The 115,343-nt window shown below is 35.5% G+C and carries 93 protein-coding genes, 1 tRNA gene, 3 pseudogenes, 3 riboswitches and 1 other annotated feature (2 of these 101 running past the window's edge); of the genes and pseudogenes, 72 read left to right on the top strand and 25 right to left on the bottom strand.

Annotated elements, in window-relative coordinates; translation table 11 throughout:
• Positions 1-503 carry the 3' end of a P1 family peptidase gene (locus tag BN358_RS08200; protein WP_019228750.1) on the top strand. Its footprint begins 520 nt before the window's first position, so only the last 503 of its 1,023 coding nucleotides appear in the window; its start codon lies beyond the left edge, outside the window; its stop codon occupies positions 501-503.
• A 114-nt stretch (positions 504-617) separates the two neighbouring features.
• Positions 618-2,552: an LTA synthase family protein gene (locus BN358_RS08195; RefSeq protein WP_019228749.1), complete on the top strand. Its 1,935-nt coding sequence runs from the start codon at positions 618-620 to the stop codon at positions 2,550-2,552.
• A 32-nt stretch (positions 2,553-2,584) separates the two neighbouring features.
• On the opposite strand, the gene BN358_RS08190 is transcribed toward BN358_RS08195, so the two are convergent.
• On the bottom strand, positions 2,585-3,454 hold the full coding sequence (locus BN358_RS08190) for a hypothetical protein (RefSeq protein WP_019228748.1): 870 nt from the start codon (positions 3,452-3,454) through the stop codon (positions 2,585-2,587).
• Between the two features lie 158 nt (positions 3,455-3,612).
• On the opposite strand from BN358_RS08190, the gene BN358_RS08185 reads away from it, so the two are divergent.
• Both BN358_RS08185 and BN358_RS08180 read left to right on the top strand, forming a co-directional pair.
• Positions 3,613-3,837: a glutaredoxin family protein gene (locus tag BN358_RS08185; RefSeq protein WP_019228747.1), complete on the top strand. Its 225-nt coding sequence runs from the start codon at positions 3,613-3,615 to the stop codon at positions 3,835-3,837.
• A gap of 118 nt (positions 3,838-3,955) precedes the next feature.
• Positions 3,956-5,023: a 1-aminocyclopropane-1-carboxylate deaminase/D-cysteine desulfhydrase gene (locus BN358_RS08180; protein WP_019228746.1), complete on the top strand. Its 1,068-nt coding sequence runs from the start codon at positions 3,956-3,958 to the stop codon at positions 5,021-5,023.
• A gap of 136 nt (positions 5,024-5,159) precedes the next feature.
• On the opposite strand, the gene BN358_RS08175 is transcribed toward BN358_RS08180, so the two are convergent.
• Positions 5,160-5,345: a DUF1858 domain-containing protein gene (locus tag BN358_RS08175; RefSeq protein ID WP_019228745.1), complete on the bottom strand. Its 186-nt coding sequence runs from the start codon at positions 5,343-5,345 to the stop codon at positions 5,160-5,162.
• Between the two features lie 268 nt (positions 5,346-5,613).
• On the opposite strand from BN358_RS08175, the gene BN358_RS08170 reads away from it, so the two are divergent.
• The 3 genes from BN358_RS08170 to pflA all read left to right on the top strand — a co-directional run bounded on the left by BN358_RS08170 (position 5,614) and on the right by pflA (position 9,672).
• Entirely contained in the window at positions 5,614-6,552 is a 939-nt protein-coding gene (locus BN358_RS08170) for a hypothetical protein (protein WP_019228744.1), read from the top strand.
• Positions 6,553-6,586: 34 nt separating this feature from the next.
• Positions 6,587-6,667: riboswitch (ZMP/ZTP riboswitch) on the top strand.
• Between the two features lie 43 nt (positions 6,668-6,710).
• Positions 6,711-8,939 carry a formate C-acetyltransferase gene (gene pflB / locus BN358_RS08165; RefSeq protein WP_019228743.1) on the top strand — a complete coding sequence of 743 codons (2,229 nt, stop codon included), beginning with the start codon at positions 6,711-6,713 and terminating at the stop codon, positions 8,937-8,939.
• A 4-nt stretch (positions 8,940-8,943) separates the two neighbouring features.
• Positions 8,944-9,672 (top strand): pyruvate formate-lyase-activating protein, encoded by a 729-nt coding sequence (gene pflA, locus BN358_RS08160; protein ID WP_019228742.1) that lies wholly within the window; start codon positions 8,944-8,946, stop codon positions 9,670-9,672.
• 52 nt (positions 9,673-9,724) lie between these two features.
• On the opposite strand, the gene BN358_RS08155 is transcribed toward pflA, so the two are convergent.
• Positions 9,725-11,086 (bottom strand): short-chain fatty acid transporter, encoded by a 1,362-nt coding sequence (locus BN358_RS08155; protein ID WP_019228741.1) that lies wholly within the window; start codon positions 11,084-11,086, stop codon positions 9,725-9,727.
• Between the two features lie 717 nt (positions 11,087-11,803).
• Positions 11,804-11,906: riboswitch (SAM riboswitch) on the top strand.
• 59 nt (positions 11,907-11,965) lie between these two features.
• Here BN358_RS08155 and BN358_RS08150 point away from each other — a divergent pair.
• The 5 genes from BN358_RS08150 to BN358_RS08130 all read left to right on the top strand — a co-directional run bounded on the left by BN358_RS08150 (position 11,966) and on the right by BN358_RS08130 (position 15,895).
• The gene (locus BN358_RS08150; protein ID WP_040582219.1) at positions 11,966-12,439 is read left to right on the top strand and encodes a YbaK/EbsC family protein; all 474 of its coding nucleotides are present in this window, start codon (positions 11,966-11,968) and stop codon (positions 12,437-12,439) included.
• Positions 12,440-12,470: 31 nt separating this feature from the next.
• Positions 12,471-13,223, top strand: coding sequence for a ThiF family adenylyltransferase (locus BN358_RS08145; RefSeq protein WP_019228739.1), 753 nt, complete (start codon positions 12,471-12,473; stop codon positions 13,221-13,223).
• 13 nt (positions 13,224-13,236) lie between these two features.
• A complete protein-coding gene (locus BN358_RS08140) occupies positions 13,237-14,253 on the top strand; it encodes a methionine ABC transporter ATP-binding protein (RefSeq protein ID WP_019228738.1) in 1,017 nt (338 codons plus the stop codon).
• On the top strand, positions 14,243-14,905 hold the full coding sequence (locus tag BN358_RS08135; protein ID WP_019228737.1) for a methionine ABC transporter permease: 663 nt from the start codon (positions 14,243-14,245) through the stop codon (positions 14,903-14,905). Before BN358_RS08140 ends, BN358_RS08135 begins: the two co-directional genes overlap by 11 nt.
• A 141-nt stretch (positions 14,906-15,046) precedes the next feature.
• Positions 15,047-15,895, top strand: coding sequence for a MetQ/NlpA family ABC transporter substrate-binding protein (locus BN358_RS08130; protein ID WP_040582192.1), 849 nt, complete (start codon positions 15,047-15,049; stop codon positions 15,893-15,895).
• A 198-nt stretch (positions 15,896-16,093) separates the two neighbouring features.
• Here the strand turns inward: BN358_RS08130 and BN358_RS08125 are convergent, their stop codons facing one another.
• From BN358_RS08125 to BN358_RS08115, 3 genes are read right to left on the bottom strand one after another with little or no spacing between them, the layout of a single operon-like run.
• Positions 16,094-17,479 carry an FAD-binding oxidoreductase gene (locus BN358_RS08125; protein ID WP_019228734.1) on the bottom strand — a complete coding sequence of 462 codons (1,386 nt, stop codon included), beginning with the start codon at positions 17,477-17,479 and terminating at the stop codon, positions 16,094-16,096.
• Positions 17,470-18,453, bottom strand: coding sequence for an electron transfer flavoprotein subunit alpha/FixB family protein (locus tag BN358_RS08120; protein WP_019228733.1), 984 nt, complete (start codon positions 18,451-18,453; stop codon positions 17,470-17,472). Before BN358_RS08120 ends, BN358_RS08125 begins: the two co-directional genes overlap by 10 nt.
• Before the next feature lie 4 nt (positions 18,454-18,457).
• Positions 18,458-19,252: an electron transfer flavoprotein subunit beta/FixA family protein gene (locus BN358_RS08115; protein WP_019228732.1), complete on the bottom strand. Its 795-nt coding sequence runs from the start codon at positions 19,250-19,252 to the stop codon at positions 18,458-18,460.
• A 211-nt stretch (positions 19,253-19,463) separates the two neighbouring features.
• On the opposite strand from BN358_RS08115, the gene BN358_RS08110 reads away from it, so the two are divergent.
• On the top strand, positions 19,464-20,162 hold the full coding sequence (locus tag BN358_RS08110) for a FadR/GntR family transcriptional regulator (RefSeq protein ID WP_019228731.1): 699 nt from the start codon (positions 19,464-19,466) through the stop codon (positions 20,160-20,162).
• 41 nt (positions 20,163-20,203) lie between these two features.
• Here the strand turns inward: BN358_RS08110 and BN358_RS08105 are convergent, their stop codons facing one another.
• The 3 genes from BN358_RS08105 to BN358_RS08095 all read right to left on the bottom strand — a co-directional run bounded on the left by BN358_RS08105 (position 20,204) and on the right by BN358_RS08095 (position 24,687).
• A complete protein-coding gene (locus tag BN358_RS08105) occupies positions 20,204-21,565 on the bottom strand; it encodes a YjiH family protein (protein ID WP_019228730.1) in 1,362 nt (453 codons plus the stop codon).
• An 11-nt stretch (positions 21,566-21,576) separates the two neighbouring features.
• Complete coding sequence (locus tag BN358_RS08100; RefSeq protein ID WP_019228729.1) at positions 21,577-22,740, bottom strand: pyridoxal phosphate-dependent aminotransferase; 1,164 nt, start codon at positions 22,738-22,740, stop codon at positions 21,577-21,579.
• Positions 22,741-22,893: 153 nt separating this feature from the next.
• Entirely contained in the window at positions 22,894-24,687 is a 1,794-nt protein-coding gene (locus BN358_RS08095; RefSeq protein ID WP_019228728.1) for a DUF4153 domain-containing protein, read from the bottom strand.
• Between the two features lie 171 nt (positions 24,688-24,858).
• On the opposite strand from BN358_RS08095, the gene BN358_RS08090 reads away from it, so the two are divergent.
• Entirely contained in the window at positions 24,859-26,172 is a 1,314-nt protein-coding gene (locus tag BN358_RS08090; protein WP_019228727.1) for an HD domain-containing phosphohydrolase, read from the top strand.
• A 23-nt stretch (positions 26,173-26,195) separates the two neighbouring features.
• Here the strand turns inward: BN358_RS08090 and BN358_RS08085 are convergent, their stop codons facing one another.
• The gene (locus BN358_RS08085; protein WP_019228726.1) at positions 26,196-26,753 is read right to left on the bottom strand and encodes an NADPH-dependent FMN reductase; all 558 of its coding nucleotides are present in this window, start codon (positions 26,751-26,753) and stop codon (positions 26,196-26,198) included.
• Between the two features lie 174 nt (positions 26,754-26,927).
• Here BN358_RS08085 and BN358_RS08080 point away from each other — a divergent pair, with 174 nt between their 5' ends.
• The 14 genes from BN358_RS08080 (at position 26,928) to BN358_RS08015 (ending at position 42,193) form a co-directional block, all read left to right on the top strand.
• Complete coding sequence (locus BN358_RS08080; protein ID WP_019228725.1) at positions 26,928-27,800, top strand: DegV family protein; 873 nt, start codon at positions 26,928-26,930, stop codon at positions 27,798-27,800.
• Positions 27,801-27,962: 162 nt separating this feature from the next.
• Positions 27,963-28,052, top strand: a tRNA-Ser gene (locus BN358_RS08075).
• A 224-nt stretch (positions 28,053-28,276) separates the two neighbouring features.
• A riboswitch (cyclic di-GMP riboswitch) is annotated at positions 28,277-28,360 on the top strand.
• Between the two features lie 64 nt (positions 28,361-28,424).
• A complete protein-coding gene (locus tag BN358_RS08070; protein ID WP_019228724.1) occupies positions 28,425-30,119 on the top strand; it encodes a sensor histidine kinase in 1,695 nt (564 codons plus the stop codon).
• Positions 30,116-30,751: a response regulator transcription factor gene (locus BN358_RS08065; protein ID WP_019228723.1), complete on the top strand. Its 636-nt coding sequence runs from the start codon at positions 30,116-30,118 to the stop codon at positions 30,749-30,751. Before BN358_RS08070 ends, BN358_RS08065 begins: the two co-directional genes overlap by 4 nt.
• 48 nt (positions 30,752-30,799) lie before the next feature.
• Positions 30,800-31,318, top strand: coding sequence for a hypothetical protein (locus BN358_RS08060; protein ID WP_019228722.1), 519 nt, complete (start codon positions 30,800-30,802; stop codon positions 31,316-31,318).
• 19 nt (positions 31,319-31,337) lie between these two features.
• Positions 31,338-31,802, top strand: coding sequence for a hypothetical protein (locus BN358_RS08055; protein ID WP_019228721.1), 465 nt, complete (start codon positions 31,338-31,340; stop codon positions 31,800-31,802).
• A 47-nt stretch (positions 31,803-31,849) separates the two neighbouring features.
• A complete protein-coding gene (locus BN358_RS08050; protein ID WP_019228720.1) occupies positions 31,850-33,064 on the top strand; it encodes a signal peptidase I in 1,215 nt (404 codons plus the stop codon).
• 155 nt (positions 33,065-33,219) lie between these two features.
• On the top strand, positions 33,220-33,987 hold the full coding sequence (locus BN358_RS08045) for a hypothetical protein (protein ID WP_019228719.1): 768 nt from the start codon (positions 33,220-33,222) through the stop codon (positions 33,985-33,987).
• Positions 33,988-34,090: 103 nt separating this feature from the next.
• Entirely contained in the window at positions 34,091-35,209 is a 1,119-nt protein-coding gene (locus BN358_RS08040) for a DUF5305 domain-containing protein (RefSeq protein WP_019228718.1), read from the top strand.
• Between the two features lie 39 nt (positions 35,210-35,248).
• Complete coding sequence (locus BN358_RS08035) at positions 35,249-36,607, top strand: S-layer homology domain-containing protein (RefSeq protein ID WP_019228717.1); 1,359 nt, start codon at positions 35,249-35,251, stop codon at positions 36,605-36,607.
• A gap of 240 nt (positions 36,608-36,847) precedes the next feature.
• A complete protein-coding gene (locus tag BN358_RS08030) occupies positions 36,848-37,363 on the top strand; it encodes a hypothetical protein (RefSeq protein WP_019228716.1) in 516 nt (171 codons plus the stop codon).
• A 184-nt stretch (positions 37,364-37,547) separates the two neighbouring features.
• Positions 37,548-39,440, top strand: coding sequence for a PAS domain-containing sensor histidine kinase (locus BN358_RS22815; protein ID WP_019228715.1), 1,893 nt, complete (start codon positions 37,548-37,550; stop codon positions 39,438-39,440).
• 181 nt (positions 39,441-39,621) lie between these two features.
• Positions 39,622-41,535 carry an anaerobic carbon-monoxide dehydrogenase catalytic subunit gene (gene cooS / locus BN358_RS08020; RefSeq protein WP_019228714.1) on the top strand — a complete coding sequence of 638 codons (1,914 nt, stop codon included), beginning with the start codon at positions 39,622-39,624 and terminating at the stop codon, positions 41,533-41,535.
• Positions 41,536-41,662: 127 nt separating this feature from the next.
• Complete coding sequence (locus tag BN358_RS08015) at positions 41,663-42,193, top strand: TetR/AcrR family transcriptional regulator C-terminal domain-containing protein (RefSeq protein WP_019228713.1); 531 nt, start codon at positions 41,663-41,665, stop codon at positions 42,191-42,193.
• Here the strand turns inward: BN358_RS08015 and BN358_RS08010 are convergent.
• On the bottom strand, positions 42,183-43,250 hold the full coding sequence (locus BN358_RS08010) for a hypothetical protein (RefSeq protein ID WP_019228712.1): 1,068 nt from the start codon (positions 43,248-43,250) through the stop codon (positions 42,183-42,185). The two genes, BN358_RS08015 and BN358_RS08010, sit on opposite strands and share 11 nt — an antisense overlap.
• 171 nt (positions 43,251-43,421) lie before the next feature.
• Here BN358_RS08010 and BN358_RS08005 point away from each other — a divergent pair, with 171 nt between their 5' ends.
• The 6 genes from BN358_RS08005 to BN358_RS07980 all read left to right on the top strand — a co-directional run bounded on the left by BN358_RS08005 (position 43,422) and on the right by BN358_RS07980 (position 50,401).
• Positions 43,422-44,789 carry a radical SAM protein gene (locus BN358_RS08005; RefSeq protein WP_040582215.1) on the top strand — a complete coding sequence of 456 codons (1,368 nt, stop codon included), beginning with the start codon at positions 43,422-43,424 and terminating at the stop codon, positions 44,787-44,789.
• A 307-nt stretch (positions 44,790-45,096) separates the two neighbouring features.
• Entirely contained in the window at positions 45,097-46,311 is a 1,215-nt protein-coding gene (locus BN358_RS08000) for a CCA tRNA nucleotidyltransferase (protein WP_019228710.1), read from the top strand.
• A gap of 342 nt (positions 46,312-46,653) precedes the next feature.
• A complete protein-coding gene (locus BN358_RS07995) occupies positions 46,654-47,676 on the top strand; it encodes an ABC transporter substrate-binding protein (RefSeq protein ID WP_019228709.1) in 1,023 nt (340 codons plus the stop codon).
• Between the two features lie 71 nt (positions 47,677-47,747).
• Complete coding sequence (locus tag BN358_RS07990) at positions 47,748-48,701, top strand: ABC transporter substrate-binding protein (protein WP_019228708.1); 954 nt, start codon at positions 47,748-47,750, stop codon at positions 48,699-48,701.
• Positions 48,702-48,719: 18 nt separating this feature from the next.
• The gene (locus tag BN358_RS07985) at positions 48,720-49,610 is read left to right on the top strand and encodes an ABC transporter permease (protein WP_019228707.1); all 891 of its coding nucleotides are present in this window, start codon (positions 48,720-48,722) and stop codon (positions 49,608-49,610) included.
• Positions 49,610-50,401 (top strand): ABC transporter ATP-binding protein, encoded by a 792-nt coding sequence (locus tag BN358_RS07980; RefSeq protein ID WP_019228706.1) that lies wholly within the window; start codon positions 49,610-49,612, stop codon positions 50,399-50,401. The genes BN358_RS07985 and BN358_RS07980 overlap by 1 nt, the downstream gene beginning before the upstream one ends.
• 142 nt (positions 50,402-50,543) lie before the next feature.
• On the opposite strand, the gene BN358_RS07975 is transcribed toward BN358_RS07980, so the two are convergent.
• Positions 50,544-50,762, bottom strand: a complete 219-nt coding sequence (locus BN358_RS07975) for a hypothetical protein (protein WP_019228705.1) — start codon at positions 50,760-50,762, stop codon at positions 50,544-50,546.
• Positions 50,763-50,883: 121 nt separating this feature from the next.
• Here BN358_RS07975 and BN358_RS07970 point away from each other — a divergent pair, with 121 nt between their 5' ends.
• A complete protein-coding gene (locus BN358_RS07970; RefSeq protein ID WP_019228704.1) occupies positions 50,884-51,861 on the top strand; it encodes a C39 family peptidase in 978 nt (325 codons plus the stop codon).
• A gap of 88 nt (positions 51,862-51,949) precedes the next feature.
• On the opposite strand, the pseudogene BN358_RS28575 reads toward BN358_RS07970, so the two are convergent.
• Positions 51,950-52,135: pseudogene (locus BN358_RS28575) on the bottom strand (tyrosine-type recombinase/integrase); the annotation flags it as partial.
• 192 nt (positions 52,136-52,327) lie between these two features.
• On the opposite strand from BN358_RS28575, the gene BN358_RS07965 reads away from it, so the two are divergent.
• Positions 52,328-53,827 carry an NAD(P)/FAD-dependent oxidoreductase gene (locus BN358_RS07965; RefSeq protein WP_019228702.1) on the top strand — a complete coding sequence of 500 codons (1,500 nt, stop codon included), beginning with the start codon at positions 52,328-52,330 and terminating at the stop codon, positions 53,825-53,827.
• A gap of 743 nt (positions 53,828-54,570) precedes the next feature.
• Here the strand turns inward: BN358_RS07965 and BN358_RS07960 are convergent.
• Together BN358_RS07960 and BN358_RS07955 are read right to left on the bottom strand one after the other, a co-directional pair.
• A complete protein-coding gene (locus BN358_RS07960) occupies positions 54,571-56,019 on the bottom strand; it encodes a peptidoglycan-binding protein (protein ID WP_019228701.1) in 1,449 nt (482 codons plus the stop codon).
• 10 nt (positions 56,020-56,029) lie between these two features.
• Positions 56,030-56,575, bottom strand: coding sequence for a hypothetical protein (locus BN358_RS07955; protein WP_019228700.1), 546 nt, complete (start codon positions 56,573-56,575; stop codon positions 56,030-56,032).
• 541 nt (positions 56,576-57,116) lie between these two features.
• Here BN358_RS07955 and BN358_RS25300 point away from each other — a divergent pair.
• Positions 57,117-57,260: a hypothetical protein gene (locus tag BN358_RS25300; RefSeq protein ID WP_019228699.1), complete on the top strand. Its 144-nt coding sequence runs from the start codon at positions 57,117-57,119 to the stop codon at positions 57,258-57,260.
• 569 nt (positions 57,261-57,829) lie between these two features.
• On the top strand, positions 57,830-60,124 hold the full coding sequence (locus tag BN358_RS07950; protein WP_019228698.1) for a PAS domain-containing sensor histidine kinase: 2,295 nt from the start codon (positions 57,830-57,832) through the stop codon (positions 60,122-60,124).
• A 721-nt stretch (positions 60,125-60,845) separates the two neighbouring features.
• Here BN358_RS07950 and BN358_RS07945 read toward each other — a convergent pair.
• From BN358_RS07945 to BN358_RS07935, 3 genes are read right to left on the bottom strand one after another with little or no spacing between them, the layout of a single operon-like run.
• The gene (locus BN358_RS07945; protein WP_019228697.1) at positions 60,846-61,574 is read right to left on the bottom strand and encodes an MBL fold metallo-hydrolase; all 729 of its coding nucleotides are present in this window, start codon (positions 61,572-61,574) and stop codon (positions 60,846-60,848) included.
• 8 nt (positions 61,575-61,582) lie between these two features.
• Positions 61,583-63,301, bottom strand: a complete 1,719-nt coding sequence (locus BN358_RS07940) for an ABC transporter ATP-binding protein (RefSeq protein ID WP_019228696.1) — start codon at positions 63,299-63,301, stop codon at positions 61,583-61,585.
• A 12-nt stretch (positions 63,302-63,313) separates the two neighbouring features.
• Positions 63,314-63,685 (bottom strand): hypothetical protein, encoded by a 372-nt coding sequence (locus BN358_RS07935; RefSeq protein WP_019228695.1) that lies wholly within the window; start codon positions 63,683-63,685, stop codon positions 63,314-63,316.
• Between the two features lie 370 nt (positions 63,686-64,055).
• On the opposite strand from BN358_RS07935, the gene BN358_RS07930 reads away from it, so the two are divergent.
• Genes BN358_RS07930 through BN358_RS07905 form a run of 6 tightly spaced genes read left to right on the top strand, consistent with a single transcriptional unit; the run spans position 64,056 to position 69,968 of the window.
• Entirely contained in the window at positions 64,056-65,567 is a 1,512-nt protein-coding gene (locus tag BN358_RS07930) for an ABC transporter substrate-binding protein (protein WP_019228694.1), read from the top strand.
• A gap of 21 nt (positions 65,568-65,588) precedes the next feature.
• Complete coding sequence (locus BN358_RS07925; RefSeq protein ID WP_019228693.1) at positions 65,589-66,545, top strand: ABC transporter permease; 957 nt, start codon at positions 65,589-65,591, stop codon at positions 66,543-66,545.
• 7 nt (positions 66,546-66,552) lie between these two features.
• Positions 66,553-67,374, top strand: a complete 822-nt coding sequence (locus BN358_RS07920) for an ABC transporter permease (protein ID WP_019228692.1) — start codon at positions 66,553-66,555, stop codon at positions 67,372-67,374.
• Entirely contained in the window at positions 67,364-68,329 is a 966-nt protein-coding gene (locus tag BN358_RS07915; protein WP_019228691.1) for an ABC transporter ATP-binding protein, read from the top strand. The genes BN358_RS07920 and BN358_RS07915 overlap by 11 nt, the downstream gene beginning before the upstream one ends.
• Positions 68,330-68,339: 10 nt before the next feature.
• Positions 68,340-69,146 (top strand): ABC transporter ATP-binding protein, encoded by an 807-nt coding sequence (locus BN358_RS07910; RefSeq protein ID WP_019228690.1) that lies wholly within the window; start codon positions 68,340-68,342, stop codon positions 69,144-69,146.
• A gap of 51 nt (positions 69,147-69,197) precedes the next feature.
• Complete coding sequence (locus tag BN358_RS07905) at positions 69,198-69,968, top strand: tRNA1(Val) (adenine(37)-N6)-methyltransferase (RefSeq protein ID WP_019228689.1); 771 nt, start codon at positions 69,198-69,200, stop codon at positions 69,966-69,968.
• 163 nt (positions 69,969-70,131) lie between these two features.
• Here BN358_RS07905 and BN358_RS07900 read toward each other — a convergent pair whose 3' ends face one another.
• Positions 70,132-71,661: an FAD-dependent oxidoreductase gene (locus BN358_RS07900; protein WP_019228688.1), complete on the bottom strand. Its 1,530-nt coding sequence runs from the start codon at positions 71,659-71,661 to the stop codon at positions 70,132-70,134.
• Positions 71,662-71,774: 113 nt separating this feature from the next.
• Positions 71,775-71,987: a binding site (T-box leader), on the top strand.
• A 195-nt stretch (positions 71,988-72,182) separates the two neighbouring features.
• Here BN358_RS07900 and ileS point away from each other — a divergent pair.
• Positions 72,183-75,311 (top strand): isoleucine--tRNA ligase, encoded by a 3,129-nt coding sequence (gene ileS, locus BN358_RS07895; protein ID WP_019228687.1) that lies wholly within the window; start codon positions 72,183-72,185, stop codon positions 75,309-75,311.
• Between the two features lie 217 nt (positions 75,312-75,528).
• On the opposite strand, the gene aroD is transcribed toward ileS, so the two are convergent.
• Complete coding sequence (gene aroD / locus BN358_RS07890) at positions 75,529-76,284, bottom strand: type I 3-dehydroquinate dehydratase (RefSeq protein ID WP_306461326.1); 756 nt, start codon at positions 76,282-76,284, stop codon at positions 75,529-75,531.
• Between the two features lie 569 nt (positions 76,285-76,853).
• On the opposite strand from aroD, the gene ptsP reads away from it, so the two are divergent.
• The 8 genes from ptsP (at position 76,854) to BN358_RS07850 (ending at position 86,258) form a co-directional block, all read left to right on the top strand.
• Positions 76,854-78,611, top strand: coding sequence for a phosphoenolpyruvate--protein phosphotransferase (gene ptsP / locus BN358_RS07885; protein WP_019228685.1), 1,758 nt, complete (start codon positions 76,854-76,856; stop codon positions 78,609-78,611).
• Positions 78,604-79,185: a flavodoxin family protein gene (locus tag BN358_RS07880; protein WP_019228684.1), complete on the top strand. Its 582-nt coding sequence runs from the start codon at positions 78,604-78,606 to the stop codon at positions 79,183-79,185. The genes ptsP and BN358_RS07880 overlap by 8 nt, the downstream gene beginning before the upstream one ends.
• 101 nt (positions 79,186-79,286) lie before the next feature.
• Positions 79,287-79,790: a PaaI family thioesterase gene (locus BN358_RS07875; RefSeq protein WP_019228683.1), complete on the top strand. Its 504-nt coding sequence runs from the start codon at positions 79,287-79,289 to the stop codon at positions 79,788-79,790.
• A 20-nt stretch (positions 79,791-79,810) separates the two neighbouring features.
• Positions 79,811-81,166, top strand: a complete 1,356-nt coding sequence (gene rlmD / locus BN358_RS07870) for a 23S rRNA (uracil(1939)-C(5))-methyltransferase RlmD (RefSeq protein ID WP_019228682.1) — start codon at positions 79,811-79,813, stop codon at positions 81,164-81,166.
• A 267-nt stretch (positions 81,167-81,433) separates the two neighbouring features.
• Positions 81,434-81,838, top strand: coding sequence for a GFA family protein (locus BN358_RS07865; RefSeq protein ID WP_019228681.1), 405 nt, complete (start codon positions 81,434-81,436; stop codon positions 81,836-81,838).
• Between the two features lie 258 nt (positions 81,839-82,096).
• On the top strand, positions 82,097-82,303 hold the full coding sequence (locus BN358_RS07860; RefSeq protein ID WP_019228680.1) for a hypothetical protein: 207 nt from the start codon (positions 82,097-82,099) through the stop codon (positions 82,301-82,303).
• Between the two features lie 168 nt (positions 82,304-82,471).
• Positions 82,472-83,668 carry a GGDEF domain-containing protein gene (locus BN358_RS07855; RefSeq protein WP_019228679.1) on the top strand — a complete coding sequence of 399 codons (1,197 nt, stop codon included), beginning with the start codon at positions 82,472-82,474 and terminating at the stop codon, positions 83,666-83,668.
• Between the two features lie 346 nt (positions 83,669-84,014).
• Positions 84,015-86,258, top strand: a complete 2,244-nt coding sequence (locus tag BN358_RS07850) for a U32 family peptidase (RefSeq protein WP_019228678.1) — start codon at positions 84,015-84,017, stop codon at positions 86,256-86,258.
• 84 nt (positions 86,259-86,342) lie between these two features.
• On the opposite strand, the pseudogene BN358_RS27475 reads toward BN358_RS07850, so the two are convergent.
• Positions 86,343-86,465: pseudogene (locus BN358_RS27475) on the bottom strand (IS256 family transposase); the annotation flags it as partial.
• Between the two features lie 272 nt (positions 86,466-86,737).
• Between BN358_RS27475 and BN358_RS07845 the strand changes: the two are divergent.
• The 3 genes from BN358_RS07845 (at position 86,738) to BN358_RS07835 (ending at position 90,974) form a co-directional block, all read left to right on the top strand.
• Complete coding sequence (locus tag BN358_RS07845) at positions 86,738-88,828, top strand: Ig-like domain-containing protein (protein WP_019228677.1); 2,091 nt, start codon at positions 86,738-86,740, stop codon at positions 88,826-88,828.
• A 98-nt stretch (positions 88,829-88,926) separates the two neighbouring features.
• Positions 88,927-90,219: a hypothetical protein gene (locus tag BN358_RS07840; RefSeq protein WP_019228676.1), complete on the top strand. Its 1,293-nt coding sequence runs from the start codon at positions 88,927-88,929 to the stop codon at positions 90,217-90,219.
• Positions 90,220-90,290: 71 nt separating this feature from the next.
• The gene (locus tag BN358_RS07835; protein WP_019228675.1) at positions 90,291-90,974 is read left to right on the top strand and encodes a glycosyltransferase family 2 protein; all 684 of its coding nucleotides are present in this window, start codon (positions 90,291-90,293) and stop codon (positions 90,972-90,974) included.
• 186 nt (positions 90,975-91,160) lie between these two features.
• On the opposite strand, the gene BN358_RS07830 is transcribed toward BN358_RS07835, so the two are convergent.
• Positions 91,161-92,900 (bottom strand): ABC-F family ATP-binding cassette domain-containing protein, encoded by a 1,740-nt coding sequence (locus tag BN358_RS07830; protein WP_019228674.1) that lies wholly within the window; start codon positions 92,898-92,900, stop codon positions 91,161-91,163.
• A 476-nt stretch (positions 92,901-93,376) separates the two neighbouring features.
• Between BN358_RS07830 and BN358_RS07825 the strand changes: the two genes are divergently transcribed.
• Positions 93,377-98,119, top strand: a complete 4,743-nt coding sequence (locus BN358_RS07825; RefSeq protein WP_019228673.1) for an S-layer homology domain-containing protein — start codon at positions 93,377-93,379, stop codon at positions 98,117-98,119.
• 152 nt (positions 98,120-98,271) lie between these two features.
• Here BN358_RS07825 and BN358_RS07820 read toward each other — a convergent pair whose 3' ends face one another.
• Both BN358_RS07820 and BN358_RS07815 read right to left on the bottom strand, forming a co-directional pair.
• A complete protein-coding gene (locus BN358_RS07820) occupies positions 98,272-99,588 on the bottom strand; it encodes an ATP-binding protein (protein ID WP_019228672.1) in 1,317 nt (438 codons plus the stop codon).
• Positions 99,588-100,322, bottom strand: a complete 735-nt coding sequence (locus tag BN358_RS07815; protein WP_019228671.1) for a LytTR family DNA-binding domain-containing protein — start codon at positions 100,320-100,322, stop codon at positions 99,588-99,590. Before BN358_RS07815 ends, BN358_RS07820 begins: the two co-directional genes overlap by 1 nt.
• Before the next feature lie 293 nt (positions 100,323-100,615).
• Here BN358_RS07815 and BN358_RS22290 point away from each other — a divergent pair, with 293 nt between their 5' ends.
• The 8 genes and pseudogenes from BN358_RS22290 to BN358_RS07780 all read left to right on the top strand — a co-directional run bounded on the left by BN358_RS22290 (position 100,616) and on the right by BN358_RS07780 (position 107,512).
• On the top strand, positions 100,616-102,328 hold the full coding sequence (locus BN358_RS22290; protein ID WP_019228670.1) for a hypothetical protein: 1,713 nt from the start codon (positions 100,616-100,618) through the stop codon (positions 102,326-102,328).
• Positions 102,329-102,367: 39 nt separating this feature from the next.
• A pseudogene (locus BN358_RS07805) lies at positions 102,368-102,793 on the top strand (sensor histidine kinase); the annotation flags it as partial.
• Between the two features lie 227 nt (positions 102,794-103,020).
• Positions 103,021-103,869 (top strand): 2-oxoacid:ferredoxin oxidoreductase subunit beta, encoded by an 849-nt coding sequence (locus tag BN358_RS07800; protein WP_019228668.1) that lies wholly within the window; start codon positions 103,021-103,023, stop codon positions 103,867-103,869.
• Between the two features lie 31 nt (positions 103,870-103,900).
• Entirely contained in the window at positions 103,901-105,571 is a 1,671-nt protein-coding gene (locus BN358_RS07795; protein ID WP_019228667.1) for a 2-oxoacid:acceptor oxidoreductase subunit alpha, read from the top strand.
• Between the two features lie 73 nt (positions 105,572-105,644).
• Entirely contained in the window at positions 105,645-105,956 is a 312-nt protein-coding gene (locus BN358_RS07790) for a hypothetical protein (protein WP_019228666.1), read from the top strand.
• A gap of 225 nt (positions 105,957-106,181) precedes the next feature.
• A complete protein-coding gene (locus BN358_RS27470) occupies positions 106,182-106,442 on the top strand; it encodes a MerR family transcriptional regulator (protein WP_051010994.1) in 261 nt (86 codons plus the stop codon).
• A gap of 65 nt (positions 106,443-106,507) precedes the next feature.
• A complete protein-coding gene (locus BN358_RS27465) occupies positions 106,508-107,071 on the top strand; it encodes a TipAS antibiotic-recognition domain-containing protein (protein WP_051010992.1) in 564 nt (187 codons plus the stop codon).
• A 231-nt stretch (positions 107,072-107,302) separates the two neighbouring features.
• Positions 107,303-107,512 carry a hypothetical protein gene (locus BN358_RS07780; protein WP_232233055.1) on the top strand — a complete coding sequence of 70 codons (210 nt, stop codon included), beginning with the start codon at positions 107,303-107,305 and terminating at the stop codon, positions 107,510-107,512.
• A gap of 167 nt (positions 107,513-107,679) precedes the next feature.
• Here BN358_RS07780 and BN358_RS07775 read toward each other — a convergent pair whose 3' ends face one another.
• On the bottom strand, positions 107,680-108,123 hold the full coding sequence (locus BN358_RS07775; protein ID WP_019228664.1) for a MerR family transcriptional regulator: 444 nt from the start codon (positions 108,121-108,123) through the stop codon (positions 107,680-107,682).
• Between the two features lie 256 nt (positions 108,124-108,379).
• Here BN358_RS07775 and BN358_RS07770 point away from each other — a divergent pair, with 256 nt between their 5' ends.
• From BN358_RS07770 to BN358_RS07740, 7 genes are all read left to right on the top strand, one after another.
• A complete protein-coding gene (locus tag BN358_RS07770; protein ID WP_019228663.1) occupies positions 108,380-108,964 on the top strand; it encodes a helix-turn-helix domain-containing protein in 585 nt (194 codons plus the stop codon).
• Positions 108,961-109,623: a CatA-like O-acetyltransferase gene (locus tag BN358_RS07765; RefSeq protein ID WP_019228662.1), complete on the top strand. Its 663-nt coding sequence runs from the start codon at positions 108,961-108,963 to the stop codon at positions 109,621-109,623. Before BN358_RS07770 ends, BN358_RS07765 begins: the two co-directional genes overlap by 4 nt.
• Positions 109,624-109,879: 256 nt before the next feature.
• Positions 109,880-110,299, top strand: coding sequence for a YjdF family protein (locus BN358_RS07760; protein ID WP_019228661.1), 420 nt, complete (start codon positions 109,880-109,882; stop codon positions 110,297-110,299).
• Between the two features lie 49 nt (positions 110,300-110,348).
• On the top strand, positions 110,349-110,945 hold the full coding sequence (locus BN358_RS07755) for a dienelactone hydrolase family protein (protein WP_019228660.1): 597 nt from the start codon (positions 110,349-110,351) through the stop codon (positions 110,943-110,945).
• A gap of 187 nt (positions 110,946-111,132) precedes the next feature.
• The gene (locus tag BN358_RS07750) at positions 111,133-112,440 is read left to right on the top strand and encodes a hypothetical protein (protein WP_019228659.1); all 1,308 of its coding nucleotides are present in this window, start codon (positions 111,133-111,135) and stop codon (positions 112,438-112,440) included.
• Positions 112,441-112,766: 326 nt separating this feature from the next.
• Positions 112,767-113,489: a LytTR family DNA-binding domain-containing protein gene (locus tag BN358_RS07745; protein WP_019228658.1), complete on the top strand. Its 723-nt coding sequence runs from the start codon at positions 112,767-112,769 to the stop codon at positions 113,487-113,489.
• Between the two features lie 2 nt (positions 113,490-113,491).
• A protein-coding gene (locus tag BN358_RS07740; RefSeq protein ID WP_019228657.1) for a sensor histidine kinase crosses the window boundary here: on the top strand, positions 113,492-115,343 show its 5' portion. Its footprint extends 68 nt past the window's final position; only the first 1,852 of its 1,920 coding nucleotides appear in the window; its start codon is at positions 113,492-113,494; its stop codon lies beyond the right edge, outside the window.

Genomic DNA, 115,343 nt, shown 5'->3' with positions numbered 1-115,343 from the left:
AGGGTGGAATTGGTTCTTCTTCAAGAATTGTTGAACTTGACAACAAGGAATACACCCTGGGTGCCATAGTTATGTCAAACTTCGGTTCATTGAAGGATTTGATCGTTAACGGCGACAAAACAGGAGAAAGAATTTACAACAACCAGCAGCAGGAAAAAGACAAAGGCTCCATCATAATGATAATTGCTACAGACATTCCATTAAGTGAAAGACAGCTTAAGAGAGTTTCAAAAAGAGCAGTTATAGGTCTTGGAAGAACAGGATCTTATCTGGGAAACGGAAGCGGTGACATATGCATATCATTTACAACAGCTAACATACTAAAGCACTATTCAGACACAAACATTGTAAGCATGAAAATGCTTGATGATGAAGCAATCGACAAAGTGTTCAGAGCTGCTGCCGAGGCTGTTGAAGAATCAATAATAAGTTCAATGTATCACGCTGAAACAACAGTGGGGATCAATGGAAACACAAGAAAATCACTGAGAGACTTATTGTAAAATATATGCTGCTCTGACTTAATAATCACAAAAAGCAGTCGGAGCAGCAACTAAAAAAATAACCAGAAAGAAGTATAATCTTGAATGATCATTTGAAAAAAATAAGCACGAATATTGTTTTTTCCTGCATTGATTGTCTATTTTGAAACAATTCTTAAAATCTCATCATATGACAATGTATTTAATGCAGGCTATGTTTTTATGTGCCTTTTTTCGCTGCCTGCAGGTATTGTTTTTTTCATAGTAACATCAGCATTCAGTGAAAAATGGAACAAAATTATCTACGTTGCAGTTACATCCGTCCTCACATTTTATTATGCAGCACAGATGACTTATTTTAAAATATTTTCAACATTTGCAAGCCTTTACTTTTTCATAGGAGCAGGGAAGGCTGCTCAATTTATGGACGTCCTTGAAGATGCAGTGCTTAGAAATATTCACATGTTAATCCTCATGCTTATACCTTCAGCATTGTCTTTAATATTTGTTAAAAAAATGAAGTTCCCGAAAAGTAATTCAAGAAACATAAAGATTTCTGCTGCAACAGCCTTTTGCCTGCAGATTTTTGTTGTAATGCTGGTTTTATCTTCTGACAAGGGAATGTTAAGTTCCTCTTATCTTTACAGGGAAACATTTTTGGTGGTGGATTCTATTGACCGTTTTGGCCTTCTTACAACAGGAAGGCTTGATATTCAGAATATTCTGAAAAATTCAGAGGCTTTCGCCAGCGAATCCGAACCGGTAGTGAAAAAAGAAGTACCTGATGAGACAAATCCTGAGGAAAAAAATCCAATTGTTGAAGTTGAGGCGGAAGCTGAATATAACGTCATGGATATTGATTTTGCAGAATTAGCCTCCATTGAAGGCAACAAGGAAATCAAAGCAATGCATGAATATTTCGGTAACTTAAAGCCCACTGAAAAAAATAAATACACAGGAATGTTCAAAGGTAAAAATTTAATAATGATAACTGCCGAAGGTTTTTCTCCATATGCAGTGGATGAAAAGCTTACTCCCACCCTGTACAAAATGCAGCAGGAAGGTTTCAGATTCACTGACTTTTACACTCCACTGTGGGGAGTGAGCACCTCTGACGGAGAGTATGTGGCATGCACAAGCCTTCTGCCTAAGGAAGGAATATGGAGCTTTTATAAATCCTCCGAAAATTACATGCCTTTTGCCATGGGAAATCAGCTTAAAAATGTAGGCTATACTGCAAATGCCTATCACGACCATTATTTTGACTACTATTTCAGAAACCTGTCCCATCCAAATCTAGGATACACGTACAAGGGCCTTGGAAACGGACTTGATGTAACTGAAACATGGCCTGAGTCAGACATTGAGATGATGGAGCTTACAATTCCCGAATATATAGACAATCAGCCATTTCACACATACTATATGACTGTGAGCGGACATTTACAGTACACATTTTCAGGAAATTTCATAGCAAGCAAGAACCGTGCACTTGTGAAAGATCTTTCTTATTCTGAAAGGGTTAAGGCTTACCTTGCCTGCAACATAGAGCTTGACAGAGCAATGGAAAAATTGATAAAAAGTCTTGAAACAAAAGGAATAGCTGATGACACTCTCATCGCCATAAGCCCGGATCACTATCCATACGGTCTTGAAAAATCAGAAATAAGCGAGCTGGCAGGACATGAAATAAGTTCTGAGTTTGATCTGTATAAGGGAATTTTTATCCTTTGGTCTGAAGGAATGGAGCCTGTTGAAATAAACAAGACATGTTCAAGTCTGGACATCATACCGACATTATCCAACCTCATGGGTGTTGAATATGATTCAAGGCTTCTTATGGGAAGCGATATATTGTCCGATTCTCAACCTCTTGTAATGTTTTCTGACAGAAGCTGGGTAACTGATAAGGTATATTTTGATGCAAAGACGGGAACAGCAGCTGTGAAGGATGGTCAAAGCATAAATGATTCTTATGTGGAAGAAATTTCTTCCCAGGTAAAAGATAAGTTTAAATATGCAGCGAAAATTCTGGACGATGATTATTACAGCATAGTTCTTGAAAAATAAAAATAAAAGAAGTGCAGCAATGAGCTGCACTTTTATGTATTAATCACTCTGAGGCTATAAGAACTGCTTGATGGACACTGTGTGTACTCTGAGTTGTTTATGCAGTTTGAATTCAGCTTGTTTCTAAGCATGGTTCCAGATTCTTTATTAAAATCGCTTCTGAGTTTAACCATGTATCCTATGCGTCTTGTTTCTGCAGGCTGAAGTGTTCCCACATCCCATTTAATAACGGTCTTTCCATTGAACTTGTAGACATTTCTTGGTTCTAAGTTGCATGAATCAGCAACAAACTCAAGCCCGTCGTCTAAAATGCTCCTTATGTATACGCTTCTTGCAACATCATATTGTCCTGTGCAGCAGTGGACATAAAACTTTGTGGTTTCTCCGGGCCCTATGCTTTCTTCCTGGCAGATAACTTTCATTTCATAATCGTGAGCAGATGATGAAGCGCTGCAGGAATCAACATTTTCTCCTTCTATTAAATGGGCAAAGAAGTTTATTTTTTCTTTATGAGGTATTTTATCACCGGAATTTTCAACACTCCCTGTAGTATATCTGTCGCAGAGAGCAACATTAAATGAGAGGACGTTTGTTGAGCCGGGGGATAAAATGAAGTTATTAGCAAAAATTATACAATTGTTATTTCCAAGCAGGGCGTTGGGTTCAACCACAATTAACTTGCTTTTTAAGGATTCATCCGGTCCTTCCAGGCTGAAGTTTTTAAGGTATCTTATTCCGTTTCCTAATGTTGAGCTAAAGGAGCAAATTTTAGAATTTTCACCGATGTTTGAAAATTTGATTTTAATATTGTAAATGCCTGATGGAACAAATGAACTGTCAGGAATACCTGCTCCTTTCAGTATTTTGTCCGGAGCATCTATAGAAATAGTACATTCTTTCATTAAATCATTCCTTTCATATATAATGCGCATAGTTTATTTTATTCCGCAGAGTTCATTTTGTGAAAAAATTATAATTAAATTATGGAGTTTTGGCATAATTTATGTTAAAATTACTTACAATTAATAGTGATAAAATTACAAAAAAACAGGAGGCTAGTATGAAAAATATAAAAATTTACTCAAGCAATACATGTTCTAATTGTACTGCTGCAAAGGAATACCTGAAAGAAAAAGGATATGAGTACGAGGAAAAAAATGTTTCAACAGACCAGGCTGCTAAAAAAGAGCTCATTTCCATGGGATACATGGGTGTTCCTGTAATTATGATTGATGAAGATGTTGTTGTGGGATTCAACAAGAGCAAGTTGGACGAATTGTTATAACAATCAATAAGGGTATGCCTAGCGCTGCCCTCTGTTTTTATAAATCAGGAAAGCCTTTTTATATAAAACGAGTGGTCGGCCTTAACTTTAGGGAAGCGTAGCAATTTTAGGAGGATATATGAAGCTGGAAAATATGGAAAAGATAACTACGGGTTTTTACAACACACCAATTCACAAGCTTGAAAACTTAAGCAGGAAATACGGCATTAATATATACATCAAGAGAGATGACCTTACGGGATATGCAACAGGAGGAAACAAGCTTAGAAAGTTAGACTATTTGTTAAAGGATGCCTTGGACAAGGAGTGCACAGTCCTTCTTACATACGGAGGACAGCAGACGAACCACGGCAGGCTTACTGCAGCTGTGGCAGCCAGGTTCGGTCTCAGATGCGGAATTATAATGGATGGACCTGCCCCAAAGAAAGCATCAGGAAACCTGATTCTTGACAAGATGATGGGCGCTGATTTGTTTTTCATGGACGACACAAGTTTTAAGGATGAGCAGCCGGACGTAAAGGCAGATAAATACAAGCAGCTTGTGGACAAAACTACTGCTGAAGTAGTGAAGATGTATGAGGATCAGGGTGAAAAAGTATACATGATTCCCATAGGTGGAAGTTCTCCTTTAGGAGCAGCAGGATATGTCATGGCTGCAAAGGAAATAAAAGACCAGCTTGAAGAAATGAAAGTAAAAATAGATTATGTATTCACAGGATTTGGTTCAGTGGGAACATACGGCGGATTGTACTTAGGTGCAAAATATTTTAATGCCGGTTTTGAACCAATTGGAATAAGCATATCTCACAAAAATGAAGAGGAACTGCAGGAAAAGATTCATTATATACAAGAAACAAGCGATTATCTTGAACTGGGAATAGATGTTTCAAGAGACGACTTGTGGATTGAAGAAGGTTATGTTGGAATATCCTACAATATTCCGGATCCAGTAACAAGAAAATACATGTATATGATGGCAAGAGAAGAAGCTATAATTCTTGATGCATGCTACACTGGAAAAGTTTTCAGAGGAATGATAGAAATGATTCATGAGGGAAAAATATCCAAGGATAAAAATGTAATGCTTCTGCACACAGGAGGAATACCCGGAATATTTTCAGACAGCCATTCTCAAGCCATGCAGGAAGAACTTTGGGGAGAAGTTCAAAAAGAATTTAATCTTTAAAATGATCAATTAACAAAAATTTACATACTAACAATCTGAAATGTGTAAATAATAGTATCATAAGCAAACATGAAACAGCTGTTTAATTGATTGCTTTTCAAATAAAAAACCGGCTTTTTAAAGCCGGTTTTTGCATCTATTTATTTAATGCAGCCAGTAAATGATCAAGATTCATGCCATGAACAGCTGCAGCTTCTTCTAATGTTTCCATTTGAGCTCCAGGACATCCAACGCATCCCATTCCGTGAGCCATTAATATTTCAGCAGCTTCAGGTCTTGCATTTATTACTTCGCGGATTACCATGTCTTTTGTAATAGCCATTGCAACTTCCTCCTTTAGTTAGTACATACTTTATATCATTATACATTAGGTTATAAATATATTCAACAAAATAATTTTTAAGAACCAGGTAAATATTTTGTTAAATCATGCAAAGTGCCAAAAAAATTAGCAACGTATTCCTGTTTTGAGAAGCTAAAAACTGTTTGAATAGACAATTGATGTATGATATAATTTAAAAAGTTATGAAGCTGATATACTGTTTAGGTTGACATATGACTATGAACAGATATACAAAGGAGAAACTAATATGCATTGTGAATATAATGAAAAGATCAGTTACATGAAAGAATGTATTCAGAAAAAGAATAAGTTGAAGGGACTTTTAAAACAGACAGAGCAGGACATGATCAGAGAGAAGCTTCTCTTGAACAAACTTGCAAGCGACATTGAAAAGCAAAATCAGGATGTTTTAAAAATTGAATCGACTAATACAACTTCATTATTTTACGCCATATTAGGAGACAAGGAAGAAGATCAGACAAAGGAAAGACAGGAACTGTTGAAAGCCAGGCTCAGATATGACCAGTGCATACATAATGTTGAGTACCTTGCTGAAGAATCAAAAAGGCTTGTTGACGAAATAGCTGAAATAGATGGTTGTGAAGCTGACTATGAAGATCTTATAAACAAAAAGCTTGAAAAAATACACATTGAAGCAAAAGAAACCGGAGAAGAGATTAAGAAGCTCATAAAACGCAAGGAAGGCATGAAAGCAAACATCAAGGAAATTGATGAGGCGATTGCTTCCGGAGAAGAAGCCTTGAATTCTGTGGAAAAAACAATCTACAAACTTGAACGAGCAGAAGGTTGGGGAACTACAGATGTTAAAGGACACATTATGAGATCTGCTTCAGAAAACATAAGTCCAGTTGATGAGGCTAGAAAATACGCTGAAGAATCTCAGAGAATGCTCAGTCGTTTCAAAAAAGAAATTTCTGACATTATAATGATTACAGGATCTGAAATTTCTGTGACTTCATTTGATACTTTTGCTGATTATTTTTTTGATGGGCTCATTTATGACTGGGTAGTGCTGTCTGACATAGGTAAGTCACTTGATACTGTAAAGAACATAAAAAATCAGACAGATAAGGCTATGTCTAAGTTGTATGAGGAAAAAGTAACTGAAGAATTCATGATAAACCAAATAGAAGAGCAAATAAACCGCATCATAGAAAATGCATAAAAATATTGACAAGAAAAATAAATTAATGTAATATAAGTTATCACATGACTGGCGGAATTGTGGGTCACCACGAGGGAGTGTGAAAATTTAAAAGTCGACCGCCTGGGCTGCGTCCAGGTGGTTTTTTTGTATTCCTGGACAATTTCTTAGGAGGAACAATGAAAGAAGCGTGGAAAAGTTTTAAAGGTGGCAACTGGACAAAGGAAATTGATGTAAGGGATTTTATACAGAAAAACTATAAGCCCTATGAAGGAAACGAAGATTTTTTAAGCGTGCCAACTGAAAGAACAAGAAACTTGTTCCAAAAGGCATCTGCTCTCATGAAGGAAGAACTTCAAAAGGGAGTTCTTGATATTGACACTGAACATATTTCAGGAATTGATAATTTTGCTCCAGGGTATCTGGATAAACAAAATGAAATTATTGTAGGATTTCAGACGGATGCTCCTTTAAAAAGGATGCTTAATCCATTTGGAGGAATAAGGATGGTTGAACAGTCCCTGGAAGCTTACGGTTATACTGCACCTCAGGAACTATTGGATGTATTCCACAAGTACAGAAAAACTCACAATCAAGGAGTATTTGATGTATACACTCCTGAAATTAAAAATGCAAGAAGCGTGGGACTTTTAACAGGGCTTCCCGATGCATACGGAAGAGGAAGGATAATCGGTGATTTCAGAAGAATTGCCCTTTACGGAACAGATATTTTAATAGAAAAGAAAAAAGAAGAATATAGTAATATAACTTTGCCCATGAATGAAGAAAACATAAGGGCAAGAGAAGAAATTATGGAACAAATAAGAGCCCTGAAACAGATGAAGTCAATGGCCGCAAAATACGGCTCAGACATATCAAGACCTTCTGAAAATGCAAAGGAAGCTGTACAGGCTGTATACTTTGGATATCTTGCAGGAGTAAAGGAAAACAATGGAGCTGCTATGTCTCTGGGAAGAGTGAGCACGTTTCTTGACATTTATATTGAAAAGGATGTTTGTGAAGGAACTTTATCTGAAACAGAGGCTCAGGAAATCATAGACCAGTTTGTGCTTAAATTGAGAATGGTAAGACATTTGAGGACTCCTGAATACAATGAACTGTTTGCAGGAGACCCTAACTGGGTGACAGAATCCCTTGGAGGAATGGGTCTTGACGGAAGGACACTGGTTTCAAAGACAACTTTCAGATTTCTTCACACATTAACTAATTTGTCATCGGCACCTGAACCTAACATGACGGTTCTTTGGTCAAACAATTTACCGGAAGAGTTTAAAAAATACTGCTCAAAAATGTCCATTGAAACATCTGCCATTCAATATGAAAATGACGATATAATGCGTACAATGCACGGAGATGATTACGGCATAGCGTGCTGCGTTTCTGCTATGAGGATAGGAAAGGACATGCAGTTTTTCGGAGCGAGATGCAACCTTGCAAAGTCGCTTCTCATGTCAATAAACGGGGGCATTGATGAAAAAAGTAATATCAAGGTCATTGACAACATTAAAAAAATCGATTCAGAAGTTTTAAATTATGAAGAAGTATTGGAAAACTACAAAAAAGTCATGGAATATGTTGCAAAACTTTATGTAAACACAATGAACATAATCCATTACATGCATGACAAATACGCTTATGAAGCAGGCCTCATGGCTCTTCACGACTACAATGTGGGGAGGCTTATGGCATTTGGAGTGGCAGGTCTTTCCATAGTGGCAGATTCTCTGAGCGCAATAAAGTATGCACAGGTTAAACCAATCAGAGATGAAGACGGAATAGCTGTTGATTTCAAAATCGAAGGGGATTTTCCAATGTACGGCAATGATGATGACAGAGTTGACCTTATTGCTGAAGAAATACTGGAATTTTTCTCAAAAGAACTTAAGAAACACCAGACATACAGAAACGCTCACCACACACTTTCGGTTCTTACAATCACTTCAAACGTTGTGTATGGAAAGAAAACAGGAGCCACTCCAGATGGAAGAAAATCAGGGGAGCCCTTTGCTCCGGGAGCAAATCCAATGAACGGAAGAGATAAAAGCGGCATACTTGCATCTCTAAATTCAGTGGCAAAATTAAAGTACAAAAATGTATGCGAAGATGGAATATCAAACACATTCACAGTTGTTCCCGAAACTCTGGGAAAACTTGAAAGGCACAGAATAGACAACCTTGCAAACATACTGGATGGATATTTTGTGCAAGATGCCCATCACATAAATGTTAATGTCATGAACCGCCACACATTGTACGATGCAATGGAAAATCCGGACAAATACCCAAATCTTACAATACGTGTTTCAGGATATGCCGTTAACTTCAACAGGCTCACAAGAGAACAGCAGATGGATGTTATAGGCAGGACGTTCCACGACAGGATGTGATGAAGTGCAGGAAGGATATATACATTCAATAGAAACTTTAGGTACTCTGGACGGCCCCGGTATACGCATGGTTGTATTTTTTCAGGGTTGCAGACTAAGGTGCGCTTACTGCCACAATCCTGACACCTGGGCCTTTAGGAAAGGAATAAGTACAACGGCTGAAATAATAGTTGAGAAAGCCAAAAGATACAAGCCCTATTTTAAATTTAATGACGGAGGAGTAACTTTCTCAGGAGGAGAGCCTCTCATGCAGCCGGAGTTCCTGCTGGAATGCCTTAAGCTGTGCAAAAGGGAAGGAATTCATACGGTTCTGGACACTGCAGGTGTAGGTATGGGTGATTATGAAGAAATTCTCAATTACACAGATTTGGTTATTCTTGACATAAAGCATTCAAATTCTATAAAGTACAAAGATATCACAGGTATGGATATAGGATGTTACAATGAATTCAAAGAAGCGTTGATTAGAAATAAGAATGATATTTGGATAAAGCATGTTGTAACGCCGGGAATCAATGACAACTTAAATGACATGAGGGAATTTGAAAAGGAAGTGATTACATTTCCAGATGATATGGTCAAAAAGGTTGAACTTTTGCCCTATCACACCCTTGGAGTGTACAAATACAGCGAATTAAACGTAGCATACAGGCTTGAAGGCGTTGAACCATTGCCGAAGGAGAAACTTGATGAATTGAAGAACTGCCTTTCAATTGAAAAGCTTGTAAGATAGAAAAAGTTAAAAAAGCTGTCCGGCAATGCCGAGACAGCTTTTAATTTTACTTCTAGAAAATCAGGAATCCTGCTGATATAATAATACCGCTGAATAACAGGGTAATTACGCAATATCCCATAACGTCTTTTGCATTCAAACCAGCTATGGAAAGTGCAGGCAATGCCCAGAAAGGCTGTACCATGTTTGTCCATGCATCTCCCCAAGCAATAGCCATTGCAGTCTTAGCCGGGTCAACTCCGAGAGCATGACCAGCAGGCATCATTATAGGAGCCTGTACTGCCCATTGTCCTCCGCCTGAAGGAACGAAGAAGTTAACAATACCTGCACTTAAGAATGAGAACAGCGGGAAAGTCACATTGTTTGAAATGCTTACAAAACCGTTGGATATAACACCAGCAAGAGATATACCTGTTTCAGGATTTGCACCAACCATCATTCCCATTATTCCTGCATAGAACGGGAACTGCAATATGATTCCGGCAGCACTGGCAGCAGCTTCATTAACTGCGTCAATGTAATTTCTAAGGTTTCCATGGAGAAGTACTCCAACAAACAGGAATATGAAGTTTACAAAGTCAAGACTTAAGTTCAAACCAACCTTAGTGAAGTTGTAAACTATATATACAAAACCAAATGCCAAAGTGATTATCCATAAAATTTTGCTTCGTTCCATTTTATCTGCTGGAGAAAATTTGCTTGCATCTTCAGAACGAGCTTCTTTTTCAACTAATAATACAGGGTCAACTTCAACTGTATGTTCTTTGTCAGGTATCATAGCCTTGCATACAAATGGAAGACCAAATATTATAATTCCTGAAATAAATAAGTTCATAGGTGAGAATATAGTATTGCTTGTTGCTATAGTAAATGTGCCGTCAAATATTGTAGGAGCTACTTTTTCAAGAGCGCCCGGGTTAGCTACTTGAAGCGGAATAGATCCGGAAATTCCACCGTGCCATACGACGAAACCTGAATAGGCTGTTGCAATTAAAAGTCTGTAGTCAATTCCCTTTACTTCTTTGGCGATTTCTCTTGCTAGTAAAGCACCTATTACAAGACCAAATCCCCAGTTAATCCAGCATGCTACAACTGATACAAAAGCAGTAATCATAATTCCTCTTACAGGTGTTTTAGCGGCTTTTGCTATCTTTTTAAGCAAGTTTTTGAAAACTTTGGCCTGAGCCATTGCACTTCCAAGTACAAGAACCAAGACCATTTGCATAGTAAATGAAAGTAATCCGAAAAATCCTTTTGGTCCTGCCCAGTGCAGAATCATTTGAAATGGTGATTGTCCTGTTAAAGTCACACCGCCGATAAATGTGATGATTGTCAGAACAATAGCAAAAATAAATGCGTCTGGCAGGTATTTGTTCATAACATATACACAGCCGTTTGTGAATTTTTTAAACATAAAAATTCCTCCTAAATTTTTATTGTATTGGCAATTGCCATTACATTCATATGTAACTCATCATGAAACTTAGATTAAATGAACCACAGTAATTTTATTACTATACTGAATTTAATTCAACCTTATTGAATGTTCCAATTTATTGTTAATGATTAGCAAAGTTGTTAAAAATGTATCAAAAGTGTGTTTATCTTAATAAAGCTCCATTTTTCTCTGCGGAGCTGACAGTTGTTTAACAATTCATAATAATTTTTTATCTTTTTCGAGCATTTGATACGAAAAAAATCTGATTTTGAAGAATAATGAGGAAAAAATTACATTAATATATATAACGGTATAAATAATCAAACGTTTGCACGTCTTAATACATTCAAATGCTAAAAAATGCAGTTGTATCAATGAAGTTATATTTCGTTAAAATTATGTATCTTTTTCTACAGTAATTTTATGCATATATTTGATATAAATGATAAGCAAAATTTTTATATTAATTATATATTACAATCGACGAATGTCCAGGAATGTTTAACAATGATGCAAATAAAATACGCCCTTGAAACAACTAAAATCTATAAATTGTAAAAGGCTGATATTTCACTACTTGATTTTTAAAATGACGTATATGAAATAAATATTTGAAAAAAATTAAAATTTACCATTGACAAATAATTTTGTATGGTATAAAGTAGTCACAACGTTAATCAATTAAATAAAAACTTCTTATCAAGAGAGACGGAGGGATCGGCCCTGTGATGTCTCGGCAACCTGCAGTATGCTGAAAGGTGCTAATTCCGACAAAGGATTCTTTGGGAGATGAGGAGACGGTATATGTATATTGCCCTCTCTTTGTAGAGGGTTTTTATTTTAGGAGGCTTAATGATGTCTGTAGAAACAGTAAGAATTTATTTAAAGCAATTCAACAAGGATAAAGATATTCTTGAAATGGATGAATCAACTGCAACAGTGGAACTGGCTGCTCGAACTCTTGGAACGGCAGAAGCAAGAATAGCAAAATCACTGTCATTTTACAACGGCGATGGTGCAATGGTTATAGTGGTTGCAGGAGATGCAAAAATAGACAACAAGAAGTTCAAGGATGAATTTGGATTCAAGGCAAAAATGCTTGCCCCGGAGGATACAGTAAAATATACAGGTCATGCCATAGGCGGTGTTTGTCCATTTGCTCTATCTGAAAATGTTGATGTCTACCTGGATGATTCCATGAAAAGATTTGAAACAATGTTTCCTGCTTGCGGAAGCAGCAATTCTGCAATTGAACTTACGCTGGATGAGCTGGAAAAAACATCAAGAAGCAAAAAATGGATTGACGTGTGCAAAAATTGGGAACAATAACTTTAATTAAAATATAAATCGGGAAGGTAATATGTTAAACGAATTTTCAAGAACACAGCTTTTGTTGGGCGAAGAAGCCATGGAAAAGTTAAAAAATGCTAAGGTTGCCATATTCGGAATAGGCGGAGTAGGGTCATATGTTGCAGAAGCCCTGGCAAGGAGCGGAGTGGGAAACTTTGTGCTGTTTGATGACGACAAAGTGTGTCTTACAAACATAAACAGGCAATTAATTGCAACAAGAAAAACAATTGGAAGAAAAAAAGTTGAAGTTATGGCTGAAAGGATACTTGATATAAATCCAAAAGCCAATGTTGAAACAAATGAATGCTTTTATATGCCAGACAATGCAGATGACTATGATTTGTCATCATATGACTATGTGGTAGATGCCATTGACACTGTTACGGCAAAGCTTGAGCTCGTAGTGAGAGCCAATGCTGCAGGAGTTCCAATCATGAGTAGCATGGGAGCAGGAAACAAGCTGGATCCAACAAAGTTTGAAGTGACGGACATATACAAGACATCCATGGATCCTCTGGCAAAAGTAATGCGAAGTGAACTTAAAAAAAGAGGAATTAAAAAATTAAAAGTTGTTTATTCAAAAGAAAAACCTATAATACCAATGGACAGCGGAGAAAACAGCTGTAAAACAGGCTGTGTCTGCCCTCCTGGCACAACAAGAAAATGCACATCAAGAAGAGCAATACCAGGGAGTGTTTCCTTTGTTCCTTCTGTAGCAGGACTTATTATCGCAGGCGAGGTAGTGAAGGATATAATAGCTTAAAGGAGGAAACATCGTGGGGACAACTCCATTAATTAAATTAGTAGATTTAGAAAAAAAATATATAAGCCAGAACAATACGGTGACAGCTCTTTCCGAAATAAACCTTGACATACTCAAGGGAGACATATTCGGAATAATAGGAATGAGCGGCGCGGGAAAAAGCACACTTGTCAGATGCATAAATTTTCTGGAAAAGCCAACGGTTGGAACAGTTATAATAGGGGACAAGGATTTATCCCTGTTGAGCGACAAGGAGCTAAGAAGTGTAAGACAGGAAATAGGAATGATTTTTCAGCAGTTTAATCTACTCATGCAGAGAAATGTTGAAGACAATATTTGCTTTCCTCTTGAAATAAGCGGAATGAGCAAAAGCGAAGGAAGAAAAAGAGCCTCGGAGCTTCTGGAACTTGTAGGACTTTCTGACAAGAAAAAATCATATCCTTCGCAGCTAAGCGGCGGACAAAAGCAAAGAGTTGCCATTGCAAGAGCGCTGGCTACAAATCCTGACATACTTCTTTGCGACGAGGCTACCAGCGCCCTGGACCCTACTACAACCCGCTCAATATTGGGGCTTTTGAAGGATATCAATAAGAAACTTGGAATTACAATAATTATCATAACTCATGAAATGGCAGTAGTAGAGGAAATATGCAATCAGGTTGCAATAATTGACAACGGCAGATTGGCAGAAACCGGAAAAGTTGAAGAAGTATTTTCAAAACCAAAGACTGATGCAGCAAAAAAACTTGTATATCACAGCAGCAATGCAGTAAATGAAATGACCGGAAAAAGATGCATAAGAATTGTATTCGACGGAAAATCATCCTTTGAGCCTGTTATAGCAAACATGGTTTTGGAATGCAGGGCTCAGGTTAACATATTGTTTGCAGACACAAGAGACATAAATGGACAGGCATTCGGACAAATGGTCCTTCAGCTGCCTGAAGACGAAATTATATCAGATAAAATTATACATTATCTCAAAAGCAAAAATGTAAATGTAGAGGAGTTGGTTGATTATGTTGGATAATACTACTGTGACAATGCTTATTGAAGGAACAATCGACACTCTATATATGACATTTGTTTCAACCATATTTGCATATATATTTGCCTTTCCCATTGGAATTGCATTGGTTGTTACTAAAAAAGACGGTTTGCGCCCCATGGGACTTTTTAATAGAATTTTGGATGTTACAGTAAATATCGGTCGTTCAATACCATTTTTAATACTATTGATTGCAGTTATACCTTTGACAAAACTCATTGCCGGTAAAAGTTACGGTTCAACTGCCACAATAGTTCCATTGGTAATTGCATCAACACCGTTTATTGCAAGGCTCATAGAATCATCTCTTCAAGAGGTTGATAATGGAGTAATAGAAGCAGCTCAAAGCATGGGTGCTTCTCTTTCGACAATAATTTTTAAAGTATTGGTTCCGGAAGCAAAATCTTCTCTCATTGTTGGAGGAACAATTGCAATAGGAACAATCCTCAGCTACTCTGCCATGGCAGGAGTTGTTGGAGGAGGAGGACTGGGAGACATAGCCATACAGTATGGATATTACAGGTATCAAAAAGAAATAATGCTGATTACCGTAATACTGTTGATAATACTTGTGCAGATTCTGCAGTCCATAGGAATGAAAATCGCTAAAAAAACGGATAAAAGAGTTGTTTAGTCAAAATTATAGTTAACAAGTACAAGAAATACAAGATATGATGTTCAGGTCGTACCCGGGAGAAAGATCCGTTCATATATTCATAATTTCAAAGTACTCAATATAAAAGACATAAGGAGAAAATTATGAAAAACATTAAAAATTATTTTATTATTAGTAGTTGCAGCACTTGCTCTTGGAGCAGCAGGCTGTCAGAAAAAAGAAGAAGCACCTGCAGAAAAGCCTGCAGCCGAAACACCTGCAGCTGACACTGCAGAACTTAAAAAGATCACAGTTGCTGCCACAGCAGTGCCACACGCAGAAATATTGGAACAAGTTAAGGAAGACCTCAAGGCTGAAGGCTATGAACTTGAAATAGTAGTATTTTCAGATTATGTACAGCCAAACCTTGTAGTTGAAGCAGGAGACATCGATGCAAACTTCTTTCAGCACAAACCATACCTGGATGATTTCAACAAAGAAAACAAAACAAACATTGTTCCTGTAGCTGTTGTTCACTATGAGCCTCTTGGAATATATCCTGGAAAGTCAAATGACCTTTCAAACATTCCTGACGGAGCTTCAATTGCAGTTCCAAATGATACAACAAATGAAGCAAGAGCTCTTCTGCTTCTTGAAGCAAACGGACTTATTAAAGTTAAAGAAGGCGCAGGACTCTCTGCAACAAAAAACGACATAGTTGAAAATTCTCACAATCTTGAAATTGTAGAGCTTGAAGCTGCACAGGTAGCAAGAGTTGCAGGGGAAACAGATTTCGTTGTATTAAACGGAAATTACGCCCTTGACGCAGGATTTAATGTTGCAACTGATGCCCTTGCTAAAGAAGAACAGGATTCAGAAGCAGCTCAGGTTTATGCAAACATCCTTTGTGTAAAAGCAGGCAATGAAGAAAGAGAAGATATTAAAGCTTTGATTGAAGTATTAAAAAGCGATAAAATTAAATCATACATTGCAGAAACTTACAAAGGTGCAGTTATAGCAATGGACTAATAAACAAAAATAACACCTGATGTGTTATTAGGTTGATGACTAAGTAACTTTTGACGTTGTCATTCTGAGAGCTTGCTCGAAGAATCTCATGTTTTAAAGATGAGATCCTTCACTATCGTTCAGGATGACAGCGTCGGGGTTTGTCAACAGTCTGACATGATCAGGTGTTATTTTTTTATATTAATCTTTGGGCGATGATTAAACTTCTATAACTGTTCCTGGATTTAAAATGTTGTTAGGGTCGAACAGTTTTTTTATTCCTCTCATTAAATCAAGCTCAGTGGAGGATTTTTGTAACTTCAGGTCATTGATTCTTAGTTTTCCGATTCCATGTTCACCGGTAATTGTTCCGTTGTACTTGAAGCATGTTTTGAATATTTTTTCTTTCAACTCCTCAGCGTAAGGTGGCATTTTTCCATCAACAAGCACAATGTCGCTGTGTATGTTGCCATCGGCAATGTGGGCTGTGATATTTGTTATGGTGTTGTATTCCTCAGCCAGTGATTTAAGTTCTTTGAGGTATGCAGGAACATCAGCAACTGCAACAGCAGTGTCGAAAGAATGGCCTATGATATCCTTTATGAGCTCGTAGTGCTGGCTTCTTATTAATAACAATTCATCCTGTTCGCTCTTCTTGCCTGCAAACAATGTTTCGTATGAATTGTTCTTTTCGCATATATCATTTATGAGACTGCATGTTTCATAAAGTGCAGCTTCTGTTTTTTCTGATATGATTATCATGAGGTCTGCATTTCCTTTTTCAGCCTGCCACTGTGTGCCCAGCATTTTTGCAGTGTCAACAAAAAGATGTTTGTCCTGATATTCCACAGCCAGTGGTGTAGCTCCGCTTTTTAATATTTCAAGAACCGCTCTTGATGCATTATCAAAGCTTTCAAAGGGTGCAATTATTGTTGCTGAATACTTATCCTTGGGATAAATTTTAAGTATTATTTTTGTGACAACAGCCAGTGTTCCTTCGCTTCCTATAATAAGCTGCATGAGATTGTAGCCTGCGTTGTTTTTTATGAGCTTCCCTCCAAGCTCCATGATTTCACCTGATGGAAGAACAACTTCCATTCCCTGAATGTGCTTGCGCATTACGCCGTGTTTTACAGCACGGGCTCCTCCGGCATTTGTAACTGCCATGCCTCCCATCTGTGCTCCTTCATCCCCAGGGTGGACAGGAAATCCTACGCCTTCGTGGTTTTCTAGTTCTTCAAGGAGATCATAAAGCGTTACTCCGGCTTCAAGTACGGCCACCATGTTGTCTTCATCAATTTCAATGATTTTATTAAGCCTTTCAGTTGAAAGAATTATGCTTTCTCTTACAGGAGTGCAGGCTCCGCAAAGACCGGTTCCTCCTCCTCTTACAACCACCACAATATTGTGTTCATTTGCATACTTCATTATTTTAGAAATTTCATCAGTGTTTTTAGGCTTTACAACAATGGAATTTTCATTGGCTTCAGGCCTCATTGCCATTTCAACCTGGTCATACATATATGAAATTTTCTGGGACGGATTAGTGATTACGTAATCTTCACCAACAATACCGATTAATTCATTTACAGTTTTTAATTCCATGGTTCCTCCTGTGACAAATCTCTTATGAGCTGAGGTATAATTTCATAAATATCTCCCACATAGCCGTAGTCTGCTATGGAAAAAATAGGGGCTGATGGGTCAGAGTTTATTGCTATTATGGTTCCTGATTCTTTCATACCCGCCAGATGCTGAGGTGCTCCGGATATACCGCAGGCTATATAGACTTTTGGTTTTACACGGTTTCCGCTGTATCCAACCTGAAAGGCGCTTGATACCATGCCTGCATCAACTAATGCTCTGGATGCTCCCATTACTCCGCCTATTGTATCTGCAAGATCCTGAATCATTTTCAGATCTTCTTTTTTTCTTATGGCTCTGCCTGCTGCCACAACTATTTGAGCTTCAGTTATGTCGTCTTTTTCATCGGAAAATATTCTAAGAATTTCAGATTGTGGATAGCTGTCCATGTATGGCTTCATTTCAACAATATTTATTTTTGCATCTACATCTATTTCAGCTTCAGAAAATTCCTTGTATCTTATGGTTGCAATCTGAGGATAAGTTACAGTCTTTATATGAGCAAGTATGTTGTCGCTGAACGCAGGACGTATTTGTATGAGATTTCCGTCTTCATCAATTTTTAAATCCGTACAGTCTGCCGTAAGTCCTGTCTTTAATGCTGCTGCAATTCTAGGGGCCAGGGAACGTCCGAAGTTGGTTGCTCCTATTAGAACCATTTTAGGCTTGTGTTCATTTATGAAATCAACAATGTTTTTCTTGTAAAGATATTCTTCGGGATTAGAAAAAACATCTGATTTTATGTAATATACAGTTTCTGCTCCTCTTTGATTAAGCTCTTTTAAGTCAATTCCTGCGGGGCCAACCATAAGACAGCTGATTGGTTCATGCAGCTCTTTTGCCAGTTCCTTAGCCTTTCCAAGGAGCTCATAACTAATTTTGTGAATGGAACCATTTTTATGTTCTGCTAAAACTAATATTCCAACATTGTCCATGGCGCTACCTCCTGGTTCCTTTTGTCTTGTTTTGAATTATTTCTTTAAATGTATTGTAATCGTTTCTTATAATTAAGCTTTCTCTTTTAATGGCCCTCGGAATTTCAATTTTTGAAACCTTTGTAGGAGAACCCTTGAAGCCTGTGGATTCTTCTGAAATATAATCTGACAAGTCTTCAAGCGATATTTTTTTTACATCAATTAACATGGACTTAAGCTTTCGGTTTACAGTAGGGAGTTTCGGAAAATTAATATTTTTAGTAACTCCTATGAGGGCAGGCATCTTCATTTTTCTTATTTGTTTGCTGCCGCAAATTTCTTCTGTTTCCACTGTTATATGTTCATTATTAGTTTCAATTATTTTATCAACATAGTAAGCATGTGGAATGTCTAAAAATTCAGCAACTTCAGCTCCGACCTGAGCAGTGTCGCCGTCAACGGATTTTTCACCGCATACTATTAAATCGAAGTTTCCAAGATACTTAACAGCAGATGACAATGTCATTGCTGTGGCGCAGGTGTCAGCGCCTCCGAATTTTTTGTCTGTTAAAAGAATTCCTTCATCAGCTCCACGGGCATAAGCATCTCTTAAGGATTTTTCTGCTTTTGGTGGTCCCATGGTTAATACAGATACTGTTGCACCAAATTGGTTTTTTATGTTTACTGCTGTTTGAAGGGCGTTAATATCAAATGGATTGATTTCAGATTCAGCTGATGATCTGTCAACAACGCCTCTTTCGCAGTCAAATTTCACTTTAGTCATATCAGGTACTTCTTTGACAAGCACAAGTATATTCATTTTTAACTCCTAGTGGTTAAAGTATTTTACTTTTAATGGATTTGTGGTCTTACCACTATTATAATATATCATCATAGAAATTTCAAGCATTATTTATAAAATATTATGTAGATGAATATTTAAAACTATTGTTAAATTATTGCAACAATTTATTGAAATATTTATTCAAATGGTATAAAATTGTAAGTATTATAACATATAAGGAGCAACCATGTTCGAAACAATTGAAAATAAAAAAATATCCCAAATGGTAATAGAACAGATACAGGGTATGATCATGAGAGGCGAACTTAAAAATGGCGACAAGCTTCCTCCTGAAAGAGAACTCACCCAAACCTTAAATATCGGACGCCCTGCATTGAGAGAAGCATTAAAGGCCCTGGAAGTAATTGGTGTTATTGAAAGCCGTCACGGACAGGGAAATTTCGTTGTAAATAACACAGAAAACAGTGTGTTTAAACCGCTTTCTCTATCTTTCAAGCTTTCCAACGGAAATATTGAAGAAATTCTGGAGCTGAGGCGCTTAATTGAAGACTACACAGTGAAGCAGGCAGCTATTCTGGCTGATAAAAAAGACATAGTGATACTTCAGGAAATACACAATGCTATGGTAAATGCAGATACTACAGAGCAAAAGTCGCAGTACGATAAGCAGTTTCATTATGAAATTGCTAGAATCAGCAAAAACATATTGATAAACAGCTTGCTTGAAAGTACGTCATATCTTTTTGACAGTTTTATCAACAAGACTGTTAGAATGGCTTTTTTCGGCGAAGATTCAATAGACAAAATTTATGAAGAACACCTTCGTATAATTGAGGCTATTGAAAAACACGATGCCAAAGAGGCTGCCAGAAGGATGCATATTCATATGAACAACATAGATGTGTATTTGCTCAATGAACAATAATTAAATCAAAAGGTGGTTTCCGGTATGGAAACCACCTTCTATTATGCTATGCCGAATATGTTTGTGAGAAGAACTATAATAGGAAGGGCTATTATTGTTTTTTCAAGGAATAAAGCAAGCACTCCTTTGAAATCAACAGGCATTTTTGATGTAATTATAAGAGTTCCCACTTCTGTCATGTAAATTATTTGAACCAGTGACAATATTCCTATTATAAACCTTGTTTTTAAGGACACGATGTTTGCAGCAAGGACAGCAGGAAGGAACATATCTACAAATCCTACGATGGTTGCAGGAGCTGCAGCAAATGCTTCTTCTACACCAAGCATCTGCAGGTAGTATCCAAATGGTACTGAGAGCCATTGAAATATGGGTGTGTAAGTAGCAAGTATGCAGGCGATGGTTCCAAAGGACATTACAAGAGGAGTGAGCTGGAATACAATGCCCATAAACATTTCAAATCCTTTGTTTAAAACACCCTTGGCATCTGGTGCTGTTGCGGCTCTTTCCACAGCAAGTTTCAGAGCCCATTGGGATTTTGTTATTCCTTGCGGTTCAACTTCATTTACCTGCTTACCTACAGGAGCATAATATTCATTGGGATACTTGCTCAAAGGCGGAATTCTTGTCATTATTACTACGCTCAGTATTCCTGTTATTGTGAGTATTGCATAAAATGGAATGAACAGGTGTTCAACTTTTAAAAGTGCAGCAATAACAAGGCAGAAGGGAAGAGATACTGCAGAAAAACATGTGGCAATTGTAATGGCTTCTCTTGCTGTATAGTAACCCTGTTCGTACTGTGTTGTTGTAAGAACGACTCCAACGTTACAGTTTCCAACCCAGGATGCAAGAAGGTCAATTGCAGATCTGCCAGGAAGTTTGAAAAGAGGCTGAGTAAAATTTCTGACCAATGTTCCTGTGTAGTCCATAATGCCGAAGTCCATCAAGAGAGGAATCAGAAATGATGCTGCAAAAAACCATGCAACCAGGGTTTTTAAAAGTGACAGCATTGTTCCGCCTGTGTCGCCGGAAATCACGTACTCAGGTCCTACGTTAAAATAAACCATCAAGACTACCACAGCACCTATTATTTTAAAAAGCAGATAAAATGGGCTGGAGGTAAAAAGTTTTGATAAAAGCTTGTTGTCAATAATTGCCTTAGGCTTAAGTAACGAAGTAATTGCTGTCATTATTGCAGATATCAGAATAAATATTGTTATTAAAGTTGGAGCTGCAGGAGCTATTAAGGCTGCCAGCCATTCGGATAAAATTCCTATTGGTATGTTTACGGAACCATTCCATGGCAGGGGGAAAAGAAATATAAAAACTCCAAGTGCTGATGGTATTGCAAATTTCATTATGCTTTTAGAATCTATTTTTGTTGTATTGTCATTGTTCATGATGTTCTCCTTTAATTTTTAAAAATATCCATTTTTTCAATTCTGTCAAAAGCTTCCTTAAGCTTTTCAACACCAACTGTGCAGGCAAGTCTCAAATATCCTTCGCCGCAGTCTCCAAATGCAATTCCCGGGATTGTCAGAACGTGAGCTTCCTTTAGTATTGCATCGCTTGCTTCTATTGAACTCAATCCTGTTTTTTTGATGTTCACAAACAGATAAAATGTTCCCTTGGGGCTTATGACAGACATGTTTGGTATGTGGTTGATTCTGTCTGCTGCATAAAATACGCGGTCCTTGTATTCTTTTATGATTTCAGGCTGTATTTCTTTTCTGTTTCTCAAGGCATGAATGGCTCCTCTTTGAGAAATGGAAGGGGAAGTAAACACAAGATTTTCATTTATCTGCTGAATTACATTGATTATGTAGACAGGTGCAATTATGTTTCCTATACGCCATCCGGTCATGGTGAAGTTCTTGGAGAAACTGTTTATTATTATTGTTCTTTCCTTCATGCCTTCAATAGATGCAATAGGAATGAATGGTTCGTTGAAGCTGAAAGAAGTATAAATATCATCGGAAATAACAATGAGGTCATACTTCACTGCAATGTCCCTGATGCTTTCAAGTGTTTGTCTTGACAGGATGTTGCCTGTGGGATTGCATGGTGAATTTATTATTATTGCTTTTGTTCTTTCATTGATTAATTTTTCAAGTTTATCAAAGCTTATTTGAAAGTCCTCTTCTTCATAGGTGGAAAGCTCCACGGGTATTCCTCTTGCCAGTTCAACCTGCTGATAGTAAGGGGTGAAGTATGGTGCCTGCAATATGACCTCATCGCCATCATCGAGAATTGCTTCAAGAACCAAGTACATTGCCAGACATCCGCTTGTTGTTACAAATATTTCTTTATCATGGACGTCCAGTGCATATTCTTCTTTGTAGAATTTGGCTATTTCGCATCTAAGCTCAGGGTCACCTCTAAAATCCGTATACTTTGTGTGTCCCTGTCTTGCATCCTTAAATGCGTTATCAATTATGATGTTGTGAGTAATCAAATCAGGATCACCAAGACTTAAATTGATTACATCATCGAAATTTTTAGCAAGTTCATCCACCTGGCCCATAGGGGTGGAGTTATTTTTCCAGTATCTTTTTGATATAAATTTATTTTTCATTATACCTCCGTAAGGTTATATTAAGGTAAGACCTCTAATGTATAACTATTATAACATACCTTTATAAATACACAACAATTTTTTTAAAAATTAAATGTTTTTGAATACAAAAAGCACATCGGAATATTTCTGATGTGCTTTTATGTTAAATTACTAAGGTATAGCTACAAATACGAAGATATTTCCATTAATGTTCATGTTGTCAGCTGTCAAGTCAACATTGATTTCATTTATTATTACCTTCATTATCATTGCTTTTGTTGCTCTGTTGACTGTTAAAACTTCGGGTACCATGACTGCTTTCGAATCGCCTGCAAATTCTAAAAGACCGTCAATCAACTGCTTCAGTGGAACTTCAACTAAAGTTGCATTATTTTCATCAGATGCATAAATAATCAATTCATTATCTATAAACTTTTGGTTTATGGTATAATTTTTACCGTCGAGATTTATGTCTCCGATTTTTACTTTTTCACTAGCGCTTGTGAAGATGTTCGCTTTGATAAATTTATCATATCCTTCAATATCCATCTGTTTGCTGACGTCAAGCATGGCGTACATGAATCGAGGTTCTTCCTCAGGCAAATAGATTCCATACTGAGGGTTGAAACCGTAAATTTTGTCGAAGTTCCCGTAATAGCTGTTTTCTTTTGCATACTTTTCAGGGAAAAATTCAACGTCATCAAGATATCCCATCCTGAACATATAATCTGTGATGCTGGTGATTTCATGTCTGTCCTGTACAGTAAGATCTGACTTTGGAATTATTTCATTGTTCTTCAGCATTTCATTCCTTGCAAGAATTTCCTCAAGCCTGGATTTTTGAGAGTTCATGGAAACAGTGAACGCATCCACGGGAGGAATGATGGATATGACTGCAAAACAAGCTGCAAGAAGAACAATCGCTCCAGGATTTTTATTTTTTCTTAAAATTAACATCAGCGCTCCTGTTATGGAAAATATTCCAAAGAGCACAACATAGTACCTTGATTCTGTTATTCCATATGCTTCAATTCGTATATATGAAGAAACAAGCTGCATTGCCACCAGTGGAATCAGCACATAGGGAAACACTTTTCTGAACATGACTGCAAGACGGTTTGTAAGATTTGATCCAAGTATATAAATAACGTAGACTGCTGCTGAATAACCAAGCACCATTGGTCCCACCTGACCTACCGGCCACACTCTTGTTGATAGAATCTTGATGAAGTATATTATCAGCACTATTGAAAATATTGAGATCAGAGGAATTGTAATATATGAAACCAATATTTCCAAAACTCTTGGATACGTGTATGCAATTTCGCTTTTCTTTATGTCTTCTTCTTCCTGAGAATTAAATTTTGGAAGCAGAGACAAATAGTAAACAGGAAGAAAAAATGTAAATACTATGTTTGCACTGTGGGCATATGCTTTGTAGTCCAGGTTGAACAAGAGAAGATCTATTGCTGAAATAATTGCAGCTATGCCTAAGAACATCACACCACTGTAAAGAACTGAAATAAATGCTGATTTGAAATGAGCCAAAAAAACATTTCCGAAATTCATCTTATTTTTTGATGATGGAATGTAAAGTGTTGCTGCAAATACAGCAAAGACAATTACAAACAAGTGCACAACCATTGACTGCGATGTACTTCCATTAGTCATGAACAAGTAATAAGCTGCTGCAGAAACAAATGAAAGTATATTTAACATGAGAGAATATTTTCTTAAATTGTTGAAGCGTTCAACTGCAAACTGCAGCCCAATGGACAAAAATGCTCCGAAAATACAGGAAAAAGCAATTCTTGCAAGAATGTTGTCATCAAAGTGGTTGCCTTGTATTTCGGTGAAAACTATTGATGTTATTGTGACTAAAAACAATATAGCTGCAGGGAACCTGGCCACAGTCGATTTTAAATTTGCCGAAGTTGTGTTTATAAAATTCTTTATTTTGCTCATATAATCACCTTGTACAAAGAATTTTGCACATTCCTTTCATTTGTCTAGACGTAAGTTATTCTAAATTGTTCCCAATTAATTGTTCTAAACATATTTTTTAGTTATGTGATAAAATTTATCTTTTGAGTGCCGATATCTAATATAGGTTTAAAATAAAAAAGGACAAAAGTTATGAATAAAACAGAAAACGGTTTGCACAAGTATATAACAGAACCCATAAATCATTTGATAAATAATGTGTTAAATATTGAAAAACAAAACAATGGAATTTCACATAATGTTAAAAAGGAACTTAATCCGGTTATAAGGGAATTAGAATCAAACATCAGCAAATTAGACAAGCTGGTGGTTCTCATAGAAAACATGAACAGAAAAATTTCTTTTGAAGGAATTCTTGAATATATCTACATGAATTTTACTGAATTCATTCCATATTCCCACATTGGAATTGCCCTTCTGAAAGAAGAAGGCAAATCGCTTGAAGCTTCCTACGGTATTTCAGCACCATTTTTAAGCGATCTTCCCAAAAGGATGATGGGAATAAAGGCAGAAATAAGCAGCACAAGCCTTGAAAATATAGTTAAAAACGGTACACCGAGAGTAATTAACGACCTTAAGACCTATACAACACACAAAAACACAGAATACAACAAGATATTGCTTGAAGCAGGAATTAAATCGTCAATAACACTTCCTCTTAAAATAAATGATAAACCCATAGGAATAATATTTTTTTCAAGCACAGAAAAAAATATATACAAGGAAGAACACATTGTATTTCTTGAAACGCTTTCAAGCAGCATTGCATTAAGTCTGAACAAAAATATTTTCATAGATGAAATGCTTTACAGTACACTTCTTGCACTTACAAAAATGGCTGAAGCAAGAGATGAGGATACAGGTGATCATCTTGACAGGATGACGGCCTATGCTGTTAAGATATCTGAATTTTTAATGGAAGACAGACGTTTTGAAGATATTATCGACGTGTCATTTTTAAAGAATATTGAGCGATTCAGCCCAATGCATGATATAGGAAAAGTTGGAGTGAAGGATGGAATTTTGCTAAAGCCCGGAAGACTTACAGCTGAAGAATATGATGAAATGAAAAGACATGTTGCTTATGGTGTCGAGGTTTTAAGAAGTGCAGAAAGCAACATTGCTAAATTAAGTTACAGCATGTTTCAGATGGGTATAGAGATTGTGGAAGGACATCACGAAAAATGGAATGGAACAGGGTATCCTGGACACAAATCAGGAAGAGACATTCCATTAAGCGCAAGAATTGTTGCAGTTGCAGATGTATTTGATGCTCTCACAAGCAAGCGTCCATACAAGAAGCAATTTTCTTTTGATGAAAGTTTCAACTATATGGTAGATGAAAGAGGAAGTCATTTTGATCCGGAAATCATTGATTCTTTCATACGTCACAAGACAGAATTTTACGATTTATACATGAGTTTTGAAAGCAACAGGCAAGCTTGAACTAAGCTTGCCTGATTTATATTTTATTTTCTTAAAGTTTTTAAAGCACCGCTCCAGGCTATTACCTGGTTTAAAACATCATTGACTGAAGTTTCATGGCGTGGATCCGGTTTAAACACGCTCATGTTTTCAAAGTCTGTGAACAATGAAAGCATTACCTGGGCTCTTACATCTGCCATTTGAAGTTCAGCTGCAACCTGCCTTAAATGTTCGGCTGCTCTGGCACCTCCTGCACTTCCGTAGCTGACTATTCCGCAGGCTTTGTTGTTCCATTCAACTGACAAAAAGTCTATTGCATTTTTCAATGCCCCTGGAATGCTGTGGTTGTATTCAGCAGTAACAAACACAAAACCATCAAATTCCTTGATTTTTGCAGACCATTTTTTTGTGTGGTCCTTTGTATACTGCTGCATCATTGCAGGATATGGCTCGTCATAAAGCGGAAGATCATAATCCTTTATATCCACCAGTTCAAACTGAGCATCCTCACGTTTCTTTGCTATATCATAAACCCACTTTGCAACAGCTTCACCGTTGCGTCCAGGTTTTGTGCTTCCTAAAATTATACCTATTTTATTCATTTATTCCTCCTGAATTATATATGTTATCTTATTTAAGTTTTATACTACTTATGTTGTATAGATACCCTGAAATAACAAGAACGAAACATTAATTTTTATCTGTTGAAAATAATATTACAATATGCTAATATTATCCTGATACTTAAAATGCGAATACAGAAGGGGAATATAAACATGAGAAATTATGTAATTTTTACAGAATCAACTGCAGACCTTCCGATTGATATAATTGAAGAACTAGACATTAAGGTTATACCCATGGTTTTTGGTTTTGAAAATGAAAGTTATGTGGATTATCCTGACCACAGGGAGCTGGATATAAAGGTTTTTTATGAAAGACTGAAAAATGGAGAGCGTTCAACAACAGCTCTTGTGAATTCAAAAACATTTGAAGAGCATTTTTCACCTGAACTGGAAAAAGGAAATGACATATTGTACCTTGGTTTTTCATCAGGACTAAGCGGCACTTACCAGGCATCTCTCATTGCTTCCGAAGAACTTAAAGAAAAATATCCTGAATCAGTTATAAAATGTGTAGACACCAAAAGCGCCAACATAGGACAAGGGCTGTTGGTATATTCTGCTGCAAAATTGAAAAGAGACGGATATTCACTGGATCAGGTTCATGATTGGGTAATTGAAAATATTCCGCACACATGCCACTGGTTCACTGTTGATGATCTTAACCACTTAAAAAGAGGTGGAAGAATCAGCGCTGTAAAAGCAACCATAGGAACTGCATTGAATGTGAAGCCAATTCTTCACGTGGACGATGACGGAATGCTTATGGCTGTTGACAATGTAAGGGGAAGAAAAAAATCTCTGGGAGCACTTCTTGACAAAATGACAGAAACATGCGTGAACCCGGAAGGACAGACCATTTTCATCGGCCACTGCGACTGTCTGGAAGATGCAGAATATCTGGCTAAAATGGTCAGAGAAAATTTCAGTGTAAAAGAAATAATTATCAACGACATAGGTCCCATAATTGGTTCGCACCTGGGCCAGGGTGGAATAACTTTGTTCTTCTTCGGAACAAAGAGATAAGCATAGGAAGTAAATCGAGAGAGCTATGGCTCTCTCAGACTTTTGACAAACCATTATGCTGTCATACTAACGACAGTGAAGGATCTCATCTTGTTTACCTTAAAAAACCATTGACATATGGCAATGGTTTAGGATATAATTACTTTTGCTGAAAGGCACTGTGGAGAGATGTCCGAGTGGTTTAAGGAGCACGCCTGGAAAGCGTGTATACGGGAAACTGTATCGGGGGTTCGAATCCCCCTTTCTCCGCCAAAATGAAATTAAATAATATAATGTAAAATACCCGCAATCCTTTAGGAGGCGGGTTTTTGTTTTTAGGAAATATTGTTGTAAAAGCTTTATTCTTTAGATGTATTTCGACAAAATGTTGTAAAAGAAGCTAAAATTATACCCCAATTATTTTTTAAAATTTAATAAGTTGAACTTAAATAACATATTACGACAATTTGTAAATATCACAGTTGCTATAATAAAAAATATTATTGCGATGCTGTGATGTATGTTCTAAAACTGGGCACCTGGGACATATGGAGCAAGTGGTGCAACCGGCCAACTAATTTAGTTGGTTTTATTATGTTCAAAATAAATCAGCAAAGAATAAATATCTTTTATAAGGTGATTGTATTGAATACAAAATTATTAAAAAATAGTTTAACTTTTTTTAAGGATAAGTCAGATGAATCAAAGATATTGGTTTCTTATAGATTTATATCGTTTATTATAACATCTGTTTTTTATTTTTTAAATAATCAAGGACATGACTTTATAAGAAAAATTGTCATTATTGGGTGTATTTTTGTTTCATCGGTGATTTTATCTTACTTGTACCCAATATACGAAAAGTCGCAAAAAAGCATTAAAATTTTACTTGTTATTGAAATTGTGGGAAATACATTGCTTTTGGTGCCGACGGGTGGAATTAACAGCCCATTCATTTGGTATAGTTTAAATACAATTTTAATAAGCGTTGTATTTTTGAAAAAGGGTTTTGGCTGGGTGATTTTTTTAATATACCTTTTATGTTATGGAATAATTATGAAATATTTTACAAATAATAGCACATACGTTCCGGAATCTATAATTAAAGACTCCAATCTTTTATTAAGTTTTATTATGATAGTTGTTGCTTTTCAAGTTATAGTAATTTCCATTAATAAGACTAAAGAAACAAGCAAAAATCTTGAAGAAACTAATATTCAGCTAAAAATAGCAAATGTCAGGATACTTGAATCCCTAGATCATATTAAGGAATTATATCAATCAGTAAGTATTTTAGCTAATCAAGGAAATAGAGAAGGAATAATAAAACTTTCATTTGATCACATTAAAAGAATTACTAAAACAAATGTTGTTTTTTACTATGACATAACAGCTGAATATAGCAAAATACTTTCATCTGATGAGAATTACCATAATTTACGCTCAATTGAAGAACATATATTAAAAGACATGGACAATATTGAATTTAATGTTCCATATGAGTTATGTCTGTGTGATGCTAATTTTTTAATTATGCATGTTGGAAACAACTATTCAACATATGGTTTGCTAGGGATGGAAATTACAACAAATCAAGAAAGTATAATTTATGAAAACAGTGCTTATCAGCTGCAATTTTTATCTGAACTTCTGTCTAATGCATTTGAACGATTAACTTTAGAAGAAGTTAATGAAAGATTGCTTATTTCAGAAGAACAAAATAGAATAGCCAATGAGATACATGACAGCGTGTTACAAAGACTCTTCAGTTTATCCTGTGGAATGTTTTCAACAATAAAAAATTTAAATTCTTGTAAAATAAAAGATATTGAAGAAGATTTAAATGTTTACAGAAATACTATTGATTTAACAATGAAAGAACTTAGAGATAAAATATATGGTCTTAGCTGGAAGAAGACGGGAAGCAGCAGTTTTAGTGCAGACATAAAAAGATATGTTGATGACATAAAAAAATTTAATAATGTCACTATTCCATTCAGCATTTATGGAAGTTTGGAAATTCTTACAACAGAACAAAAGAAAGCACTATATAGAATGATATGTGAAGGATTAGGAAATGCAGTTCGACATGGAAAAGCAAGAAATATTGAAATTATATTGGATATTTCTGCTGAAAGAACACTTCTCAGCATAATTGATGACGGAGTAGGTTTCGATACAAAAGAGATGATACCGAGTTCAACAAGTGGATTAGGCTTACAAAATCTTCATCAGTTATCGAAAATTTTACATGGAGAAATAAATATTGAAAGTATGAATGGAACTAAATTGACAATTACATTTCCTAATATGCTATTGAAAGGAGAAGCTGCAATATGAACGTACTGGTTGTAGATGATCATCCATTGGTGAGAAAAGGAATTTCAACAACACTTTCTTGTGATGAAGATATTGATGTGGTAATGGAAGCCTCGTGCATAGATGAAGCACTTTCATTAATTAATTCTAAAAAACCAAATTTAGCTATAGTTGATTTAAATTTAGGCAAGGAAGATGGATTGGAAATAATTAAAAGATCTAAAGTTAAGGGAACAACTACTAAATTTTTAATATTTACTTCATCTGTAAAAAAAGAAGATTTCATCAGGTCAGAAGAAGAAGGTGTAGATGGTTACATATTAAAGGATGCTTTTTCTGAAGATATACTGTATGCAATACATATTGTTCTTAGAGGGAGGAAGTTCATTGATCCGGAAATTACGAAATATCAGGTGGAAAGTACATTATCTAACTGTTTTACAGAATTGACGCCCAGAGAATATGATGTGTTAGTTGAAATTGGCAAAGGATTAAGCAATGGAGAAATAGCAAATAAGTTATTTATATCTGAACACACAGTAAAAAAACATGTTAGCAGTATATTATTAAAACTTCAATTGAGTCATAGAACACAAGCAGCACTGCTAGTAAATCAAGCAGTCAATCTATATGGGGGTATGGTGAATGCGTAAAATAAAATTGCTAAGAAAAAATTTATTTTTATATGTATTATTTTCTCAATGAGCATAATAGGGGTTGGTTATGCTGCTTGGAATGATGATACAACAATTAATTTATCTTATAAAACAGGCTTTATTGATCCGATTTTCATAATTGATAGTTCTGAATATATTCATACTGTAAAGGATGGAGCATTATCATTAACCCCATCTCAGGATGGCAATACATTGATTGTCAAAGGTGAAGTTTATCCTGATTTTAATGAGAATATATTGGTTAAGATAATGGATAATGGCACAATACCAACTGTTTTTAATGAATTATTTGAAGAAAACGGCAATGTTTCAGAATTAAATATCAATAAAAATGTCAATAAGAATACGGAATCTTTTACACTAAATATCAGTCCGAATAATGATGAAGAACTAATGCAGTTATATGAATCATTCTCCACCCTTGATGAAGAATCTTTAAGCCTGGAGCAACAAATAGAAATACTTAAGGAAAAAATAAATCTTTATAGCAAAGAAAGAAAATATGAATTTGAGTACAAACTAAGTTTCGAACAAGGTTTATAAATATGGTGATGGAGGATATATGAAAAGTAAGTTAATGATAATTTTTATTTCAATATTTATTTCTGTAACATTATTGACAGTTGGATATTGTTTTTGGGTAAAAGATTTACACATTATAGGCAGTATAAATGTAGTTCCGGATCCTGAAAAACTGGAAGCGATGAAAATGCAGCTTGAAGAATTGGAAAGTGAATTAGAATCACAAAAAGCTTTTGAAGAACAACAAAGAATACTTGAAGAGCAAAAATTACTTGAAGAGCAAAAATTACTTGAAGAGCAAAAATTACTTGAAGAACAAATGATTTTAAACCAAAATCAAAGTGCAGTTACAGAGCCAGAAGTTAATAATACGATTATTGATAATTTAAACAATGAAACAAAGGATTCTGGCAATGAACCTGAAGAAAAAGACATAGAAACAGAAAAATCAAGTGCTGCACCACAAGAGTCAAGCATTGAACCTGACAATAGCGCAAGCCAATGATAATTAACAGTTAAAAGTTATATTATATTATCAAAAAGAGGACGAGCATGTTATCTTCCAGCAAATATCTGCCTACAAGAAATTCAGTTTTAAATATTAGTTTTGTTATAGGAACAGTAATAATTATATATATGTTAGATAATTATTCGGCAAAATTAAGTATAGACCGTTCAATAGCTTCAAATATTATAGAGCCATTATTATGGGGTTGCATATCTGTTTATGTTTGGAGATTGCCAAGCATAAAATCAAAAGCAAAGTTAAGATATAAAAAATTCATTTATACTTGGTCATTTATTTTTGGAATTGCTTTTATTCTTATTAATTTATTTGCCGGTTTTTTTGATGGATTAGGGAAAAGTCCATATAATCGTAGTTTAGAGGGCATTCTTATTAATTTTATAACTGTTGGATCATGTTTGATCGGGAGAGAAATCATAAGAAGCTACTTGATTAACAGTGTTGTTAAGAAAGAAAATTTACTTATTTTTATTGTTGTTGCTTTTTGTATGACTGTTACAACCTTTTCAATAAATAAATATGTTGCACTGAATAATTTGGAAAGTGCCGTACTGTTTTTAGCAGAATATTTTGCGCCTGAATTTTCACATAATTTATTTGCTTCATACCTTGTTTATTTAGGAGGACCTGCTTCATCGATCATATACCTGGGCATTACTCAATTGTTTCATTGGCTGTCACCTGTGCTTCCAAATTTAAAATGGATTAACTCAGCACTAATAGGTATTATGTGCCCGGTTTTCTTTTTAATGTCATTGCAATCTTCCTATGGAAATCACTCTAAAGAAAAAAAGAAATATCATAATGAAGATGAAGATTTGTTCAGCTGGATTGTAACAAGTATTATTTCTATATTGATTATATGGTTTACTGTTGGAGTATTTCCGATTTATCCTTCAGTTATAATTACCGGAAGCATGGAACCACAAATAAAGCCTGGGGATATAATTTTGGTAAAAAAAATAACCTGCATGGAAGACATAGAAAAACTTTCAATAAATGATGTAATACAGTTTCAAAGAGATGGTGTCTTAATTTCTCACAGAATAATAGAAATTAAAAAAGATGATAAAGGACTTGTATATAAAACTAAGGGGGATAACAACTCAGGAGCTGATGTGGAATTAGTCCATCCTCAGGATATTAAGGGAACAATTAAATATACTGTTCCTAAAATCGGATGGCTGACTCTTTTGATAAAAAGTGACAATGAAATACCCATAGAAGAAATAGTATTTTAATGCTACTTAAGTAGTAGTCAATGGTAATAAAGAATTACAAACATGGTACTTAAATACAAACTAAAAGTATACCTTAGCGTGTAGTAAGAAATTATGCACAACTATATAATTTAGTTATAAACCGTATAGGTTACAAATTATAAGGAGAGTGCAAAATGAAAAAAACTAAATTAATTGCATTGACTATGGCAGTTGCAATAATGATGATGGGTGCAGGATATGCAATTTGGTCAGACCAGGTATTTTTGACAACAAAAGTAAGTACAGGTAACTTTGATATGACAATTGATAAAATTACTACCAGAACAGGTGATAATGAAAAGCAAAATGAACAACATGATCCTATGTGGCATTCATATGACTGGACAAATCTGGTTAGGGCAGAAAAACTCAATGCCAATGAAGCAATAGTAGAATTCAGTGACATGTATCCAGGCGGAGTAGTACAGGTTGATATGACTATGGTTAATAATGGATCCATTCCTGCAGTTTTAAAAGATGTAAAAGTTGAATACTTAAGCGGAAATCAAGAATTGTTCAATTTATTGAGAGCTCAGACTTCATGGAAAGCTGATATAGATGGAGACGGAGATCAAGATGATTGGGCACATGTTGAATGGAATAAGGATCCTTGGTATAAACTTCCTGCAGCTCTTAAGGCATTAGTAGCTAATACAAAATCTAACAATTTAGTAATTGAACCGAACGGATGGTTTGCTCTTGGAGATGGTACTGAAGATGGCTGTATAAAATTCAAATTAGACCCAAGTGCCGGAAATGAATTCCAAAAACAAGCAGTTAGATTCAAAATCACATTTGACTGGGAACAATGGGCTTCAGATCCTAATGCAAACGGCTATGATAATTATGGCGGAGACGGAGAAATTCCGGGTATTGTTGGTCAAGATGTTAAGCCTCAATAGAATATTGTAAACCAATTCATTTTTAATAAACCAAGGGGAGTATTTTCTCTCTCTCTCTTGGTTTTATACGTATTTTTATTTAAGGCCTGGGGGATGCAGAAATATGAAATTAAGACTCACTAAAAACACAAGAAAAACATTGATTTTTATATTCATAATAACAGCAATACTATTTTCATATTTCATTTGCAATGAAGTATACAATCCGGGTTTTCAAGAACAAAAGAATGCTTTGTATACATACATCAACAAAGGTGCTATTAATTACTCAGTGCATTTGAAGCCAAATAAACTATATAGTGAAGATATGTTAGAAGAAGGGAAGTTATATATTACAGAATTTGTTGATTATATAGATACAAAATTAAAGTATGAATTTGCAGGAGACATGGCTGATAATATAAAAGCAGATTATAGTATTATTGCTAAAGTACAAGGATTTGTGATTGAATCTGAGGAAATTAAAAATGTCTGGGAGAAGGATTTTACTATTGTACCAGGCAGGACAATTAACTCTTATGAAAATAAAATTTTAATAAATGAAAATGTAAAGCTTAATCTAAATGAATACAATTCATTTGTTAAGGAAATAAAAGAGACAACAAAAATCAACTGCCAGACTAACTTATCATTATTGATGAATGTTAATCTTTCAGGGTCCACTGATAAAGGCACTGTTGACGATTCCATAACAACGAGTTTGGTAATTCCTTTAGATGTTGCAATGTTCGAGATATCAGGAAATAATACAGTAGATAAACCCGGTACAATAGAAGAAACTGTTCAGGTTCAGCTGCCGGTAAATAAGAATTTAGTTATAATTTTTGGACTTATACTAGCTGCTTCATTAATTTCATTAATAGTATTAATATTTTTCACCAATATAGCACCTGATAAAGATGAACTTGAAAAAGAGTTAAATAAAATATTTAAAAAGCACGGAGACAGATTAGTTGCCTTATGCTCAGACATTGATTTAACAAACACAATAACAGTAAAGTCTATAGATGATTTAGTAAAGATAGCTGATGATGCAGGAAAGACTATTTTATATAAATATAGCCATAACTACAAGGAAATCAATAAATTCTATGTAACTGACAATGATGAAGTGTTTTTGCTGGTTTTAGAATACTCGCATGTTGAACATGACGAAGGTACTGAAATACAAATGGTTGAAAATATATCAGAACAAATTAAGACTGAATCACAGCTTAATTAATAATAATTATACCGTATCAAATCAAAGGGAGTGAATCAATTGAAATTCATAAATAAATTATTCATGACAATATTGAGAATTTGTGTAATTGTTTTAATAGGAGGAGTTGTAACCAGTAATATGATGGAAATCACTTATTCCGCAACTATACAAAACAATCCCAATGTTCTGATTACAATAAACAGCAATGGAAGTATTTCACAAAACGGAAATCTCTTTGATGGTCAATTGTATCCAAGTACATTAATTGATGCTGAAAATGGTGTTGGCGGAATAAATGGTGTCATCAGAATTCAAAATCAATTTAAAAATATAGATGTTGATAATCTGGCCATAGGTATTAATGATATGGTAATAGGCAATAATTATCCAAAAAACATAGTGTTAGCATCATTTTTACATAATGTTAAGTTGAAAATAGAAAAAGGTGTATTGTTTAACTTTAATAAAACAATAGTTGATTATACAAGTCTTAAAAATATTTTATACGAATCAGATAATTCTGAATATACGGGGTATTCCTTAGCTTCAAATGATAAGTTCAGTTTAAATAAAGGTGAAACTATTGATTTAAAATATTCACTCCATATGGACCTGGGCGCAGGAAATGAACTGCAATCAGTAACAGCATACATGCCAATATATATAAATTTAAAGGAATCATATAATGACCATGGAAATTATGATGACGATGAGGAGGAAGAAGTTGTAATAATTGAAGATTCTTTAGTGCCAATAGATAAATTAAATAAGATGGATCATTATCAATATATTCAAGGTTACCCTGACAATACAGTAAGACCTGAAGGATTAGTAACAAGAGAAGAAGTTGCAGCAGTATTTTACAGACTTCTTGATCCTGTGTATAGAATAAGCATATTATCAGAAAATGAAAGCTTTTCTGATGTAAGTCATGACAGATGGTCAATTAAGTATATTGCTTCTTTATGTAACGGAAAAATATTGGAAGGCTATCCGGATGGAAGTTTTAAACCCGGAAGCCCTATTACAAGAGCAGAACTATCTGCTGTAGCATCAAGATTTGATAAATTAAGCCCTTTGGAAGAAAACAGCTTCGCAGATACTAATGAACATTGGGCCATTGAATATATTAATTCGGCTGCAGCAAAGGGGTGGGTAAAGGGCTATCCTGATGGAAGCTTCAAGCCGGATCAGTTTATAACCAGAGCAGAATTTGTCACTCTTGTAAATAATGTTTTAAATAGAAATGTACACAAGGATAATATATTAGAAAACATAAAGGTATTTCCTGATTTAACTTCAGACTCATGGTATTATGAAGATATGGTTGAAGCAATAAACAGTCACATTTATTTAAGAGATGAAAATTCATCAGAAATATGGATTGAAATAATTTATCCAACATTGGATTTATAACAAATAAATGGTTCTTGATATAGTAAATTGCATTCATATGAACGATTTGCTATGTGAAAGGACCATTTTTAATTCAAGCAAATAAAGAACCTATGATTATAGATTTTGTTGACAATACGCTGCAGTCAAAATATAATGATACAATGGTTATGGTACTGTGAAGGGCAGTATTAATCATAAAATTGAAGATTTGTACATGCCTGAAAATTTTGAAGGCTTATTAATTATAAGAGGTGTCAAATGTCCGTTTATAAATCTAACTATTGTCCTCATTGCAATGAGATGATTGAAACAAAATTCAAGAAAAACACTATTAAGACCAACAGTAATAAAAATTTTGGGAATCCTCTAAGGGAATGTCCCTATTGCAAAAAAAGTTACTTGGATGACAGTGTCCAGGAACCTGCACTTTTGTCACCATCCAATCTTTTGTTTAAGGGGTTATCTTCTGCATTTTCAACTATAGCCTCTTCAGTGCTGTTATCAATTCTTCTAGGAAGCTATGCAGCCAGAATAATGTCTGGGAACATGAATATGGAGGTTGATGATGCTGCTGCCATCAAATTTATTGCTCCCTTGGCCATTGTAATCACTGCAGCTGCATTCAAAGTGATAAAACCAATGAATTTAAGAAGCGAAGTTGCGGAATCTTTAGAACGATTAAATAATCAGGAGTATATAAAAACATTGGTGCGACTAAACAAAGATATTGTTCAGCCAGGTTCGGCGTATGCTAAGATTAAGAGCAAAAAATAAACGGGCGGATAAAGATCCGCCCCTACGAATGGGAAATTAGGGTTGTCATTAGTCTGAGACAGTTATTCACTGTCTTTTTTTGTCGAAATTTGATAATAAATTATTAATTCACAAAGTCGAATTATAATATATAATATAATAGTTGGTCTAAAAACGACCCAATTCGGCAAGGGGAGATGCAATAATGAATTATGCAGTTAAAAGAAGAATTCAAAAACCATTTTTATGTTTTAATGATAATATTGCATCTGGAGTAAATCATGAATTTGAAAAGCTCACAGGTTATTCAAGAGGTGAACTTCTTGGAAAGACAGCATATGAAATTAATAAAATGCTGAGAACAGAATCGCAGGTCGCTTGCGGATATAAGTTATCTCGTAAAAGTCTGTTCATTTTTACAAAGGAGTTAGAACCCATTGAGGTTGTAGTAAGCAGGAAGTTACAAGAGGTTGACAATGAAAAAATTTATTATTTCCATAAAAAGAAAACCTCCGGTGTTTATGAAACACTGCCATATGTAATTTCAACTCTGAAGGATAATCAGTTAGGCGTTGTAGTGTACAGCGCTTATGACGGCATTGTACTTCAGGCCAATGAAAAGTTTTTGAACATTTTAAATGTTCCCTTCTGCAGCATAGGAGATTACATCGGAAAAGGGTTGAGGGAAATATCCGAAATGTTTGATGAAAGTAATTACCAGGAAATCTTTTTTTATGTTGTTAAAACAGGCATGCCTTTTTTTGCAAAAGAATTTAAGGCCTTTGAACAATCTGATGTCTACTGGAATGTTTCTTTGGTTCCTATTGCCATATCGGGTGAAGTGAAGTATGTGGTTTATACTGTTTCAGATGTGACGGAAGATGTTATCAGGAGAAAAATTGTAGAAGAACAAAAACAAAATCTTGAGGCAATAATTGAAAATATGTCGGATAGCTTGTTCATGGTGGATAAAGATTACGGAATTGAAGCACTTAACAGTGTTGCAAAGTGTTCATCATCAGATTATGATATCTTGGGATTGGCTGGACAATTGCTCATGTATGATTTTGAAGGAAATGATATTGCTTTTAACAATCATCCTGCCAATAGAATTTTAAATGGAGAAAAATTAAGCTGCTTCAGGTATTCATTACAAAAGCCACACTGCACATATTACTTGAGCCTCAGCGGAAGCCCTGTGTATCATGATGGCAGCATTACAAAGGCATTAATATGCATACGTGATATTACAGAGCAGGTGATAAAGGATAAGCTGATAAGTAAGCAGGAGGAGATGAAAACATCCCTTAAGGTTCAGGATGAGATATTTGCCAATGCATCTCATGAACTCAAGACCCCCCTGAGTGTGATTTATTCTGCTAATCAGATTATGGAAATGTATTTGAACAGCAGCTCATTTATAGACACGGATAAATTTACAACTTACAACAACATCATAAAACAAAATTGCTTTAGGCTCACAAGGCTCATAAACAACATAACTGATTTGACAAAATGCAGGTCCGGTTATCTGGACTTTATCATAAACAATGAAAATATAGTTGATATAGTAAAAAATATAACATTGACAGTTTCTGAACACTTTAAATCAAAAGGTATACGAATCGAGTTTAACACAGATGTTGAAGAAAAGACAATGGCGTGCGATGCTGATAAAATTGAGCGAATAGTGCTGAATTTGATTTCAAACTCAATTAAATTTTCAGAAAATAAAAGCACAATTGTTGTTAGCTTCCATGACAAAGGAGATGTTGTTGAAATAAAGGTAAGTGATGTTGGTATAGGGATTGACAACAAGCATATTGACTGCATATTTGAAAGATACTACCAGGCTGATAAATCCATTTCCAGGAAAGTTGAGGGAAGTGGCATCGGTCTGCCCCTTGTAAAGGAATTTGTGGAACTTCACAACGGGCATATATTTGTTGAAAGTGAATTAGGTAAAGGAAGCACATTTACTGTGGAACTTCCTGTTAAAATTGCAGAAAATGAAGTTGATCTTGTTTATTCTTCAGCAGTGAATAAAATTGACATGATTGAAATTGAATTTTCTGACATATATAGTTTGAATAATTGATATACTATTCTTCCAAATTAAAACATCAACGCTACCGGTCAGATTATTGGCGGGTATTTTTTTGTCTGAAATGACATTTTTGTTTGTTTAGTAATAATAAATTAAATTCAAAATTCAACTTTGAAGTATTTTATTTTTGCATGTGGTCATCCTAAACAATAAACACAAAATGGAGGAAAATATGTCTGAAACAATGTTAGAAAAACCAAAAGACAGGGTGAGTTACCACGATTCTGTGGAGGAAATGCTCATAAGAATCAAAGAAGACGGTCTTTCAAGCGTTTTTTCCAGGTGGGATGAGCAGGAAAAAATTCGCTGTACTTTCTGCCTGCAGGGGTTAAGCTGTCAGCTTTGTACTCAGGGTCCCTGCAGATTAAGCGACAAGGCAGGAGCCATTAAGGGCGTGTGCGGCATCGGTCCAGATGCAATGGCAATGAGGAATCTTCTCATGAGAAACATCATGGGTGCTGCAACTTATGGTCACCACGCTTATGAAGCTTTCAGGACTTTGAAAGCAACAGGTGAAGGAAAAACAACTTTTAAAATTACAGATGCGGATAAATTGAAATGGATGTGCGAAAAAACAGGAATCAACACAAGCCAGGACATAAATAAAATGGCTGTTGAGCTTGCTGAACTTCTTGACAGGGAAATGAAAGTTAATCCGGACTGCGAGAGCATTATGGTTGAGGCGTTTGCACCTAAAAAAAGAAAGCAGCTGTGGAGAGATTTAAACATTTACCCCACAGGAGTACAACATGATGTGGAAAACTGCATTGCAAGCTGTCTGACAAATGTTGACGGCGATTATGTGTCATTGGCTAAAAAAGCTCTGCGCCTGGGGCTGTCAACCATTTACACAGCGCAAATAGGACTTGAAATGACGCAGGATATTTTATTCGGAACTCCAATGCCTCACGAAGTTGATGTGGATTTGGGAATAATGGATCCTGACTATGTAAATATTGCATTTAACGGTCATCAGCCTTGGGTGGGAGTTGCAGCTCTTCAGAAAGCTAAGATGCCTGAATATCAGGAAAGGGCAAGAAAAGCCAGAGCAAAAGGCATACACATTGTAGGTTCAATTGAAACAGGTCAGGAAATGCTTCAAAGATTTCCTGTTGATGATGTCTTTGTTGGACTTATGGGAAACTGGCTTGCAATTGAACCGTTCCTTGCAACAGGAACAGTTGATGCCCTTGTAATGGAAGAAAACTGTTCTCCTCCTGCAATCGATCAGTACGCCGAGAAATACCAGGTAGCTCTTGTGAGCGTCAGCACAATAATAGGAGTACCGGGAGCAGAGCACAAAATGCCTTACTATCCTGCAAAAGCAGAAGAGATGGCAGAAAACTGCATCAACATTGCAATTGACAATTTCAAAAAAAGACACGGAAAAATCAAACCAATGGTTCCTCAGCACAAAATGAAAGCCATAGCAGGTTTTTCAACTGAAGCAGTTTTAAAGGCAATAGGAAATGACTTGAATGTCCTGGTAGACGTTATTGTAAAAGGACAAATAAAGGGTGTTGTTGCATTGGCTAACTGTTCAACATTAAGAAACGGTCCTCAGGACTGGAACACTGTAAACATAACAAAAGAACTCATCAAGAGAGACATACTTGTCGTAGCAGGAGGCTGCGGAAATCACGGCCTTGAAGTGGCAGGCATGTGCAATCTTGATGCAGTAGAAATGGCTGGTGAAGGTCTCAAAGGCGTCTGCAAGGCTCTTGGAATTCCTCCGGTGTTAAGCTTTGGAACATGTACGGACACAGGAAGAATATCAATGCTTGTAACAGCTCTGGCAGATTTTCTTGATGCTGACATTTCAGATCTTCCAATAGCAGTTACTGCTCCTGAGTGGATGGAGCAAAAAGCAACAATAGATGGATTGTTTGCAGTTGCTTACGGTGCATACACACATTTGTCTCCTACACCTTTCATAACAGGTGCTCCAAGTCTTGTGAAGCTGCTTACAGAGGATGTTGAAGGGCTGACCGGAGGAAAGGTTGCACTGGGAGATGATCCTCGTCAGGCAGCAGCAGATATAGAAAAACACATTATCAGCAAAAGACAAAAAATGGGACTGAAGTAAAAAAATCAGCCAATCAATTTTATAAGATTGATTGGCTTTTTTATGCTTTTATCCTTTAAATATTTTAAAAACAGTGATAAAATAGATATAATTAATATCCGGCTATTTCCTAGAAAGGAATGATATTATGTCTGATTCTCAAATTACAAAACGAGCACTGGCTGAGTCCATGAAAAACCTTATGGCAGAACGCCCAATGAAAAAAATCAACATAGGAGACATAGTGGAAGGATGCAATATGAACAGGCAAAGTTTTTATTATCATTTTAAAGACAAATATGACCTGGTAAATTGGATTTATTACACGGAGTTTATTGTCACCATCAAGGATGTGCCTCTGCATTCCTGGGAAATTGTAGAGAAAATATGTGAATTTTTTTATGAAAATAAGGTGTTTTACAAAAATGCATTTCAGGTTACAGGGCAAAATTCGTTTTCTGAGTATTTTATTGAAGTATTGCATCCTATTCTGACAGTGCAGCTTAACAATGTATTCAAAAACAACAAAAATGTAGATTTTTATGCCACATTTTATGCAGATGCAATTCGTGTTTCCATATCAAGATGGCTCACAGAAGGAGCAGCAATTCCTCCTGAGAAGTTTGTTGAACTCATAAAAACAGCCATTGAAGGAGTTGCAGCGTATATCAATGAGTGATGGACTGTATGTTTTTAAGTACATCTGCAAGAGATGATGTAGTGATGTTTAAGTCTGACTTTGCACCGTAAAGTGATGAAGCAGTCGCCTGACCCCTTGAATCTATGCTCAGGAAAAATGATTCTTCGGATATAATGCTGTCTATTCTGGCAATGTCACCGTAAAAATCCATGAGGCATACAGGATGGTTCGTCCTGGTTCTAGAATTGTATATGTATTCAAAAACTTTTACAGAAGTTTCAACGCTGCATTCCTGATCTTTGACAAGTACGGCAAAGTTCATGCTTGCAGACAGCAATTTATTTGAAACAACACCGTTTATTATGTCAGAAGCGTTGTTGTCATTGTAATACATATAGCCACCGCAAAAGCACTTGTATTTTCTAAGTATGTTTATTTTCTCAACAGTAAGAGTGCAGTCATTTCCAATAATCACGTTTATGCAAAGATTTGAAAGATTGCTTAATTTTTTTGCTGTTTCTTCGTCAATTATACTGGGGTCTATAAAAATCACAATTGCACAGTCCCGGTTTTTTTCAATTGCAGCAATCATTTCATAAAGAATTTCTATGTTTTTTCCTAACATCATCATGTAGCTGTAAATTCCTGTTTTTTTCCCTTCTTGAATCAATCTGTCTGCTTCATGTACTGAAATGTGATCAACATTACTTTTTTCAAAGTCGAACACTATAACCCATGGAATGTTATATCCGAAATTTTTTTCATTTTCTCTTATTATGTTTGCACCGTATGTCATGCTGTTGAAGCCGATGTTAATTCCGAAATCGGCAATAGTTTTGTGGCTTGTGTTTTTAATCAAACTTTCTATGATGTCATAATAATAACTGTCTTCATTTTTTAATATGCCGTGGGCAAGTTCAAAGAATTCCTTCTGAAATCTGCCCCTGGCAAAGTATTCCCCAAGGTCAAGCAAATTTCTTACTCCGCGTTTTGGATTGTCCTGTATATATCTTATGCCGTTTTCAACAGCAGTCTTGATTACAGCGTAGGTCAGTTCGTAATTATCCATATCTTTTACCTTTTTTACTTTAATCATATAACCTTTTTAATTTATACAATATAGACAAATTTTAAAAATGTCAAAAAATAAGACAATGTTATGTATGTGTCGTATTTTAAGACACATGATTGTTTTGTCTAATGATAGTTTTTAAAGACGATAATATAATATTAATATAATAAATTAGGGGGCATATATATGAGTGAAATGAGCATGGTTGAAAATCTCAAAGTTTATGGGATGAAAAAAGTTCTTGATTATCTGGATGAAGATCCTGACAACAATATTCCTAAAGTTCTGGACTGGGTGGAGAAGTTTGACAAGGAAAAAACAGCAGGAAGGCAGATTTCTGCCGTGAAAGCAGTGCTCGAAGATACACACAGCAACTGGTATGGTTTGGTTAAGAGCTTGTATACAGACATTGATTCGGAAGTGAGAAAGACATTATTTGAAAATTTCATAATCAATGCAACCATAATCGGAGGAAGACGTCAGAAAAAATCAAGGGAAGAAAACAACTGCAATATTCCATGGGCAATACTCATGGATCCAACGTCATCTTGTAATCTGCACTGCACAGGATGCTGGGCTGCTGAATACGGTGACAAACTGAACATGGATTTTGAAACACTTGACAGCATAATACAGCAGGGAAAAAAATTAGGAACGTACATGTACATTTATTCAGGCGGAGAGCCGCTGGTGAGAAAAAAAGACATCATAAGTTTATGTGAAAAACACAGCGACTGCACATTCCTGGCATTTACAAATTCCACATTGATTGACCAGGAGTTTGCCGATGAAATGCTCAGGGTAAAAAACTTCATTCCTGCCATAAGTGTTGAAGGTTTTGAAGAAGAAACAGACTTTAGGCGCGGTGAAGGAACTTACATGGCAATTACAAAAGCAATGGAAATTTTAAAGGAAAAGAGGCTTCCATTTGGAATTTCATGCTGCTATACAAGCAAAAATACAGATGTCATTGGAAGCGAAGAGTATTTTGACGACATGATAGAAAAGGGGGCTAAGTTTGCATGGTTCTTCACTTACATGCCTGTAGGGAAGGACGCTGTCACAGAACTTCTTGCAACCGCTCCCCAGCGTGAGTTCATGTACCGTCAGATAAGAGAGTTCAGAAAGACAAAGCCGTTGTTCACTCTTGATTTCTGGAATGACGGAGAATATATAAACGGCTGCATAGCCGGAGGCAGATGCTACCTGCACATCAATGCAAACGGAGATGTGGAGCCATGTGCATTCATTCACTACTCTGACACAAACATTCATGAAAGCACACTGCTTCAGGCATACAAAAATCCTTTGTTCATGCAGTACAAGAAAAATCAGCCATTCAATGGAAATCACCTGAGGCCCTGCCCGTTGCTGGACAATCCGGGAAGGCTCACAGACATGGTAGAAAAATCAGGCGCAAGATCAACTGATCTGCAAAATCCTGAAAATGTAAGGGATTTAAGCTCAAAATGCAAAAATGCAGCCATTAATTGGGAAAAAGTTGCTGATGAACTGTGGGAAGAATCCCACGGTACGTGCGAAAGCTGCAATTCAGCAAAATAAAATGTAGGGGAGGACTACTGTCATCCCGGAGATAACAAAATTGTTGAATTTATAACAACAGGCGGACACAAGATTCGCCCCTACGACTTGATATATCAACATTTTGCGATTTCATTTTGAGGGAAGGAACACTGTCATCCCAGAGATAACAAAATTATTAAATTAAAAAACAACGGGCGGACACAAGAGCAGCTCCTACAGCTTATGGTAAATAGGTTTGTATGGTTTTAAGAACGCATATGCGTTCTTTTTGTTTGCTTTAATCTTATTTTTGGTTATAATATAGTAAAAAGCAAAGGGAGGAACCATGGATATTGAAATTAAAATGCCTGAAGAAGCCGAAAAGGCTCTTAATATTCTAAAATCCTGCGGCCATGAAGCATATGTGGTGGGTGGCTGCGTAAGAGATGCAATATTGGGAAGCGTTCCTTCCGACTGGGACATAACCACTTCGGCTTTGCCTGAAGAAATAAGCAGCTGTTTTAAAAATTACAGAACCATAAACACAGGTCTCAAGCACGGCACCGTAACAGTTATAATAAATAAAATGCACCTTGAGATTACAACATACCGCATTGACGGAAAGTACAGCGACAACAGAAGGCCCGATGAGGTTACATTCACAGACAAGATATCAATGGATTTAAAGAGAAGGGATTTTACAATGAATTCTCTTGCATACAACAAGGAAGGAATTGTAGACTTGTTCGGAGGAATAGAGGACATAAAAAACAAGATTGTAAAATGTGTTGGGGTTCCTGATGAAAGATTTCAGGAGGACGGTCTCAGAATTTTAAGAGCCATGCGTTTTGCAGCGGTTCTTGGTTTTAATGTTGAAGAAGACACAAGAAAAAGCATACATAAAAATAAAAATCTTCTCAAAAACATATCATTTGAAAGAATAAACAACGAGTTTATGAAATTGTTAAATGGAGTAAAATGCAGTGAAATACTGTCTGAATACAAGGATGTGGTTGAAGTGTTCATTCCTGAAATTTCTGAATTAAGGGGTGAATTGTGGACAGAAAGATTAAATTCAGCTTCCCTTGTGGACAACATAATAATAAAATTATCATTGCTGTTCTATGGAATGGATGCAGAACTAATTTTAAGGCAAATGAAAAGCGACAATGACACAATAAAAAAGGTAAAGCTGCTGACATTAAACATGGATGGAGAAATTGTTCCGGAAATTCCAGCCATAAAAAAATGGCTCAATAAAATGGGATATGACAACATGAAGCTGCTCATCCATTTGAAGGACGCAAGTTTAAAATATCCTGAGGATGAAAAAAAATACCTAAGAAAAGCAGAAGTGCTCATGGACACAATTGTTCGTGAAAATCAGTGCTACAGCCTGAACAATCTTGAAGTTAAAGGAACTGACCTCATATCCGCAGGAATTCCAAAGGGTCCGGGAGTTGGGAAACTCTTAGATGAAATGCTTGAAAAAGTTATGGATGATGAGCTTGAAAACAAAAAGGATGTCCTTCTTGACTATGTGAATAATAAAAAATTATAAAATACTGTTGACAAGTTTTTAAAGCCGTGTTAAACTCTAAAAAATACAAAAACAAAACCGTTGAAGCGAAGATTAAACCATATGTGCACTCACAGAGAGCAGGGGATGATGAGAACCCGGCAGAACGCAGTATGGCAAGTGGATCGCTGAGGGTGAGGTGAAAGAGGTAGTACTCAAGTATCTGAAACGTGAGCTTACGTTATAAAGCAGAAAATGTGATGGCATTTTTGTTAAGTTGGATTGAATTTTCAGTCAATTAAGGTGGTACCGCAGGAATTATACCTGTCCTTTTCATAGGACTAGGTTTTTTTGTTTTTGTAAATAAAATTCCAGGAGAAAGATATGAAAAAATTTATGGCATTATTAATCTCAGCAGCAATGATAACAACTTTATTTACAGGCTGCAGCACAAAAGCAGAAAGTGCAGAAACAAACACAGAAACAAATAACCAAGCAGCGGTAACAGAAACTGCTAAAACAGAAAAATTAAGAGTTGGAATTGTTCAGGCAGTAAATCATCCATCCCTTGATGAAATAAGAGAATATGCAATCAAAGGCCTTGAAGAATCAGACATCGGAGAAAACATTGAAATAATATACAAGGATGCCCAAGGGGACCCGGCTAATGTTAACACAATAATATCCCAGTTTGTTGGGGATGAAGTTGACATGATAATTCCCATAGCTACAGGAGCAGCTCAGTCAGCGGCAGCAGCCACAAAGGACATCCCAATAGTGTTTGCAGCAGTGAGCTATCCGGTCAAGGCCGGTCTTGTGGAAGACATGAATGTTACGGATAAAAACATCACAGGCGTTTCAAATACAATTGCCATAGAAGACATATTCAAATTGTCTCAGAAACTGACTCCAAAAGTCAAGACATACGGCTTCATTTACAACACCAGCGAAGTAAATGCAGTTGCCAGCACCGAAAGAGCTAAAGCATACTGTGACGAGAACGGACTTAAATATGTTGAAGCAACTATAACAAATTCAAGTGATCTTCTTCAGGCAGCACAGTCACTGATGGGAAAGGTTGATGCAATATTTGTACCTAATGACAATACCATAGCTTCAGCAATGCCGGTACTTTCAGCAGAAGCAATAAAGGCAGGGATTCCTGTTTACACCGGTGCAGATTCAATGGTCATTGACGGAGGTTTTGCAACAGTGGGAATAGATTACAAAGTTCTTGGAAGACAGGTGGGAGACATGGCTGTTAGAATTCTAGAAGGTCAGTCAATATCTGACAATCATGTTGAAGTTATAAACCAGTATTCAAACATAATCAACATGACAACAGCAAAAGCCCTTGGCTTGGAACTTGATCAGGAAACAATTAAAGATTTTAAAATTATTGAATAATAAAGACAAAATGGAGGACAAAATGAAAATAAAAAAAATACATTTCAGCAATAACATTAGCAGCACTTATATTGACAACAGTATTGACAGGCTGCGCCGCAAAAGGCGAAACAGTTCAGGCACCAAGTGAAACATCAAATGAAAAAATAAAGATTGGCATAATTCAGCCTGTTGAACACCCTTCTTTAAACCAAATAAGAGAATCTATCATATTAGGGCTTGAAGAGCAGGGACTGAAGGATAAAGTAGAAATAACTTACAAGGATGCTCAGGGAGATCCGTCAAACATAAACACAATAATTTCTCAGTTCGTTGGAGAAAGAATGGATGTAATAGTTCCTATAGCAACATCAACAGCTCAAAGTGCCGCTGCGGCAACAAGCGATATTCCCATAGTGTTTGCAGCTGTAAGCTATCCGGTTGAAGCAGGATTGGTAAAAGATTTAAATAAGCCCGAAGGAAACATTACCGGAGTCAGTGACGCCATTGATATAAAACAAATATTTGACCTTGCATTTGAACTGACTCCTGAAATAAAGACATTCGGCTTCATATACAATTCAGGTGAAGTTAATTCAGCAGCAGCCATAGATCAGGCTAAGAGCTATCTTGAGGAGAAAGGAATTGAATATATAGAAACAACTATAACAAATTCAAGCGAACTTCAGCAAGCTGCCCAATCTCTTGCAGGAAAGGTTGATGCAATATTCACTCCTACAGACAACACCGTAGCTTCAGCCATGCCGGTACTGTCTGCAGAAGCAATAAATGCAGGAGTACCTGTTTACACAGGGGCTGATTCAATGGTTGCAGACGGCGGATATGCAACAGTGGGAGTTGATTACACAGTTCTTGGAAAACAAGTGGCAGACATGGTTAAGAGAATAATCGACGGTCAGGAAATTTCAGAAATTCCTGTTGAGACACTTAAGGAATACAAAAAAATTATGAATATTACAACAGCTAAAAGTCTCGGAGCAGAAATTACAGACAAGATATTTAAGAATTTTGAGACAGTAGAATAATTACATCGGAGGAAGAAGTTGAATTTAGTATCTATTATAGGAGCAATTGAACTGGGTTTAGTTTATTCATTGCTTGCATTCGGAACATATATATCATTTAAAATATTGAATGTTGCTGATCTTACTGTGGACGGAAGTTTTGTCCTTGGTGCGGCTGTATCTGCAATGTTTGCTTACAGCGGCATGCCTGTTGCAGGTATTGCACTGGCTATACTTTGCGGAGGTCTTGCAGGAATGGTAACTGCCACACTGCAGACCAAGATGGGCATACAGCCAATACTTTCAGGCATACTTACAATGACAGGACTGTATTCTATAAACCTCATGGTTATGGACGGCAAGGCAAATATACCATTGTTGAACAAGACAAATATTTTCACATATGCTGAATACATGTTCAACAATAAGTTATACAAAGTCCTGGCTCTATTAATAATCATTGGGACAGTTTTCACAATGCTTAACTGGTTTTTCAGGACACAGCTTGGATTGTCCATAAGAGCAACCGGTGACAATGAAGACATGTGCAGAGCATCTTCCATAGACACGGATTTCATAAAGATGGTTGGATTTTCATTGTCAAATGCCATAGTTGCCCTTTCGGGAGCTCTTGTTGCCCAAATGCAGCAGTCTGCAGACATCAACATGGGTTCTGGAATGGTTGTAATAAGTTTTGCCTCTATAATAATAGGAAGCGTCATAATAAAAAACAAAAACATCACTGCAGGACTTCTTTCGGTAATAATAGGCTCAGTGATATACAGATTCATTATTGCACTGATACTTACAACAAGCTTCCCTCCGTCATATCTTAAGTTAATATCATCATTGGTGGTTGTAACGGCACTTTCTTTGCCCAATGTAAAAAGAAAAATTGAAACAAACAAGCTGAGAAAGGGGAGAAAGTAATGCTGAACATTAATGAAGCAACAAAAATATTTAACAAAAATACGCCTGATGAACACATAGCTTTGAACAGCTTAAGCCTTGAAGTTTCAGACGGTGAATTTGTAACCATAATTGGAGGGAACGGAGCAGGAAAATCAACGTTATTCAATGCCATATCAGGTACAATGCTTTGTGAATCAGGAACAATAAGTCTTGACGGGCACGACATAACACATATGGCTGAATTTAAAAGAGCAGAATTTATAGGAAGAATATTTCAGGATCCCATGAGAGGAACCGCTCCTCATTTAACAGTGGGAGAAAATCTTATAATAGCATATATGAGGAGTATCAAGAAAAATATGCTTGGAATTCCTTCAAAAAAAGAAAAGAATTATATTAAAGAGCGCCTGGCAGCACTGAACCTTGGACTGGAAGACAGAATAAACACAAAGATTGGTCTTCTTTCCGGAGGACAAAGGCAGGCAGTGACACTGGTGATGGCAACTCTTGTGAAACCAAAGTTGCTTCTATTGGATGAACACACGGCAGCACTGGACCCTGTAAGCGCAAAGTCGGTCATTGACCTTACTAACAAAATAGTATCTGAAAATAACATCACAACCCTTATGATAACTCACAACATTACTTCTGCCCTGGCAATGGGAACAAGGACCATAATGATGGACTCAGGAACAATTGCAGTTGACATAAAAGGAGACGAGAGAAAGGAACTGACTGTACAGGATGTTCTTAAGAAGTTTAACAGTGTAAAGAAAAAAGAATTTGATGATGACAATGTCTTGCTGTAAAATCAAATCTAGTTAGCCAATAAAAAAAGGGCTGTTACATCGTGTCATTCTGAGGGCTTTAGCCCGAAGAATCTCATCTTTTGAATTATGAGATCCTTCGCTATAGCTCAGGATGACATGAAATGTTTCAGCCTCATTTATTTTAATCTGTATAAATGAACGTTTCTTCAGTTCCGCATTCCGGACAATTTACAGTGACTTCATAGCTGTATATTGACAGAACCTTTACATTTGTGGCAACGCTGGCATTTGCATCTTTGCCCTTGTATATTACTTTTTCAGTATCTGTGCCCTTGGAATAAATGTAATTGTATCTTTTTCCGCAGCTGTTGCATTTGCGTCTGCCCTTAATGGCTATCATATTTTCACATCCTATTTTAATCTTATGGTAGTTTATTATAATATGACAAAGTAACAATTTCAAGGATTATAATTGTATTAATTTCATAAAAATGATATATTGGATATGGAGGAGGATAATTATGGATTGGATATGTGAAAATAAAAAATTAAGCAACAATGAACTTACTGGTTTAGAGTTGGAAGAGGATTTTTTAAGATTAAGAGAAGGCATGGATGAAGGGTTTCTTGTGACTCCCATAATCGAAACAGAAAAATTCTCTGAGATTACTCCATCCTGGAATTCAAGAACTGACGAAAACAGTTTTGTTGAAGTATTCATACAAGTAAGAATTGAAAACCAATGGACGGATTTCGTAAGCTACGGAGTATGGTCTACGGATGGATTTAACAAAGGAATCAAGGAACACGGAAACTATGAGCACATAAGAGTTACAGAAGACAGAATTTTTATAAAAGATAATAAATTTGCCGATGCAGTAAGAATGAAAGCAGTACTTACAGGAAAAAGTCCGAAACTTAAACTTATTGCATTCAGCACTGATTCCGGTGAAGATGAGGAACTTGAAGGTGACTGCTATAGAATAATTGAAAACGTACCCACAATTTCTCAGCTTGCCAGCGGCCACAAGGACAGCCACTCAATATGCAGCCCTACTTCTCTTACCATGACTTTAAAATTCCACGGTAAAAATTTAAGCCTTGATGAAGTTACAAAGGGAACATTTGACACTGGAAGCGAATTGTACGGAAACTGGCCTCAAAACACAGCATATGCAGGAGAACAGGGTATGAGAGCATACACAAAAAAATGCAAAAGCATTAATGTTGTTAAAAACCTCATAGCAAAAGGAATACCCGTTGTGGCTTCTGTTGTTTCAAAAAACAAGGAGCAGCTTGACGGAGCCATATCTGCATTTCCATCAGGACATCTCATGGTTGTTGTTGGTTTTCAAAATGTATGCGGAACAGAATACATAGTTGTAAACGACCCGGCTGCAAACAGCGATGAAGAAGTAAGGAAAATGTACAATCTGGACCAGTGGGTTAAGGTGTGGAGGCATTATATTTATAACATAATACCTAATGTAGAAAAATAAATGAAATGTTGAAAAATCAATGAGTATTATATTGCCTATATTTCCATAATACTCTGTATTTATTACTGAAGTGTTGTCAAAAATGTTGTCATTTTGCTAATAGCATTTCGTTCATTTTTGACAACGCATTTTCTTTGTTCTTTTTATCAAGATGAGTATAAACGTCCATAGTAGTTTTTATATTTGCGTGACCGAGCCATTGTTGGGCTTCTTTAATGCCAACGCCTGCGTTATATAACATAGTAGCACAAGTATGGCGGCATTGGTGAAATGTGAAAGTAAAGCCTAATTTTTTACAAAAAAACGTTTGCGTTTATCTAAGGTGCCGTATTTAAATATATTACCGCTATATGAAAAAACATATATACTATGAAAACTATAAAAATTAAGTCAATAAAATTTTTGGATCGTTAGTTAGTTATCTTTGCGATAATAAATTAAATAAATTAGTGGGGGATAATTTACTATGAAAAAAGTAGTAATAATTGGTGGAGGTATTGCAGGACTTAGTGCAGGTATATTTGCACAGAAAAATGGATTTCAAAGTATAATATTAGAGAAACATCATACTTTAGGAGGAGAGTGTACTGGGTGGGATCGTTATGGATACCACATCGATGGCTGTATTCACTGGATGGTTGGTACTAAAAAAGGAACGCAAATCAATGATCTGTGGGAGACAGTGGGAGCTTTGGATGGGACAGATATTTACCATCCTGAAAGCTTTATGGCTGTTGAGTATGATAGTACAACAGTACATTTTTATCGAAGTCTTGAACGTTTTAAATCAAGCTGGCTAGAGATATCGCCAAATGATAAAGATATTATTGATGAGTTTTATAGAGATATAAAAAAATTACAATCCTTTTCAATACCAGTAGGAAAGCCAGTAGATATGATGAACATAGCTGAAAAGGTAAAGTATGTATTTTCTATGAAAGATGTTGGCTATATTATGCAGAAATATGGGAAAATAAGTATAAAAGAATTAGCCGATAAGTTTAAGCACCCAGCTCTGAGAGAAGCCGTAGCTTCTTTTATGCCAGAAGGTGATTACAGTGCAATATCAGTTATTTTTCCACTTGGAACATTTACTGGAGGGCAGTCTTCTATTCCCATAGGAGGCTCTAAGAAGCTAGCTCAACGTATGGTGGATAAATACCATTCATTAGGTGGTAGAATTGAGACTTCCTGTGAGATTGTTGAAGCTGATATCCAAGCAAATATAGTAACTAATGTAATGTCTAAAGATGGTAAAGCCTATGAGGCAGATTATTTTATAGCTGCTTGTGATGCTAAAGTTTTATATGAAAAAATACTCAAGGGATGTTATCCCGATTCAGCCTTCGAAAAAAGATATAATAATCCTGAGATATATCCTTTGGCATCTAATATTTATATCGGAATAGGATATGAAGGCATATTGAGCGATATACCTCGTACACTTAAATTTCCTGTAGAATCATTAAATATATGCCAAAATCAGAAACCAATAGAGTATTTGCAGATGACCCACTATTGTTATGAGCCTAACTTTGCTCCAAAAGATCATACAGTGATAACCCTTGCTATTAACCAATTCGAACCAGAACTGGAAGCATGGGAGTTGCTTGTAAAGAATAAGGAAGAATATAACAAGGAAAAGATTAGAATTGGAGAAGCAGTGATTCGTGCTATGGAAACTCGTTTCCCAAACATGAAAGGAAAACTTAAACTACTTGATGTTGCTACCCCGCAAACCTATGTAAGATATTGCAATGCTTACCGTGGTGCTTTTATGGCTTTTTGGCCAACTATTAGTGGCAAAGCTTTGGTACATACAGGTTATATAAAAGGAATTAATAATATATTATTAAGTGGTCAGTGGCTTAAGCCTCCTGGGGGTCTTCCTACGGCTCTAATTACAGGAAAAGATACTATTATGAGAATTTGCAAGAAAGAAAAACAGTCATTTATTTCTTCTTAGTAAAAAAAGTTAATAACTAAGTGCCTGGCACTGAGTTATATTGTGAAAATAGTACATTACTGTTAATACAGACATTTTTTATAAACATACCCGTCCGCCAAGGGGATATTAGCTTTGCCTAGCATCTTTTTTGTATCATCAACGCACGTAATGGTATTAATGAATAACAACAATGATTTTAAAGACAAGAACACATAAGATTAAGATTATATGAGATCTTGTCATTAAAGTATACGTAATTAAATATCATTGAAATATCTTTTATATTTCATTAAAGCAGGATTATCAAATATATCTAGTGCTTAATCAGTTTGCTTTAATATTAGTTCTCTGCATTTTTCAACACGATTGAGCATAGGGGCAACAGTACCATTAGTTTGATTTGCATAAGCATATATGTCATCAATGCATGATGGAATCATATAACCATGTGAGCATGTTAAAATTATTACACCAGAGTATCTTAAGGGCGCGATAATTTTTCGGTATAAGTAGTCCCGGCTTACTTTTCTTTCTGAGAGGTCTGATAAGAATTTTATGATTTCAACAGATGAAATATATTTATTTGCATTGACATTATGAACTAAAAATAGCAGGTGTTTTAGGAAAAATATACGTAGTATTGTATTTTCATCTTCTTCTCGGAGAAGAGAAAGGGACAACAAAGAATTGTAGTAATATTTTATATTTATATAAAAAATAATATAACAATAACTGCTGCATAATAAACATATGCGGCTTTTTTATAATGTCGGTTGAAGCTCTCCATATCTTTGTTGTCTATAGACTCTTAGTAACTCATTCCATGTAGCTTCATCTACAATTCCAGTTGGCTCCAACCCAAACATCTGCTGAAAAGCTATAACTGCTCTTTCTGTTTCTTCACCAAATACACCATCTATGGTTATAGGCGGGATGGTTGGTATAACTAATGAAATATAGGATAACATTTCTTGCATTACTAATACTCCGGCTCTTTCTATACCATCACCCTTTCTAAAATCCTTACCTGGGAACCTTAAATAAGGAAGGTAAACTTCTTGTGGAGGCAATGTCTTGAATATTCCAAGTGCAGTCCTAATTAATAGATTCAAGGTATCGTGATCAGCGATACCAGTAATAGGCAATCTCATTGTTTTTTGAAATTCAATGACAGCAGCTCTTGTTTGTTCATCAAATATGCCTGTATATGCGACGCTTGGTATAGTATTATAGTAGCTTGATAATACATTTAAAGCATATTGTAACATGTCAATACCTGGTCTTATGTCGCCTTGCAAATAAGCTCTTCTTGATATTTCGATTATTTGCTCATAAATTGAACCTGTTACTGCCAATTCAGATAATTTTGATACAGCAACGTAAATTTGTCTTATTTTATAAAATGTAGCTTTATCTATTATTCCTGTTACAAGCAAATTAAAAACTTTTTGAAATTCTTTTACAGTATTTTCTGTAGATTCCCCATAGTAGCCATCCGCAGGAATTATTTCGGGTATGGCAGGAAAATTCATTGCTATCCTGTTTAACCCCAACTGTTGTCTTAGTATAATAATGCTTGAATCGCCAGGCATAAGCGGTTCTCCGGGATATGTCAAACCAACACCTCCAACGGGTGCATTTTCAACTAAAGAAATATTTTCACCATAATAATATTTTAAAATTTCCATAGGGCTAAAACCTTGTTCAGCTAAATCGACTGTTCCCCACTGATACAATCCATCGCACATAGTAATCTTTCCATCACAAAATGTTGTAAAAAGCGGTATTACTTGACCATCTCTTATAACATAATCATCGAATATTTCATTAACAATTCTATCAATATTTCCATATATACCCCTATCTTTAACAAATGCCTGATCAAGTTGTGTTAAATTTGTAATGTCAAATTCATATCCTCTCGCCCTATACCATTGGAGAATATATCTATTTAACGCAACGGAAACTATCGCATGTATATTAGCTCTTAGTGCGTTTTCAGACCAAGTTGGATATAGTTCTGAAGATGCAACGTTTTTAATATAGTCAATAAAAGGTAACGTTACATTTTCAGCAATTTCATCAGGGCGACCTAAATGTACTGTAATATATTCTGGAATAATAACAAATGCTGTTGGAGGTCCGCCAGGTATAGTTATTTGTAAATCTTCATTAATTTGAGAATAATTTACAGAATTTGATGAAAACATGCTTCCCTCCCTAAAAGTTTGATCCGTCTATAATACTAGAAGGTATTTCAAGTGTTTCTTCAGGTATATGGACTGTTTCACCTGGTATAATAGGATGCATATTAATACTATAACTGGTTTTCACATTTGGGAAAATACGGAAGTTTATTATGTTGACGGTATAAAAATTATCAGATGTTACTCTGATGTTATATGTTGTAAAAGGATATTTAGGACGGCCATACAAGTTTTGGGAATCATGCTGGACAGGCAATACAACATCAGGAATTCTTCCGTTTTCATCGGTTATGGAACGAGCATGAATATGTTCAGTTCCATCTTCTAAAATATCATAGACAGTTACTTCTGCGTTTTTTACGGGTAGGGCTTGACAAGCAGTAAAGACACCAACTGACAATGCACCATTCTCTATTTGGTTTTGCATAGAAAATTCAGAAAGTATGATTTCTGAAGAGTTTAATGGTTGATTGTTTAAAGTCGATTTTAATATATTTTTAGCTCGGTATATTCTATGTTTGTATTTGTTTGTTTTATTAATAAAATTATTATCGCTCATACGAAGACTGCTCCTAACTTACCTTTTTATGCCATTATATGTACTTTGTAAAACATTGACATCTTTTGATAGTGTTTTAGATTATAATGACAAACATTATATTTATTAGAAGTTCAATTGGAGAAATTATTTGAAAAAGTAAATCTTAAGCTAAGAGGACACTATCATTTTTAGGAATTACTTATAATACGAAAATGATTAGAAGATTCTACTACGAAGTTGAGAATCTTTTATATAAGTGGCTTAATAGAAGAAGTCAATGTAATAGTTATAACTTTGGTAAATTCAGAATGATGGTTATATATTACCATTAGAAAATCCACAAATCTTTGTAAATATATATGACATAGACAAATAATGCAAATTATATTATGAGGAGCAGTGTGCGGTAACGCTGCAAGCACGGTTCTGGCAGGAGCATGCATCGTAAGGTGCATGTTTACTAGACAGATAAATGAATCAAAAAGATTATTTAAACGAATTTAAAAAGAGTATCCTCAATTAAAAATATGCATACTACAGCAGGAAGCATAATAGAAATATGCAAAGAAAACAACTGGAAATATCTGTTGAGATGCAAGGAAGGTTAACAGAAGAACTTGATGCAGGATTACAGTATATAGTAGAGAACGAAGAATATGTGGAAAAGAAAAATTATTACTATGAGATTCTATATAATGAGTAGTACAATGATTAGCTAAGGCACGAATATTTTTCATCAAGGCTATCATTACTATTTTGTTGTGCAAAATAAGGTTTGTATTCGTTAGGAAAATCTACAACTCCTACAATTTTACCATTAAAAATTTTTAAAGTATCTGGAAACTTCAAATGAAGTCATGTATAAAGCCCTCAGAAGGGCTGTATCATATGGGAGCACACTCCTCAGGCATTTTAGCCTGCGATATGTACTGTTCAGACTTTCTATGGCATAGGTTGTGTAAATTATATTTATAACAATAGCAAATAAATTGAAAATCGAGCTTATAATATCTCAGTTTGCAGACCAGCTTTTCATGTCATTAAGATAGAAGCCTTCCCTCTAAGTAATTCCCAACATTCTTTCATGCTAGAGTTTCAGTAGGAGCTTGATAAAATCTAGGGGTTATGCTATTAAACAACGTGTCAATATGTGTAGAAAAATACAAGGTTAAATTACGTGAAAACGATTTACAGTTGTAATAAAGTATAATATACTAAATTATATTACAAGTTTTTACAATATTTTATGATATATTGGGGGGGAGTTATGTCATGGCATATATATTGAAAAGAAAAACTATAAAACCAATTTTATATATTAAGAACAACACTACTACTGGTGTAAATAATGAGTTTGAAAAACTAACAGGTTATCAAAATGTAGAACTACTAGAAAAGTCAATTGTCGAGATGAATAATCTATTACATGTTAATTCCAAAAACCATCTTGAAAATATTGAAGGAGAACATAACTGTTATATATTTACTAAGAAATGCGAAGCGAGGGAAGTTTCAATAACTTGTAAAAGAAATAAGACTGAAAATGAACAGATTTTCTTTTTCAAGGAAAAGAAAAATTCTAGAATTGAAGATAGAATAGCATATGCCATGAAAATTTTGCTAGAAAATGAAATAGGAGTTGCAATTTATAGTATTCCGGACTTGCATATTCTTAAAGTTAATCAAAAATACTTAGATAATGTTCCTATCATAAACAAAATAGAAGATATCTATTGTAAAAGCATATATGATATATTTCTAGGAGTTAAAGGAAGTCATCTAGAAAATATTATTTCTAATGTTATTAAAACAAGTGAGAAGTACGATGCAAAAGAAGTTAAATACAATTGTCCTATAAAGGGAGACACATATTGGGATTCATCATTTGTTTCAATAAATATAAAAGGTGAAGCAAAGTATTTAATTCATAAGGTTATTAACGTTACAGAAAATGTTGTGTTAAGAAAGATAATGGAAGAACAAAAGCTCGAAATGGAAGCTATTATTGAAAATATGTCAGATGAATTGATAATATTTAATAAAAGCGGAAAGGTTACAAAAATAAATAAATCAGCAAGGGCTAATCCTATAATTGATTTGAAGAATACAAGAAATTTTAATGAGTTCCAAAATCAAGTAAACGATATAAATGGAAATGCAATATCAATTGATAATATGCTATTTGCTAATATAATTAGTGGTGAGAAAGTTAATGACTATACAATTGTTAAAAATGATATTAATGGATTACACTACAAAGAATTAAATGGAGCACCGATATATGATAGCGAAGGTAATTTTATTGCGGGTGTTTTAATATCTAGAGATATTACTGAAAAGATAAATAATGAAAGAAACCATTACATAAAGGCTCAGTATGATTCATTAAGTTATATAATCGAAAATCTTGACTTAGGGTTTGCAAGATATACATATCCTGAATTTAATTTAATTGATATAAACAATAAAGGATATGATCAATTAAAGAAGATTTTCCCTAATTTACATTCAAAAGCATGTATTAAGAGTCAAAATTTGTTTGTTGTTTTTAACGAAAAAGTTCAAATAATTGATGATATGGTAAGGGATTCATTAAGTACTAATAAGAAAAGCTGTTTTAAAACTTGTAAATACAATATAGAAAAAGAAACAGTATTTATTAAATGGATATATCAGCCATTGTTTGATTTAAATAACGAAATAACTGAAATAATTGTAATTGGTATTGATATCACTAATGAAGTTAAGGAAAAACAGAAAATGGAGCAAGCGCTAAAGATTCAGGATGAGGTATATGCAAATGTATCACATGAGTTAAAGACTCCATTAAATGTTATTTTTTCTGCTAACCAAATGCTGGACATGTATTTAAAAAAAGATTCAATTGAAGTTGAAAAAGAAAAACTTCAACATTACAATGATAATATTAAACAAAATTGTTATAGGCTAATAAAACTTATAAACAATGTAGTTGATATGTCCAAGAGCAATTCTGGTTTATTAAAGCTTGATCTATCTAATGAAGATATAGTAAATATTATTGAAAATATCGTCCAATCAGTTTCAGAATATGTAAAGTCAAGAGGGCTAAGTATAATATTTGATACAGAAATTGAAGAGAAGATTATTGCTTGTGATCCAGAAAAGATAGAAAGAGTTATATTGAACTTAATTTCTAATGCAATTAAGTTTTCTAATACAAGTGGTGTGATATACGTAAATATTTTAGACAAAGGAGAAGTTGTTGAAATATCAGTTAAGGATACTGGTGAAGGGATTGAAAAAAAACATTTAGATTTAATTTTTCAAAGATTTTACCAGGCTAATAAATCATTATCTCGTAATGCTGAGGGTACTGGAATTGGGCTATCATTAATAAAATCAATTGTTGAACTTCATGGTGGTAATATTAGTGTAGAAAGTGAAGTTAACAAAGGAAGTACATTTAAAGTTGAGCTCCCAGCAAGAATTATAGAAAATCAAAAACACAGAAAGCAGTCTAAATATATGAATGATAAAGTTGAAAAGTTAAATATTGAATTTTCAGATATTTATTCTATATTTTAAACAATTAAATTATTACAGAATGCTAGAACACATTTTTTCATGAGGCATCAACAATATTCATTTAACACTTTTTTAACACCTAGGGGATAAATTACTTTGAAAATGAAAGGTAGGCATTGGCAAGATAAGCATTGATTTATCAACACTTTAAAATGTTTTAGAAATGTAAAGAATGCTTTTATTTGAACCGGAAGGTCGTGGGTTCAAATTATGTTTATTAGTAATTAGAATGAGCTAAAAATGTTTTATTAATATATTGAAGTAAAATATGTTTACTGTATTTATGTAAATTTGTATTAATGGACGACAAATAGACGACAAAATATAAAAATATATTAAATATATAAAAATATAAAAGCCTTGCAAATTAGAAATTGCAAGGCTTTTATTAGTGAGCCATGAGGGATTCGAACCCCAGACGAACAGATTCGAAGTCTAATACTCTATCCCTAAGAACATTATCAATAATGATGTAAAACAAAATTGTAATATTGTATAAGGAAATTAGAATTTATAATAAATACAAGTAAACACAAATTGTTGTCATAATGTTGTCTAAATAGTAAAATATCTCCTGAAGCGCAGTCATTCCAAGGGTAATATTTTTAATTAAGGTGTGGAGGCATTACATTTATTTAATTAAGAATGAAGAGTAGGAAATTAAGAATTAATAATTAAAGGAAAGGCTTTGTTCTGTCGAACAAAGCCTTAAATATTGCTTTTATATTTTAAGTTCCATGAATTTTTCTGCTAACACTATTTCTCCGCTGTATTGTTCTTTTGCCTGTGCTACAAGGTCTTCTAGATTTCCGAAGTGGGGAAGGTGAGTGAGAACAAGCTTTTTAACATGTGCGTTTTCAGCAAGCATTCCTGCCTGTGAGCTGTTCAGATGTCCTGCCTTCGTACCGTCCATGTGGGAATAAAAACTGCATTCACTTATGAGAATATCAGATTTGTCAAAGAAATTCTCTAAGCCTTCAAAGTATGCTGTGTCTGAAGTGAATGAAAACACTTTGCCGCTGCATTTTACTTTTATGCTGTAAGCTTCAACAGGATGGACGTTTTTAATGAATGTTATTTCAAATGGTCCTATGGTTAAAATGCTTTTTTCATCAAAATCCTGGCCATATGCGTAATCTTCCCACTTCAGCAGGTTGAAAAATTCTCCTCTTGGTGCATATATGGGAAGAGATTTGTTTATTTGTCCAAGCTGTGTCTTAATCTGCCTTGCATACTGAAGTGGTCCAATGTCGCACATGTGGTCGTAGTGATAGTGGGTCAATATGACTGCGTCAATTTCCCCTAGATCATATTTTTGCTGCATGAGGCTTACAACTCCGCTGCCGCACTCAAGAAGCAGCTTGAAGCCGTCATGCTCCACCATGTAACCAGATGTTGCTTCGCCAGCTTTGGGGAAACCTCCCCAGCATCCTATAATTGTAATATTCATAAAACCTCCTAAGCCAGGTTTTTAAACTGAGAATTGTATAGTTCCGCATAAATGCCTTCTGCTTTGATTAAATCCTCGTGTCTTCCTTTTTCTTGTATTCCCTTGTCTGTTAAGACGATTATTTCATCTGCATTTTTAATGGTTGAAAGCCTGTGTGCAACAACAACAGTTGTTCTTCCTTTTGACAGTTCCTCAAGAGAATTTTGTATTAGAAGTTCTGTTGCATTGTCTAATGCAGATGTTGCTTCATCAAGTATAAGTATTGGCGGATTTTTCAAAAATACACGGGCTATTGAAATTCTTTGTTTTTGTCCTCCGGAAAGTTTCACACCTCTTTCTCCTACGTAAGTGTTGTAACCATCGGGAAGATCCATAATGAAGTCATGAATGTTGGCCATTTTTGCTGCATGCTGAATTTCTTCGTCAGTTGCATCAAGTTTCCCGCAAAGTATGTTGTCATAAATTGTTCCCGTGAAAAGGAACACATCCTGCTGAACAATTCCAATGCTTTTTCTAAGAGATTTGCGGGTGAAATCCTTGATGTTTGTGTTGTCTATGGAAATAGTACCTTCTTCTGTTTCATAAAAACGAGGTATGAGGTGACACAGTGTTGTCTTTCCTCCTCCAGAAGGTCCAACGAAGGCAACAGTCTTGCCTGCATCGATTTTGAATGAGATGTCCTTTAATATTTCCTTGTCGTCTCCGTATGAGAAAGTAACATCATTGAACTGTATGTCTCCTTTGACTTTTTCAATGTCTTTTGCACCTGGTTCGTCTTTTTCAATATCAGCATCCATGATTTCTGTAAATCTTTTGAATCCTGAAATTCCTAACTGATACTGCTCAACGAAGTTTATGAGTTTTCTTATGGGATTGAGGAAGTTGCTTATGTACAAAATGAAAGCTGCAAAATCTCCAAAGTTAATCCATCCCTTGAAGAAGAAAATTCCTCCGGCGCTTAATACAAGAATGTTTAAAAAGTCAATTACAAATGAAGAACTCACGTGGAATTCAGCCATTACCTTGTAAGCTTTTTTCCTTGCTGACTGGAACTTGTGGTTATTGTTCTCGAATTTTTCAATTTCATTTTGTTTATTGCTGAAAGCCTTTGAAACTCTAATGCCTGAAATGCTGTTTTCAATAGTGGCATTTACTTCACCGATTGTTTCCCTTGTTTCAAGAAACGTGTCCGACATTCTGATTCTAAGCTTCATTACAATGAAAATCAAAAACGGAACAACTGAAAATACAATTAGTGCCAATGGGAAATTTATGGTGCTTAACATTATGAATGAACCAATAAGCATTATGAGAGAAATGAACACATCCTCCGGACCGTGGTGTGCCAGCTCAGATACTTCCATAAGGTCATTTATAATTCTGGAAGTAAGACTGCCTGTTTTGTTTTCATCAAAGAACACAAATGGAAGGTCCTGCAGGTGCTCAAAAATGTCTTTTCTCATGTTAGCCTGCATTATTACGCCCATTATGTGGCCGTAGTATGTAATGTAGTAGTTAAGCCCTACCTTCAACAGATAAATTAGTCCTAAGGCTACCATCCATGTTATCATGAGGTTGAACTGCTGATTTGGAACGTAGATGTTGATAATGTTCCTTGTTATCATGGGATAAAACAAATCGCACACAGCCATTACTAATGCGCAGACCATGTCGATGATGAATATTTTTTTTACGGGTTTGTAGTATGATATAAATCTTTTAACCATATGTACTCCTTATTATTGCTTTTTAATGAATTTTGAAGCAACTGATACAATTAAAAATACCAGCACTGCTGAAACATTCATGATAAAAATTGCTGTAAGTGTGATTTCTCTCATATAACTTGTTGCTGCTGCAAATAGAAGAACAGCCAACATGGCAATGTTTGCAGCACTTCCGGGTTCATGCTTCAACAATCTTTTTCCTAAGTCCTTCATGCTGCTTGAGTGCATAAACAAGCTGAATACAATTGCAGGCAGGGCATATTCCGTATTTGTTCTTAAAATTGTGCAGCCTTCCGTGAATACAAACACTCCTGCTGCCAGCAGAGCATAGCTCCACCATTTTTTTTGCTGCATTTCCTTAAGTTTTTTTCTGCTTGGGTTCATAATTCACCTCGATTTTATATAAATCAATAATGCAACTAATATAATATCATGATTTGCATTTTTTTACAACGAACTAATAAATTAATGTATAAAACATGTAGAGTTATTTCTGGTGCAGATAAACATTTGAGTACAATACATTTTTTGTCGAAAAAAACCCTGCATTTGTCCGTTAAATTATGTCAATCTATTGACATTTCAAATGATATGTGTTAAACATAAATGTATTTGATTTTAATCAGATTACAGCGCAGCTTTCAAGACTTATTACAGATACTCATGATTTGATAATAAAAGGTGAAAACAATGCGTTTAATTTGATTTTCAGTAAAAGATATTTTTAAATTTTATTAACTGAAAGGATAAAAAAATGAAAAAAATTATAGCTTTTGTATTAGCTGCTGTTATGCTGTTTAGCATTTCTGCATGCTCCAATCAAGAAAACACTCCTAAAGAGCCACAAACAACTGCAAAAACCGGCTTGACAATGGGATACACCACTGAACCGGAAGGCCTTGATCCTCAGAGAACTGCAGCGGCATCAACTTTCTCCGTAACTAACAACATTTATGATACATTGGTATCTGTAACATCTGACTGGGAAATCACCCCAAGACTTGCAAAAGAATGGAATGTTTCCGAAGACGGTATGGAAATTACATTCACATTGAGAGATGATGTTTATTTCCACAACGGAAGACAAATGACAGCAAAGGATGTTGAATATTCCTTCAACAGACTGAAAGATGCAGAAAGCCCAAAAGCAAAAGATTATGAAAATATAGTTAAAATAGAAACTGTCGATGACTATAATATAAAATTTACCACTGAAACACTGGATGTGGAACTTTTAAAAAGATTTGCATACCCATGGACTGCAATAGTTCCTGAAGAAGCAGCTGATAATTTAAAAACTGCTCCCGTGGGAACTGGCGCCTTTAAACTGAAGGAGTGGAATCCTCAGCAGGATTTGACTCTTGAAAGAAATGACAATTATTTCGGTGAAAAAGCAATACTGGAAACAGTCAAGCTTGTATTGATACCTGATGCTACAAGCATGATGGCTAGCTTCCAGGTTGGAGACCTGGACATAATTCCATTAACAGGAGACCAGGTAACAATGGTTGAAAACAATGAAGCTTACCAGGTTATTTCAGAGCCTATGAATGCTGTGCAGATATTGTCAATTAATACTGACAATGAAATCCTGAAAAATGAAAAGGTAAGACAGGCAATGGCCATGGCTATCAACAAAGATGAAGTGATTGAAGCTTCCATGTTCGGCTACGGCGACAAAATAGGTTCACACCTTCCGCCAACTTCACCTGATTACTACGATACAAACAACGTGATTGAATTTAATCCTGAAAAGGCTAAGGAACTTTTGAAAGAAGCAGGATATGAAAACGGATTTGACATAAACATGACTCTTCCTAAAAATTATCAGCTTCACGTTGATGCGGGTCAGGTTATTGCAGATCAGCTAGGAAAAATCGGCATAAATGTAAACATTGAAATTGTTGAATGGGGAACATGGCTGAGCGATGTTTACACAGCAAAGAAATTTGATACAACTGTTGTAGGACACACAGGAAGACTTGATTCATATGCGTTCCTGGCAAGATACAAATCCGACAGCAATGATTATATAAGCTTGAAAACAGGCGAGGTAGACCAGCTTCTTGCTGATGCTCTCAAGGAACTTGATGAGAGCAAGAGAAAAGAAATATATAAACAAATACAAGTGATATTGGCTGAGAAACTTCCTGCCATCTATCTGCAGACACCGCGAACAATGCTTGCTCTTCAGAAAGACGTACAGGGTATGGAAATATTCCCAATAGACGTTTATGACTTCAGCACAGTAAGCTTTGCAGAGTAAGGTATGTAACGGGGTGAATTTATGTTAAGGTATGTTTTAGACAGAGTCAAAAGCTCGGTTGTTGTTTTGCTGGTTGTGTCAATCATAACATTTGCTGTATTAATGATCATTCCGGGGGACCCTGCCCAGCTTATTCTGGGAACAGAAGCAACTCCGGAAATGGTTCAGGAACTTCATACAGCAATGGGTCTGGACAGGCCCCTTTACCAGCAGTATCTTGGATGGCTTAATGACCTTCTTCATCTTGACATGGGAACATCCTATGTGTACGGGGAGTCTGTGAAATCATTGATTACAGGCAGTCTTCCTGTTACTCTTTCCATATCTGTATTTGCCATGATTATTGCTGTATTTTTGGCATTCTTGTTTGGAATGCTATCGGCAATTAAAAAGAACAGCATCATAGATTATTTTTCAAGAAGCATCATGCAGCTTGGAACAGCCATTCCTTCCTTTTGGATAGGAATGGTTTTTATTGTTTATTTCGGTCTTAAGCTTAAATTGTTTCCTGTATCGGGATTTGTTCCGCTCAGTGATAACTTCGCAGGATTCATAAAAAGCATAACACTTCCTTCTGTGGTTCTTGCAATAGGAGAAACAGGTACACTGTTAAGAATTGTAAGAAGTTCCATGCTTGATTCATTGAATCAGGACTACATGGACATGACAAAAGTAAAAGGGCTTGGGGCACGAAAAGTTTATGTTAAATATGCTTTGAGGGGAGCTCTCGTTGCACCGCTTACAATTATTGGAATGCAGTTTGCAAAACTTGCGGGAGGAACCGTCGTGGTTGAGACTATTTTTTCACTGCCAGGATTGGGCCGTCTGGTTTTGAGTGCCGTGGAGCACAGAGACATTGTTCTTCTCCAAGGCCTTGTTATGTTTATTACAGCAATGGTAATCTTCATCACATTGGCGGTGGATGTGCTGATAATGTTTATAAATCCAAGAATAAAATCCTTTCAGCGAGGAGAATAATAAATAAATGAAAAAAAATTTGAGCATCGCAACAGGTATCATATTGATTTTGCTTGTTTTAGCAATGTGGGGGCTGTCATTTGTATACATGCCGTACCCTCCAAATGAAATGAATATATCAGAGCGCTTTTTAAAGCCTGATTTCGATTCCGAACACATTCTTGGTACAGATAACTTCGGAAGGGATATCCTCAGCAGATTAATGTACGGCTCGAGAAATGTGCTGCTTGTGGGAATAGGATCTGTAACCCTTGGAACAACATTTGGCATAGCATTGGGAGCTGTTGCTGCAATGTTAAAAAAAGCAGCAAGCTCTGTTATCATGCGTATTATGGACGGGCTCATGTCATTTCCGGGTATTCTTCTTGCACTTATGATCGTAACAGTGGCAGGAAAAGGGCTTAAGGGTTCCATCATAGCCATAGCAATTTTCATGATTCCTGTTTTTGCAAGGCTTGTGTATTCAATGATACTTGATACGGAAAATCTTCTTTATATAAAGGCTGCAAAAAGCTATGGAACAACAAACAGTAAAATATTCTTCAAGCACTTTGTTCCTGCCATGCTGCCCAAGCTTGTAACTCAGTACAGCTCTGCCATAGGCTCTGCTGTTATGATAGAAACATCACTTTCATTTCTGGGTCTTGGAATTCAGCCGCCATATGCAAGCTGGGGACTGATGCTCAGCGAATCAAGGCAGTACTTCCTAACATATCCGTACCTTGCAGTGGCTCCTGGAATAGCAATAATAATTACAATTCTTGGATTCAATCTCATAGGAGACGGATTAAACGACATGCTCATCAACAGGAGGAGCCATGATGAATGAAATTATAAATGATAATACTGTAATATTAAAAAAACTTCATGTGAGTGACGCTGTAGGCAATACTCTTGTGAGCAGTTCATCCATGAACATTGAAAAGGGAGAAATTTTCGGACTGGTTGGAGAATCAGGTTCCGGGAAAACTCTCACAGCAAAGTCACTTATAAATCTTCTGCCTGATGATTTGATTTTCAGCGCTGATGAAATGATTGTTGCAGGGAAAAATATGCTTGAAATTTCTCTAAGGGATAAGAAAGCACACATTGGGAAAAATGCAGGCTATATTCCTCAAAATACAGTTTTTTTTCTTCATCCCATGATAAAAATTAAAAATCAAATTGCAGATGGTTTTATTGACCATACAAACAACAATAAAAAAGAAGCTCTTGTAAAAGCAGAAGGCATACTCAGCAAGGTAGGTTTTTCAAACCCAAAGTTGGTTTTAAACTACTACCCCTGGCAGCTGAGCGGAGGAATGAGACAGCGAATTAACATTGCAATGGCACTCATGAACGATCCTAAGCTCATTGTGGCTGACGAGCCTACAACTGCACTGGACAGCACCGTGCAAAAACAAGTTATGGAACTGTTCAGGTCAATCAATGAGGAGCTGAATATTTCAATACTTTTGATATCTCACGACTTGGGGCTGGTTAAAAACTACAGCCACAGCCTCGCTGTCATGTATGCAGGAGTGGTGGTCGAGTCAGGAACAACAAAATCAGTGTTTGAAAATCCAAAACATCCCTACACGCAGCTTTTAATAGACATAATTCCCACCATGAAGATCAAAAAGACAGAGCCCCTTGCAGAAATACCGGGTTATGTGCAGGAAAAGGGAAGGGACACAAAAGGATGTTTATTTAGAAACAGGTGTCCTAAGGCAATGGAAATATGCGAGACTTATGTCAAGGAACATGAAGAGGACGGTCATTATTTCAGATGCAATTTAGATTAAGAGGCTAATTATGAGCATTGAAGAAAACAAATCTGTTATAACAGCTAAGAATATAAGAAAAGAATATGTAGTGAAAAAGCACTTTTTAACCGGAAAAGTGAAAGAAAAAGTTGCTGCGGTAAAAAGTGTGAATTTTATAGTTGAAGAAGGAAAGACTCTGGGTATAGTGGGTGAATCGGGAAGCGGTAAATCAACAACCGGTGAAATTGTTGGGGGGCTTCAAAAACCCACATATGGCAGTGTTTATTATTACGGAAAAAATATTGCTGAAATGACTGCCGAAGAGCACAAGGAATACAGAAGAAATGTCCAGTTTATTTTTCAGGATCCCCAAGGTTCCATGGACCCCAATTATAAAATAGGCGAAATTATTTCCATGCCGTTATTTACTCTCAACATAGCAAGAGATAAAAAAGAAGCGAACAAGATGGTAGATGAAATACTTGCAAAGGTTGGACTTGATTTAAATATTAAAAACAAGTATCCATCTGAAATAAGCGGGGGACAGTGTCAGAGGGCAGCAATAGCAAGAGCTCTCATTGTAAGCCCAAAAGTGATAATATGCGATGAACCGGTTTCAGCTCTTGATGTTTCAATTCAAGCTCAAATAGTTAACTTGCTTAAAAAGCTTCAAAAGGAGCTTAATATTGCCTACATTTTTATTTCTCACGACATAGGTGTTGTAAATTACATGTCGGACACAATAATAGTAATGCAAAACGGTGCTGTTGTTGAAGCAGGAGATGCAAAACATGTTCTCCTTCACCCTGCGGAAGAATACACAAAAAAACTTCTGGACAGCGCTATTGTTAATTAAGAATTAAGAGTTAAAAGCTAAAGATAGAAAATTATGGACGTTATATAATATATGAAAGGTTACAATATCATTATGGACATACTGCTCAATGAAGATGAAAAAATAGAGGATTTACAATGCAACGGCTTAAAAATCATTCAAAACAAAAAATGGTTTTGTTTTGGCATGGATGCTGTACTTCTCACAAATTACTGCGACATTAAAAACAATTCAAAAATTGTGGACTTGGGAACTGGAACAGGAATCATTCCCATACTTTTAAGCGGAAAGAAAAATTATTCCAAGGCATATGCGGTTGAAATTCAGGAAGAAGTTGCAGAAATGGCAAGAAGAAGTGTTGAGCTCAACAATCTGCAGGATAAAATTGAAATTTTAAACATTGATTTAAACGATGTAGGGAAATATTTAGAGCCCAATTCATTTGATGCTGTAATTTCAAATCCGCCCTACAAGCTGAGCAACAGCGGCATTATTAACCCAACGGACAAAAAAGCAATTTCAAGGCATGAAATAAAGTGCTCTCTTGAAGACGTAATAAAAACTGCCGCAATGCTTTTGAAGCAGTACGGACGTTTTTACATGGTGCACCGTCCTGACCGACTGGCTGACATAATATGCCTCCTTCGAAAATACAGGCTTGAGCCTAAGCAAATTCGATTTGTTCACCCGAGAGCAGCAGAAAAACCAAACATGGTACTAATAAGGGCATCAAAAAACGGTAATCCGGAACTTAAATTTGACCCACCACTATATATTTACGACAATGAAGACAAGTACACAAAAGATGTGTATGAAATTTACGGAATGGAATTACCCGAATAAATAAACTTTGCTATAAAATAAATTTGATATTCAACACGTAGTGGCGGACCTCGTGTCCGCCCGTTGTCATAGGAACGAGGTTACTGTACCTTGTTATTATGTCAGATGACAACAACCCCGTCCCCTTGTCACTACAGATGACAACAACCCCGTCCCCTTGTCACTATTTTAAATTTATCGTCACTTTATCCAGCGGCTTAACTGTTGGCCCTTCAAGTATATTTCCCTTTATGTCGTATCTTGAGCCATGGCATTGGCAATCCCATGTTTTTTCTGCCTCATTAAATGAAACGCCGCACTTAAGATGAGAACAAACCGGGTTAATACAAAAATAATCACCCTTGTCATCCTTGTAAACTCCAACCTTTTTGCCGTTGTAGTTCACAATTTTTCCTTCCCCTTCCTTTACTTCAAGTATTTCATCGGGAACTATTGCAACTCTTTTCATGAATCCCGCGGCAATACTTTTCACAGAAGACAGAAATTCCTTTGAAGATTGCAGAGGAGTGAATCTGGAAGGATTGAAAATCTCAGAATAGTCATCATCAATCTTTAGAATTTTATTTCGCAAAATCAATGCTGCTGCAGCAGAATGAGACATGCCCCATTTTTTGAAGCCGGTTGCCACATACAGATTTTCGAAACTGTTGGAATAATGGCCGATGTACGGAATTTTGTCATAGGTCATGCAGTCCTGAGTGGACCATTTAGAAACTATTTCTGCATTCTTGAAGTTTTTAACCAGAAAATCTTCAAGCTCTTTGTAAGATTCTTCCTCATTGTCCTTTTCTCCTGCACGGTGATTGCCTCCGCTCAAAAGCAGTACATTTTCCTTGTCTGAAAATTGATAGCGCATTGAATAAATTGGGTCGTTGACATTTATGTACATACCCTCAAATGGTTCTTCATGGGTTTTGGCAGCAATGATATATGATTTATCCTGATAAAGTCTGAGAAAGTACAATCCGAAGCTGTCATCAAAAGGATAGTGGGATGCAACAACAACTTTATCTGCATAAATTTTTCCTTTTTCGGTTGCAACGGTAATGCCTTCGCTGTGAGGCTCAATGTTTAAGGCTCTTACATTTTCATATACTTCACAGGAATCAGATTTTGTTATTATGTCTAAAAGTTTGTACAGATATTTTAGGGGATTGAACTGGCCCTGGTTCTTCACTCCTACAGCAGCAAGGGCGTTGTTTGGAAGAGGTGTGTTTTCAGTATAATAACTGTCAATTCCAAGTTTTTTGTAAGCTTCAAATTCAGTCTTTATTTCTTTTACTTCACTTTCATCCACTGCATACACATATGCTGTCTGTTCTTTGAAATCGCAGTCTATGTTGTTTTCCTGGATTATTGTTTTAACCAAATTCAAGCCTTCCTGGTTTGCTTTCAGATATTGTTGTGCTTCATCCAAACCAAAGTTATTTATAAGGTAATCGTAAATAAGGCTGTGCTGTACTGTTATTTTTGCAGTTGTATAACCGGTTACTCCGTAACCTATACTGGTTGCTTCAATTATTCCTATTTTAAAGCCGCTGTTTCTTAACAGGTATGCTGTTGTAAGTCCTGTAAGGCCTCCCCCGATTATCAGCAGGTCAAATTTTTTACCATCAAGACTGTCTTTGTTTTCGGATGTTTTTGGTTTGCTTCCGGCCGTTTTGTGCCAGTATGAATCCCTGGGATATTCCATATTATCCTCCTAATTTGTGAATTTCATATTTAATTATTCTTTCAGAAAAAAGTCAATTTATTCCTTGACTTTAAAAACATTTTAATATATCATAATACAGAAACAAAATAATAATAATGACGGTGACTGGAAGAGTAACTGCAGTAGGATTCAAAGAGATACAATCATATGGTGGGAGATTGTAATTCTGAATGCAGCGAAGATCATCCACGAGTTTAATTTCCGAAGATGAGTAAGAAATTACGTATAAATGCGTTAAATTTTCAAGATGCATATTTAATTTATTTATATGTAATTTGGGTGGTACCGCGGATTTCGTCCCATGTCTTTAGACATGGGACTTTTGTGTATGCCCTAACCCCATTTTCAGAGGTTTTTCTGAAAATGGCGGTAGGTCAACCGCAACGAATTCCCAATATATGCGACCGGAGGGAGCAAATATATTGGTGAATGAGACTGCGCAGCATGTAATATAGCCGTGGTGCAATAGAATACAAAAATATATAACACAGGAGGAAAAGATGAAGTTATTTAAAGACATATCAAAAGCCGATTATAAAACAAATGAGCATGAGATATCACAATACTGGAAAGAAATTGATCTTTTGGACAAAAGCGTTGAAACCAGAAAAGACAGTAAACCTTTTATTTTTTATGAAGGACCGCCTACAGCAAACGGCAGACCTGGAATTCACCATGTAATTGCTAGAACGCTGAAAGACTCCGTATGCCGATACAAGACAATGGAGGGTTACCAGGTAAACAGAAAGGCAGGATGGGACACACACGGACTTCCTGTTGAAATAGAAGTTGAAAAACAATTAGGACTTAAAGACAAAACAGACATAGAGAATTACGGTATAGATAAGTTCAACGAAAAATGCCGTGAATCTGTATTCACATACGAAGGACTGTGGAGACAGATGACAGAGCGTATGGCTTACCTCATAGACCTTGACCATCCTTACATCACATTGAACAATGATTATATTGAATCAGAGTGGTGGATACTTGACAACATGTTCAAGGACGGACTCATGTATGAAGGACACAAAATACTTCCATACTGCCCTAGATGCGGAACAGGTCTTGCATCTCACGAAGTAGCACAGGGATACGAAGAAATCAAGACAATGACTGCATATGTAAAGTTCAAGAAAAAAGATGCAGACGAATATTTCTTAGCTTGGACAACAACACCATGGACACTTTTGTCAAACGTAGCTTTGACAGTGCATCCTGATGTTGATTACATTAAAGTAAGAACACTGGACAAAGAAGACAAAAATGGCGAAGTTTATTATATTTCAAAAGCTTTGGCAAGCGCAGTAATAAAAGAAGAATATGAAGTGCTTGAAGAAATGAAGGGCAAGGACCTTGAGTTCATGGAATATGAGCAGCTTATGCCATTTGTAAATGTTCCTGAAGGTAAAAAAGCATTCTTTGTGACTTGTGCTGATTATGTAACTACAGAAGACGGTACAGGAATAGTACACACTGCTCCTGCATTTGGTGAAGACGACTACAACACAGGCGCAAGATACAATCTTGCTGTATTAAATCCTGTTGATGACACAGGACGTTTCAGAGGAACACCTTGGTCAGAAATGTTTGTAATGGATGCAGATGCACCAATTTTGGCATGGCTTAAAGAAAACGGAAAACTGTTCAGAAAAGAACCGTTCCTTCACAACTATCCACACTGCTGGAGATGCCATACACCACTGTTGTACTATGCTAGACCAAGCTGGTACATCAAGATGACAAACCTTAAAGATAAGCTTATAGAAAACAACAACTCAGTTGAATGGTATCCTGATTTTGTTGGTGAGAAACGTTTTGGAAACTGGCTTGAAAACTTAAACGACTGGGCTATATCAAGAAGTCGTTACTGGGGAACTCCGCTTCCTCTTTGGAGATGCGACTGCGGCCATGTTGAAAGCATAGGCTCAAGAAAAGAACTGGCTGAAAAAGCTGTTGAAGAAATAGATGAAAACACTATTGATCTTCACAGACCATACGTTGATGACGTCCATATTGTATGCCCTAAGTGCGGCAAACATATGACAAGAGTTAAAGATGTTATTGACTGCTGGTTTGACTCAGGTTCAATGCCTTATGCACAGTGGCACTATCCTTTTGAAAACAAGGAAAACTTCGAAGACTTATTCCCTGCAGACTTCATCTGCGAAGGAATAGACCAGACAAGAGGATGGTTCTATTCACTCATTGCCATATCAACATATGTGAGAGGACAATCACCATACAAGAGAGTTCTTGTTAATGACCTTGTTCTTGACAAATTCGGTAAGAAAATGTCCAAATCAAGAGGAAACACAGTTGACCCGTTTGATTTGTTCGACAGATACGGCGCTGATGCTTTGAGATGGTACTTGTTGTTTGTATCACCTGCATGGTCACCTACAAAATTTGACGAAGACGGACTCAAGGAAGTGCTGAGCAAGTTCTTCGGAACAATTAAGAATGTTTATACTTTCTTTGCATTGTATGCAAATACAGATTCAATAAATCCAAAGGAATTCTTTGTAGAATACAAAGATAGACCTGAACTTGACAGATGGATAATCTCCAAGTACAACAACCTTGTAAAATATGTTCGTGAAAGCATGGCTGTTTACGACCACAACAAGACAGTTAGAGCAATTCAGGATTTCGTGAACGAAGATTTGTCAAACTGGTACATCAGACGTTCAAGAAGAAGATTCTGGGTTCCTGAATTGACAGAAGATAAAAAAGCAGTTTACAACACAACTTATGAAATATTGGTAGGAATAGCACAGCTTACTGCACCTTTTGCACCGTATCTGTCAGAAGAAATCTACAGAAACCTTACAAACGAGCCATCAGTGCATTTAAGCTACTATCCTGAATACCATGAAGAATTAATAGATGCAAATGTTGAAGAGAGAATGGACCTTGTGAAGGATCTTGTTAAACTTGGAAGAGCATCAAGAGAAAATGCAAAAATCAAGGTTCGACAGCCTATAAGAAGAATCCATATAGACGGAAAATATCAAAAACTGATTTCAGATTTAGTACCGTTAATCAAAGAAGAACTGAATGTAAAGGATGTTGTGTTTGAACACGACCTCAATGAATTCATGGATTTCTCCCTGAAACCAAACTTCAAGGTTGCAGGACCAAGACTGGGAGGAAATGTTAAGGCATTTGCTGGAGTATTGGCTAAATCAAATGCTCTTGAAATAATTTCAACAGTTCAGTCAGGCAAGGTATTCGAGCTTGAAGTAAACGGCGAAAAAGTTTCAGTCGACGAAGAATTATTAGACATCCGTATTTCTGCTAAGGAAGGCTACGATGTTTCAACAGGCAACAACCTGTTCACAATAATAGACACATTCCTTACTGAAGATTTGCTCAACGAAGGATATGCAAGAGAATTCATATCAAAGGTTCAGCAGATGAGAAAGAACAACGGATACGAAATGATGGATAGAATCAAAATATTCTACAACGGTTCAGAAGAAATAGACAAAGCCGTTAAAGAATTTGAAGATTTCATCAAGAGTGAAACTTTGGCAGACTCAATTGAAAAAGCAAGTGACACTTTTGAAGTTCACAACTTAAACGGAATCGACACAGGAATGAAATTAGAAAAAACAAGCAAATAAATGAAACAATAAGTAATGGCTGATGTACATGATGTACATCAGCCATTTGTATTAACTCTTATGAGGTTATTCACTATTTGATATAAGCCCTGCCAGTTCACCCTGTTTCATTCAACAACAATCCACACCGCGTCATCCTGAGCGTTAGCGAAGGATCTCATCTTTAAATCTAATTTTACATAATATTAAACATTAGATAAATTTATTTGTACAATTATTACTCTAAATGCAGCAAATCCAAAACCTCTTTTACCTTAACGGCACTTATCTGTCCTGGAGCAGAAGTGTTCTTAAGGGCTGCAAATGTCATGCATGAGCCGAACAATTCTCCTGACAGCCTTGTAATGGCACCCAATCTTCCCATGGACATGGTTATGCATGGAAATCCGTATTTATTTTTTATTTCCATGGTGGCAGATAAAAGTTCAAGGACATCTTCATCACATGTAGGCATCACTGCAATTTTGGAAATGTCAGCTCCGTTTTCCTGCATTTTCACAAGTCTTTTTATAATTTCGTCCTTGTCAGGGGTTTTATGAAAATCATGATTTGACATAACAACTTTAATATGTTTTTCATGAGCAAAAGCTACGGCTTTCCTTAAACTTTCCTCATGGCTGAAAAGTTCAATATCTACCATGTCTATAAGTCCGCTGTCTGTTGCCATATGTATGAGTTCAAAGTAGTTTTCTTCAGACATGTCATGAACCCCTCCTTCTTTTTTTGTTCTGAATGTAAAAAGAAGAGGTTTAAAATATATTTCCCTGATTTTTTTAAGGAGATCAACTACCTTTGAAAAATCATCCACATCTTCATAAAAATCAATACGCAGTTCTGCCAGGTCTTGATCAACTTGATTTAAATCATTAAATTCATCAAGTATGCTGGTTATATTTTTTCCTGTAAGAGGGATGCATATTTTAGGCAAGCCGCTGTTGAATATTAAATTTTTGCACTGTATTGTCTTCATCATGATACTCCTCATTAATAATTTAATTGCAAAAACATTTGTTTATTTTTCAAACCGTAGGGGCTGACCTCGTGTCCGCCCGTGTTATTAATTCAATTATTTTCGGGAGGACAGTAGCCCCTCTTACATTATTGAAACAACTTTGTTATCAATCTGAAAGTTGAGCAGTAACTCAGACTATTGACAAACCGTAGGGGCAGACCTTGTATCCGCCCGTATAATTAATTCAATAATTTTGTTATATGCGGGAGGACACGAGGTCCTCCCCTACAATGTTGAATGTCAACCTTATAGCAGCATAGCTGCTATTTTTAATTATAGTATAAATGTAATTTAAAAGAAATGTTTTTGTTTTTTAAATTAATACAACTACCCATAAACAAGGAAAACCATAGTTTCAACGGTGAAAACCTTACCACAAAAATATGTTGAAATTGCAGTATTTTGATTGACAATGAATTGTTTTTAGTAATATAATTATATAAATTGGGTGAAGAGTTTGTTTTTGTACCTAGATTTATGTTTACATTGCGTTAATATTGGTTATTACTAAGCTGAAAGGTTGTGAGTAGATGAAAGGTTTAGGTGTCTCACCAGGCATTGGAATTGGAAATGCTTTTATTATTGATAAAAAAGCAATGAACATTGAAAGAAAGCATGTCATTGACACAGATTCAGAAATAAAAAGACTTAGAAATGCCTTGGAAATTGGGAAGAACCAATTAAATGAACTATATTTAAAAACCTTGGAAGAAGTCGGTGAAAAAGAAGCACAAATTTTCAAGTCTCACGAAATGATGCTTGAAGATGACACTTTTTCATCAGATGTTGAAGTAAGAATTAAAAATGAAAACATAAATGCTGAATTTGCAATCAATGAAACATCAGACACTTATATTAAGCTGTTTGAAAATATAGAAGATGAATATTTAAGAGAAAGAGCCGATGACATCAGAGATGTAATGACAAGAGTCATTAAAATCCTGCTTGGCATAAATAACACGGATTATTCAAAATTAGAGGAAAACTCCATAATCATAGCTAAGGACCTGACTCCTTCAGATACAGCCCAGATAGATAAAAAGAAAGTGTCTGCAATGATAACCGAAATGGGAGGAAAGACATCCCATGCAGCAATAATTGCAAGGATAATGGGAATTCCAACAGTTGTAGGGCTTGAAAATATTACAAACAAAATTAAGCCAAATGATTTTGTTATTTGTGACGGAAAATCAGGAAAAGTCCTGATAAATCCAAATCAGAAACAATTAAAATATTACACGCAGAAAAAAGAAAAAGAAGAAGAAGTAGGCAATGAACTTAAGAAGCAAATAGGTCTTTCAACAGTAACAAAGGATGGATTCGAAGTTTCGTTATCTGCTAATATAGGAACACCCAGGGATGTGGACATGGTCCTGGAAAATGACGCTGAAGGAATAGGTCTTTTCAGAAGCGAATTTATTTTCATGAACAGAGAGCTGTCTCCTACTGAGGACGAACAGTTTGAAGAATACAAGGAAGTTCTTTTAAGAATGAACAACAAGCCTGTAATAATAAGGACTCTTGACATAGGCGGAGACAAGAACGTTCCCTATATAGACATACCAAAGGAAATGAATCCTTTCCTGGGTTATAGGGCAATAAGGCTTTGCCTGGGAAACATAGATGTTTTCAGAACACAGCTCAGGGCAATTTTAAGAGCAAGCATTTACGGCAACGTGAAAATTATGTTTCCTATGATTTCTACCATGAAGGAATTAAAAGATGCAAAGAAAATCCTGGAAGAAGCAAAATTAGAGCTTAAGAAAGAAGGCAAGTCTTTCAGGGATAACATAGAAATAGGAATAATGATTGAAATCCCGTCGGCTGCCATCATATCCGACATGCTGGCCAGAGAAGTTGACTTTTTCAGCATTGGAACCAATGATCTTATTCAGTATACATTGGCAGTTGACAGAATGAATTCAAAATTGTCGCACCTTTACAGCCAGTACCATCCTGCTTTATTGAGACTTATAAAAAGCATTATAGAAAATGCACACAAGGCAGGAATATGGGTTGGAATGTGCGGTGAAGCTGCAGGAGATCCAAAACTGATTCCTGTATTTCTGGGAATGGGACTTGATGAATTCAGCATGAATGCTCCTTCGGTATTGAAGTCCAGATATATTATAAGAGGGCTCAAGAAAAAAGAAATGGAAAAAGTGGCAGACAACACTCTGAATCTGGAAAATGCAGTGGAAGTTGAAGATTATTTAAGCTGTTTGTTTGCAGATGAAAATGACAGCTATTTAAAAAGATGTAAAATCAGGAGCAAGACAAATGACTAAAAAAGTATCTATAGTGTTTCACAGCGTATGCGGCAACAATTATCTTATGGCAAAAGAATTTTACAAGGAATTTGAAAGCCAAGGTGCAGAAGTTAAGATGTTAAGGGTTAATGACCCAAATCTTGAAGAGCTTGCAAAACAATTTACAATTGCAGGACAGTACAAAAACGAAATGCTCAGCATTGATGAAGCAAGTCCTGAAAAGCTTCTGGACTCAGACATAATATTAATGGGTTCGCCAACATATTACGGAAATGTATCAGGAGCAATGAAATCTTTCATGGATGCATTCTCTCCTTATTGGACGGGAGCACAGTTCTGGGGCAAAAAACTGTTTGCATTTTCCACATGTGCAAATGGGCAAGGTGGAGGAGATATGTGTCTTAATGCAATCAATATTTTCGGACAGCACATGGGAATGACAAATGTTCCTGTACCTTCAAACCTGGTGTCAGGTCAAAGTTTCCCGGCTTACGGGCTTTTGCACTACGTTGGAGATTATTCAAACATGAGACCCAGCGGATTTACATTGATGGCTGTAAAGGCCATGACGGAAAGATTGTTAGAACTTTAATATAAACGACTTGGCCGCAAGGTTAAGTCGTTTTTCATAGATTTGACTGATTTATCCTGCTGTGCTAATATAGTTACAGCTAAAAGAATAGAGGGAATGAAATGAAATATAAAGTTAAAAGAAAACAGCAGGTCAGCAAGGGATGCTTCATATGCGGAACTGAAAACCATGAATCTTTGAAAACAAAATTTTATGAACTTGAAAACAATGAACTTATGTCCATATCAACGCCTACTCCAACACATCAAAGCTATCCGGACAGAATGCACGGCGGAATAATATCAGCAATACTGGATGAAGTAATAGGAAGATCAATCATGATACTTGAACCTGATGCATGGGGAGTGACGGTGGAACTTAACATCAAGTACAAAAAGCCCGTTCCATTAAGCAAGCAAGTAAAAGCAACAGCAAGAATAACAAGGAACACAAGGCTTATATTTGAAGGAACAGGAGAAATTCTTTTAGAAGACGGAACTGTTGCAGCAACAGCATATGCAAAATATGTAAAAATGCCGATTGAAAAATTAATTCAAGATACAGGAGGAGACATGTCTCTTATGATAGATGATGAAACACCGTCTCCGGAAGAAGTGGAATACTAAACGAACATACAGGAGTACAAATGAAAAAGAACGATATAATCGAAGTAACAATAGAAGGAATGAATTTTCCGAACACCGGAAAAGTAACATTCCAAGGAAAAACAATAAAAATTAAAGGTGCTTTTCCCGGGCAAAAGGTCCTGGCTAAAATAAGCCGAACAAGAAAAGACAGCGCTGAAGCAAAAATAATTGAAGTTGTAGAGCCCGCTGATTATGAGCAAGAACCAATCTGCTCACATTTCAATGTCTGTGGCGGATGTGCGTACCAGAACATCCCTTATGAAAAGCAGCTTGAATTTAAAAAGGAACAGGTTAAGTCAATAATAGACAGCGTTATTGAAGAACCATATGAATTTCTTCCCATAGTCTCAAGCCCCAAACAAACGGAATACAGAAACAAAATGGAGTTTTCTTTTGGGGATGAAGTAAAGGATGGCCCTTTATCTTTGGGAATGCACAAAAAAAATAGTTTCCACAGCATAATAAGCACCAGAGGGTGCCAAATTGTCGATGAAGATTATCGACAGATTTTATGTCAAATTCTGGATTATTTCCAAGGAAATAGTAAAACATACTACCATAAAACATCAAAAATAGGCTTTTTAAGGTACTTGCTGGTGAGAAAGACAGAAAAAACAGGAGAGATTTTAATAAATCTTATCACCACAAGCCAGGGAACATTAAACGAGCAGGAATTTGTGGATTTAATTCTTGGCATGAACCTGAAGAGCAAGGTAAAATGCATTGCACATTCCATATTTGACGGTGTGGCGGATGTGGCAAGAGCAGAAGAAATGAAAATTCTTTATGGTGAAGACAAAATAACTGAAGAGCTTCTGGGACTTCATTTCAACATTTCATCATTTTCATTTTTCCAAACAAACTCACTGGGTGCAGAAAAATTATATTCAATTGCAAGAGATTTCATCGGCACCACAAAAGACAAAACAATTTTCGACCTTTATTCAGGAACAGGTACAATTGGTCAGATTTTAGCACCTACAGCCAAGAAGGTAATAGGAATAGAAATTGTAGAAGAAGCTGTAGAAAAGGCAAATGAAAATGCAAAATTAAACGGACTGGACAACTGCACATTCATTGCAGGAGACGTCTTGAAAAAAATTGATGAGCTCCAGGATAAACCGGATATAATAGTCCTTGATCCTCCAAGAGAAGGAATTCATCCAAAAGCAATTCAAAAAATAATAGACTACAAACCAGAAACTTTCATCTACATTTCATGCAAACCAACATCTCTGGTAAATGACCTTCCAGTCTTCATAGACAACGGCTACAAAGTAGTAAAAGTTCAGTGCGTAGATTTGTTTCCCCAGACGCCGCATGTGGAGACGGTCTGTCTGCTGGAAAGAAAATAGTGTATAAAATCAAGGGTTTCAGCTCATACTCAATCAGATATTCTCATGTGTTTCTAGTCTGTGGAAACAAAAATAGTACTTTCTGATAACCTATTCAAAGTGCGTTTTGCGAAAATGGTTGGACGATTTAACAAAAGATAAGTTATTGATGGATAGATTGCGTAGTAAGTAGAATGCTATATTAAAATGTTGAAAATGAGCTAATATAAAGTAACAGTGTAATTTTTTTAATGAAGCAATAAAGTTATTAATAAGGGGGAGTTGATTATGAAATATTTAGGATCATGCCTTTGTGGTGAAGTTACTTACGAAATAGAAGGAGATTTTGAAAAATTTTATCTTTGCCATTGTGAGCGATGTCGCAAAGATACAGGTTCAGCGCATGCAGCCAATCTGTTTTCTTCTACAGCCAAGCTAAGGTGGCTGTCTGGTCAAGAAAAATCTAAAACCTTTAATTTTCGTTCAGAAGGGCACATAAAAAGTTTTTGTACTAATTGTGGATCGGCTTTGCCAAATATACAAATGGATGGAAAATTACTGGTCGTTCCTGCAGGAAGTATTGATAGTGATATAAGCATAAAGCCGCAAGGACATATCTATTATGCAAACAAAGCAAATTGGGATAATGAGCTTGAGAAAGTACCAAAGTTTGAAGAACTCCCAAATGAATGAAAATAAGAATCGTTATTCCTCAGAAGCGTTTTGCATTTTGATAACAATTGATAAGAGATCATCAATAGAACCTGACACTTTAGTTTCAATGGGGGATAGGAAATAAGTATTTACCCCTGCAGACGTTGAATTTGTTAAATTGTATAAGGGTAATGTGATACTGCACGTGGAAACAGTTGGTCTTCTTGAACGAAAATAGCAGCAAAATCTAAGATTATAATATATAGTGTACATCAATAAAAATCTATAAGGTGGTTCATGGACCAGATCAAAACAAAAGAAGCTGCTGAAAAATGGGGTTTAACCGAACGCCGAGTACAAGTTTATTTAGGAAATGGAAAATACCTGGTGTTGCCCGTCTTGGTGGATTGGTGTATTATTACACTATCATTATCCAGTGTTAGGTCCTTTTCCGGAGCATACTTTAATGTTCTTGGATTATTTGGTGATTATCCTAATAATTAAATCGGCCTAATCTTATTGGAACTCAGATTCATTCAGTATGAACAGCAGTCCTACAGTATTGTGTATCATAGTGGTGTATATGATAAAAAAAGATAGATGGACAGATTTATCTGAGTTTTCGAGCAGTAAAAGAAGTTAAATAAGTGGATTTTATGAAAGGGTTATTTTATGAACTTTGATTTATTTACAACAATTAAAATCTATATGTTTGTAAATTACACTTGTACGTTAATATTGGGCCTTGCTTGGTATCGAATCAAGGATAAATATAGTGGTATTTTGCTCATTTTTATGGATTTCATATTCCAATCCATAGGTCTTACACTAGCAAGTCTTCAATCCGTTTTATCTCCGATTTATTCTGTCATTGTAGCTAATAGCTTCATGTATGTTGGTGCTATATTGCTTTTATTTGGTGTTGGAAAGTTTATGAACATAAAAATCCAAAATGTTCATTATATTTTCAGTAGTATACTCTTTATTTGCGTATATAGTATTTTTACTCTATTTTATCCTAACACCAGAATTAGGCTTATAGTGTTTACGCTTATGATTTTACCTGTTTTCATTCACACAATTTGCATCATTTTATTTAAAGCGGACAGAAAACATAGAAGGTTTGCGGTTCATGTAATGATAGCTCATACACTGCTAGTGTTGATTCACGGTTCAAGAGCTTATATTGGTTTGAGTAACTTTAGATTATTTGATTATAGTTATTTACTTCAAGGTGAGTCAATACTCATAATGATTAGTTTATTACTTATGGTTTATCTTACATTTTCAATAACCCAAATGATACATATGAAACTACTATACCAATTAGATCAATCAATCGACTATACAAGAGATCTTCTAGTAAAAACACAGCATCTCGCTAATACAGATAATCTAACAAAAATCTATAATCGAGGGAAAATTGAAGATATATTGAAAGAAGAAATAAATATTTATGAAATCTATGACCGATTGTTTTCTATTTTGATGATCGACATTGACCATTTTAAGCGATTTAATGACCAATATGGTCACGATTATGGAGATCAAGTAATCATTGAGGTTACTAGACTCTTACAACAGAATCTGCGTGCTACAGATTCAATAGGAAGATGGGGTGGTGAGGAATTTCTCATTGTTTTAAGAGATTCAAATTTACAGATAGCTCAATCGGTTGGACAAAAGCTTATAAACATAATAGGTGCTAAAACATTAGAATATGGTGAAATTAAAGAGAATATGACGATTAGTATAGGGTGTTCAGAAATGAAAGAATCATATACGATGAGCACACTTATTAAGAGTGCTGATATAGCATTATATGAAGCAAAACAGAACGGACGTAATCGGATCGAGATAAATTCATGAATTAGTGCAGAGAAGGAACTCAATCTTGCAAGTATCTGTAAACTATATTTTAAAATGCCTCTTGAAAAACATTTTAATCAACAAATAATCGTTCATAGACGCGATTTTGACTACCAACTTGATGACATTTAAGTGTAACATTTAATCTATCCTTCCGTTAAGGGGAAACAAGATTTAGATGACATCACTATTGTCTACTCAAGGCATGTAGAAACAATTGCATTTCTTACGAGGAGCGAAGGGACGAAGTAAGCAATGCAACAACGCCTATGGCAGTAATGCCCGGGAGGCCAAGAGAAGCGAAGGGCGAAGCGCTTAGCAAAATATCGGTAATATGGAGGAAAAAATGACTGAATTATTAGCTCCGGCAGGAAGTATGGAAGCTTTAAAAGCTGCAATTTCTAATGGTTGTGATGCAATATACTTAGGAATGCAAAAATTTGGTGCACGTGCATACTCATCTAATTTTGATTTTGAATCGTTAAAAGAGGCTGTTACGTATGCGCACCTGAGGAATGTTAAAATCTATGTAACAATGAACACCATCATTTTCGAAAACGAAATTGAAGATATGAAAGAGCAGATGGACGTGTTAAATGAAATCGGTGTTGATGGAATTATAGTCCAGGATCTGTCTGCCTTTGATTATATAGTTAAAAACTTTCTTGATATGGAAGCACATTGCTCAACTCAAATGGGAATAGACGATTTAGACGGGACTTTATTATTTAAAGAACTTGGTGCTAAAAGAGTTGTTCTGTCCCGTGAAGTTGAGATTGAAAAAGTAAAAGAGATAAGAAGAATAGCTAAAATACCTTTAGAAATTTTTGTTCACGGTGCTTTATGTGTATCATATTCTGGAAACTGTCTAATGTCTGGATTAATCGGCTATCGAAGCGGAAATCGCGGAAGATGTGTTGGTTCATGTCGTAAGGAGTATGAACTAATTGATAAGACAACAGATACGTCTTTAGGGAAAAACTATATTCTATCTACTAAGGACTTAAACACAGTCGATTATATCAATGATTTAAAAGAAATTGATTCTTTAAAAATAGAAGGTCGAATGAAAGAGCCTGCATATGTTGCTAATGTAGTATCAAAATATCGCATGGCCTTAGATAATAAAATAACCGAAGAAGATAAAGAAAATCTGAACAAAACATTCAATAGAACATTTACTAAAGGATATTTGTTTCACGAAGATAAGAAAGATATTACAAACATCTTAAGACCTAATAACTTTGGTTATGAAATTGGAAGAATTAGCAAGATTGTTAAAGACATGTATGAAATAACACTTACACGTACTTTAAATCAAAACGATACAATCAGAATAAGTCATAACAATGAAGATGTTAATTTAACTGTTGTAAAACTGTACGATAAAGATGGCAATTTAATCAACAAAGCAGATGATGTCTGCTATATAAAACTCAAAGAAAAGATGTCTAAGGGTGATTTAGTATATATAACGAAGGATTATTTCTATTACAAAGAATTAGAATCATCACTGGAAAAAGAATTTAAACGGTTTAACCTAGATATTAGAGTGTATGCATATCCAGATTCAAAGCTTATCATAGATGGGTCGGGCTTAGGCTTTAATTATTTATATGAAAGCGAGGAAATACTAGGGGTCGCAATTAATAATCCAACAACAAAAGAGCAGTTAATAAAGCAATTTTCAAGATTAAATGATACTATATTTGAACTTAATCATGTAGATTTTGAGGAAAGCAATGCATTTATTCCTGCTAAACTGTTGAATTCAGCAAGAAGAGATATTGTACAGGGCTTATATGACTTAAAGCTTAACAGCCATAAGAAAAGAACCAAAACAGTAAAAGCAAAAGAAAAAATAAGCTTTGCCCCTCAAAATCCATACCTTACGGCCTCTGTAACGACTAAGGAACAGTATGATGCTTGCGCTAGCTGTGGAATTAAGGAAATCTATTTTGAGAACATTATTAGGAGAAACCAGAACGATTATAAGGAAAAAGAAGGTCAGTTACTAATCGGAGGATATGGCGGAATTTATCACTACAGAAAGACTAATCCTTTTGTTACGGACTATTCTCTAAATGTTGTTAATTCTGCCAGTTGCTATGAATTATATAGATTGGGTGCTGCGCGAGTAACTTTATCTTATGAATTGAATAAGAGACAAATTGAAGATTTAATTAATGCCTATTGTGAAGAAAATGACGGCCATCCTGCACTAGAAATGATTGTATATGGTAAGGCTCCTTTGATGTTTACAAAATATTGTCCGCTGAAAAAAATGAATCAATGCGGTATTTGCAAAACAAAGAGCTATGAGTTAAAAGATGAGCAAGGAACGTTCCCTATCATTTCTCATGATGATTGTACAACGACTATCCTTAATGGGAAGACGCTTAATCTTTTAGATGAGCTACAAAGCATAAAAGGAATCGAGGCATTCAGATTAAACTTCACAGTTGAATCAAACGAGCAGGTTGTGAAAACCATTAATAAGGCTTTAAGCAAATTAAATGGCAGAGTGGATAAAGCTGTCTTTAACCAGGAAACAGACACAAGAGGACATTTTAATAAAGAGATTTTGTAGGAAAATACTAATTACTATAATAAATTAATTTTAACATGTCAATTAGCGGCTCTGAAGAGAGTCGCTTTTTTCAGTGTTATCGGTTTATTCAGGAGGTCTTCCCTCATACATAATAGACAGTCCCACGTAGACTCTACCCCAGTTTCTTTGTGTCTCAGTCCATTTTTTAGGAGCTTCAAAGGTTGCTAGGTAAAGGGCTTTCAACAGGCGATATTCATTCTGCCTCTTGGTCAAAAAAATGACCACTCAGTTCAAAATTATTGAAAAAGAAAAAGAATACAGCTACAATGATAAATCGAATTCAATCTAAAGAACGAAGAGGATGGTTAGTGTGATAGTAAAATTGAATTTATGATTTTTATTTTATGGATTCCTTGTGTTAATCAAGTCATGGATGGTTCCTAATGATTTGAGATTATGAGGTTTAAATCGAAAATCGTCCCTTGTGGGACTTATAACAAGAAAAGGAGAGCGTAAGAATGAACAGAAAGAAGCAATTATTAGCATGGATACTTGCCTTTGTAATGGTATGGATTCAGCTGCCGGCAGTAGAAGTCTTTGCAACAACTTATGACTTTAGTGATATTAAACAAGGTGATAGTTATAATTGTGGTTATGTTGTGCCAGGGGATAAACTATTGACGAACAATGAAAGTGTAAAAATTTTTTATTTTTGGTATGAAGTAGATGAATGGAATGCAATAGCGGATATTAGGGATATAAATACCCCAATTTTAAGCATAGAGGATATTCCAGCGGCGGCAACAGCTTACCAGGAAAAGATAGATTCGGGGTATAATTTTCTTAATTGGGAAATTTTTGTCATATTCAGATCGGGCGACGAGTTTGAGTTTCAATTAGAACCCAATTGGGTAAAACGTGTAACATCAATAGATATAAGCAGTCAAGCGTTACCTGACGTTACCAGCAGTGAGACCTTATACAAGTGTTTTCAAATGACAGCAACGGCTTCTCCAGACGATGCATATAATAAGGCAGTGGCTTGGGCAGTATATGATAGTCATGGTCATGAAACAGATAAGGCTACCCTTACAGACGATCCAAGTACCGGTGCCAAAATTCTTAAAGTTAAGGAAGCAGGAGAGTACCGTGTAAGAGCTTTAGCAGAAGATGGATTTGGCACATTTAAAGATTTTGCAATTAATGTTGAAGACATACCTGTAACTGGTGTAGAGGTAAGTTCTGAAAATAATGCTACAACTGTTATGAATGGCAGTACCTTAAATATGAGTTCAGAGATTACACCGGAAAATGCAACCAATAAAAACGTTACATGGAGTGTAACACCAGGAACAGGAAATGCAACCATAGATAATGATGGTGTGCTCACAGCAACAGCAGTAGGCACAGTAACTGTAACAGCAACATCTGTGTCAAATAATACTGTATATGGAACGAAAGATATAGAGATAACACCACAATTGATAGCTGTAAGTGGCATAGTGGTAAATTCAGCCAATGATGCAACCAGTATTGTAAATGGCGGCACCTTAAATATGAGTGCAACGATTACACCGGAAAATGCAACCACTAAAAGTGTTACATGGAGTGTAACACCAGGAACAGGAAATGCAACCATAGATAATAATGGTGTGCTTACTGCAACAGCAATAGGTGCAGTAACCGTAACAGCAATATCTGTGTCAAATCCTAATATATATGGAACTAAAATAATTACAATCACTGCACCGGCAGACAATGATGATGATGACAGCACAGGCGGCAGCAGTTCACAATCAAAACCGGTGGATCCTTTTCAAGCATTATCAGCAGCAGATAGAATGGATATAGTAAACAATTTAAAAGAATATTTGCCTTATACACTTCTAGAATGTAAAGGGTTAACAGTAGAAATGTTTGATACACTAACAGACCATAAGTTTACAATAGAATATCTTAAAACCTTAGTAAATAATCCTGAGCTCATGAAGAAAACTTTTGGTATAGATGTTAAGGCTATGATAAAGTATGTTTCCCTAGAACCTGTAAAAAATCCAAACTTTAAGGATATAACTAGCCACTGGGCAAAAGATAATATAATTAAAGCAGCTAATGAAGGCTTTGCATCAGGCCTTCCGGAGGGTATATTTGCACCAGATCAAGCATTACAGTCAGCGGATACATTAACATTTTTAAATAGAATTCTACTTAAAAACGACAGTACCTACAATAAACTTCCAAGAAGTACCGTAGATAAATATTTAAAAGACAAAGACCACTGGGCATATTATTATATGGCTTCTATATGCGCTAAGTTAGATGAAAAGACAGTTGAAACGATTATGGAACTTGAAGAGCAACCGATTACTCGTGAATTATTGGCACAAATATTGTTTGAATTGACAAAAGACTACCTTGAGCCCATAAAGGGACAAGAATTTGGTATGAAGGATATTGATGAATCTCAGTATAAAGAGGCTATAGAGTTTTGCTTAAGTACAGGATTATTATACGGTACTGGTGATGATACTATGTCACCAAAGAAAGTATTAACTAGAGCTGAGATGATGACGATATTAACAAGATTAGATGCTAAATTAAGTCGATAAAGCTTTAGAGAGAAAGGATTGTAAACTTTATTTACTCTCTAGCCTACAGTCCTTTCTCTTAAATACATAGTTTTACTCTAACCTAAGAAGGTGACAAGATGTATATCAAAAAACTATTTAAATATGTTTTATTATATGGCTTGGTTTTGGGTATAGGGCTTTTGCTTTTGGTGCTGTCTACCCTTATACCTAGATTAAGCATACAAAAAAAGTCAGAAGCTTCAGCCGTGTATCTTAACGAACAATCACTGTTTACGCCTATACTAAATGGACAAAAATCGACTATGGTAGATAACTATGCGGATACCATCAGTCTAAGTATTGCTTATAGTTTGGATGAAAAACAACCGTTAAAGTCGGCTTTGGAGACAAATTACTACAATGAGCCTACTTTAAATGTTAATGAAGCTTATAAACTATCGGTTATGGAACAAAAAAAGGGCAATACACCTTATACCCGTTACTGGCATGGTAGCATAATATTTATCAAGATTTTATTAATGTTTTTAGATATTAGAGGCATTCGACTACTTGGCGCAATTGTTATAACAGGGCTTATTGTAGGTTTGAGTTGGTTATTGTACAAAAATCATCACAAGATTTTGCTGCTGTCTTTTGTCATTGGTATGGTATTTGTGGGAGTGTGGGTAGTTCCTTTTTCTATAGAGTATACAAGTACTTTTATCATTATGATGATATTTCTCATTGCAATAATGCTCTCTGAAGAAAAAACAATTGAGCAGTTGTTCCCTGCTTTTTTCCTTATAGGTAGCATAACATGTTTTTTTGATTTTTTAACAACAGAGACATTGACATTTACTGTCCCAATTCTTTTTTTGTTATGTTTAAGCTTTGAAAAAGGGGAGTTAACAGATTTTAAAAAGGGGTGTATTCTTACCCTAAAGTCAGGAGTATTGTGGGTTCTAGGTTATGGAATTATGTGGCTTTCAAAATGGGGCATAAGTAGTTTAGTACTTGGAAGAAATACTTTCATAGAAGCCTTTGAGCAGGCTGAGCTTAGAATGATAGGCGAGGCGACAGGTGGGGGTGTGCAACAACTATTAGGTGCATTGTTTAGAAATATAGCCCTACTGTTTCCTATGCAGTTTGGTAAAACTTATAGGCAAGTATTTCTTTTATTTATAGGAATATGGTTTGTGCTTTCTTGTTTATGGATTTTTTATGGAGGAAAGATTAAAAAACAGTGGTTTTTAAAACTACTGCTTTTAATAGGGCTGATACCTTATGTTCGTTATGTTGTGCTAAGCAATCATAGTTACCTTCATTACTTTTTTACTTATAGGGCACAGCTAGTATCTGTAATAGCAGTAAGTTACTATTTTTTATTTTGTTTAGATAAAACCTTGACTTTTAAATTTTTGAAGCATTAGAAACTATTTGTAGATTACAAGTAAACCTACAATCAAGAAGAATAAGATAGTAAAGAAATAAGGAGATGTGTATGGAACTTACAATATTAATGCCTTGTCTAAATGAAAGACAGACATTGGGACTGTGTATACAGCAGGCACAGAAGTTTATCAAAGACAATAAACTTTCGGCGGAGATACTTATTGCAGATAATGGCAGTACCGATGGCTCACAGCAACTGGCACAAGATTTAGGTGCAAGAGTGGTACACGTGCTTTTAAAAGGATATGGGAATGCCTTAAGAGGGGGAATTGAATCAGCCAGAGGCAAATACATTATCATGGGAGACTGTGATATGAGCTATGATTTTCTACATCTGGAGCCTTTTTTAGAAGCCTTAAGAGCAAGTAACGACTTTGTTATAGGCAACAGGTTTAGTGGTGGTATTAAAAAGGGTGCTATGCCAATACTTCATCGTTACTTTGGAGTGCCTTTGCTATCTTATATAGGAAGAATGGTTTATAAAGTGCCTGTTGGAGATTTTCACTGTGGGCTAAGAGGTTTTAACAGGAAAGCTATTCTTGAACTAAAACTAGAAACCGAGGGCATGGAGTTTGCAACAGAAATGATAGGGGCTTTTGCTAGAAGTCCCTATAAGATTAAGGTAATACCGACAGTACTTAGTAAAGACGGTAGAAACAGTAGGTCTCATATTCGAACCTTTAGGGATGGATGGAGACATTTGACTTTAATGTTAAGGGATATTAAACATTAGAGAGTTAAAAATCTTAGAAACTCTCCGGGCAAATCTGAGGCAAAGAAAGAGTATTAAAAATAATAACGTATTATACGAAAAGATTCACTTTAATATTATACTCCTAAATAAATATAAAAAAGAGCAGGATGTTTTAACACTACTGCTCAACTGATTAATTTTCTTATAAATTCATCAATACAATATTTAAAGTAACTTAATTAGCTCTTCTAATTTTTTAGATAAAGTTTTCGCAAGCTCAAAATCAGTGTTTTTTAAAGCTATTGCTATTTCTGTTTCCACAGATTTTTTCTTTTGTTCAATTTCTAAATAGTCTTTATCAAAATGTTTTGCATAAATCATCTGTCTGAATTTTCTCATGCTCATTTTTCTAATTGTCTTATCTTCAACCATTAAAACATAATCCATACAGTTTACTATAAAGTTGTAATCATGAGAAATCATCAGAATTGCACCGTTATAATTTTGTATGGCCTTTTCAAGTGCTATTTGTGAATAGGTGTCCAAATGGCTTGTGGGTTCATCAAGAAGCAGCATGTTAGCGTTACTAGCTGAAACTTTGGCCAATTGCAGTATATTTTTTTCTCCGCCAGATAAGGAACCTATCTTTTGATCAATTAGTTTATCATTAAAACAATAGTTTGAAAGATATGATTTGATTTCTTGATAAGTTTCAAATCCAACATCTGCAAACTCTTCAAGTATTGTATTTCTTTCGTTTAGTATTTCTCCTTGATTTTGAGATAAATAAGCAACTTTAACGCCACTATTTATTTCAATGGAATCATTATCATTTTTATAGATATCTTTTAATAAAGTTGTTTTTCCTGTACCGTTCGGACCAATAAGTGCTACCTTATCAGTAGATTTAATCTCAAAATTGACATTTTCTAAAAGTGTTTCATCAAAAGCAACACTGTAATCATTAACTTTTAAAGCAATGTCTCCTTCGATTTTGTTATCAGTAGCTAGACGGATATCCGGCTGTTTAATATCTACGAAAGGCGCTTTAATCCTACGTTCCATTAATCGTTGTTGAATTTTAACTCTAGCTTTTAAAGCTCTTCCTTTAGAAGAATCAGAAAGTTCAGTTGCAATAAATCTTAATTTATTGATTAAAAGCTCGTTTCTCTTGATTTCTTCATCATCAGCAGCAGCAAGCTCTTGTAACTCAATTTTAGTTTGCAGTAATGAGAAGTTATAATCAATATATGTTCCATCAAATTCCTGAAGTTCCATGTTTTCAAGGTGTAAAATTTTATTAAAACAATGATTCAATAGATATCTGTTGTGAGTAATAACTAAAATTGTTTCCTTGTGAGAATTAATTAGGTTTTTAAGCGAATTAATATTTTCAAAGTCTAAAAACACATCCGGTTCATCCATAATTATTAAGTCAGGACGATTAAGCATTTCCTTAATAACTTGAACAAGTTTAAATTCGCCACCACTAAGCTCAGATATCATTAGACCCTTATGATTACTTAAGTCTGCAAGATTTAGTTTTTTATTAATGTTGCTTTCAAATTCATCTCCATTAATTGCATCAAACGCGTCTTGTGCTTGTTGGTACTTTTCTAGCAAAGTATCTATATCCGATGATGTTTCCATTTCAGCACAAATGGATGTTATTTCATTTTGTAGATTAATAAATTTTTCGCCTATATATTCAAAAACAGTAGTTTCTTTTGGTTTGTCTAGTTGTGAGAACTGACTTACATACCCAATTCTACAGTTTGGGTCTATTTCTAACTTTCCATCAAACATATATTTCTCTGGATCCATAATTATATCTATCAGTGTGCTTTTTCCACTTCCACTTGTGCCTATAAAAGCGCAATGCTGACCATCTTCTAATGTAAATGAAATCTTATTATATAGATTTTTTTGTGGAAATGAGTAGGACAAGTTTTCAACTTTTATCATATTATTACCTTTCTTTATCATCTAAAAAAGAGCTTATAAAAATAAGTTCTTCAATATATAATCTTCCCAATTGCAATTTTGTAATTCATTATAATGCAGTTATGATGTTTTTTGTTTACCGTGGATAGCATAACATTTTTTATGACAAAATTCAATCATTTCATATTAAAACTTTTCATGTCAAAAATAAAATAAAAAATAAGGAGAATATATGAGTAAGGTTCTTTATATCAAGGCAAATGCAAATTAGATCGAAAAATAACCACTTGTGCAGATTTTTGACCGCTTGTTCATAACACCTTGAAAATTGCATGATAAAATGATACTTTTAAAAAACTATCAAACTATTTTGGAATAGATTTGGTAGTAATTTTTGTTAAATAAAAAAAGGGGGAGACGAATGTTGCATTATGCGAAACTTTCTTGGATTAATTGGGGCGTCTTCTGTCATACGCACAATTACGGGAAGCAGTAGCATGTTGCCTTCTGCTTTCAAAGGAAGGAAAAATATTATGAGGAAAAATACTTTAACAAAACAAATCTTAAGTATCTTGTTATGCTTTTGCATGGCAATGGGTCAGTTTCCGATATCAGTGCTGGCAGCTGAAGGACCCTCAGAGGTCATTATTGGTGGTGTTACAGTAAATAGCAATGACTGGTATGCTACGACTGATTCAAGTGGAAATGTCATTACTGAGGGGGCAAGTGCTGATAACTGGAATATCCACGTTATATTTGCTAGCGCTGACAGCACAACTGGTGCAGCTATTACACTTAAAAATGCAATAATTAAGAACACTGGAGATGCAACTACTCATGCAATCAAAGCATATAATTGCGATTTAGATATTGCATTAGAGGGTACAGCAAATCAAGTAGGAACCAATGAAACTTCTTATGGCAATGCAATATTCATGTCAACCGGCAACAATGTGACAATAACCGGTGAAGGAGACCTTACTCTAAAGGGCAATTACGGCATTAATGTCAACGGTCTAGGAGAAGTGAACATTAATACCACAGGCAATTTGAACATAGCTTCTACCTGGCAGATGGTCAGTACCGGTGGAAGACTTTTAGTAACTGCAAAAAGCATTGAAGCAGAGGGATATTATTTTTACGCAAATACCGCATCTCTTACTGCTACAGACGGCGATATTCACTCCACTGGCAGTGGTCAATATGGTATTCAAACAGGCGGCAATGTCACTGTTGCTGCTCCAAATGGTGCAATTTTTGTGAAGGGAAAAGAATACGCTATTCATGCCACGGATTATTCTGTCAATGTTTCTGCAAAGAACGATGTAACACTGACTGGAACAGTACAGAGTAAGGAGGCTTCTGTCACCTCAGAGACAGGCAACTTAACCATCAACGGTTATTATAAGGCCATTGAAGGCGCTCGAACCTCAGTTGCGCTGTCTGCACCGTCAGGAGATATGCTTCTGAATTCAATTAGTAACAGCATCATAGCAGGAAGTAATAATTACACCCTTGCCATCACAGCAGGTAAAAAGTTAGAGGCAAAGGGCCCATATGGAATAGAGAGCTACGGAACCGCAACCATCAAGGCGAATAAGGTGTATGTAACAAACACCACCACTGGATATACTTTCAATGGTGGGGCACTGACGATTACGAACCCTAGCGGAGGTAATTGCTCTGAAGTATATGTTTCAGGAGGACATAACGGCAGGGATGTTATTAATTCATATGGAGATGTGAACATTAAGGCAGATAAGGTTATGATTATAGCAGGCCCCAATGCCGCACATGCTATCTACGGCTTAAATGTGAACAGTGACATCACGGTCTCTATAGGAGACTCGGGATTAATTGTAGGGGCAATTAATTTAAAAGGCACCAATGCTATTTCTACGGGTATGCTACGTGCAGAAAAGAACGGCGATGATGCATCTTATGGCTTGAACCTGAGTACCAATACCCCATCACAAAGTACATATTACAAGGCGGGGGACGGCTATGTGCTATTCACACCTGCCGCAGGAGAAATTTCGGCTACATTGCTTTTGCATAATGCAACCATTATCAATGTTACACCACCTATCAATTTCGCAATCGGAATGGAAAATGAGGGTATTGCATTGCCCACAGGTAATATTATCCTAGAGGTTGAAGGAACAAATAGTATTAAGTCATCCAATGGTGATGGCATAGGTTACTTGGGGAGTCACGTTACTCTGACTGGAAGCGGTGTCCTGACTGTAGACGGCGCAGCAGGTGACATCATGCTTGATGACGGTTCCTTTTCCTTTGCAGATGGTGCTGATGTGACCCTGAACAGTGTAGTATCGGTAAGAAATGATAATACATCTCAAAATACTGATACTGTTTACGGAAATATGACAGTCATGCCAGGTTTTAGTAGTCTGTACAGAGATGCTATAATTGCCGAAGGTGCAATTGTGACCATACCCGAGGGAAGAAATTTTTGGATGGATGAAACGGACTCCATAGCCATTAACGGACAGATTGTAAATAATGGTACAATAGTTCTGCCTTACAATTACACTATTCAGCAAATTAAGGCTTTAAATCTTACAGGAACTATATGGCTGCACGATAGCGTAGAAAATAAATATAGAATTTTTGTCAATAACAATATTTATGCCTATGGCGGAAAGGTGGACTATGATTTAACTATTTCTGAGCCGCCAACTGAAGCAACTTATTATGAAACAAGCAACGGATATTTTATCTTTACGCCTTCATCGGGAGAAACACAAGCTAAGCTGAGTTTGCACAATGTGGAAATTTATGGGGAGTTTACTCTGCCAGAGATTCCGTTGACAGTTTATTTAGAAGGTGAAAATACAATAGGTACAATAAATGCACCTGCTTCTGTAATAATTGAAGGCAGTGGCATATTAAATGCTAACATTTTTAATAACAGAAATGAGAATGCTAACTTGACTGTTAATAGTGGTGCAACACTTAACACAATGTATAATAAAACAGTAGATATGATTACAACTAATACAATTTATGGTAACTACATATTGAGCGAAGATGCTAGATTTTATGTAAGTCCATCCAATAAGTGGGTGCTGTTATCAGGTGCAGTTTTCACACTTAAGGAATATGGAAATCTGGAGTTTCACAGTGGTGCAACACTTGATGATTTATTAATCGGTGATGGTGCATCTATTATTAACAACAACTATATAACACTGCCAATTGGTACTACAGAGGAGCAAATTGAAGCATTACCTTTATCAGGCTCAGGTGTGGTGAGGGTAACAACAGCATATGATAACCATGGATACCCTGAAACGTGGGAAACCTATACAAATGACGGAATAGCATTGAAGGTTGTTACTGGTGATATTGATTTATCAGGTGCTGAAGACCATAGTAATGCAACATTAGAAAATGACGGCTATGAATGGGATGTAGAAAGTAAGACTCTGAAGCTTGGTAATGCATATATTTCTGGAAATATAATATTACCTGCCGGAACTGTTATAGACAATATATCAAATAGCATTATAAGTGGTATATTAGATGGAAAAGAAGGTGAAGCGTGTGATATACGCATCATAGGCTCTGCATCACTAATGGTTAATGGTATTCATGGCGGGGGAACGAACGGAGATACAATAACTATATCAGATGGAGCAAATGTCACTGTTAATGGTCAAATTAATATAGGTGCTAGTGGTGGTGTGGATGGTACACTGAATGTTTTAGGTAATGGAACAGTGGTGAATGTTATAAATTCTTATGGATCTGCAGTTTATTGTGATACTGTAAATATTTATGATGGAGCATCATTAATAGCCAGTTCAAAAGACTCAGTTGGTGTGTTTGCTCAAACTGGTGTGAGCGTTAGAGGTGGCTCAAGCCTCACTACAAATTGTGAATATGGTGTATATATTATTGATGGTAAGCTAGAGGTAGAAACCGGAAGCAAGTTAATTACAAACGGTTCAGTGGCTCCATTTTGTATAGTAGATAAAACTGGCTTAAAAGAACAAAGTGATGTTATTTCTTTGCCAGGCATTCCTGATGGAAGAGAGATTACTTCTGTACTTGGTATTGACAGTGGGTACGGACAATATCGATATTGGAGCCTTGTATCAACCGGCGGCAGCTTGAGCGTATCAGACGAAAATAATGAACCTGTTACATTACTGGGTGCCTTTATCGGACCTGCTACGTTCCAAAGTAATTTAGCAGAATCTGAGATTGCTGTTTTAGGTACATATACATACAATGGAACAGCTCATATTCCTGCTAAAGAAAATGTGATTGTGACTTTGGATTCTGGCAGCCATATAGTTGACAGCAGCAATTATGACATAACTGCTTCTAATAATATTAACGCTGGTGAAGCAACAGTAACTGTTACTGCAAAAAATAGCAGCAATTATGCTGGAACAAAGAGCACAACTTTTACAATAAATAACTCAAGCAGTAATTCTGGAGGAAGTAATCAAAGCATTAGCTATAAATTGACTTTTGAAACAAATGGTGGTTCAAAGATTTCTGATGTTTCTAAGTCTTCAGTAACAGTAATTAATTTAAGTGAATATAAATCGACTAGAGCAGGTTTTGAATTTAATGGATGGTATAACGATGAAGCGTTAACTTATAAGGTTGCAGAAATTAACCTTAATAAAAACACCACAGTATATGCTAAGTGGGTTGAGATACCTAAAGAGGAAACAAATCCTTTTATAGATGTAGCTGAGAATTCATATTATCATGATGCGGTTATGTGGGCGGTTCAAGAAGGTATCACAAGCGGTACTGGCCCTAATACATTTAGCCCTGAAATGATTACTACGAGAGCTCAGATGGTTACTTTCTTATGGAGAACAGTTGGAAAGCCTGAGACAAAATTAACTAATTCTAATTTTTGTGATGTGGATAAAGATTCTTATTATTACAAGGCTGTTCTTTGGGCAGAGGAAAATGGTGTGACTGAAGGAACAAGTGTTACTAAATTTTCACCGGAAGATAAGGTGACTCGAGGACAGGTAGTGAGCTTTTTATGGCGTTTGGATGGTAGGCATGAATCTACATATGCAAATCCATATATTGATATCAACGATGGTACGTATTATTACGATGCGATATTATGGGCAGTGGAAAAGGGCATTACCTATGGCACTTCCGAAGTAAATTATAGTCCGGATGACCCATGTTTGCGTGCACATATTGTAACATTTTTATATCGCCAACTTGCAGATTAAATTATAAATAGTTAATCTCCATGGCGTAGTTCAAAAAAACGAGACAAAAATGCCATAAATGCGAATTTTGTCTCGTTTTTTTGCCGTTTTTATAAATTACAAAGTTTACTTCTTGCGTTCCTTTACAGAGGTCATCAATAAACTTCTAAAAATTAAGCTTTTAAGAATATAAACCCTGCGGAGAAAATATTATTGTCATGAGTAAATATAGCTGTTCCATTATATTTTTTTATAACGGAAAGGATTGACTTCATACCAAAACCGTGACCATCTTTTTGAGAAATGGGAATACCCTTACCATCAAATGAAATTTTTTCTGCAAAGTAGTTTTCAACAAAAATTACCAATTGATTTTGCTCATATCTTGAGTTGATTTTAATTGTTCGCCTTTCTTCCGGCTGAGATAAGCTGGCATTTACTGCATTGTCCAGTATATTGGCATATAAAATAGCAATATCATTTTCATCGAAAGGCAATTCCTTTGGTAAAGATATTTCATATTCCAGTTTAATATGGGAAGAAATGGCCTTATGCGCATAGATAGAAATTGCAGAATTTACAATTTGATTTTGACAGAACTTTACAGTACCTATAGACAATAATTGGGTATTCAGCTTTTTTAACATTTCAAGAGCCTTATCATTTTCATTCTCTGAAATTAAGGAGAAAAGCATTTGTGACTGGTGTCTTATATCATGGCGTATAATTCTTATTTTTTCTTCCTTTTCTTCAAGCAAATAAGCACTGTCAGAAATTGCTTTGATTTGCAGATTCAATAATTCATTTTCGTTTTTAACTCTGATTTTTTCATCTAGTTCTTCAAAATCAATGTTGATGCATTTCCATGACGCAATTACGGTAATGGACATGAATACTCTTGCGAAAAATTGCTGCCATGTGGAAATCCACGCACCATCCATAGTAGTGATCATATTTCCGAAAAGTGTAAAGCAAGGCACCAACCAAATCCATTTCCAGTAATAATGCTTTTCCTCGCCAATTCGGAGCAAAAATGAATTTTTTAAAATTTTATAAAGTGGATAGGAGCATAAAAGAAAAAGTGATAAAAAGCCAAGGCTTTGAATTTGAAATTGTATGTTTAATGGAATATTTGAAAAATACATGTTGGTGAACAACGCAGCAAAAGAATGAAGAAACAAGGAATAGACGCTTTGTACAGATAAAATAAAAATATGTTTAAAAAGCTGATTTGGAATTATTATGCAGTTGATTATAAAATAGCAAAAACCACCACAGCATATAATAAACTTATAACCTTTGGGAGTTATTATGAAATTTGAGAAAATAAGAAATAATGCAGCAAATTGAACCATAAAAAAAGCAGAGTATGAAAGAACTAAAAGTCTTTTCTGCCTGTTGGATAGAATTGTATGAAAAGGGATGTATCTGAGAAAAACTCCTGTCAGCCAAATAACGGAGACCAAAATGCTATTTATTATAAAACTCATCAGACATTCCTCTTTCCTAAGAAATATTTCATATATTGATTAAGCACCATTTGTTTTTTTCTTCGGCTAATTGGAAGCCTTTCATTATTTTTTAACAAAAAGTTATCTTCGTCATAATTTTGTATATAATCCATGTTTATAATAAGGTTTCTGTAGCATTCCAAAAAACGAGTATCATTTAATAACTCCTGTGAATAATCTAAATACTTACCGGACACTTCAAAAGTTTTTTCTAAAAGATGAAAATATAGCTTGCGATTGTTTACTTCAAAATACAAAATTTCCTTAAATGGACAGAAAACTTCAGATCCGTTTAAAAATATAGTTAGGCCAGAAAATTGCAAAGATAATTGTTTCATCACATAATCCATAGCATTACAAAATGCAAAGGAGGACTCCTTTAAAGGTTTTGTTACATAACCTTTGGCATGGACCTCATAGCTTTCGGGATAATGCTCCTCACTGCTTGTAAAAAATATAATATGACAATTTTCATCTGTTAAGGAAACTTGTCTGGCTATATCAATTCCGGTTAAAGATTTCATATAAATATCCAAAAATAAAATATCATATATTCCCTTTATGTAAGACTTTAAAAAATCCTCTCCGCTATGGTATTCATCATAAAAAATCTGTATGTTCTCATATTCTTTTCTCCGAATAAAATACTCTTTTGCAAGAGTAATAGCAGCTTTTCGGTCTTGGGAATTATCATCAATTACTGCAATTCTCACGTTTTAACCCCTGTTCACACCATTATCTGACAAAATTATACCAAAAAATTACAATAATCTCAAGATTTTTGTCAACCGGTGAGGACTATGTACCATTCACTCCATTTTTAATATTACTTGTTATTATGTTAAAAATAAGAATAAAGTGGTAATATTGTAAAATAATCAAAAAATAATATAATGTTTTTAGGCTGCCACCTCAAAAATTATTTGATAATACGAATACTATTGGAATCGTATCCTGGGTGTGCGAAGTTATTACTGATTAAAATTAATTCTGAGGAGATGAAGTAGTGGGTAAAAGAGTTGTTGGTTTATTAATGATGATTTTTACATTTATAATGGCAAGTATAATCCCTGCTTATGCAGCAAATGTATCAGCAAGTGTCACGGTGACACTCCCGACATTTAATGTTGCACTTAACAGTGTGAACATGGATAACCGTTATAATAAATATCCTTTGATAGTGTACAAGGATATCACTTATTTTCCAATGACATATAGTGATTGCAGGTTTCTGGGGTTGGAATCCAGCTGGAGGGGGAATCAAGAAGGCTTATTGATAGATGCGACAGATATAACAGCTGCATATTGTCCTTATAGCACAAAGGAAAGAAATAATAGCAGCTATAAAGCAACGATTCCTACATTTCCGATTAAGATAAATGGAAAGTTAATCGACAACAGTAAGGAAGAATATCCAATACTAATATTTCGTGATATTACATATTTCCCAATCACTTGGAAGTTTGCCGTTGATGAGTTTGGCTGGGATTACAGTTTTGATTTGAATAACGGCCTGTCTATAAATTCTAATAACATACATTTGCTTCAGAGCACAGTTCCCAATGACAGAGCGAAGGATACGGAAGTAATGGCAATAGCAGATGGATATGTGTATTATGTAGGCGTAAATGGAACGATTATGCAATCAAAAATCGTTTCCTCAAATAATATTGAATCTAATGGTGGTATGAACGAGGCACCAACAAGTAAAGTTATATATCAACTTCCTTTTAACAGTCTAGGGGATGGTAAAACATATGTCTTGCCCTGGTTATATTCTGAAGATGGAAATGCTTATCTTACATTTCATAATGGCGGGGCGACAATGGGGACGGATTATCTGTTTCGCCTAAACAGCGATGGGGCAACGTTGATCAGTAATTCAAGAAACGTACTTAAGTCTTTCAATGACAAGGAGTTCCAGTGGTGGGTAGGTCCTGCACCGGGTCCCGGAAATTTATACATGAAAACCCCAAACACAATTGATTCTGCTGATCTAACTTATCCTGGCTGGGAAAAAATTGGATCTATGGATTACCTCTATGGCTGGTACTGGAATATAAACGATATGCCCGGCACTGAGAGAATAAGTGAAGGCGGAACTGGATCGAGGGACTGTTATCTTATTGGCGATGATTTATATATCCTTGGGTTTGATACAAGAGCAGCTGCTGATTATATAAAAAATGGCGGTATCAAGACTACAACCGGTCTGTATCAGGTGAATATTAAGACTAATGAAACGAGAAGAATAACTGACCAAGAAGTTACAGGTTTCAAGGCAGAGGGAGATTATATTTACTATCACAATAGATATGTTGAACTCTTCAAGTATAAAATATCTGAAAAGATTGAATATCCAATACAGACAAAACTGGAGAGGGGCAATAATTTTATTGAGCGGTTTGAAGTTCTTGGAGGTCATATATATTTTGAAAGCGGAGTGGATCATGGATTATATGATTCCAGTTATGAGAATATAGGATGGGGCGTGCGCGAATTAAAGTTGACAGGGTCTGATAAGGAATATGTTGTTTGCACTCTCTCAGGTGATAATGAGTTGACTGATAGAATTATACTTTTTGATAATACCGGTAAAAAAGTATTTAGATCTTCAGATGATTCATATTCCATAACGGTCGAAGGCAACAAAGTTTACTATTTCAATAAAGGCACCAACACAATATGTATAGGAGACTTAAGTACAGAATTTAAATAATTGTATGCCCCGTATCCCTATGACTATGGAACAGACTGTGAAAATGCGGTAGCCATTGTTCGTCAAGTGGTTGTTGATTTTATTAATATGAATATTGATGATAAGTTTTCGTTGGAATGGAAAACAGAGGATAAACTTTTTTCATGTGTAATCAATGCTGACAAAGAGTTATTGAAACGTGCGGTAGCTAATCTAATCCAAAATAGTATTTATCACAATGAAAATGGGTGTACGATTTATGTTTCTGTTGAGGACAAAGATAGGGATTGTGTCATCTGTATTGAGGATAGCGGTGTAGGTGTTACCGATGAACAGCTAAAAATGTTAAATATTGCACCACATTACATTGTATGTGATACAAATACAATAGAGCAACATCACGGTTTAGGGTTGCTTATTGTTAAACAAATCGTAAACGTACATAATGGAAAAATCAAAATAGAGCATCCCTCTAATCCTCACTGAACATACAATAATCCACATATAGAAAGAAATAAACTACAACAGGAACAAGGAAAATTGGAAATAAAAGCTTATTCTCGTGAACAAAATGAAGCGAAGAAAAAATTCCAATATAGCCCTTTTTCTTTTAGAGTGTAAGAATATTTTATTTTCAATCTCATATATTAGTTTACTGCAATATAATCTGGGTATAGGTTATTGGTAAGCATATAAGTAGTGGAGGTTTTATAATGAATTGTGAATATGAGCTTTATGATCCATCATGGTGCCCCGGTTGTGGCAACTATATGATAAGGACTGCGTTAAAAACAGCTTTAGAGGAATTAGAAATAAAACCGCATGAAGCAGTGATTGTATCAGGTATTGGTCAAGCGGCAAAAATGCCTCATTATATAAAAATAAATGGGTTTAACGGATTACATGGCAGGGCCATGCCTCCGGCTATCGGCATTAAATTATCAAACAAAAACTTAAAGGTTATAGTAGAGTCAGGGGATGGAGATACCTATGGAGAAGGTGGAAATCATTTTATCCATGGAATAAGGAGAAACATAGACATAGCCCATTTTGTTCATGATAATCAAATATATGGATTGACTAAAGGGCAGGCATCTCCAACAACAGCCATGGGTCAAAAGACTACATTACAATTTGATGGTGTCAAAGTAGAGCCGGTAAAACCTTTGGCATTAGCACTTACAATGGGTGCAGGATTTGTTGCGAGAGGATTCTCAGGTGATATTCCTCATCTTGTTAGTTTAATGAAGGAAGCCATTAATTACAAAGGATATGCATTAATAGATATATTTCAGCCTTGTGTTGTTTGGAACAAGGTTAACACATTTCAATGGTATAAGAATAAAGTTTATCATTTACCGGATGACTATGACTATACTAACGCAAAAATAGCAATGGAAAAAGCATTGGAGTTTGATGACAGAATTCCTATAGGTATCCTATATAAAGTTGAAAAGGAAGACTATGGAGATAAGTTTGAGTTCATTAATAATGGCCCAGCACTTGTTGATAGAGAACTTAATCCACTTGATGCTGAAAAATTAATGGATGAATTTAAATAAGGATATTAACGATTGGTTTGGAGGTACTTAATTGGATTATAGTTTATTAATTGGTGGAGCTGCAGGTCAAGGTTTAGATACTTCCGCTAATATATTAGAAAAAATATTAAAGAGGTCCGGGTTTTATGTTTTTACTTACAGGGACTATATGTCTATGGTAAGAGGAGGACATAATTTTACTCAAATTAGATTTTCTGATAAGGAGATTAGTTCTTTTACAGAAGAAGTAAATATAATATTGGCTTTAAATAAAGAGACAATAGAAGTTCATAAAGACAAATTAAAATATGATGGGAATATTATATGCGGTGAAGAGATAGCAACCGGCGAGAATATAATATCTCTTCCTATTGAAAAAGCAGCATCAAATATTAATCCAAAAGTATATAATACTATTGGATTAGGTGCTATATTAAAATATTTTGGACTTCCGATTAAATTAGCAGAAGATGTATTGAATGAAGAATTTAAAGAAAAAACAGCCCAAGATAATATAGCTGCTATCAATGAAGGATATAAGCTTATAGATACTAAATGCAAGTTGGTACTGAAGAAAGAAAATAATATTATAATCAATGGAAATAAGGCGCTATCCCTTGGAGCAATTGCTGCAGGGTGCAAATACTATTGCGGATATCCAATGACGCCTTCTACCAGCATTTTAGGCTATTTTTCTTCTAAATCAGAGGAGGTTGAGATTGCAGTAGACCAAGTTGAAGATGAGGTAGCAGCTCTAAATATGGCATTAGGAGCATCTTATGCAGGAGTTAGAGCTATGACCGGTTCATCCGGCGGAGGATTTGCGCTGATGGTTGAAGCATTGAGCTTTGCAGGAATAGGGGAGTTTCCTGTCGTAATAGTAAACGCACAAAGATCAGGTCCTGCTACCGGAATGTCTACCAGGACAGAACAAAGTGATCTTCGGTTTATAATACATGCAGGCCATGGAGAATTTCCACGAATGGTAATAGCATTAAGGGACCCCGAGGATGCGTTTTACCAGACATCAAGGGCTTTCAATATAGCAGAAAAATATCAGATTCCGGTAATAATATTGACAGATTTATATTTAGCAGAGTATACAAAGACTTCTCCGCCATTTGATTTTTCTAAAATTAAAATAGAAAGAAATCTTTGCAGAGAAGATGACTTAATTAATAGTGAATATAAAAGATATAAAATAACTGAAAGTGGTGTATCTCCCAGGATGATTCCTGGAAAAATTCCTGGTGAAGTAGTGTTGATAGATAGTCATGAACATGATGAATATGGTCATATTACAGAAGATCCAAAGCTAAGAACTGAAATGGTACTTAAGAGAATGAGAAAATCTGAAGGATTAAAGGAAGAGGTAGAAGAGCCGTGGTTTATAGGAGAAGAAAATCCTGAAAACCTGATTGTGTGCTGGGGTTCAACCTATGGCTCAGTAAAAGAAGCTGTATATAGATTAAACGTCGAAGGATTCTCAATTGGAGCTTTAGTATTTGGTGATATATGGCCGTTTCCAAAGAAAAAGATTCTAAATTTGGGTAAAAGCGCAAAGAATATAATAGACATAGAGCAAAATGCTACCGGTCAACTAAATAGCATTATAAAAGAAGAAACACCATATGAGTCAAATTTTAAAATATTGAAATTTGACGGTAGACCTTTTAGTGGAGATGAAATATATAGACGATTAAAGAATGAGGTTTTAAATTAAGGAGAAAGATGTGAATGAATATTTGACTTGTCAGAGTAGTACAGGTTATTTATTTTATGGAGGAATTATTTAAATGAAAAAAATATTTAAGTCCTTTACCTTTTGGTTTGTAATATTAGCTGCATTGGAAATATACATGCACCAAGTAGGACAGGATTCAAAAAGTATTGTTTTGATTTACCTAAATCCAATATTAAGGACTATGTCTCGTTCTGATATAATAAGAGATTTTATGAATTCAGGGTTACAAGTATCTTCTGGAACAATCATTGAACATATTTCAATATATTGGTATATAGGTTCAATTGTAACATTTATTATTTATGGTTTAATTATAGATGTATTTAGATACCTTATAAGACATATGCCCAGTAGCACAAAATGAGCTTAAACAGAAACATAATTCAAATTTGCTGAAATTGATAAATAAATAGAGCCAGAGAGTAATCTCTGGCTTTTTATATACAGAAATAAATTTTAAAAAGGTATTGACCCTAACACCATGTCATAGTGTAATATAAAAAAAGAGCTTGAATATATCAATAAAACTCATAGCCGGCAGAGTGTTAAGCGGTATTGGCAGCTCAAAATAATATTTGGAGGTAAAACCATGAGAACAGTAAAACAAGTTTCGGATCTAACAGGAATAAGCGTACGTATGCTGCATTACTATGATGAAATAGGATTGTTAAAACCTAGTGCAGTTACAGAGTCAGGTTACAGACTTTATGACAATGAGGCACTAGTAACCCTGCAACAGATTTTGTTTTTTAAAGAACTTGATATACCGCTAAAAGAAGTGAAAAGAATCATGGATAGCCCAAAATTTAATAAGATGCAAGCTTTAGAAAAACAAAAAAATTACTTATAATTAAACGCAATAGATTGAACAACTTAGTAGAGCTTATAAACAAAACATTAAAAGGAGAAAACACAATGAGTTTTAAAGAATTTGATATGACAGAATATTTTAATAGACTTGAAGAATTAAAAAAGGGAAATGAGGATTATATAGAAAAAAATTGGGGTAGTATAGAAGCATATGATAAATTTATTGAAAACTCCAAAAGCAAGGAAACTGAGTTGGCTAAACTGGCTATAGAGCAATATGAAAGTATGGATAAATTTATTGAAGCTACTAAGAATAATTTTGAGGCTAATAAAGATAGCATTGAATATATGAGCACTATAAAAAAGAAAGATTTAGAGTATTATACTGATAAGGATAATAGATTATATGAAAAGATTACAGCTGATATGACTAAAGATCCCTCTTCACCCGAAATTCAGCAAATTGTTTTAGAAATTGTAAATCTTACTGATGAGAAATTTAAGTTTTTAAAAATAGACAAAAGGGATAAGGGAGAAAACTACTGGAGTTTTTTTGCTGATACACATTTAAAAGACCCTATGTCAATAAAAATAATGGATGAGAAATATGGCGAGGGAGCATGCATATTTATTGGAAAGGCATTTAAGTTTTATTCTGAAAAGAAATAGTAATTTTATTTTCACAACATTTCTTTATGTTAAGAATGTTAAAAATCTTGTTGATTTAAAATTTATTTTAATGGCTACTATTGACTATTATAGATAAAAAACTTTCAGATATTCCGTAAATAGGAATTGTGCAGTGGGCTTGAATAAATTGTAATTTATATATATAATTAATTTGGAAACATAGTGAATCCTAATTGAAAGGAATGAAAACACATGAATCAAGGACAAGAGATGTTTTATAATTTTTTTATGGAACGAGCAAAGGACGATAAAAAAGAAGAAGCACAAAGACTGTTAGCTGAAAGTTTTGCTCGACAAGATGCTGGTACATTCGATAAGGCATATCTTCAGGAAATAATGCCTCAATATTTTGAAGTCATAAAGACTGAAGCAGCTGAAGAACTTAAACAGGCTATGGAGCACTTCGCTTCAAGGTTATAAAAAAAGTGTAGAGCGGACGTATTGCTAAACAAATACGTCCGTTTTTATTTTTCTTAAAACTTACGGTTTCCTTTTACAATGACTGCTGAAGTGACGAACTAATATAAGACGACTATTAAAAATTATAAAATTAAATACAATTATGCAGGTTAATTATACGAATAATGTTATTCTGCTTCATGTGAATGATTATAATATTCCTGGATTTTTTTCGGTAATTTGTCTGGAAGCATGGCGAATATTTGATATTCAGTTCCATCTTTGATTGCTTGATCATAATACCAGCATTTATACTTAAGCATACTCAATACTTTTTCTAATTTATTAATCTCGGATTCGACAGCTTCTTTTTGTTTTGCAAACAGTTCTTTGCGCTGAGGATAGGTTTCACTGCCCATTTCGCTCCACTCCATAAATTTCTTGATGTCCTTTATTTCCAGGCCGGATTTTTTTAAACATTCAATGACACGAAGTGCTTCAATTTCTTTGTCGCTAAATTTTCGTATGCCGGATGAACGCTGTATGTTAGGGAACAGGCCCTCTTTATCATAATAACGCAATGTAGAAACTGGTAAGTCATACATTTCCGATACTTGTCCTATTGTGTACATAAGAATCTCCTTTAAAAAATATTTACAAAAAGTTAAAAAATATCTTGACCTAAAGTTAGGTTTAGATATCAGAACTATTTTATCACATTACAATTGGAATGTCAAAACAACTATAAAGAATATGTGGCTGCAGATTTAATTGTGGAGAAATCTAAAATGTGGTAAAATAATTTATCTATTATTATTAAAACTCTACGGAACGTTTATTGAATTATACTCTGTCTGCGATTATTCTTAGTAAAGGGAGGTGAATAACTTGGATTGTACCAATGTTGGAAAGCTGATATTTGATTTGCGTAAGGAAAACAAAATGACACAAAAGCAGCTTGCTGATGCTATGAACATCAGTGACAAGACTATCTCAAAATGGGAACGTGGTTTGGGATGTCCTGATGTATCCTTGTTAAGTGAACTCTCTCAGATACTAGGTGTAAATATTGAAAAATTATTATTAGGAGATTTAGAACCTAATGATGCAGACGGAGGAAATATGAAAAAAGTAAAATTTTACGTGTGTCCGAATTGCGGAAACATACTCACCGCCACAGGGGATCCGGAAGTTTCTTGTTGCGGACGGAAACTTGTTCCGCTCATTCCAAAGCCCACTGATGAATTTCACAAACTAACTGTGGAAGAAGTAGAAGATGATTATTATATTACTTTTTCGCATGAGATGAGCAAGACACATTATCTTAGTTTTGTGGCCTATGTCGCTTATGACAGAGTATTTTTAATTAAACTGTACCCTGAGCAAAGCGGCGAAGTGCGTTTTCCAAAGATGTACGGCGGAAATATTTATTTTTGCTGTAATCAACATGGATTGTGGGTGAATGGACAATGAACAAAGAAAATAACTTTCATCCCATTGACATACAGACTTGGCCTATGGCACAAGCGTTTCATTATTATACACAAATGGCTCCTACTACCTATACTGTCAATGTGACAATGGACGTCACGGTTCTTCGGAAAACATTGAAAAGTAAGGGATATAAATTTTTCCCTGCATACCTGTATTTAGTTACCAGAGCTATTAGCAAGCAACAAGAACTGCGCATAGCTGTTCATGATGGAATTCTGGGGTATTGGGATAATCTTACTCCTGCTTACCCTCAATTCCACAAGGATGATAAGACAACATCATTGCTTTGGACGGAATATGATGAGAATTTTGATGTGTTTTATAAACAGTATATTAAAGATACGGCACAGCATGGGGATAGCCACGGTATTTTATCATCAAAGGGTTTGCCGCGTCCTAATGCTTATATCGTATCATGTATTCCGTGGTTTACTTTCAACAGTTTTTCATTACACAATCATGGAATAAAGGATTATTATTTTCCAAGTTTTGAAGCAGGTGGTTTTACAGAAACGGAGGGAAAGATTTCAATGCCTCTTTCTGTTACAGTCCACCATGCAACAACAGATGGGTACCACTTAAAAGTGTTTTTTGAGGAATTGCAAAGGACGATGAATAATCCGGATGAGTGGCTGTAAAAATATGAGCCATAGGGGATCCATAGGGGACGGTAACCGTCCCCTATGACCGATGAATAAAATATCATGTACTCCATAGTCAACATATACAGAAATTTGTAAATAATATATTGTTAAATTAATATGATTTGATATAATAAAATTACAAAGATAAAAACACGTCCCGGTAGGTAGTCCGGGAGCAACAATTTGTTGTCAGTAACCTGCCTCCTTGGTTGTCCGTTCTTTGTTCATTAAATCTTAAAGGAGTGATTATATGGACAAAGTATCAGGAAGATTACAGGTGTTTTTCGAAGAACCATTTTGGGTTGGAATATTTGAACGAATTGATAACGATAAGTTATCTGTTTGCAAGGTTACATTTGGTGCAGAGCCCAAAGATTATGAAGTACAGGCGTTCATATTGGAAAATTACCATAAACTTCGTTTTAGTCCTTCTGTTGATTCTATTGTAGAAGAAAAGGAAAGGATAAATCCTAAACGTTTACAAAGAGAAGTCAAGAAACAGATCAAAAATGTAGGGATAGGATCAAAGTCTCAACAAGCTTTGAAACTACAACAAGAGCAAGGAAAATTGGAAAGAAAAGCTTATTCTCGCGAACAGCATGAAGCAAAGAAAGAATTCCAATATAAATTGAAACAACAGAAAAGAAGAGAAAAACACAAGGGCAGATAATTGTCCTTTATCTTTAGGAACGGTTAGGCTACACATTATTGAGGATAAGATGTTGGATAGTAAATCAGAAAAGCGTAAGGATGCAATGATTTTGCTTCATGAGATATATGGAGTTAACCAATTTGTACAGGAGCAATCTATAAAGTTTGTTGAAGATGGTTATGATGTTTTTTGTCCAAATATGATTGACAGAGATTCTTTTTCTTACGAAGAATCTATAGAAGCCTATGACTTTTTTATGAGCAATGTTGGATTTGATGCGTATAAAGAAATCAGCGATCTCGTCAATGAATTAAAAGACAAATATGACAATGTATTTATTATGGGCTTTAGTGCCGGAGCGACTATAGCGTGGAGATGCAGTGAAAATTCATTGTGCAGCGGGATTGTAGCCTGTTATGGTTCGCGTATCAGGGATTATGCCCATACAAACCCCAGCTGTCCGACGCTTTTAATATTTGCAAAGGAAGATTCTTTTGATGTACATGCATTGACTTGCCGGCTTCAAGATAAACAGCATTTAACTGTACTTGAGTTTGATGCTGGGCATGGTTTTTTAGATCCCCATTCTAAACATTACAATCACAAGCATTCAAAACATGCTGAAGAGGCAATTGTCTGCTTTATAAATGAATGTAAAAAATGAGTATTAAGCATGACCAATTAATTCTATTCTGTAAATAGAATTCAATATCGTGGAAGGGAGTGGTTGTATGATGTTGACAATTGTAATAGCTCCATGCAAAGTTAATTAGGATTTGTTTGCATGGAGTAAAATTTGTCCGATTAGCTTTGCACTTTTATATTATTTAAAATAAAAGGAGTAAAGTTAAATGAAAAATGAAAATATGTTAATGCTAGGATATTCAGAAGTTGATATTACACCATCTCACTCAGTGGAAATGGTTGGTTTTGGAAGGGAAGATGAGCGTTCCAGAGGAATTTTACACAATCTTTCAGCACAAATATCTGTATGGAAGATGAATGAAGAAATATGCTGTCTTGTAGCTTTAGATCACATTGGTTTTTGCAGTCAAAATGCTAATTTCTTGAGAAAAGAGATTGGTAAGCTGCTGGATGTTAGTGAAGAAAAGGTTATGTTTTGCTTTTCCCATACTCATTCCGGTCCAAATGAAAGTAAGGAACCAGAGTATTTTCAATTTGTTTGCCAACAGATTAAAAACGGCGTCTTACTAGCAGTACAGAAAATGATTCAAGTCAGTGCAGCATGGGGAAATGCCTATTCTGATATCGGCTTGAACCGACGCAGAGATTGTGAGCAACTAGACAGAAGGATTGGAGTATTAAAAGTTTGCGATGCAAATGACGGAAAGATAAAACTGTTGCTTTTACGTTTAACTGCCCACGGAAATGTTCTAAAAGCAGATAATTATCTGATTTCTTCAGATTATTTCGGCATGGTCAGGAATTTGCTGCAGACTGAATATGGATGCTCGGTGATGACCACGCAAGGGGCATCAGGAAATGTTGCTCCTAAATACTTCAAATCCATGATAAATCCGCCTGATGCCTGTGACGATCGTTTTATTCGTTCAGATACTGCACTTATGGATATGGCAGAAGAAATTGCAGACAGTATACGCAGGATGCTTGACAGCGTCTGTCCACAGCCTGTAAACCAACTTGCAATGTTTTCAAAATCAATCACTCTTTGTTCAGATGTTCCTTCTTATAATGATGCCTTGGACATAGCAGATGATGCCAAAAAGTATTGCGGCATAGATGGAACATCATGGCTTGCTGAGGTGGAAAGACTAAAAAATGCAGGAATTCAGGAACAAAGCGATTCGACGGAGGTTCAATATTTTGTAATAGGGAACGGGTGTCTTTGCGGAGTTGCAAATGAGGTGATGTGTGAATTTGCCCTGCGTATTTCAGAATATCTTCACGATGATTACTTTTACTTCGGGGGGTATACAAATGGCTGTAAGGGTTATTTCCCTATAGAAGAAGAATTCGACAAAGGTGGTTACGAAGTTTATTGGTCAATGCTCATCTACTATATATATCATGGCAGGGTTTTTCCATTTCGTCGTAATTCAGCGTCTGAGCTTATTCGTTTTGTAGTAGAAAATTTGGAAAACCGTATAACCTGTCAAACCCCGGAAAATAAAAACTAAAGGCATGAAAGATTTAGAATAATTTAATAAACTGTAACCAACTGAATATGCCAATAAAAGTTGTTTGCTCTAAATGGAGTAAGCAACTTTTTTATATTATAAATCTTGGTATAGTCTAACCACTTGTACAGATTTTTGATCGCTTGTTCATAACACCTTGAAAATTGCATGATAAAATGTAGATTATGTATATTAATGTGGATAGGTTAAAAAAATCATTCCTCATCGCTGAAAGTTTATATTGTTTTTGTAAAATAATGTAAAATAGTGTATAATAGAATAAAATTCATATTAGAAGTTATAGTTAAGTAGTAGGGAGGTGCTTTATGCCAATTAAAATTGTAATATGCGATGACATGGCAGAGGACATTGAGCTGTTGTCAGCTGCTCTTTATATTTACGACAATTCTTTTGAAATCGCTACTTATACAAAAGGAGAAACGCTGATAGATGAATTATTGGATTCCAAACAATTCGTGGACATCCTTTTTCTGGACATTTATATGCCGGGAATCAACGGAATAAAGACAGCACAGAAAATATGCAGGGAAAGAAAGGATATAAAAATCATTTTCGTTTCATCGAGCAAGGAGCATTATTCTCAGGCGTATGAGGTGTTTGCTTTCAACTATATTCTAAAGCCGTTTGATAGGGAAAAGTTGTACAGCGTACTGGATCGTGCAATCGAAGAAATCAGAAGGGAACACAGCTATAAGATACGTTTCAGCTACAAATCAACTATGTACAGTGTAGACTTCCGCTATATTCTTTTTATAGAAAGCAGGGACAAACTTATACTGTACCATCTGTCAGATGGAAGCACATTGCAGTGCTACGGCAAGCTGGACAACCTTACAAAAGAATTGCCGGAAAATTTCTTCATCCGCTGTCACCAGAGCTTTATTGTAAATACTTCTTATATCACAGAAATGGGTGAAGCTCACTTTCGTGTAGGACAGGTTGTTATCAGCATCTCTAAAAAGTATCTGAAGAATGCAAAAAATCAATATTATGCGTACTTATTTTCTCATATGGGCAAAGGACAATAATAATGAAGGAATCGAAGCACTCAAAAACATATCTGATTTTAGGGTTTATATTAGTGATTTTGTTTACACATCTGCCAGTTGTTTATACTCTGTTTTATCATAGCCTGACCGGTGCTCCCACAGCAGTAGACGGAAACATTGATGTAAATCATATTTCTCCTGCTCAGGCAATTATTCTGGACGGAAAGTGGGAGTTTTATTGGGAACGAATGATTGTCACTGAACTGCATTATGATGACAAGCCTGATTTTCTAATAAATGTACCGGATTATTGGTCTAAGTACAAAATAGATGGAAATTGGCTGCCGGCAAGCGGGTTCGCAAGCTATCGAATAATACTGCAAGGGGTTGAATATACGCAACCTGTTACTGTCTACATCCCAGATTTCGGCAGTGCATATAGGATATTTATCGATGGCGAGCTGACTGCAGAAAGTGACATATTCACCGCTCCTCATGCAAAACTTTACCCTGTAACCCTGTCAGCGGAAAAAGAGCATGAGGTGGTGATTGAAGCATCGAGCACGAAGTTTTCCGGATTGTACATGGCACCTGTTTTAAAGGATTACGAACGTGCCATACAAGATAACAGTAATAGGGCAAGTATTCGGTTTATTTTGTTCGGAACCGTGCTGTTTTCATTGTTGGCCATAATCGTACTACATATTATGTCATTTCAAAGAAATACACGTTCTAACTGGCTTCCAGCAATGGGTTTTTTTGTGCTTCTGCGCATTATGCTGACTACGGAGTTTTACAGCTTTTGGCAGAGCAAAGTGTTTTTTAATCTCTCTTATGAATCTACTAACGAGTTGATGTTTTTTGTCACCTTTGCATTTAAATTGCTGTTGATTTTTTTGGTGCAGGAGCAGTTTGGAGTTTCCTATTCCCATAATGAAAAGTATGGTTTTCTAATTTATTATTCAGCCATATACTTTGCTTTTCTTTTCATTCCCAAAGGGATATACAATCGGCATCTTACAATTCTGCTGCCTGTATCCAGCTTTGCTTTGGAGATATATTCATTTTTCAAAATTTACTTGAGCCGAGATCAACTGAAAAAGTACAGCATGCTGACTTTCTGGGGTATCATACTCGCTATTTCCGGACTGATCATTGACTCTTATTATATCAACGGCAATATTTACATCAACATGTCACTGGCATTGCTGATTTTGCTTTCGGCATACCTTATGATTGTAATCTTGGCCAGCGCCTTGCACAACTCAGACGTGTACAACGATTTAGCAGTATCATCCTCCATGCTTGCACAGGCAAAGAATCAGATTGTCATACAGAAGCAATATTACGATAACTTAAGTGAGCAGATGAATGAAATACGCGGTATCAAGCACGACCTCCGCCATTTTATCAGCGTGACCAAGAGACTTTCTGATGAGGGACAATATGATAAATTAAAACAATTTTTAAATGAATATGCTGAAACAACCGAAACGGACCAGCTTCCTATATTTTGTGAAAATATCGTTGCAAATTCTATTTTGGGATATTACTACTTAAAGGCAAAAAAAGATGGCATTGTATTTCACTGTGCCTGCAGCATCCAAAAAAAACTTTCTATGAGTGATACCAGTCTTTGCGTCGTTCTGGGCAATGCATTGGAAAATGCAATTGAAGCATGCGGAAATCTGGACAATTCGAAAACACGTTTCATATCTATGGAAGCAAGAACAATAAACGGTCAAATGCTTATGAAAATAGAAAATTCCTATAACGGCTGCTTGAAAGTAAAAGACGGCAGCTATATATCAACCAAAAATGGAGAATTCCACGGAATTGGTATGAAGAACATAAAAAACGTTATGGAAAACTGCGGAGGATTCGTCAAAACGA

The sequence above is a fragment of the Sedimentibacter sp. B4 genome, assembly GCF_000309315.1.
GTDB lineage: Bacteria > Bacillota > Clostridia > Tissierellales > Sedimentibacteraceae > Sedimentibacter > Sedimentibacter saalensis.
This window is presented reverse-complemented; position numbering and strand designations above follow the sequence as displayed.

Excerpts from the sequence above, each read along its gene's own strand:
- BN358_RS08145 (WP_019228739.1), top strand. The coding sequence starts at position 12,471 with ATGTTAAACGAATTTTCAAGAACACAGCTTTTGTTGGGCGAAGAAGCC.
- BN358_RS08095 (WP_019228728.1), bottom strand. The coding sequence starts at position 24,687 with ATGAGCAAAATAAAGAATTTTATAAACACAACTTCGGCAAATTTAAAA.
- BN358_RS07940 (WP_019228696.1), bottom strand. The coding sequence starts at position 63,301 with ATGGTTAAAAGATTTATATCATACTACAAACCCGTAAAAAAAATATTC.
- BN358_RS22815 (WP_019228715.1), top strand. The coding sequence starts at position 37,548 with ATGAATTATGCAGTTAAAAGAAGAATTCAAAAACCATTTTTATGTTTT.
- BN358_RS07875 (WP_019228683.1), top strand. The coding sequence starts at position 79,287 with ATGAAATATAAAGTTAAAAGAAAACAGCAGGTCAGCAAGGGATGCTTC.
- BN358_RS08080 (WP_019228725.1), top strand. The coding sequence starts at position 26,928 with ATGAGAAATTATGTAATTTTTACAGAATCAACTGCAGACCTTCCGATT.
- BN358_RS07765 (WP_019228662.1), top strand. The coding sequence starts at position 108,961 with ATGAACAAAGAAAATAACTTTCATCCCATTGACATACAGACTTGGCCT.
- BN358_RS07975 (WP_019228705.1), bottom strand. The coding sequence starts at position 50,762 with ATGATAGCCATTAAGGGCAGACGCAAATGCAACAGCTGCGGAAAAAGA.
- BN358_RS08120 (WP_019228733.1), bottom strand. The coding sequence starts at position 18,453 with ATGGACAATGTTGGAATATTAGTTTTAGCAGAACATAAAAATGGTTCC.
- BN358_RS08030 (WP_019228716.1), top strand. The coding sequence starts at position 36,848 with ATGTCCGTTTATAAATCTAACTATTGTCCTCATTGCAATGAGATGATT.
- BN358_RS07910 (WP_019228690.1), top strand. The coding sequence starts at position 68,340 with ATGAGCATTGAAGAAAACAAATCTGTTATAACAGCTAAGAATATAAGA.
- BN358_RS07775 (WP_019228664.1), bottom strand. The coding sequence starts at position 108,123 with ATGTACACAATAGGACAAGTATCGGAAATGTATGACTTACCAGTTTCT.
- BN358_RS07820 (WP_019228672.1), bottom strand. The coding sequence starts at position 99,588 with ATGAGTTTTATAATAAATAGCATTTTGGTCTCCGTTATTTGGCTGACA.
- BN358_RS08010 (WP_019228712.1), bottom strand. The coding sequence starts at position 43,250 with ATGATTAAAGTAAAAAAGGTAAAAGATATGGATAATTACGAACTGACC.
- BN358_RS08150 (WP_040582219.1), top strand. The coding sequence starts at position 11,966 with ATGTCTGTAGAAACAGTAAGAATTTATTTAAAGCAATTCAACAAGGAT.
- BN358_RS08015 (WP_019228713.1), top strand. The coding sequence starts at position 41,663 with ATGTCTGATTCTCAAATTACAAAACGAGCACTGGCTGAGTCCATGAAA.
- aroD (WP_306461326.1), bottom strand. The coding sequence starts at position 76,284 with ATGATGAAGACAATACAGTGCAAAAATTTAATATTCAACAGCGGCTTG.
- BN358_RS08105 (WP_019228730.1), bottom strand. The coding sequence starts at position 21,565 with ATGAACAATGACAATACAACAAAAATAGATTCTAAAAGCATAATGAAA.
- BN358_RS25300 (WP_019228699.1), top strand. The coding sequence starts at position 57,117 with ATGCAAAGAAAACAACTGGAAATATCTGTTGAGATGCAAGGAAGGTTA.
- BN358_RS07800 (WP_019228668.1), top strand. The coding sequence starts at position 103,021 with ATGAATTGTGAATATGAGCTTTATGATCCATCATGGTGCCCCGGTTGT.
- BN358_RS07905 (WP_019228689.1), top strand. The coding sequence starts at position 69,198 with ATGAAAGGTTACAATATCATTATGGACATACTGCTCAATGAAGATGAA.
- BN358_RS07960 (WP_019228701.1), bottom strand. The coding sequence starts at position 56,019 with ATGTTTTCATCAAATTCTGTAAATTATTCTCAAATTAATGAAGATTTA.
- BN358_RS07945 (WP_019228697.1), bottom strand. The coding sequence starts at position 61,574 with ATGAATATTACAATTATAGGATGCTGGGGAGGTTTCCCCAAAGCTGGC.
- BN358_RS08155 (WP_019228741.1), bottom strand. The coding sequence starts at position 11,086 with ATGTTTAAAAAATTCACAAACGGCTGTGTATATGTTATGAACAAATAC.
- BN358_RS07965 (WP_019228702.1), top strand. The coding sequence starts at position 52,328 with ATGAAAAAAGTAGTAATAATTGGTGGAGGTATTGCAGGACTTAGTGCA.
- BN358_RS07955 (WP_019228700.1), bottom strand. The coding sequence starts at position 56,575 with ATGAGCGATAATAATTTTATTAATAAAACAAACAAATACAAACATAGA.
- BN358_RS07825 (WP_019228673.1), top strand. The coding sequence starts at position 93,377 with ATGTTGCCTTCTGCTTTCAAAGGAAGGAAAAATATTATGAGGAAAAAT.
- BN358_RS07850 (WP_019228678.1), top strand. The coding sequence starts at position 84,015 with ATGACTGAATTATTAGCTCCGGCAGGAAGTATGGAAGCTTTAAAAGCT.
- BN358_RS07920 (WP_019228692.1), top strand. The coding sequence starts at position 66,553 with ATGAAAAAAAATTTGAGCATCGCAACAGGTATCATATTGATTTTGCTT.
- BN358_RS08185 (WP_019228747.1), top strand. The coding sequence starts at position 3,613 with ATGAAAAATATAAAAATTTACTCAAGCAATACATGTTCTAATTGTACT.
- BN358_RS07840 (WP_019228676.1), top strand. The coding sequence starts at position 88,927 with ATGTATATCAAAAAACTATTTAAATATGTTTTATTATATGGCTTGGTT.
- BN358_RS08040 (WP_019228718.1), top strand. The coding sequence starts at position 34,091 with ATGAAATTAAGACTCACTAAAAACACAAGAAAAACATTGATTTTTATA.
- BN358_RS08100 (WP_019228729.1), bottom strand. The coding sequence starts at position 22,740 with ATGAAAAATAAATTTATATCAAAAAGATACTGGAAAAATAACTCCACC.
- BN358_RS08175 (WP_019228745.1), bottom strand. The coding sequence starts at position 5,345 with ATGGCTATTACAAAAGACATGGTAATCCGCGAAGTAATAAATGCAAGA.
- cooS (WP_019228714.1), top strand. The coding sequence starts at position 39,622 with ATGTCTGAAACAATGTTAGAAAAACCAAAAGACAGGGTGAGTTACCAC.
- BN358_RS07950 (WP_019228698.1), top strand. The coding sequence starts at position 57,830 with ATGGCATATATATTGAAAAGAAAAACTATAAAACCAATTTTATATATT.
- BN358_RS08115 (WP_019228732.1), bottom strand. The coding sequence starts at position 19,252 with ATGAATATACTTGTGCTTGTCAAAGAAGTACCTGATATGACTAAAGTG.
- BN358_RS08000 (WP_019228710.1), top strand. The coding sequence starts at position 45,097 with ATGGATATTGAAATTAAAATGCCTGAAGAAGCCGAAAAGGCTCTTAAT.
- BN358_RS08180 (WP_019228746.1), top strand. The coding sequence starts at position 3,956 with ATGAAGCTGGAAAATATGGAAAAGATAACTACGGGTTTTTACAACACA.
- BN358_RS07970 (WP_019228704.1), top strand. The coding sequence starts at position 50,884 with ATGGATTGGATATGTGAAAATAAAAAATTAAGCAACAATGAACTTACT.
- BN358_RS27470 (WP_051010994.1), top strand. The coding sequence starts at position 106,182 with ATGAGAACAGTAAAACAAGTTTCGGATCTAACAGGAATAAGCGTACGT.
- BN358_RS07860 (WP_019228680.1), top strand. The coding sequence starts at position 82,097 with ATGGACCAGATCAAAACAAAAGAAGCTGCTGAAAAATGGGGTTTAACC.
- BN358_RS07760 (WP_019228661.1), top strand. The coding sequence starts at position 109,880 with ATGGACAAAGTATCAGGAAGATTACAGGTGTTTTTCGAAGAACCATTT.
- rlmD (WP_019228682.1), top strand. The coding sequence starts at position 79,811 with ATGAAAAAGAACGATATAATCGAAGTAACAATAGAAGGAATGAATTTT.
- BN358_RS07835 (WP_019228675.1), top strand. The coding sequence starts at position 90,291 with ATGGAACTTACAATATTAATGCCTTGTCTAAATGAAAGACAGACATTG.
- BN358_RS08110 (WP_019228731.1), top strand. The coding sequence starts at position 19,464 with ATGTTCGAAACAATTGAAAATAAAAAAATATCCCAAATGGTAATAGAA.
- BN358_RS07880 (WP_019228684.1), top strand. The coding sequence starts at position 78,604 with ATGACTAAAAAAGTATCTATAGTGTTTCACAGCGTATGCGGCAACAAT.
- BN358_RS07925 (WP_019228693.1), top strand. The coding sequence starts at position 65,589 with ATGTTAAGGTATGTTTTAGACAGAGTCAAAAGCTCGGTTGTTGTTTTG.
- BN358_RS08125 (WP_019228734.1), bottom strand. The coding sequence starts at position 17,479 with ATGGAATTAAAAACTGTAAATGAATTAATCGGTATTGTTGGTGAAGAT.
- BN358_RS08045 (WP_019228719.1), top strand. The coding sequence starts at position 33,220 with ATGAAAAAAACTAAATTAATTGCATTGACTATGGCAGTTGCAATAATG.
- BN358_RS08055 (WP_019228721.1), top strand. The coding sequence starts at position 31,338 with ATGAAAAGTAAGTTAATGATAATTTTTATTTCAATATTTATTTCTGTA.
- BN358_RS08050 (WP_019228720.1), top strand. The coding sequence starts at position 31,850 with ATGTTATCTTCCAGCAAATATCTGCCTACAAGAAATTCAGTTTTAAAT.
- BN358_RS07790 (WP_019228666.1), top strand. The coding sequence starts at position 105,645 with ATGAAAAAAATATTTAAGTCCTTTACCTTTTGGTTTGTAATATTAGCT.
- pflB (WP_019228743.1), top strand. The coding sequence starts at position 6,711 with ATGAAAGAAGCGTGGAAAAGTTTTAAAGGTGGCAACTGGACAAAGGAA.
- BN358_RS07980 (WP_019228706.1), top strand. The coding sequence starts at position 49,610 with ATGCTGAACATTAATGAAGCAACAAAAATATTTAACAAAAATACGCCT.
- BN358_RS08060 (WP_019228722.1), top strand. The coding sequence starts at position 30,800 with ATGAGCATAATAGGGGTTGGTTATGCTGCTTGGAATGATGATACAACA.
- BN358_RS07780 (WP_232233055.1), top strand. The coding sequence starts at position 107,303 with ATGTTTTATAATTTTTTTATGGAACGAGCAAAGGACGATAAAAAAGAA.
- BN358_RS27465 (WP_051010992.1), top strand. The coding sequence starts at position 106,508 with ATGAGTTTTAAAGAATTTGATATGACAGAATATTTTAATAGACTTGAA.
- BN358_RS07830 (WP_019228674.1), bottom strand. The coding sequence starts at position 92,900 with ATGATAAAAGTTGAAAACTTGTCCTACTCATTTCCACAAAAAAATCTA.
- BN358_RS07995 (WP_019228709.1), top strand. The coding sequence starts at position 46,654 with ATGAAAAAATTTATGGCATTATTAATCTCAGCAGCAATGATAACAACT.
- BN358_RS08190 (WP_019228748.1), bottom strand. The coding sequence starts at position 3,454 with ATGAAAGAATGTACTATTTCTATAGATGCTCCGGACAAAATACTGAAA.
- BN358_RS08005 (WP_040582215.1), top strand. The coding sequence starts at position 43,422 with ATGAGCATGGTTGAAAATCTCAAAGTTTATGGGATGAAAAAAGTTCTT.
- BN358_RS07755 (WP_019228660.1), top strand. The coding sequence starts at position 110,349 with ATGTTGGATAGTAAATCAGAAAAGCGTAAGGATGCAATGATTTTGCTT.
- BN358_RS07845 (WP_019228677.1), top strand. The coding sequence starts at position 86,738 with ATGAACAGAAAGAAGCAATTATTAGCATGGATACTTGCCTTTGTAATG.
- BN358_RS07750 (WP_019228659.1), top strand. The coding sequence starts at position 111,133 with ATGAAAAATGAAAATATGTTAATGCTAGGATATTCAGAAGTTGATATT.
- ileS (WP_019228687.1), top strand. The coding sequence starts at position 72,183 with ATGAAGTTATTTAAAGACATATCAAAAGCCGATTATAAAACAAATGAG.
- BN358_RS08090 (WP_019228727.1), top strand. The coding sequence starts at position 24,859 with ATGAATAAAACAGAAAACGGTTTGCACAAGTATATAACAGAACCCATA.
- BN358_RS07900 (WP_019228688.1), bottom strand. The coding sequence starts at position 71,661 with ATGGAATATCCCAGGGATTCATACTGGCACAAAACGGCCGGAAGCAAA.
- BN358_RS07855 (WP_019228679.1), top strand. The coding sequence starts at position 82,472 with ATGAACTTTGATTTATTTACAACAATTAAAATCTATATGTTTGTAAAT.
- BN358_RS07930 (WP_019228694.1), top strand. The coding sequence starts at position 64,056 with ATGAAAAAAATTATAGCTTTTGTATTAGCTGCTGTTATGCTGTTTAGC.
- BN358_RS07865 (WP_019228681.1), top strand. The coding sequence starts at position 81,434 with ATGAAATATTTAGGATCATGCCTTTGTGGTGAAGTTACTTACGAAATA.
- BN358_RS07745 (WP_019228658.1), top strand. The coding sequence starts at position 112,767 with ATGCCAATTAAAATTGTAATATGCGATGACATGGCAGAGGACATTGAG.
- BN358_RS08085 (WP_019228726.1), bottom strand. The coding sequence starts at position 26,753 with ATGAATAAAATAGGTATAATTTTAGGAAGCACAAAACCTGGACGCAAC.
- ptsP (WP_019228685.1), top strand. The coding sequence starts at position 76,854 with ATGAAAGGTTTAGGTGTCTCACCAGGCATTGGAATTGGAAATGCTTTT.
- BN358_RS07915 (WP_019228691.1), top strand. The coding sequence starts at position 67,364 with ATGATGAATGAAATTATAAATGATAATACTGTAATATTAAAAAAACTT.
- BN358_RS08065 (WP_019228723.1), top strand. The coding sequence starts at position 30,116 with ATGAACGTACTGGTTGTAGATGATCATCCATTGGTGAGAAAAGGAATT.
- BN358_RS08135 (WP_019228737.1), top strand. The coding sequence starts at position 14,243 with ATGTTGGATAATACTACTGTGACAATGCTTATTGAAGGAACAATCGAC.
- BN358_RS07935 (WP_019228695.1), bottom strand. The coding sequence starts at position 63,685 with ATGAACCCAAGCAGAAAAAAACTTAAGGAAATGCAGCAAAAAAAATGG.
- BN358_RS08170 (WP_019228744.1), top strand. The coding sequence starts at position 5,614 with ATGCATTGTGAATATAATGAAAAGATCAGTTACATGAAAGAATGTATT.